Origin of the sequence: Kitasatospora sp. NPDC059327, assembly GCF_042752535.1 — a bacterium.
In the GTDB taxonomy this organism is placed as follows: Bacteria; Actinomycetota; Actinomycetes; order Streptomycetales; family Streptomycetaceae; genus Kitasatospora.
The window spans coordinates 1-101970 of the sequence record NZ_JBHYYB010000030.1; the positions used below are offsets into that span (position 1 = coordinate 1).

Below are 101970 nucleotides of genomic sequence, written 5' to 3' on the forward strand. Positions count from 1 at the left end.
TACTGCAGGGGGGACCCTGTGGGAGAGTAGGACGCCGCCGAACAATCATTCCAAAGAACCCCCCGATCCATACGGATCGGGGGGTTCTTTGCGTTCCCTTGACGTATCGTCAGGGCATGGACGATCAGGACGCTCAGCAGGGACGGGTCTACAACGGAGTTCCGGCGACCGGCGAGGGGGCCGTCGTCGCCCGGGAGGCGCTACGGGCACCGGAGCGGGGCGGGGCGCTGCGCGTGCTGACCGACGCCCAGGCGGTGGACGGCCGGGCCGCGGTGTCCGAGCAGGGGCGGTTGCGGCTTCGCTCCTCGGACGCGGCTCGTCCCGGGGTGGTCCACTTCATCCAGCGGACGGGTTCCGGAGCGGCGCCGGCGGCGGACGTCGTCGGGTACGGGCAACTGGAGCTGCCCCAGGACGCGGGTGCCGACGCCAACCCGTCGGCCGAGCTGGTGGTCGGGCCGGCCGCGCGGGGGCACGGGTTCGGCCGGCCACTGGTGGACGCGGTGCTCGCCGAGGCGCACCGGGCCGGCCGTGACCACGTGGATGTCTGGGTGCACGGTGGCCACCCGGCCGCCCGGCACCTCGCCGACAGCTACGGGGCCGAGCTGGTCCGCGAGCTGCGGCAGATGCGCCGGACCGGCTCGCAGACCGAGTCCGTGGCGCTTCCGGACGGCATCGAGCTGCGGACCTTCCGTCCCGGCGAGGACGACGCCGAGTGGCTGCGGCTGAACGCGCTGGCCTTCGCCCACCACCCGGAGCAGGGCTCCTGGACCGAGCGGGACCTCGCGGACCGGCTGGCCGAGCCGTGGTTCGACCCGGCCGGCTTCTTCCTCGCCACCCGCGGGGACAGGGTGGTCGGCTTCCACTGGACGAAGGTCCACCCGGCGACGGCCACCGAGCCGGCGCTCGGCGAGGTGTACGTGGTCGGCGTGGACCCGGCGGAGCAGGGAAGCGGCCTCGGTCGGGCGCTCACCGCGGCCGGACTGCGTCACCTGACCGGCGGCGGTCCGGGCGAGCGAGGGCTGGAGACGGTGCTGCTCTACGTGGATGCTGACAATCCCGCCGCTGTGCGGGTATATGAACGACTGGGGTTCACCATTCACGAGGTGGACCTGATGTACCGCGTTCAGTACCGCGGGCCCGGAACGGCCTAGTGGCACCCGGCGCGGCAGGGACGGTGCCCGACCGCGGCCGGGCCGGATCCGGCCGCGCCGCGGTACCGCCCGGCAGGCGCCAAGCGACGGTCCGGGTGGCGTCGGGACGGCATAGCGGAGAGCCGGGGCCGAAGCAACGGGTGTGCCCGCACACCCCGGCTCCGACCGACTCAGCTTTCCTCCTGGCCATACGGTGTTTACCGTGGATTCAATTGCTGCCGCGAAGATCACAGGATGAAGTCCGTAGTGTCTCGCTCGTGCAGCGTCGGCCGACACCCGCTGGCCGGTCCTGTGCAGACCGCGCCGGGTGGGTGGGCGTTGGCGCTGGGCGATGACGACGGCCCGCAGAGCCTTTCCCGTCCGGACGCCGTCCTGCTGGAGGAGCTGGAGCCCATGAGCATCCCCCGCCCTGTCTCTGCCCCGCTGTCCCCTCCGGCCAGGATGTCCAGTGCGCTGGGGATACCGCCGGAGCTGCCGGCCGCGGACGAGCAAGCGTTCGACGAACTGCCCCAGGGCCGGTTCCTGGACCGCGAACGCAGCTGGCTGGCGTTCAACGAGCGGGTCCTGGAGCTCGCCGAGGACCCGCAGATCCCGCTGCTGGAACGCGCCAAGTTCCTCGCGATCTTCGCGAGCAACCTGGACGAGTTCTTCATGGTCCGGGTGGCCGGCCTGAAGCGCCGGATCGCCACCGGGGTGGCCCAGCGCAGTGCCTCCGGCCTCCAGCCGCGCGAGGTGCTGGACCTGATCTGGACCCGCTCGCGCGAGCTGATGGCGCGGCACGCCGCCGCCTTCCAGCAGGAGGTCCTGCCGGACCTCGCGAGCGAGGGCATCGAGCTGGTCCGCTGGCCGGAGCTGGCGGAGAAGGAGCAGGCCCGCCTGCACACCCTCTTCCGGCAGAAGATCTTCCCGGTGCTCACCCCGCTGGCGGTGGACCCGGCACACCCCTTCCCCTACATATCGGGGCTCTCCCTCAACCTCGCCGTGGTCGTGCGCAACCCGGTCTCCGGGCACAAGCACTTCGCCCGGGTGAAGGTGCCGCAGTCCCTCGCCCGCTTCCTGGAGGCGTCCCCGCAGCGGTACGTGCCGCTGGAGGACGTCATGGGGGCCCACCTGGAGGAGCTCTTCCCCGGGATGGAGGTGCTCGCCCACCACGCCTTCCGGGTGACCAGGAACGAGGACCTGGAGGTCGAGGAGGACGACACCGAGAACATCCTCAAGGCCCTGGAGAAGGAGCTCATGCGGCGGCGCTTCGGCCCGCCGGTGCGGCTGGAGGTCGAGGAGTCGATCGACCCCTACATCCTGGACCTGTTGGTGCGGGAGCTGAACATCACCGAGGCGGAGGTCTTCCCGCTGCCCGGTCCGCTCGACCTCACCGGGCTGTTCGGCATCGCCGACCTGGACCGTCCCGAGCTGAAGTACCCGAAGTTCGTCGCGGGCACGGCGCGCGGGCTGACCGACGTGGAGTCGGCCTCGCAGCCGGACATCTTCGCCGCGATGCGCGAGCGGGACGTCCTGCTGCACCACCCGTACGACAGCTTCTCCACCTCGGTGCAGGCCTTCCTGGAGCAGGCCGCGGCCGATCCGGACGTTCTGGCGATCAAGCAGACGCTGTACCGGACCTCCGGTGACTCGCCGATCGTGGACGCGCTGATCGACGCCGCCGAGTCCGGCAAGCAGGTGCTGGTCCTGGTCGAGATCAAGGCGCGCTTCGACGAGCAGGCCAACATCAAGTGGGCCCGCAAGCTGGAGGAGTCCGGCTGCCACGTCGTCTACGGCCTGGTCGGGCTGAAGACGCACTGCAAGCTGTCGTTGGTGGTCCGCCAGGAGGGCGACACCCTGCGGCGCTACTCGCACGTCGGTACCGGCAACTACCACCCGAAGACGGCGCGGCTCTACGAGGACATCGGGCTGCTGACCTCGGACCCGCAGGTCGGCGCGGACCTCTCGGACCTCTTCAACCGGCTCTCCGGTTACTCGCGCCGCGAGTCCTACCGGCGGCTGCTGACCGCGCCGCGCGGTCTGCGGGACGGCCTGATCTCCCGGATCCACAACGAGATCGCCCACCACCGGGCGGGCCGTCCGGCCTACGTGAAGCTCAAGGTCAACTCGATCGTCGACGAGGCCGTGATCGACGCGCTCTACCGGGCCTCCCAGGCCGGGGTGCCGGTGGACGTCTGGGTGCGCGGGATCTGCGCGATCCGGCCGGGGGTGGCGGGGCTGAGCGAGAACATCCGGGTCCGCAGCATCCTCGGGCGTTTCCTGGAGCACTCGCGGATCTTCGTCTTCGGGAACAACGGGGACCCGGAGGTGTGGATCGGCAGCGCCGACATGATGCACCGCAACCTGGACCGCCGGATCGAGGCGCTGATGCGGATCACCGACCCGGCGCACCGGGCCGAGCTGTCCGGGCTGATCGACCTCGGGGTGTCGGACGAGACCGAGGCCTGGCACCTCGGGCCGGACGGCGCCTGGACGCGCCACGCCCAGGACGCCGAGGGCAAGCCGCTGCGGCACGTCCAGGACCTGCTCATCGACTCGCGCCAGCGCCGCCGGGCCGCCACCGCCCGCTGATCGCGAGTCGCCGCCACGACCCGCTGGAGCGACCCACTGAGGCGAGCCGCCCACGCGAGCCGCCGAGCGGTCGGGACCCGCTGCAGCGGTCGGCCACCAGCCCCGGGGGACGGCCCCGGGGGAACGGGGATCTACCTAGTCATGACCGATGCGCCGATGACGGCCCAGGCGGCTTCCACCGCGACCGCCGGGGACATCCTCTCCAGCCATCTCACGGCCCAGGCCGGGGCGTTCCTGCGCGCCCTGCCGACCGCGGTGGGCGAGGTCGGTGCCAGACCGGGGGCGGCCGTGGCCCCGCCCGCCGGTACCGCCGACCTGCTGCGGGCGGTGCGGCGGATCGGCGGGCTGCTGCACACCTTCGGGGCGACCTTCGAGCAGACCTGGGCCCAGGAGTCGCGCACCGAGCTGCGCTGGCTGCTCAACCTGCTGGCGCTGGAGCCGGGGTACGTCCGCCGGGCGGCCCGGTTGCTGGGCGCGTTGGACGCGCTGAGCGGCAGCGAGACGGACGGCGCCGGCATGCTGGCGGGTCACGCCGGGGCACCGAAGGCGAGGGCATTGCTGGACCGCCAGTTGACGCTGGCCCGGACCAGGGCGCATTCGACGGTGCTGCAGGAGCTACGCTCGGCGCGGCTGCACGCGCTGGCGGACCGGATGACCCTGCTGGTCGCCGACGCGCCGCTGCTGGAGGCCGCCGGCGGCCGGGCCGGTGCGGTGCTGCTGCCGCAGGCAGCGGCGGCCTTCGGCGCGCTGACCGCCAGCGCTCAGCAGCTCCCGTTGCGGCGGGCCGCCACCCCGTACGGCGGGGACGGGCTGCGGCGGCTGGGCGCGGTGCCGGCGGCCCGGGGCGAGGTGGACGCCGACGCGGCGCTGGCGGCGGACGACGCGCCGTGGCACCGGGTCCGGATCCTGGTGAAGCGGGCCCGCTACGCGCTGGAGGTGTGCGGCCGCCCGGCCGCCGAGCTTGACGAGCTGGACGAGGTGCTGGGCCGCCACCAGGAAGCGGCGGACGCGGCGGTCACCGCCTCCACGGCGGCGCGGACGCCGAGGATCACACCCGCGACCGCCTACGTGCTCGGTGTGGTGCATGCTGATCAACGACTGGAGGTGGAGGCGGCACGGTACGCCTTCGGCCGCCGGTGGCCCGAGCTCCCGCCCGGCCTGGACGGCTGGCTGGAGATCCCCCCTGCCGAGGGCTGGGGGTACACCCCCGCACCCCGGACGGCATGATTTGCGCAACCGCCTGAGCACCGAGCGGGCCCCCGGCCCGACCGTCACCGGCCCGCGGGCCGGTCGGGGACCGGTCGTGCTGGCCGCCGGCGCGGTGCTCTGGCTGCCGGGACGGCCGAAGAAGAGCGGCCGGCTCGGGCGGCCGCGGATCGCGCTGATCCACCGGCCCAAGTACGACGACTGGAGCCTGCCGAAGGGCAAGCTCGATCCCGGTGAGGGCGTGGTCGAGGCGGCGCTGCGCGAGGTGCGCGAGGAGACCGGGTTCAGCTGCGTGCTGGGGGAGGAGCTGCCCACCCAGCACTACCTGGCGCAGGGCCGGCCGAAGGAGGTCCGGTACTGGGCGGCGGTGCCGTCGGCGGGGGCGTTCCGGCCGAACCGGGAGGTGGACCGGCTGGAGTGGCTGCCGGCGGGCAAGGCCCGGGCCCGGCTGACGCACGAGCGCGACCGGGTGCTGGTGGACGCGCTACTGGCGCTGCTCGGTGCGCGGCCGGTCCGGTCCTCGTAGCCGGGGCCGGTCCCGGCGGTGCCGGTGGTGATCTTCCCGCGCCCTCGCCGTGACGCAACCGTTACTACCTGACGTAGTTTCCTGCCATCCGTTCGAGGTTCACTCTCCGTTCACTTCCGACCGGCTGACGCGTCACTTGCCCGGCCTAACTTCGGGGTTACCGGAGGGCCGAACGGGCCCCGGACCACAGCAAAACCCGCGCTCCGCCGTGTCCACGGCCCGCGCGCCGGGCAATGCCACAGAAAGGGACACCCTGTGAAGCTCCAGCGGAACGGCCGCTCCAAGGCCCTCGCCATCGGTGCCATGGCGCTCGTCAGCTCGCTGTCGCTCGCCGCCTGCGGTTCGGACGAGAACAACACCAACGCGTCCGGCGGCAGCAGCGGCTCCGCCTCCGCCGCCGCGATCAACTGTGGCACCAAGCCCGCCGCCCTGATCTCCGCGGGCTCCACCGCGCAGGGCAACGCGATCGACGTCTGGAAGAACAACTTCGGCGCCGCGTGCTCCGGCTCCAGCATCAACTACGGCGGCGGCGGCTCGGGCGCGGGTGTCCAGCAGTTCAACCAGGGCAAGATCCAGTTCGCCGGCTCCGACTCGGCGCTCAAGCCGGCCGAGGTCGAGGACAGCAAGAAGGTCTGCACCGGTGGCCAGGGCATCAACCTGCCGCTCGTCGCGGGTCTGATCTCGATCGTCTACAACGTGGACGGCGTCGACAACCTGGTCCTCGACGGCCCGACCATCGCGAAGATCTTCGACTCGCAGATCACCAAGTGGAACGACCCGGCGATCGCCGCGCTGAACCCGGGCGCCAAGCTGCCGGACGCCGACATCCAGGCCGTCCACCGCACGGACGACTCGGGCACCAACGAGAACCTGACCAAGTACTTCGCCAAGGTCTCCAACGGCGCCTGGAGCTACCCGGCCGCCAAGGCCTGGGCCGGCAAGGGCGGCCAGGGCGCGAACGGCTCCGCCGGTGTCGCGGCCCAGGTGAAGCAGGTCAAGAACTCGATCAGCTACGCCGAGCTGTCCTACGCCCAGAGCAACAACCTGAAGAGCGCCGCGATCAGCACCGGTGCCTCCAAGCCGGTCGAGGCCACCGCCGCCAACGCCGCCACCACCTTCGCCAAGGCGAAGATCGCCGGCACCGGCAGCGACCTGGCGCTGACCCTCGACTACGGCACCAAGGACGAGGGCGCCTACCCGCTCGTCCTGGTCACCTACGAGATCGTCTGCGACAAGGGCAACAAGGCCGAGACGCTCGACACCCTGAAGGCGTTCCTGACCTACGCCGCCAGCGACGCCGGCCAGAAGGCCGTCGGGGACGCGGGCTACGTCGCGCTCCCGAAGGAGCTGACCGACAAGGTCAACACCGTCATCCCGACCCTGGCCTGATCCAGGCGACCTCCGGTGGAGCGGCCCCGTGGACGAGGGGGCCGGGGCCGCTCCACCGGACAGCACGACCTTCACACGCACGTCCGGGGCACCGCCGCCAGGGTGCCGCCCCCTCGGGGCAGCACCACCAGACCGGAGTAGACCACATGACTTCATCCACCCCTGCCGCCCCGCGAGGCAGGGAACGCCGCAAGCGTGACAGCCGGCTCGGCGACAAGATCTTCATGAACGCCGCCCGCGGGTCGGGCATCCTGCTGCTGGTCATCATGGCCGCCATCGCGGGATTCCTGGCCTGGCGCTCGGGTATCGCCCTGAGCAAGAACGAGGGCAACTTCCTCACCACCTTCGAGTGGACGCCCGACGCCGCGAAGCCGGTCTTCGGCATCGCCGTCCTCGCGTTCGGCACCATCGTCAGCGCGGCGATCGCGATGGCGATCGCCGTCCCGGTGGCGATCGGGATCGCGCTGTTCATCTCGCACTACGCGCCGCGCAAGATCGCCCAGCCGTTCGCCTACCTGGTGGACCTGCTGGCCGCCGTCCCCAGCATCATCTACGGCCTCTGGGGCGCGCTCTTCCTGGTGCCGCACCTGTACGGGCTGACCAGCTGGCTGGACGAGTACCTCGGCTGGACGTACGTCTTCGACCAGTCCCGGGTCGGCTCCGCGCCGCGCACCCTGTTCACCGTCGGCATCCTGCTGGCCATCATGATCCTGCCGATCATCACCGCGGTGACCCGCGAGGTCTTCCGGCAGGTGCCGCGGATGCACGAGGAGGCGGCGCTCGCGCTCGGCGCGACCCGCTGGGAGATGATCCGCACCGCGGTGCTGCCCTTCGGCCGCCCCGGCATCATCTCGGCCTCGATGCTCGGGCTCGGCCGCGCGCTCGGCGAGACCATCGCGGTCGCGGTGGTGCTCTCCTCCAACAACGTCCTCTCGCTCCACCTGCTCGACCCGGGCGGCGGCACCTTCGCGCAGAACATCGCGCTGAAGTTCAACGAGGCCCTGCCCTACGGCCGGGACGCGCTGATGGCCTCCGGCCTCGTTCTGTTCGTGATCACCCTGGTGGTGAACGGTGCCGCGCGGCTGATCGTCGCCCGCCGCAAGGAGTACTCGGGGGCCAACGCATGAGCGCCGCGACCACGTCCGTCCCGGCGGACGCCCGCCCGGTCGGCCGTCCGCTGACCGCCAACCGGCTGCCCCGGTGGGCACCGGCCGCCGTCGCCGCCGGCTCGATCGCCCTCGGCTGCGGGATCGGCGCGGTCGGCGGTCTGGAGAGCCACCTGCAGTGGGGCCTGATCTCGGCGCTGCTGTTCCTGGCGATCAGCTACGGGATCGCGGCCCGGGTCGAGGGCCGCCGGCAGGCCAAGGACCGCTTCGCCACCTCGGTGGTCTGGGTCGCCTTCATCCTGGCCGTGGTGCCGCTGGCCGCGCTCACCATCTACACCGTCCAGCAGGGCGCCGAGGTGGTGAACGGCGACTTCCTCACGCACTCGATGAAGGGCGTCCGCTACTCGGGCCCCGGCGGCGGCATCTACCACGCGCTGATCGGCACCATCCAGCAGGTCCTGCTGGCCACCGCGATGGCCGCCCCGATCGGTCTGCTGACCGCCGTCTACCTGGTCGAGTACGGCCGGGGCCGGCTCGCCAAGGCGGTCACCTTCTTCGTCGACGTCATGACGGGTGTCCCGTCGATCGTCGCCGGTCTGTTCATCCTGTCCCTGTGGAACATCGCCCTCGGCTTCTCCTACTCGGGCTTCTCGGGCTCCCTCGCCCTGGCGATCCTGATGATGCCGGTCGTGGTGCGCTCCACCGAGGAGATGCTGAAGCTCGTACCGAACGAGCTGCGCGAGGCGTCCTACGCACTCGGTGTGCCGAAGTGGAAGACGATCCTGCGGATCGTCCTCCCCACCGCGATCGGCGGCATCACCACCGGTCTGATGCTCGCGGTCGCCCGCATCACGGGCGAGACCGCCCCGGTCATGATGCTGGTGTTCGGCGCGGACTTCATCAACAGTGACCCGTTCAACGGGCCGCAGCAGTCGCTGCCGATGTACATCTGGCAGCAGTACGCGGTGGTGAACAACGACTACGGCTACGCCCGTGCCTGGGGCGCGGCGCTGGTGCTGATCGCCTTCGTGATGGGGCTCAACCTCATCGCCCGGGGCATCGCACGCTGGCGCTCGCCCAAGGGCGGACGCTGAGACCGACTGACGTACGACCCCGAATTCATTAGCGGCCCCCGGCCGCGGGCGAGAGAAGTAACGATCATGGCCAAGCGCATCGACGTCAGCGGACTGTCCGCCTTCTACGGCACCACCAAGGCCATCGAGGACATCTCGATGAGCATCGAGCCCCGCTCGGTCACGGCCTTCATCGGCCCCTCCGGCTGCGGCAAGTCCACGTTCCTGCGGACCCTCAACCGGATGCACGAGGTGATCCCCGGCGCCCGGGTCGAGGGCAAGGTGCTCCTGGACGACGAGAACCTCTACGGCTCGCACGTCGACCCGGTGGCCGTCCGCCGCTCGGTCGGCATGGTCTTCCAGCGTCCGAACCCGTTCCCGACCATGTCGATCTACGACAACGTGATCGCCGGGCTGAAGCTCGCGGGCGTGCGCAAGAAGTCCGTCCTGGACGGCGTGGTGGAGAAGTCGCTCAAGGGCGCCAACCTCTGGAACGAGGTCAAGGACCGGCTGAACAAGCCGGGCGCGGGCCTCTCCGGCGGTCAGCAGCAGCGCCTCTGCATCGCCCGCGCCATCGCGGTCGAGCCGCAGGTCCTGCTGATGGACGAGCCCTGCTCGGCGCTCGACCCGATCTCCACCCTCGCCATCGAGGACCTGATCGGCGAGCTGAAGTCGCAGTTCACCATCGTGATCGTGACGCACAACATGCAGCAGGCGGCCCGCGTCAGCGACCGCACCGCCTTCTTCAACCTGGCCGCGGTCGGCCAGCCGGGCAAGCTGGTCGAGCTGGACGACACCCAGCGGATCTTCTCCAACCCGTCCGTGCAGGCGACCGAGGACTACATCTCCGGCCGCTTCGGCTAGACCGCCCGGAGGACGAGCTGCTTCGTGGTGCTGCATGGCGGTGCCGCCGCGAAGTATGAGGAAGGGCCCGCCCCCGAGATGTGGGGGCGGGCCCTTGCCGTGCCTGCCGTACGTCCTCTTCCCCGCGGGCCCGTCCCTCAGCCCCAGAAGAGGTGGACGAACCAGTACATCAGCGCTGCGACGAGGGCGGCCGCCGGCATCGTGATGAACCAGCCGAGCACGATGTTCTTCGCCACTCCCCAGCGGACCGCGCGGATCCGCTTGGTGGCGCCGACACCCATGATCGCGGAGGTGATCACGTGGGTGGTGGAGATCGGGGCCTTGAAGACGAACGAGGTGATGTACATGACCGTCGAGGCGGTGGCCTCGGCGGCGAAGCCCTGCGGCGGGTCCAGCTCGATGATCTTGCGGCCGAGGGTCCGCATGATCCGCCAGCCACCCGCGTAGGTGCCGAGCGAGAGCGCGGTGGCGCAGGAGATCTTGACCCAGACCGGGATGCCGTCGGTGGTGTGGTGGCCCGAGATGGTGAGCGCCATCACCACGATGCCCATGGTCTTCTGGGCGTCCTGCAGACCGTGCGCGAGCGCCATGGCGGCGGCCGACGCGGTCTGGGCGACCCGGAAGTTGCGCTTGGCGCGGTGCGGGTTGGCCCGGCGGAAGATCCACAGGATCGCCAGCATCACCAGGTAGCCGCCGACCAGGCCGACGATCGGGGAGATGACCATCGGGATGACGATCTTGTCGAGAACGCCGTTCCAGATCACCTCGGTGCCGCCGGCCAGCGCCGCTCCGACCATGCCGCCGAACAGCGCGTGCGAGGAGGAGGACGGCAGACCGAAGTACCAGGTGACCAGGTTCCAGGTGATCGCGCCGACGAGGGCGGCGAACAGGATCGCCATGCCCTGGTTGCCGGTCGGGGTCGCGATGATGCCCTGCGAGACGGTGTGCGCGACGCCACTGCCGAGGAAGGCACCGGCCAGGTTCATCACCGCGGCCATCGCGAGCGCGGCCCGCGGGGTGAGGGCCCGGGTGGAGACCGACGTGGCGATGGCGTTCGCGGAGTCGTGGAAGCCGTTGGTGTAGGTGAAGAAGAACGCAACGCCGAGGACGGCGATGAGTGCAGCCATGTCCACGAGGGTCAGGACTCCTTGACGGCGATGGTCTCCACCGTGTTGGCGACGTGCTCGAACGCGTCCGCCGCCTCCTCAAGGACGTCCACGACCTGCTTGAGCTTGAGCACCTCGATGGCGTCGTACTGGCCGGAGAACAGGTGGGCGAGCAGCTTGCGGTGGATCTGGTCGGCCTGGTTCTCCAGCCGGTTGACCTCGATCCAGTACTCGGTGAGGTTGGACATGCTCCGCAGGTTCGGCATCGCCTCGGCGGTGAGCTCCGCGGCGCGCGCCAGCACCTCGATCTGCTGCTCGACACCCTTGGGCAGGGTCTGGATGTCGTAGAGGACGACCAGGTCGACGGCCTCCTCCATGAAGTCCATGATGTCGTCCAGCGACGAGGCGAGGCTGTAGATGTCCTCGCGGTCGAAGGGCGTGATGAAGGACGAGTTCAGCTGGTGGAAGACCGCATGGGTGGTGTCGTCCCCGGCGTGCTCGGCGGCGCGCATGCGCTCGACGATCTCCGCGCGGGCCGACACGTCTGATCCCAGCAGTTCCAGCAGGAGCTTCGATCCGACGACGAGGTTCTCCGCGGCGGCGGCGAACATGTCGTAGAAACTCGTCTCCTTCGGGGTCAGGCTAAAACGCACGGAAATCTCCGATGTGCGGGGTAGGGACTGAACGATGCTAGGTGCAACCAAGCGCAATTGCGCAAACGGGGTGGTGCGAAGGGAGGCGGAACCTCCCCTTCCGTTTGGCTGCCGCAGCAGCGGACCCGGCCCGCACACCCATGTGCGGACGTGAGTCCCCAGTCTGACGGAACCTCGCCCGGATTGCCCCCGTCGTGCGCGCGGAACAGCGGGGTGTTGCCCGGACGGGGGAACTGCTCCGGGAGCCGCCCCTGAGCCCGTCCGCAGCCCGTTCCGGGGCCCGTCCGGGTGCCGGGCCGGGCCGGCGGACCTCGCCGCAGGAACACCACGACCGGCCCCGGTGTTGGACACTGGAGGCCGACGCAGCCACCCAGGCACCCAGACGAAGGCGGGCCGATGACCACGACGGAAGCGCTCACCGACCCGGACCACGTGCCCGGGAGCGGGCCGCACGGTGAATCCTCCGCACCGGCCGTGCCGGCGACGGCCGGGCACCACGGCGGGCACGGTCCGCACGGGTACAGCGCGCAGAAGGACGCCCACCTCAAGCGGCTCCGCCGGATCGAGGGCCAGATCCGCGGCCTCCAGCGGATGGTCGACGAGGACGTCTACTGCATCGACGTACTGACCCAGGTGTCGGCCGGGACCAAGGCCCTGCAGTCCTTCGCGCTCTCGCTGCTGGAGGAGCACCTGCGGCACTGCGTCGCCGCGGCCGCCGAGGAGGGCGGCACCGAGCTGGACGCCAAGGTGGCGGAGGCCACCGCCGCGATCGGCCGGCTGCTGCGCAGCTAGCGGCCCCGCTCGGGGTCGGCCCCCGGGGCGGGGGCCGACCCGGGGGAGGCCCGCGCGGGGTCGCCCAGTTACCCGTAGTTACGCTTAGTAGCCCGCCTCCGGATCCCGGTCGGCGGGCGTACCGCCGTCGGGCCGGTCCAGCAGCAGCACCTCGTCGATCCGCTCCGGCGGCAGCCGGTCGTCGTCGCTGGCCGTGGCGGCGATCATCAGCTCGCCGGCCAGGTCGATCTCGTCGAGGGCCGCGTCGTCGTGGCCGCCGCTGCGGCCGCCCGTGGACGACACCACCTGCACCACCCCTTCAGTGCCTCGCCAGCCCGGGCGGCAGCCACCCGTTGTCCAGCCTAGGCACTTCGGAGCCCGTCCACATGGCACGGACGGGCCATCTCGACGCCGCCGAAACGGGTGGGCCGTGCTGCCCGGGGTGGCCCACCCGTCCCGGCGGCGTCCCCGTGCCCGGCTACTTCGGGCTCTCCGTGGGCTTCATCGCGTAGATGTCGGCGGCGGGCGGCTCGGCCGCCTCCACCGGCTTGCCGAAGTCGGACAGCGCGGTGGTCGAGGTCACCTTCACCTGGTCCTTCGCCTCCTTGGAGCCGGCCACCCCGGCGAAGGTGAAGATCTCCACCACCTTGTGCAGCCGCCCCTGCTCGTCCAGCCAGGCGTCGTACGGGACGTCCTTGACGGTGAAGGTCTGGGCGCCCATCCGCAGGCCGTCCCCGCCCCGGCCGCCGGTGGCGTCGGCGGCCTTGGTGAGGTCCAGGGTGCCCCGGTAGTGCTTCAGCGGGACCCCGTCGAGCGTCTCGGTGCCGACCAGGTCCGCCTTCTGGGCCCCGCGCAGCGCGCCCGCGGCGGCGGCCGGATCGGTGGCGCCGCCGCTGACCAGGTTGCCGTCCGGCAGCTGGCGCACGTCGAGCTTGACCCACTTGCCCTCGGGCACCTTGGCGCCGCTGTTCTGCAGGTAGACGGTGCCCGGCAGGACCACCTCGACGATCTTCCCGGTGGTGGCCGCGCCGGGTGGTACCGCCACCTCCAGCCGGCCGATCCGCTTCACGTAGTCGTAGCCGCCGGCGCCGGTGAAGACGGCCTTCTTCTCGGCGGACTCGGTGACCAGTTCGGTGCTGGCCCGCGCGGAGCCCGTCCGGCCGGTGATGTCGGCGGCGTTGCGGACGGCCGTCACCGGGTCGGCGGAGAGCCGGTCGGCGGCGCCCGGCTTCCGGTCGCCCGAGTCACCGGATTCCGCGGCCCCGCCGGAACAGCCGGCCAGTCCGGCCAGCGCGGCGGCGAGCACGGCGGCCCCGGCGGCCGAGCGCAGGTGGGGCAGTGGGCGGCCGTGCCGCCGGCCGCTGCGCTGCTGGTCGCTCATCTTCATCCTCGCGACAACCCCCTCGGGCCCCGACTGCCCCGCCGGCCACCACCACCGGGTGGGCAGAGCTCTTTCCGGGCAAACGAGTTGGGCATCGAAGGGTTACGCGGCACCCGGCGCGCACGAAGCGTCGCGCGCCGGGTCCCGGGCGCGTTACGGTGAAGCACGTGCACAGTGAGCTGCCGGCTGCCCCCGGCACCACCAGGATGCCCGAGCACCGCGTCGCCGTCAGCGAGCGCGGTTCCTTCTGCTACGCGACCTGCAGTTGCGGCTGGTTCTCGCCGGCCCGCCGCTCCCGCGACCTGACCAGGCGCGAGGCCGCCGACCATCTGAGCGAGAACGACGCCGGCGGGACCGGCTGACGGGGCGGCCCCCGGCCCCGGCCCCGGGCGCCTATGCCGCCAGGTCGGACACCGGAGGCTGCTCGTCGGAGGTCACGCTGCCCGGCTGGCGGCCCCGTCGGCGTCCGCGCGGGCGGACGCCGGTCGGCGCCGCCCGGATCAGCGGGGCGACGGCGGTCCGGCTCAGCGCGTGGCAGAGCGGCACCAGGACGGCCATCGCGATCGGCGCCAGCAGCAGGACCACCGCGGTGGCGAGCGCGAAGCCGCCGATCACGTCGGTGGGGTAGTGGACGCCCATGTACATCCGGCAGAAGCCCTGCAGCAGGGCGAGGCCGCCGGCGATCCAGCCCAGCCGTCGGTTCACCAGGAACAGGGCGACCGCGATCCCCATCGACATCGTCGAGTGGTCGCTGACGAAGGAGTGCGTGCCCTCCTTGCCCTCCACCAGCACGTCCAGCCCGGTGTGGTCGACGAACGGGCGCGGGCGGTCGACGATGGCGGCGATCGGCAGGTTCGCCAGCTCGGCGAGGGCGACCGCGAGCGGGGCCCAGAGCAGCCCGGCGACGGCCACCGGGGCGTCCGGGCGGCGTCTGGCCTGGAGCCAGCCGATCAGGCCCAGCAGGGCCAGGCCGATCAGGATGCCGTACTCGCCGATCCAGGAGACCGCGTGGTCCAGCCACTGCGGGGAGCGCTTGGCCAGGCCGTTGACGGCGTAGAGCAGTCCGAGGTCGGGGTTGGTCGTGTCGGCAAGCGGCGTCGACACGCCGCACCTCCTTCTGGTCCGCAGCACCTGTTCGATCCGGCCGTGGCCCGCCCAGCTCCTCCCTGGTCAGGGAGGTGACGCGGAACCAACGGACACAACGTCATAACCGGGGCACAGCGTTCCACGGAAACGCGCGGTTATGGAAACTTGACTCAGCGTCCACAGTGCAATCACACCCGGCGGCCCGGCCGGGTCAGCTCTTTGCGGGGCTTTGACCTGCACCTGTCGGGACTGCGGCTGTCGGGACCGCGCCGGTCGCCGGGCCGGCCGGTGCCGGGCCGGCCGCGACGGCCCGCCGGGCGGGGGTGGGGCCGGGCGTGCCGGCGGCGGACGGCGGGGCGGGAGCGGCCTGGTTCGCGGCCGCGGCGGGCGTGGCGGGGTTCGCGGGGGCGGACGGGGTCGGGGAGGGCGTCTCCGGAGCGGTGGTGCCCGGCCGGCTGGGGGCGGCGATGCTGCCGTCCGTGTTGCGGCCCGGCAGCGCCTCGGCGCCGTCCGAGGTGACCCGGGTGGCGCCGATGTACTCCTTGGTGTCGATCTTGTCGTAGCGGATCACCGCGCCGGTGTGCGGCGCGTCGATCATGTAGCCGCCGCCGACGTAGATGCCGACGTGGTGGATGCTGCGCGGATCGTTGAGGTCGGTGGCCCAGAACACCAGGTCCCCCGGGCGCAGCTGGTCGCGCGAGGGGTGCTGGCCGGCGTACCACTGGTCGTTGGCGACCCGGGGGAGCGTGATGCCCACGCTGGCGAACGCCGCCCAGGTCAGCCCGGAGCAGTCGAACCGCCCGTTCTGCGAGGCCAGGCCCGAGCCGCCCCACAGGTACGGGGTGCCGAGCTTGGTCTGGGCGAAGTAGATCGCGCCGGCCGACTGCTGGGAGACGGCCACCGGGGCGGTCGGCGCGGTGAAGCTCCGGGCCATCGCCTGGATGTTCTTCACGTAGCCCTGGGTCTCCTTGTACGGCGGCACCCCGTTGTACTTGGTGACCGCGTACGGTCCCGCGTTGTACGCGGCCAGCAGGTTGGCCTGCCGGTCGCCCGGCACCCTGGCGACGTCGTCGGCGAGTGCGCAGTCGAACGTCGCCGCCGAGGCGATCGCGTCGAAGGGGTCCCAGACATCCTTCTTGCCGTCATTGTTGCCGTCCGTGGCGTATGTTCCCCAGGTGGCCGGCATGAACTGCGCCATTCCCTGTGCGCCGACGGGTGATCGGGCGCCCGGGTCAAAGCCGCTTTCCTGGTAGAGCTGTGCCGCGAGCATCGGCGGGGAGATCTCCGGGCAGAGCGCGCCCCACTGCTGGATCGGCCCCTGGTAGGCCGCCGGAACGGTGCCGGGGGAGAGCGCGGCGCGATTGGCCGACTGCTGTGGCACACCGCTCGCGGCATACGTCGCGACCGTGACCAGCCCGATGAAGCCGACTGCGACAACTCCCGCAGCGGCGGCGGCCGTACCGGCCTTCCGGAGTACCATCAGCACCATCCCGACGAATCGTCAGTCGAAGTGTCCCGGAAGGCGTTGCTCACCGCAATCATCAGAGATACAAAGAGTGAGCGCTATCCTTCGTACGGTGGACATCCTCGCGTACGTGTCCCGTGCCTCACGACCAATCCGCGAGAAGCAGCCAAGTCGACATCAGATCTGGCCAAGAATAGGTACCGACCCTTCGCGCGGACGGGGTCTGGGCCCTTGAATTTGCCTGATCGGGCGGTGAGATGGAAATGAACCTGAGCAGCGTGGACAGCCTCGCGATCGGCCACCTGGCCGAGGACCCTCCTAAGAAGCCGAATATCGACACCATCATCGGCGGGATCGCCCCGGACTGGGGCCCGTTCGCGAGTCTCGGGTCGGAAGCCCGGGTGATGGTCGAGGTCGTCATGGCCGTGGCGATCCTGGCCTGCCTCGGCCTGGCCGTCTGGGGTGCGGCCAAGCAGCGGATCGGTGCGACCGCCATGCGTGACAGCTTCGGCGCCGAACAGGGCAAGGGGCTGATCATCGCCGGGCTGACCGGCGTGTTCATCATTGGATCACTCGGCACTCTGTTCACCATTGTGTACGGCATGGCCATCTGACGATCGGACAGTTCGGGCGAGCGTGGGCGGCACGGTCGCCCACCCACCCGGCCGCCGGATCCGTCGGAGTCCCCGTCGGGAGTCCACCCACTCACCCCTCCCTCCGCGCCCGCCCACGGGCGGAGGGGCCCCCGGAGCCCCCCGGCTCCCCGCACCAGGAGGGCCGCCGTGCCGTTGTCCGACGACCAGCCGCACACCCGTACGCGGCTGCCGGTCGGCGAACAGCCCTTCTCCCAGCCGGCCGGCCGTCAGCCGCGGCCGATGCGGACCCTGCTGGCCGTCCTGGTGGTCGTCACGCTGCTGGTGGTGGCGATCTCCATCGCCAACCGCGGCAAGGCCGACCCGGGCACCGGGCCGGGCCGCTCGGCCGACGGCGCGGCCCCCACGGCCGCCGCCGGCGCCGGGCCGGCCCCCAGCGGCGACCAGCCCGTCGGCACCACCAACAACGGGATCGCCGGCGGCTTCCCGCACACCGACCAGGGCGCGCAGTCGGCCGCCACCAACTACGCGGTCGCCATCGGCTCGGCCGAGATGTTCCGCACCGACAGCCGCCACACCATCGTGGCCACCATCGCCGACCCGGCCGCGGTCACGGCGCTGCAGACGCGGCTGGATCAGGGGTTCGGCGGGGACACCCCCGCCCGTTACGGCCTCGACGCCCAGGGGCGCGCGCCGAAGGGGCTGACCTTCGTCAGCCGCACCGTGCCGGTGGGTGCCAAGTCGGCCGCGTACAGCGACGGCGAGGCCAAGGTCGAGGTCTGGTCCACCAACCTCACCGGGCTCGCCGGCGAGCGCTCCGTCCAGCCGGTCACCGCGAACTGGCTCACCCTCACCCTGACCCTGCGCTGGGCGGGCGGCGACTGGAAGCTCGCCGACTACGCGAGCCGACCGGGCCCGGTCCCGCTGACGGGTGACCAGCAGGCAGCCACCGCCGAGGAGATCACCGGCGCCGTCCAGCAGTTCGGGGGTTTCCGCTATGCCCGTTGAGTCCATGCCGCGGCGCCGTGCCGCGCGTCCTGTCGCCCGCGCCTCGGGGCGACCCGGCGTCCGCCGGGCCGGCACGTTCGCGGGGGCGGTGGCCGCCGTGCAGGTGGCGACGCTGCTGGCGGCGCAGCGGGCCTTCGCGGAGCCGTCACCGACGGCGACGCCGTCCCCGAGCGGAACCGCCAACTGTCCTGATCTACCGATCTCCGGCAACGGAATCCTCTGTGTGGACAAGCCGGGAGGAGGTGCCTCGCTCCCCGGCTCGGGCACGGTCGGGAGTGTCACCGATCCGCTCGGCGCGCTGGCGAAGGGCTGTGCGCAGGCGGCGGCCTGGGTGGTGCGGAAGCTGTCGGGGGCCATCGACGGGACGACCCAGGTGGACTTCACCAACGCGTCGTTCCTGCAGCAGTACGCGGTGGTGTTCGCCGCCTCGACGATCATCACGCTGGTGCTCTGGCTGCTGGCGGTGACGAAGCGCGCCGTGCGCGGCGCTCCGCTGACGACGGCGATCTCGGAGGCGATCGGGTTCCTGTGGCTGACCGTGGTGGCCTCGGCGTTCACGCCGCTGATCCTGTACACCGTGGTGAGCGCGACGGACGGGCTGACCACGGCGATCGCGGTGGGGACGAAGTCGGACACCGGGACGTACCTGGGCGGGTTCGCGGACACCCTGGAGAAGGGTGACATGGGCGGCGGGCCGCTGATCCTGATCATCGTGTCGCTGGTGGCCGTCCTGGCGGCGGCGGTGCTCTGGGTCGAGCTGCTGATCCGGGCGGCGATGCTGTACGTGGGCGCGCTGCTCGGGACGGCGGTGTACGCGGGGCTGGTGGACAAGCAGCTGTGGAAGCACGTGCGTCGCTGGGCCGGGGTGATGCTGGCGGTGGACCTGGCGAAGCCGATCATCGTGATCATCCTGGGCCTGGCCGGCGCGGTGGCCACCGGTGCGGGGGCCAACGACGACTTCGCGCGGGTGCTGTCCGGCCTGGCGATCCTCTTCCTGTCGATCTTCGCGAGCGCCTCCGTGTACCGCTTCGTGCCGGGATTCGGCGACGAGATCATGAGCATGCGCCACGCCAGGGCCAGTGCGGTGTCGGCCGGGTCGGCGATGATCAACGGCACGGCGAACCTGGTGAAGCAGGGCATCAGCACGCACGGCGACCGCGGCCCCCAGGGTGGCGGCGGCGCGGGCGGCGGCGGTGGCTCGGTGGCCCCGGGTATCGCCGCCCACGCCGCGCGGACCCCGGCGCCGCCGCCGCAGGCCTCGCCGGCCCAGGCTTCGACCCGCGACAGCAATCCAGCGAAGGGAGGGTGACGGGTAAGTGAGCAGCGAACCACTCGGCCAGTACGGCGCCCAGTACGCCCAGCCGTACGTGCACCAGCGCCGCACGTACCTGATCGGCAAGGCCCGCCCGAACGCGCCGATCGGCCGCAACCGGGAGTCCGGCGAGATCGTCCTGATCATCTTCGGGGCGTTCCTCGGCATGCTCTGGGGCCTGCTGATGCCGGTCCTGCCGTTGCGCATCGCGGGTCTGGTCGGGCTGCCCCTGCTGGCCATCGCGGCGGTCTACGTGCCGTACCGGCGCCGGACGTTCTACAAGTGGGTGGAGATCAACCGCACCTACCGCCGGACGGTCCGCAGCGGTCGGGCGGTGTGGAAGTCGGACGCGATGGACGCGGGCACCCGGATGGACGGGCGCGAGGTCGAGGTCGGCCCGCCGCCCGGGGTGGGGCGGCTGCGCTGGCTCGCGGCGCCGTTCGGGCCGGACGAGGTCGGGGTGCTGATGCACCTGGAGCGGCGGACGGTGACGGCCGCGATCGAGATCGAGGGCCCGGGTGTCGGGCTGCGCGACTCGGAGGACCAGGAGGCCCTGGTCGACCGGTTCGGCACGCTGCTGAAGCACGTCGCCAACGGGGACGGGTTCGTCACCCGGCTGCAGATCCTGGCTCGTACGCTGCCGGCCGATCCGGACGCGCACGCGAAGGACGTGGAGCGGCGCGGTGACCACGGCGCGCCGGGGTGGCTGAAGGATTCGTACGACCAGTTGCAGTCGATGGTGTCGACCTCCTCCGAGCAGCACCGGGCGTACCTGGTGGCCTGCATGCACTACACCCGAGACCTGGCGGCCGAGGCGCACGCGATGGGCCGGACGGCGACCGGGCGGCGGGCCCGGGACGACGAGGGTCTGGCCGCGGTGATGGCCCGCGAGCTGACCGACATCTGCGCGCGGTTGGCGGAGGCGGACATCCGGGTGCGCCAGCCGCTCGGGCAGGCCCGGCTCTCCTCGCTGCTGCACTCGATGTACGACCCGGACCACCCGATCGACCACATCCAGGCGATGTCCCGGCGCAATGCCTGGCCGGCCGAGCTGGACGCGACGCACCCGCAGTACCTGGAGGCGAAGACCCGCGAGTCGGCGACCCGCGAGCCGTGGTGCCACGCCACCGCCTGGATCAAGGAGTGGCCGCTGACCCCGGTGGGCGTCAACTTCCTGGCGCCGCTGCTGGTGCACACCCCGGACGTGATCCGGACGGTGGCGGTGACGATGGACCTGGAGCCCACCGACGTCGCGATCGAGCGGATGCTCACCGAGAAGACCAACGACGAGGCGGAGGCCAGCCGCGCCGCCAAGATGAACCGCACGGTCGACCCGCGCGACCTGGCCCACACCGGCCGGGTCGACCAGCGCGGTGACGACCTGGCCTCCGGCGCGGCCGGGGTGAACCTGGTCGGCTACATCACCGTCTCCTCGCGCAACCCGGAGGCGTTGGCCCGTGACAAGCGGACCATCCGTGCCTCGGCCGGCAAGAGCTACCTCAAGCTGGAGTGGTGCGACCGCGAGCACCATCGGGCGTTCGTCAACACCCTGCCGTTCGCCACCGGCATCCGCCGCTGATCCACCTGGAGGCCCCGCATGGCGATCGGCAACCTCACCGACGCGTTCACCAGCCTGATGTTCGGCAAGGTGGAGACCACCCGGCTGCCGGTGCGCACCTCCACCGGCCAGGCGCAGGCGGTCTACCTGCCCACCGCCGCACCGGGGCTGGGCGACTCCGGCGTGATCATCGGCCGTGAGGTGTACAGCGGCAAGGGCTACGTCTACGACCCCTTCCAGCTGTACGGGCAGCAGCTGCCGGCGCCGCACTGGCTGGTGCTCGGCGAGTCCGGCAACGGCAAGTCCGCGCTGGAGAAGACGTACGTGCTGCGCCAGCTGCGATTCCGTGACCGGCAGGTCGTGGTGCTGGACGCGCAGGGCGAGGACGGCGTCGGTGAGTGGAATCTGATCGCCAACGCGCTGGGCATAAAGTCGATCCGGCTCGACCCGATGGCGGCCCGGGACGGCGGGGTGAAGCTCAATCCGCTGGACCCGGCGATCACCCAGACCGGCCAGCTGTCGCTGCTGCGCACCATCGTCGAGGTGGCGATGGGGCGCGGGCTGGAGGAGCGGGCCGGGTTCGCGCTGAAGGCGGCGCACGCCCACGTGGTCGCTTCGGTGACCGACCGGCAGCCGGTGCTGGACGACATCATCGACACCCTGCGCAGCCCGGAGCTGGCCTCGGTGGAGTCGTTGGGCGTCGGGGTGGACGAGGTGCAGTCCTGGGGGCTGGACGTGGCCCTGGTGCTGGACCGGCTGGTCGACGGTGACCTGCGCGGCATGTTCGACGGGCCGACCACCGACGGGATCGACCTGGACGCGCCGCTGATCGTGTTCGACCTGTCGCACATCGACCGGAACTCGATCGCGATGCCGATCCTGATGGCGATCGTCGGTGTCTGGCTGGAGCACACCTGGATCAGGCCGGACCGGAAGAAGCGGATCTTCCTGGTCGAGGAGGCCTGGCACATCATCAACAGCCCGTTCGTCGCGCAGCTGTTCCAGCGGCTGCTGAAGTTCGGGCGCCGGCTCGGGCTCTCCTTCGTGGCGGTGGTCCACCACCTCTCGGACGTGGTGGACGGCGCGGCGGCCAAGGAGGCCTCGGCGATCCTCAAGATGGCCTCCACCCGGACGATCTACATGCAGAAGGCCGAGGAGGCGAGAGCCACCGGCCGGGTGCTGGGTCTGCCGCGCTGGGCGGTTGAGATCATCCCCACACTCTCGCCGGGCATCGCGGTCTGGGACGTCAACGGGAACGTCCAGGTGGTGAAGCACATCATCACCGAGGCCGAGCGGCCGCTGGTCTACACCGACCGCGCGATGACGGAGGAGACGGTGGCCGAGCGGACCCGGGCAGAGCGGCAGTTGGCGTCCGAACCAGGTCTCTGACCCGAGCTCCCGCGCTGGTCGGCGGCTTCTCCCGGGCCGGCCGGCGCCCCTTCCGCCGGGCCGGCGCGACCGGTCGGCGAGCCGGTTGTGCGGCGACGATTCGTCAGTAGGTAACCCTGTCGTTACGTTCAGGGTCCTGACAGCTACGCGCGTTGACTCTAGGCTGCACTGGCGCAACGACACCGTCGCCCGCCCACACATGTCGCCGGCCGGGCGCTCTCTCAAGGTGCAGGGGACCTCCATGCTCACCGTCAGATCCCGGCGTGCCGTCCTGGCCGCCGTCGCCGCGGCCGGCCTCGTCGGCACCGTGGCCGCGCCGACCGCCGCCCAGGCCGCGGACGCCAAGCGTCAGAAGACCGTCAACCTCCAGCTGCTGGCGATCAACGACTTCCACGGCAACCTGGAGCCCCCGGCCGGCTCCTCCGGCACCGTCCGGGAGATCGACCCGGCGACCGGCCAGGTGGTCAGCACCCCGGCCGGTGGCATCGAGTACCTGGCCACCGCGCTGCGCCAGGCCCGGATCCCGGCCGACGACTCGATCACCGTCGCCGCCGGTGACATCGTCGGTGCCTCGCCGCTGACCTCGGCGCTCTTCCACGACGAGCCGACCATCGAGGCGATGGACAAGCTCGGCCTGGACGTCACGGCCGTCGGCAACCACGAGTTCGACGAGGGCTCCAAGGAGCTGATCCGCCTCCAGGAGGGCGGCTGCCACCCGGTGGACGGCTGCTACGAGGAGGGGCGCAAGTTCAAGGGCGCCAACTTCAACTACCTGGCCGCCAACGTCACCAACGAGAAGACCGGCAAGCCGATCCTGGCCCCGTACTGGGTGACCAAGTCGCAGGGCGTGAAGGTCGGCTTCATCGGCGCCACGCTGGAGGGCACGCCGAACATCGTGACCGCCGAGGGCGTCAAGGGCCTGAAGTTCGGCAACGAGGTCGCCACGATCAACAAGTACGCGGCCGAGCTGAAGAAGCAGGGCGTGAACTCGATCGTCGCCCTGATCCACGAGGGCGGCCTGCCGGCCAGCAGCACCTACAACTACGACTGCGGCACCGCCGGCCAGGGCATCTCCGGCCCGATCGTCGACATCGCCAAGAACCTGGACCCGGCGATCGGCGCCATCGTCACCGGCCACACCCACAACGCCTACGCCTGCACCATCCCCGACCCGCAGGGCGTGCCGCGCTCGGTGACCAGCGCCGCCTCCTTCGGCCGGCTCTACACCGAGATCGACCTGAAGCTCGACAAGACCACGGGCAGCATCGTGCGGCCCTCGGTCAAGGCCGAGAACCACATCGTGCGCCGCACGGTCGAGAAGGCCCCGGACATGACGGCGCTGATCGACCGCTACTCCAAGCTGGCCGCGCCGATCGCCAACCGTCCGCTCGGCTTCATCGCCTCGGACATCAACGGGCGCGGGAACAGCGACCCGGAGAAGCCGCTCGGTGACGTGATCGCCGACGCCCAGCTGGCGGGCCTGGCGCCCGCCGACAAGGGCGGCGCGCAGATCGCCTTCATGAACCCCGGCGGCATCCGCTCCGACCTCGTCTACAAGGCGAGCGGCGCCGAGGGCGACGGCGTGGTGACCTACGGCGAGGCGTTCACCGTCCAGCCGTTCACCAACATGATGCAGGTCAAGACGCTGACCGGTGCCCAGCTGGTCCAGCTGCTCCAGCAGCAGGTGAGCGGGTCCAACGAGGCCGCGCCGAAGATCCTGCAGTCGTCCAAGGGCCTGACCTACACCCTGGACATGCGCAAGACCGGCGTGAACCGGGTCCTGACGGACTCGATCCGACTGAACGGCGCGCCGATCGACCCGGCCGCCAAGTACCGCGTCGCGGCCAACGAGTTCCTGGCCGGTGGCGGCGACGGCTTCCCGGCCTTCGCGGCCGGCACCGACAAGCTGGTCGGCGCCTCCGACCTGGACGTCTTCGCCGCCTACCTCGGTGCCAACAGCTCGGCCGCCGCGCCGCTGAAGGCGCCGGCGCAGGACCGCATCAAGGTCATCGGCCCGGGCAGCGACCTCGACTGACCGTAGCCGACGGGGAACGGGCGGGGCGCTGTCGGGGCGCCCCGCCCGTTTCGCTTTCCGCCCGGGGCCTGGGCCGGTCCGAGCCGGTCGTCCGGCTAGCCGGCCGTCGGGCCGCCGGGCAGCCGGACGGTGGCCAGGGCACCCGGGCCGCCGTCGCGGGCCGGGCCGAGCGACACCTCGCCGCCCGCCTCCCGGACGCTCTGCGCGACGATCGACAGTCCGAGGCCGGAGCCGGGGAGCTGGCGCGAGGACGGGGAGCGCCAGAAGCGGTCGAAGACGTACGGCAGCTCCTCCGGCGGGATGCCGGGGCCGTGGTCGCGGACGGTCAGCACGCCCTCGTGGAGCCGGACGTCGATCGTGCCGCCGGGCGGGCTGTACTTGACCGCGTTGTCCAACAGGTTGATCACGGCGCGTTCCAGCGCGGCGGCGTCGCCGTGGACGAACCAGGGCTCCGTCCCGGTCTCGTAGACCAGCCCGGGACCGCGCAGCTTGGCGCGGGCGAGCGCCCGGTCGACGAGTTCGTGCACCGCGACGACGGCCAGGATCCGGCCAGGTTTGGGGGTGTCGGGCCGGGACAGCTGCAGCAGGTCACCGATCAGGACGGTGAGCTCCTGCATCTGGGCCTTCATGTTGCCGAGCAGCTTGGTCCTGGTGGCGGCGGGGAGCGGCCGGCCGGTGTCGTCACTGCGGATCAGCAGGTCGACGTTGGTGCGCAGTGAGGTGAGCGGGGTGCGCAGCTCGTGCCCGGCGTCGGCGATCAGGCGCGTCTGGCGGTCACGGGAGTTGGCGAGGGCGGTGCTCATCGAGTTGAACGAGGCGGAGAGCCGGGCGATCTCGTCGCTGCCGTGTACGGGGATGGTGCCGCCCACCTCCTCGGTGCGGGCGATGTGCTCGACCACGTCGGTGAGTTGGTCGACGGGCTTGAGCGCGGAGCGGGCGACGAACCGGCCCGCGAGACCGGCGAGGATGATGCCGCCGAGGGCCACGCTGCCGAGGATCAGGGCGAGTTGTTGCAGGGAGTTCTCGACGTTCTCGGTCGAGGAGGCCACCATCACCATCCCGGCCGGATAGCCGGGAATCTCGGACGGGTACCACACGACCCGGACCATGGCCGGTGTGCCGTTGGTGTAGTGACCGTCCCGGATCATCGATTGGCCGGGCTTGAGCTGGAGCACCTTGGCGTCGTCGGTCTGGATCACGATCGCGTTGGTCGACCCGGGGGGCAGGCAGACCAGAGCGGCCGGACCGGTGAAGACGTACTGGGTGTCCCGGGGCGCGGGTCCGCCGGCCGGGGGGTGAGAGCCGGAGTTCTGGGCGTTCTGCGTCTTCTTGAGCGCGGCCTGCGGAGTGGTGGCGCAGTCCGAGGTGCTCGGCAGCATCAGGGGGATCCGGACGCTCTGGAGGTCGCTGCGGACCTGCCCGTACAGCTGCTTCTCCACGATGAACCAGCAGGCGAGCGCCGACAGCGCGATCGCCACCGCCACCGCCGCCGCCGTCAGGAAGGTCAGCCGGCTGCGCAGGGACTGGGCGCGGTACCAGCGGGTGAGGCGCTGCCGCCGCGGGACGCGCGGCGGTACCAGCGGCGGCGGGGGGAAGGTGTGGGTCACGCCGGGGTGCCGGGGGCCGGGCGCAGGGCGTAGCCGACGCCGCGTACGGTCTGGATGATCCGGGGCATCCCGCCCTGCTCGGTCTTGCGGCGCAGGTACATCACGTACACGTCCAGGGAGTTCGAGGAGGGCTCGAAGTCGAAGCCCCAGACCGCCTTGAGGATCTGTTCGCGGGTGAGCACCTGGCGGGGGTGGGAGAGGAACATCTCCAGCAGCATGAACTCGGTGCGGGTCAGCTCGACCGGCTTGCCGGCCCGGGTGACCTCGCGGGTGGCGGTGTTCATCCGGAGGTCGGCGAAGGCCATCACCTCGCTGTCGTCCTCGACGGCCGCGGCGCGGGCGGCGGCCTCGGTGGCGAGGGCGTTGCGGCGGAGCAGGGCGCGGACCCGGGCGAGCAGTTCGTCCAGTTCGAAGGGCTTGGCGAGGTAGTCGTCGGCGCCGACGTCCAAGCCGGTGACCCGGTCGCCGACGGCGTCGCGGGCGGTGAGCATCAGCACCGGGACGGTGTCGCCGCGCGAGCGCATCCGGCGGACGGCGGTGAGGCCGTCCATCCGGGGCATCATGATGTCCAGCAGGACGAGGTCGGGCTTCTCCCGTTCGACGGACTCCAGCGCCTCGTAGCCGTCGGTGGCGGTGGCGACCTCGTAGCCCTCGAAGGCGAGGCTGCTCTCCAGGGCGTCCCGGAGGGCGGGTTCGTCGTCGACCACGAGGAGCCGGGCGGAGGCCGGTCCGGGCTCGGCGGGGGTGCGGTCGTCGGCGGCCGGGGTCATGGGCGATTGCCCTTTCTCATCGTCGGAGAGCCTGCTGGGGGACTGCGGTGACCTGCTGGGCGGGGGAGCCGCTCGGAGTAATTGTCCGTCTAGATGTTCTGCCCGGCCTGCAGCTCGGGCAGCGCCTGCTTGATGTCGTTGATCGGGATGGCGAAGCCGAGGCCGACGCTGCCGGCGGTACCGCCACCGGCCGTGGAGCTGGAGCCGCTCGCCGAGTACATCGCCGAGTTGATGCCGATGACCTGGCCGTTCGCGTTGATCAGCGGGCCGCCGGAGTTGCCGGGGTTGAGCGCGGCGTCGGTCTGGAAGGCCTTGTAGGTGGCGGTCTCGCCGGTGTTCTGCGGGGTGCTGCCGCGCAGGCCGGGCAGGTTGGGGAAGCCGAACCCGCCGTTGCCGCTGGTGGTGCCCTCGTCGACCTGGACGGTGACCTCGCGGTTCTCGGCGCTGATGATGCCCGAGGTGACGGTGCCGGTGAGGCCCTCCGGGTTGCCGATCGCGACGACCGGGTCGCCGACGCCGACGGTGGAGGAGTCGCCGAGGGTGGCGGGGGTGAGGTTCTTGGCGCCGCTCGCGGTGATCACGGCGGCGTCCAGGGACTTGTCGGTGCCGGTGACGGTGGCCCTGGCCGTCGAGCCGTCCTTGAAGGTGACGGTGATCTGACCGCCGTCGGCGGCGCCGGAGACGACGTGGTAGTTGGTGAGGATCCGGCCGTCCTTGTCGAGCACCACGCCGGTACCGGTGGCCGTCCCGTTCGCGGTCTTCACGGTGATCTGGACGACGCTCGGGGAGACGGCCGAGGCGATGGCGGCGACGTCGGCGCTGCCGTCGGAGCGGGCGGCGACCGGGCTGGCGATGGTGCCGGTGCGGGTGGCGGAGCCGTGCTGCTCGGCGGCGACCACACCGCCGGTCACGCCGCCCAGGACGGCGGCGACCGCCGCGACGGCGGTGACCAGCGCGACCCGGCCGCGCAGGAAGCCGCGCCTGGCCCGGCCGCCGTGGCCGCCGTGGGACGCGGGCCCGCCGGCGGCGGGGGGCGCCGGCGGCAGCGGCGGCGCGGCCGGCGGGGGAGGGGGCGGGGTTCCGACCGAGGGGTGGCCGCCGGCCGGGTATCCGGTGGTCGTGCTGCCGAGGACGGTGCCCTGGACGACCGGCCCCCCGGCGGGGTGCGGGTACCCGTACGGGGTGGGGTGCGGGTCGTCGTACTGCTCGTTGCTGCCGTGCTGCTGATCGCTCATGCCGACCAACGTCCGCCCGCCGGATGAGGATCTGATGAGAACGAGGTCAGAAGCCGCCGAGAAGCCCGTTGACTTCTCATAAAGCCTGGTCAGGCCGGGACGGCGCTAGGACGGCCGGGTGTCCTGCGGTTCGCTCGGCCGGCAGCCGCAGGAACGGCGGATGACCAGGCGCGACGGGAATTTCCGGACCCGCTCGGTGTCCGAGCCGGGCACCATCAGGGAGTCGTCGAGCACCAGGTCCACGGCGGCCCTGGCCATCGCGTCGCGGTCGGAGGCGACGGTGGTCAGCGGCGGGTCGGCGAAGGCGGCCTCGGGCACGTCGTCGAAGCCGGCCACCGCGAGGTCCTCCGGTACCCGCAGGCCGAGCTCGCGGGCCGCGCGCAGCACGCCGATCGCCTGGTCGTCGGTGGAGCAGAAGACGGCGGGCGGGCGGTTCGGCGAGCTCAGCAGGCCGAGCGCGACCTCGTAGGCGCCGTAGCGGTGGAAGGGCGCGTCGATCAGGTGCGGTTCGGCGGGCAGGCCGTGGGCGTCCATGGCGCGCTGCCAGCCCTCGACGTGGTCGATGACCGGGTCGCCGGGGGCGGGGGACTCGACCGGGCCGCCGAAACAGGCCACGTACGGGTGACCGTGCTCCTCCAGCAGGTGACGGACGACGGCCTCGGCGCCGGCCACGTCGTCGGTGACCACCGCGACGTCGTCGATCGCCTCGGGCCGGCGGTGGAGCAGCACCACCTTGGCGCCCTCCATCGCGGCGAACTCCTCGGCGGCCCGTTGCGAGGGGCCCTGGCTGACCAGGATCAGGCCGGAGACCCGCATGCCGAGGAAGGCGCGGACGTAGTGCACCTCGCGGTCGTCCACGTAGTCGGAGTTGCCGATGAGGACGAGCTTGCCGCGCTCGGAGGCGGCGCGTTCCACGGCGTGCGCCATCTCGGCGAAGAACGGCTGGCGGGCGTCGGGGACGACCATGCCGATCAGGTTGGTGCGGCGGGAGGCCATCGCCTGGGCGACGCTGTTCGGCCGGTAGCCGAGCTGCTCGATCGCCGCGAGCACCTTCTCCTTGGTCGCGGGCGCGACCGGGCGCGGCCCGTTGTTGATGACGTAGCTGACGACCGCGGTCGAGGTACCAGCCAGCCGGGCTACATCGTCGCGCGTCACTTTGGCCACGGGGGGAGTCTACGCGTGTGGCGTCCGCCGGGGCAGTGGGACCTCGGCGCGATCGGGGTACTCGCAGGACAGTGCGGGGCGAATGCGGACAGGCCGGGCGGGTACTGGCCGCCCGGCCCGCGGTCAGGCCTCCAGCGGGGCCGAGGAGCGCTGGGCGAGGTCCGGCCGCTCGCCCTTGTCCGGCTTCTCCGGGACGACGAAGCGGTAGCCGACGTTGCGCACGGTGCCGATCAGCTGCTCGTTCTCGACGCCGAGCTTGGCGCGCAGCCGTCGTACGTGGACGTCGACGGTCCGGGTGCCGCCGAAGTAGTCGTAGCCCCAGACCTCCTGCAGCAGCTGCGCGCGGGTGAAGACCCGGCCGGGGTGCTGCGCGAGGTACTTGAGCAGCTCGAACTCCTTGAAGGTGAGGTCGAGCACCCGCCCCTTGAGCTTGGCGGAGTAGGTGGCCTCGTCGACCGAGAGGTCGCCGTTGCGGATCTCCATCGGGCTTTCGTCGGCGGAGACCTGGAGGCGGCCGAGGGCGAGCCGCAGCCGGGCCTCGACCTCCGCCGGGCCGGCGGTGTCCAGCAGGACGTCGTCGACGCCCCACTCGGCGGTGACGGCGGCCAGGCCGCCCTCGGTGACCACCAGGATCAGCGGCGAGCCGATGCCGGTGGAGCGCAGCAGCTGGCAGAGGCTGCGGATCTGCGGCAGGTCCCGTCGGCCGTCGACCAGGATGACGTCGGCACTGGGGGTGTCCACCAGGGCGGAGCCCTCGGCGGGCGCCACCCGGACGTTGTGGAGGAGCAGGCCGAGGGCCGGCAGTACCTCCGCGGAGGGTTGCAGGGCGTTGGTGAGGAGGAGCAGAGAACTCATACCCGGTAGTCCCCTTTCCGGGTCGTCGCGGTCGCGTTACGGCTGCCGCCACAGCCGGATGGCGCACGTGCAAGAAGGTGTCGCGCGCAGCGGGCCCCGGGCGGGGGAGCGGCGGGCGACGTGAGGGAGAGCGTGGGGGAGGAGACCAGGCGTTCGCCGGAGGACTCACCGGTGCGCACGGCGGAACGGAGCGTGCGTCGGGGGTCCCGCAACCCCTGATGCACCGTTTCTGCCCTGCTCATCCCGTGAACCTTCCGGTCTGTCCCGTACCGGGCGGCGGCCCGGAGCCGGGTTCCGACACCCCGACCCGGGTCCCGGCACGTCGTTGTGCCGTGAAGGGCGGGGCGGTTCCTGCTCCGCGCCGGGGGTGGGCCGACGATTCGCAAGAACGTCCGTACTGGCGTCCTGAAAGCACAAAAGGATCCGGGGGCGACTCTGCCCGGATCCCTCAGGGGTCGAGGATAGCCGACGCGCTCCCGTACCGGGAGGGCTCGAAAGCGGCGGTTCGGCCAAACCGGACGCTCCCGGAGTGAGCCCGGCCACAGCTTCGCGCCGGGGGTCGGGACGGGTACGGCCAGGGCGATTGCCGGTCGCGCCGGCGAACACGCCATCATGGGACGCACATCGGCGGCACCGTACGCGTACCTCTTTCGAGTGGTGTTCGGCCGCCCCGGTGGGGACCCGCCCGGGGCACCGGGCCCGGGCGAGGACGACGAGAAGGGGTTGCCATGGGCGCGACCACCGAGCCAGCGAGCGCCGCTCGGGTGAGCGGGACGATCCGCTACTGGGCGGCGGCGAAGTCGGAGGCCGGGCTGGCCGAGGAGCCGTACCGGGCGGCGACCCTGGCGGAGGCGCTGGCGGCGGCCAAGGCACGGCACGCCTCCCGGCCGAAGCTCGTCCGGTTGCTCGGCCACTGCTCCTACCTGGTCGACGGTTCTCCCGTCGGCGGCCGTGACCACGCGACGGTGGCTCTGACCGAGGGCGGTACGGTCGAGGTGCTCCCGCCGTTCGCGGGAGGGTGAGCGGCGTGACGGACCCGAACAACGTGAACGGTGGCCCGCAGGGCGTCGGCCCGGGCGGCTGGCCGCAGCCGCAGCCGCAGCCGCAGCCGCAGCCGGCGCAGCCCCCGCAGGGGTACGCCCCCCAGCACCCGCACGCCCCCCAGCAGGGGTACGCGCCGGAGCAGTATCCGCAGCAGGAGCAGCCGGCCCGGCCGTACGCCCCTGGCGCGGGCCGCGCTCCGGGGCAGCCGGACGGCCGCCCGCCGCTCGGCGCGCCCGGCGGGCAGCCGCCGTACGGGCAGCGGCCGCAGCCGTACGGGCAGTACCCGCAGCAGCCGCAGCCGTACGGACGGCAGCCCCAGCAGCCGCAGCCGTACGGACAGCCCCAGCCGTACGGGCAGCAGTCGTACGGACAGCAGCCCTACGGGCAGCCACCCGTGGACGACGCGGCGACGTCGCTGCTCCCGCCGGTCCCTCCGATGGACGACGCGGCGACCACCCTGCTCCCGCCCGTCCCCCCGATGGACGACGCGGCGACCACCCTGCTCCCGCCGGTGGTGGTGTCGGGCGCGCTGCCGACCGCGCCGCCCGCCGGAAGGCCCGCCCCGGCACCCGTGGCGAGCCCCGTCCCGGCACCGGTCCTCGACTCGCCGACCATGACACTCAAGCGTCCGGCGCCCCCCGGTCCGGCCGGCGCCCCCACCGGCCGCCGCCGTGCCGGCCGGACGGGCGGCGCCGTTCCAACGCAGCCCGTGCCCGCCACCGCACCCGGTCCTACCGCACCCGGTCCCGCCGCGCCCGGTCCCCAGGCCGGGCCCGTCCGGACCGGCTCGCCGATCATCGACCCGGGCCTGCGGCCCGCCCTGATCACCGCGGGCGCGGCCGCGCTGCTGGCCGGCGCGGCGGCGATCGGACAGCCGGCGTTGGCGCTGGTCGTCGCGCTGCTCCAGGTGCTGACGGCGGCCGGCTGGTTCCGGCTGAACGGCATGTGGCCGGCCCGCCAGGGCATCGCGCTGGCCGTCCTGGCCGGTCTCACCGCCGACGCGGCGGTGCTGCTGGCCGACTCCGACGGCGGGGCGGCGGCCGTCGTCGGCACCCTCGGCGGGTTCTTCCTGCTCGTCCTGGTGCTCCAGACGTTCCGGCCCTCCGACCCGAAGGAGCGGTTCTACGCGCTCACGGTGCTCGGCTCGGCCACCGTGGTGACGGTGCTCTGCACCGCGCTGCTGCTGGCGGACTGGGTGCCGGCGGCGGTCGGCGCGGTCGCGCTGGCCACCGTCCTGGCCGCCGCGCCGCTGCCCGGCCCGAAGCAGCTGGGCCCGGTGCTCGGCCTGCTGGCGGCCGTGGTGCTCGGCCTGGTCGTCGGTGCCCCGTTGGCTCTGGGCGCCCTGGCGGGGCTGGGCGCGCTGGTCGGCCGCCGGGTCGCGGCGTACGACTTCCCGTCCAGGTTCGTGCACATGACGGCGGGCGTGGCCCTGCCGCTGGCGGTGGCCTCGCCGCTGATCTGGATCGCCACCCGGCTGCTGGCCGGCTGAGTCCCGGCGGCACCCCCGCGACGCCCCGCCCCGGAACCATGTTCCGGGGCGGGGCGTCGTACGGTCGTGCGAGCGCGGTCGCGGCGCCGGCCGCCCGGACGGCACGCGCGGGGACCGGAACGGGCCGGACCGACGAACACCGACGAAGACCGGGCAAGAGAACGACGCGTACGACGACAGCGGCAGGCGACGACGGGGGAGAGCGATGCGCGGTTGGCTGAAGGCGACGATCGGCCTGGTGGTGCTGTCCGGCCTCCTGGTGGGCGCCGACCGGATCGCCGTGGGCCTGGCCGAGGACCAGGTCGCCGAGCAGTTGGTGAAGAGCGGCCGGATGAGCCAGCGACCGGACGTGTCGATCGGCGACGTCCCGTTCCTCACGGACCTGCTGTCGAAGGAGGTGGGCGACCTCCGGATCTCCGCCGACGGGCTGACCGTCGGTGACGGCACCCACCAGGTGGCGCTGCACTCCTTCAAGGCCCGGCTGTCGGGCGTCGCGGTGAGCAACAGCCTGACGAGCGCCAAGGTGGCCAAGGGCAGCGGCAGCGGCTTGATCTCCTACCCGGACCTCGCCCAGCTGCTGCCGCCCGCGTCCGAGATGGTGCCCAGTGCCGGCCGGCTGCCGGTGGGGGCCAACGCCCGGCTGAGCCTGTCGTACGGCGGTCCGGGGAAGATCAAGGCGGCGCTGGGCCCGCTCACGGTCGGTGAGGGTTCGGTGCACAGCCAGGGGAACACCGTCACGGCGGACGGGTTCCAGCTCAGCGGGGTGGCCGCGATGGTGGCCGGCCTGACCAGCCAGAAGGTCGATCCGGTCAGTTTCACCCTCGACCAGCTGCCGGCCGGGCTGAAGCTGTCCGGGGTGACGCCGCAGGAGGAGGGCCTCCAGCTGTCCTTCCAGGGCGACGGGGTGACCCTGATCGGCTGATCCCCGGCACCCGGGAGCAGCCGATCAGGGTCACCGGCGCGGCTGCCCCGACTGTTCCGCTCCGCGAGACGCGCTGTCCAGCGCCGGCCGCGGAGCGGTGTGCTGTCCCCCCTCCGGGCTCCCCGTGGGGAGCCCTCGACGCCCGTTGGCCGGTTCCCGCCCACCATGAGATCGTCAAATCTCGCTATATGAGCTATCAAGTCTCACCATTCGATACGCTGATGACAGCGGGCACCCCGTGTCCCTAGCATCGTTGACATGAAGCGACAGACGGACCTCACGAAGCGGCGGGCGGTAGACCTGTGCCGCGTGGCCGCCTGTCTGTGTCGAATGCGCTAACTCGGCGTCTTTGCAGGGCAGTTCCTGCCCGCAGCCGATTCTCCCGGTGACCTGGCCCGGTATCCGGTGCCGGCCGTCCCCGCTGCACACCGCAGACCTTCGCTCGGAACAGCGCGCCATCCTCGTTCGTCCCATCATTCGGACATCGATTCGGAACGGCCGTCGAAGAGCACCCGCAGCAGCACCTTCCGCAAACCGCCCTCGGATGGAGAACATCACCATGAGCCGCAGCGACGTCCTGGTCGACGCCGACTGGGTCCAGGCCCGCCTGGACGACCCGAAGGTTGTCATCGTCGAGGTCGACGAGGACACCTCCGCGTACGACAAGAACCACATCCGCAACGCCGTCCGGATCGACTGGAAGACCGACCTCCAGGACCCGGTCCGCCGCGACTTCATCGACCAGGCCGGCTTCGAGGCGCTGCTCAGCGCCAAGGGCATCGCCAACGACGACACCGTCGTCCTCTACGGCGGCAACAACAACTGGTTCGCCTCGTACGCCTACTGGTACTTCAAGCTGTACGGCCACGGCGATGTCCGCCTGCTGGACGGTGGCCGCAAGAAGTGGGAGCTGGACTCCCGCGACCTGGTCTCCGAGGTGCCGGCCCGCGCCGCGACCGAGTACCGGGCGCAGGCCGTCGACTCCTCGATCCGCGCCTTCCGCGACGACGTGCTCGCCGCCATCGGCAACCTCAACCTGGTCGACGTCCGCTCGCCCGACGAGTTCTCCGGCAAGCTGCTCGCCCCGGCCCACCTCCCGCAGGAGCAGTCGCAGCGTCCCGGCCACGTGCCGAGCGCCCGCAACATCCCGTGGGCGAAGAACGCCAACGACGACGGCACCTTCAAGAGCGACGACGAGCTCAAGGCCCTGTACGAGGCCGAGGGCATCGACCTGGCGAAGGACACCATCGCCTACTGCCGCATCGGTGAGCGCTCCGCGCTCACCTGGTTCGTGCTGCACGAGCTGCTCGGCCAGGAGAACGTCAAGAACTACGACGGTTCGTGGACCGAGTACGGCAGCCTGGTCGGCGTGCCGATCGAGCTCGGCAACTGAGCCACCGGCTCGACCCGTAAGTCAGAAGGAGACAAGACATGTGCGGTGCGAAGGCCGGCGGCCCGGACCTGGCAGGAGTTGACGTGGCGAACGAGACGATCATCCAGGGTTCCGTGACCCGAGACGGCGAGCCGGTCAACGGCTATGTCCGACTGCTCGACGAGGGCGGCGAGTTCACGGCCGAGGTGCCCACCTCGGCGACCGGCCAGTTCCGGTTCTTCGCCCGCCCGGGCAAGTGGACCCTGCGTGCGCTGGTCCCGGGCCAGACCGTGGACCGCCAGGTGGTCGCCTCCCAGGGCAACCTGACCGAGGTCGCCATCGCGGTCTGAGCGCGCTGACGCGCCGGATCCGACGCGATCGGCCGGATCCGACACCGAGGGCCCCCGCTTCCGCGGGGGCCCTCGGTCGTACCGTGGAGGCGTGCAGGGAAGCCGGCGGCATCGCTACTACTTCGCCATGATGGGCGTCTGCCTGGGGCTGTTCGTCCTGGCCTGGGGCGTCGTCCGGTTCTGGTCCGTCCCGGCCGCGATCGGCATGTGCCTGTTCGCGATGGTCATCCCCCCGGCCGCCGCGGTCTTCGCCAACAAGCGGGACCCGGAGGACGACTGGTGGAACGACCCGCGGTGGGACGACCCGCACTGGGACGACCCCGGACACGACCGGGACCGCCCCGACCGCCCCGACCGGGACGACCGTCCGAAGTAGCCCCCCCGGGGCCGGGCCGGGCTAGTAGACGAGGGCCTGCACGCCGCCCGCCATGATCTCGCTGACGAACACCTGCGCGCCCGCGATCCGGACACCCTCGACGGTGTCCTTCTGCTCGATCCCGCGCCGGGCGGCGCACTGGGTGCACAGGGTGACGGTGCCGGCCGCCAGGATCGACTCCAGCAGGTCCGGCAGCGGCGCCGCGTGCGGCAGCTCGAACTCCGCCGCCCGCCCCGGCAGGGCGAACCAGGACGACTCGCCGGTCAGCCAGAGTGAGACCTCGACCCCGCTGGCGACGGCCACCGCCGCCACCGTGAAGGCCTGCGAGCAGCGCTCCGGCGCGTCCGCCCCGGCGGTGACCTTGATGACGAGCTTCTTCGCGTTCGTCGGTACTTGCGGCGATGCGTGCGCGGACGCGTTCGACGATGCTTCCGGCGATGCGTGGGACGTTGCGTTGGACGACATGCCGCCACCCTAGATCCCGGCGAAATGCCGACGTGGTGGGGCTCACCGAGACCCGTCGTCACCCGGCGGATAGAGTGAGCGCCAGCAAAATCCACCACACTGTCGCCGCCCTGGGAGCCCCCCGTGTCCGGTCTGGAAATCTTCTTCGACGGTCTGCTGGCCCTCATGGCCGTGCTGATCACCTGGTTCGCCATCTTCTCGGTGATGAAGCTGTACCAGGGCCAGCGCTGAGCCGGCTGCCGTACGGTTGAAGCTGCCCCACATCGTCGACGACAGCGACCAGGAACATGATCGAAATCCCGTCTGACCTCCACCAGGACGTCGTCCCGCTCGCCTTCCTCCTCGGCACCTGGGAGGGCGCGGGCGTCTACGCGCCGCTGCCCGGTGAGGAGGCCGCCGGTGCGGAGAAGTGCAACTTCGGCCAGGAGATCGTCTTCCGGCACGACGGCCGGCCCTTCCTGGAGTTCCGCTCCCGCACCTGGGTGCTGGACAGCGAGGGCGAGAAGATCCGCCCGCTGGAGAACGAGCACGCGTTCTGGCGCATCACCAGCAACCAGCACGGCACCAGCGGTGCCCGCGGCATCGAGATCTCCTCCGTCCGCGACGACGGCACCGTGGAGATCTGGTACGGCGAGCTGGCCGACGGCAAGCCGCAGATCGACGTCTCCACCGACGCGGTGGCCCGCATCGAGGGGTCGCCGGAGTACTCGGGCGGCAAGCGTCTCTTCGGCTTCGTCAACGAGGAGCTGCTCTGGGTCGGCGAGAAGGCCGCCCCGAACGTGCCGCTGCGCCCGTACATGTCGGCGCAGCTGAAGAAGGTGCTCAGCCCGGCTCAGCTGATCAAGGACATCAACGACCTGCCGGACGACGGCATCGCGTTCTTCCGCTGAGCGGAGCGCTCCGCCGGGCGGAGCCTTCCCCCCGGGCGGAGCCTTCCGTCCGGCGAAGCCTTCCGTCGGGCGCGGCCGTCGTCGCGCCCGGCTCATCGCGCACGAGGTAGGGACCGGTCGGGGGCCGGTCCCTACACTTGCGGCAGGACCCCGACCTTGGCAGGGACAGCACCGTGGCGGACACCGGCACCACCGACTGGCAGCTCTCCGGCGACTGGAAGGCCGATCTGCGTGAGCGCGGCTACCGCCTCACGCCCCAGCGCCAGCTCGTCCTGGAGGCGGTCGACGCGCTGGACCACGCGACGCCCGACGACATCCTCGGCCACGTCCGCCGGACGGCCAGCGGCGTCAACATCTCCACCGTCTACCGGACCCTGGAGCTGCTGGAGGAGCTCGGCCTGGTGTCGCACGCGCACCTCGGCCACGGCGCCCCGACGTACCACCTGGCGGGCCGTCACCACCATCTGCACCTGGTCTGCCGGGACTGCGAGAAGGTCACCGAGACCGGTACCGAGATCGCCCGGCCGTTGATCGACAGCCTGCGCCAGCAGCACGGTTTCGACACCGATCTCAAGCATTTCGCCATCTTCGGCCGCTGCGCCGACTGCACCGCCAAGCTCGCCGAGCACCGGTCGTAAGCTGGCCGGTATGAAGAGCCCGCTGCTTGCGCTGCCCGGTGCCGTCCCCGCCGAGGGAACCGACGAGGGCGTGGCCGCCCACTACGGCGACATCTTCCGCGAGCAACGCGACCTCGCCCGGGGCACGGGCTTCGTGGACCTCTCGCACCGGGGCGTCGTCACCGTCACGGGCGCCGACCGGCTGGCCTGGCTGCACCTGCTGCTCACCCAGCACGTCAGCGAGCTGCCGGTCCAGCAGGCTACCGAGGCGTTGGTGCTCTCCCCGAACGGACACGTCGAGCACGCCCTCTACCTGGTCGACGACGGCACCACCACCTGGGCGCACGTCGAGCCGGGCACCCAGCAGGCGCTGGTCGGCTACCTGGAGAGCATGAAGTTCTTCTACCGGGTGGATGTCGCCGACGCGACCGCCGACTACGCGGTGGTCCACCTGCCGGGCGGCTCCACCGCCCCGGCGGACGGCGCCTCGGCGGTGCGCGAGCTGTCGTACGGGCGGGACCTCTTCCTGCCGCGGGCCGAGCTGGAGACGTTGACCGGCGGGTACGGCCCGGCGGCCGGGATCTGGGCGTACGAGGCGCTGCGGATCGAGGGCCACCGGCCCCGGCTCGGGTTCGAGACCGACCACCGGACCATCCCGCACGAGGTGGACTGGCTGAGCACCGCCGTCCATCTGCAGAAGGGCTGCTACCGGGGGCAGGAGACCGTCGCCCGGGTGCACAACCTGGGGCGCCCGCCGCGTCGGCTGGTCTTCCTGCACCTGGACGGCACCGAGGAGGTACTGCCCCCGCACGGCACGGAGGTGCGGCTCGCCGCGGACCCGGACGGCCGGGCGCTGGGCTTCGTGACCTCCTCGGCGCGCCACCACGAGCTGGGGCCGATCGCGCTGGCGATCGTCAAGCGGAACGTCCCGGTGGACGCGGTGCTGCTGGCCGGGACGGTGCCGGGGACGCAGGACGTGATCGTCCCGCAGTAGGCGGGCCGGACCGGCCGGCGGGTCAGACCTCGACCAGGACGGTGAACGGTCCGTCGTTCACCAGGGCGACCCGCATGTCCGCGCCGAACCGGCCGGTCTGGACCTTGGCGCCGAGCGCGCGCAGCTGGGCGACCACCTCGTCCACCAGCGGCTCGGCGACCGGGCCGGGGGCGGCCGCGTTCCAGGTCGGGCGGCGGCCCTTGCGGGCGTCCCCGTAGAGGGTGAACTGGCTGATCACCAGGAGCGGTGCGCCGAGGTCCGAGCAGGACAGCTCGACGGCGTTCCCGCCCTCGCCCTCGCCCGCGCCGTCGGCCGACGGCGAGGGCGCCTCCAGCAGCCGCAGCGTCCAGAGCTTGCGGGCCAGCTGGGCCGCCTTGGCGGGGGTGTCCTCGTGGGTGACGCCGACCAGCACGCAGAGCCCGGGCCCCTCGATCGCGCCGACGGTCTCGCCGGCCACCGTCACGCTGGCCTCGGTCACTCGCTGTACCACTGCTCGCATGCGGCCATTGTGCCGGAGCCCGCCGCGCGCCCTTGCGGCCCCCTGGGGGGCGTGCATGCACTTGGCGCGCGCCGGGTGGTGTGCGCCTGTGCGACCGGTGGTGCCGCTCCTGCTGCGAAAAGCCCCGGTCGTATCAGCCACTCCCGTTCGCCAGGGGGCCGTTCGGGTGCACGGGCGGTGCACCGGCGGTGGGCGGGGTGGCACGCTGGGGGACGGTACGAGGGTCCGGGGCGCCAGAGGTCCGCCGCGCCGGGCCCGTTCGGCCGGGCGGTCGAGTCGGTAGGTCAGGCGTTCTGGTGGTGTCGCCCCGTGGGGTGGTACCGGCCACGGGCGGGAACCTTCGGGGGCGGTCGCGCGTGCCATCGGACGGGTGTGCGCGGTGGGTACGCGCGACGGCCCGCCGGGGGACGGGTCGAACCGGCGGCAGGCGACGGGGTGCCGCGAGCGGGCGGGATCGGACGACGGCAGGTGGTTGGTTGATGGACGCGAGCAGCGCGGCGCGGGACCGGTCCGGGCGGATGCCCGAGGCGCCGGAGCCGGCGGGGGGCCCCTCCGGCCCGGCGGTGGGTACGGACGGTGAACCCGATCTGGAGGGGTTGGGCCTGGAACAGCTGCGGACCCTGCGCCGGGAGACCTTGCAGCAGGAGGCGGACCTCTCCTATCTGCGCCGCCTGCTGCACGGGCGGATGGACATCCTGCGGGCCGAGCTCGACCGCCGGCCGGGCGCGCTCCGGGTGGCGGCGGGGGGTGAGGGGCCGGCGGGGGGTGCCCTGCTGGACCGGCTGGCGGCCATCCTCACCGACGCGCCGTCGACGGTGCGCCGGTCCGCCCGGCACGTCACCCTGGGGCCGCCCCGGGGCCAGCAGTCCCAGCTGGAGGCCGACGCCCTGATGGGTGACGTCCAGCTGGCCGACCTGGCCGCGCATCCGCCCGAGGACCTGCTGGCGGCGCTGGAGCTGCTGCGGGAGCACGAGCGCGAGGTGTCCGGCCGACGGCAGCTACTGCTGCGGACGGCGGACGGCTGCAGCGCCGAGATCACCCGCAGGTACCGTGATGGGGAAGCGCGGGTCGACGACCTGCTCACGGGCGGCCCGCTCTGACCGGGTGAGGTGTCCGGGGCGGGCGTGCGGTCCGGCTCGCCCCCGGCCCACCCTCACCCCGGAAGGCTTCCGCCATGTCCCACTCCGTCGCCCTGCCCGTGCTCGCCGAGGTCATACGCTCCGGCTTCACCGAGGGCCGGCACCACGGATCGCTGGTACTGCTCGCCGCCGACGGTTCGGTGGAGTTCGCGCTGGGCAGCCCCGACGCGCCGGTCTTCCCGCGGTCCTGCGCCAAGCCGTTCCAGGCGGTGGCCACCCTGCGGGCCGGCCTGGCGATCGAGGGCGAGCTGCTGGCGCTGGCGGCCTCCAGCCACTCCGCCGAAACGTTTCACCGGGACGGGGTGCGGCGGATCCTGGGCGCCGCCGGGCTGGACGAGTCCGCCCTGCGGACCCCGGCGGACCTGCCCCTCGACGAGACCGAGGCGGAGCTGTACCTGAAGGCCGGCGGCGAGCGCGCGCCGATCCTGATGGACTGCTCCGGCAAGCACGCCGGCTGGCTGGCCGCCTGCGTCGCCAACGGCTGGCCCACGGAGACCTACCTGGACCCGGCGCACCCCGTCCAGCTGCTCGCCCGCGAGGCCCTGGAGGAGGCCACCGGCGAGCCGGCGGCGCACGCCGGGGTGGACGGCTGCGGCGCGCCGCTGCTGGCCGTCAGCCTGACCGGCCTGGCCCGCGGCTACCGGGCGCTGCTGCGCGCCGAGCCGGGGACGCCGCAGCGGCGGGTGGCCGACGCGATGCGGGCGCACCCCGAGTACGTGGCCGGTACCCGCCGGCCCGACACCTGGCTGATGCGGGCGGTGCCGGGCGCGCTGTCCAAGATGGGCGCCGAGGCCGTCCAGGTCGTCGCGCTGCCGGAGGGCCGGGCGCTCGCCTTCAAGATCGACGACGGTGCCGAGCGGGCCCGCGGGCCGGTCCTGGCGGCCGCGCTGCGCCGGCTCGGCGTGACGACGGCGGACGGCACGGTCGAGCGGATCGCGGCCGCGCCGCTGCTCGGCGGCGGGGTGCCGGTGGGCGAGGTCCGGGCGGCCTTCTGAGGCCCGCCCGGCGGGCGCCGGAGTGCGGACCGACCGGTGGCGGTGCACGGTGGACGGGGGCCGTCGCAGAGCTGAGGGAGTCCGTCATGAGCGAGCACGTGTACCGGGTGACCGAGATCGTCGGGTCCTCGACCGAGAGCATCGACGCCGCCATCCGCAACGGGGTGGAGCGGGCCTCCCGGACGCTGCGCAACCTCGACTGGTTCGAGGTGACGCAGGTCCGGGGCCACCTCGCGGACGGCCGGATCAAGCACTACCAGGTCGGTCTGAAGGTCGGCTTCCGGCTCGACGACGAGGCCTGACCGGCTCGCGTGCCGCCGCTGGGCTCCGGGCCCGTCCCGACTGGCCGGCGCGTTCCGACCCGCCGGCGCGCCCCGACTGGCCGGCACGTTCCGACCCGCCGGCGCGCCCCGACTGGCCGGCGCGCCCCCGCCGGCACGTCCCGACCCGCCGGCGCGCCCCCGCCAGGCCCCGGGCGTCCCGCGGGGGTTCAGCGGTCGCGCTCCGGCAGGACCAGCGGGACGCCCGTGCGCGGGTGCGCCAGCACCTCGACCGGGTGCCCGTAGACCTCGCTGAGCAGCGGCGCCCGCAGCACCTCGGCCACCGGCCCGTCCGCGACCGTCGCACCGGCGGTCAGCAGCACCACCCGGTCCGCGTAGGCCGCCGCCAGCGAGAGGTCGTGCAGCACGACCACCACGCCGTCCCCGGCGGCGGCCCGGGCCCGGGCGACCCGCAGCACCAGCTCCTGGTGGCGCAGGTCGAGGGCCGCGGTGGGTTCGTCGAGCAGCAGCAGCGCGGTCCGCTGGGCCAGGACCCGGGCCAGCGCCACCCGGGCCCGCTCGCCGCCGGAGAGCGCGGTGAACGGGCGCCCGGCGAAGGCGGCGCACTCGGTCGCGGCCATCGCCTCGGCGACCACCGCGTCGTCCTCGTCGGCGGCCGTCGTACCGGCCCAGGGGGCGCGGCCCATCCGGACCACCTCGTCGGCGGGGAACGGGAAGGAGAGGGCGGCGGACTGCGGCAGCAGCGCGCGGTGCCGGGCGAGTTCGGCGGGCCGGTAGCCGGCCAGCGGGCGGTCGAGCAGCCGGACCTCGCCGGCGGACGGCGCGAGGTCGCCGGCCAGGACGGAGAGCAGGGTGGACTTGCCGGCGCCGTTCGGCCCGAGCAGGGCGACCACCTCGCCGGCCGTCACCCGGACGTCCGCGCCGGCCAGCAGCTCGCGCCCGCCGACCGTCAGCCGGACGGCCTCGGCGGTGAGCAGTTCGGTGCCCGGGGCGGGGCGTCCGGGCACCTCGGGTCGGGTTCGCAGTCTCATGCCCAGCCTCCCTGCTTGGTCCTGGTGCGGCGCAGCAGCCAGAAGAAGAACGGGCTGCCGATCAGCGCGGTGAGGACGCCGAGCGGCAGTTCGGCGGGCGCGGCCAGGGTGCGGGCGGCGAGGTCGCCGGCGACCAGCACGAGCGCGCCGCCGAGGGCGGAGGCGGGCAGCAGGAACCGGTGGCCCGGTCCGGCCACCATCCGCAGCAGGTGCGGGACGACCAGGCCGACGAAGCCGATGATGCCGCTGACCGCGACGGCGGCGGCGGTCAGCAGGGCGACCACGGTGATCAGCACCAGGCGCATCCGCTCGACGTCCACGCCGAGGTGGCGGGCCGGCCGCTCGCCGAGCGCCAGCAGGTCCAACTGGCGTGCGTAGCGCGGGGCGAGGGCCAGGCCGACGAGCGCGAACGGCAGGACGGCCAGCACCTTGCCCCAGGTGGCCTGGGAGAGCGAGCCGAGCTGCCAGAAGGTGACCTGGCTGATCGCGGCGGAGTCGGCGGTGAACAGGAAGAGGCCGATCAGCGCTCCGCAGAAGGCGTTCACCGCGACGCCGGTGAGGATCAGCGTGACCACCTCGGTGCGGCCGCCGGAGCGGGACATCGCGTACACCGCGAAGACCGTCAGCAGACCGGTGACGAAGGCGAAGGCGGTGATCGTCCAGGTGCCGAAGGCGTCCAGGCCGAGCACGATGCAGCCGACCGCGCCGACCGCGCCGCCGGAGGAGACGCCGATCACGGCGGGTTCGGCCAGCGGGTTGCCGAACACGCCCTGCATCAGGGCGCCCGCGCAGCCGAGCGAACCGCCGACCAGCAGGGCGAGCACCACGCGGGGGAGGCGGACGTTCCAGAGCACCGACTCGGGGACCCGCTCCAGCGCGTGCCCGCCGAGGCCGAGCCGGTGGGCGAAGGAGGCGAGGATGTCGCCGAGCGGGATGCGGTAGGCGCCGATCCCGGCCGCGAGCAGGGCGCAGAGCAGCAGGGCGGCGGCCAGGCCGGCGGTGATCACGGCGGTGCGCCGCGCTCCGGGCAGCCCGAGGGTCTTCTTCCTTACGGCGGTGGTCACTTGGCGGCCGCCGGGTAGAGCTGGTCGGCGATCTCGCGGAGCACCTGCGGGGTACGCGGGCCGTAGCTGAGCAGCTGGCCGTCCTCGATCGAGACGACCCGGCGGTCCAGGCCGGCCGGGGTCTGCGCGACACCGGGCAGCTTGAGCAGACCGTCCACGCCGCCGACCGAGTCCAGGCCCTTGCTCATCACCAGGATCGCGTCGGGCGCCGCCTTGACCAGGGCCTCGCTGGTGAGCGGGGTGAAGTCGCCGGCCAGTCCGGCGGTCTTGCCGGCGTCCTCACCGCCGACGGCCTCGATCAGCGAGGTGGCGCCGGAGGCCGGGCCGCCCAGGAGGAAGACGGAGGCGCTGCCGCGCAGGTAGAGGAAGGCGACCTTGGGGTGGCGGTCGGCGGTGGGCAGCGCGGCCCGGGTCTCGGTGATCCGCCGCTCGGTGCGCTCCTTCAGCCGCTGTCCGGCGTCGGGGACGCCCAGGCCGGCGGCGAGGGTGTCGATCCGGGGGCCGATGTCGGCGAGCTGCTTGGCGTCGTCCAGGACGATCAGCGGGACGCCGGCGGCGCGGATCTGGGCGATCGCCTCGGCCGGGCCGGTGGAGCGGTCGGCGAGGACGACCGTCGGGTGCAGCGAGAGCACGCCCTCGGCGGAGACGTCGTGCGCCTGGGTGATCACCGGCAGCGCGGCGGCCTGCTGGAAGGTGGTGGAGACGTCCCGGGCGACCACCTTGGGGCCGAGGCCGAGACTGAACACGATCTCGGCGAGGCTTCCGTTGAGCGGGATGATCCGGTCGGCGCTGGTCACGGTGACCTGGCGGCCGTCGGCGGAGGCGGTGGTGGCCGGCAGTCGGGGCGCGGGCTCCCCGGGCAGCGGCTCCACGGCGTCCGGGGCACGCGAGGCGGCGGCCCTGGCGGCGGCTCCGCCGGCGCCGGTGCCCGAGCCGCAGGCGGTCAGTGCGAGCAGCAGACCGAGGGCCACCAGCAGCAGGAGAGGCCCGCGGGCCCCTCGGGTTCGGATCGTGCCGCTGCTCAACGTGTTTCCCTTCGCTGGGAGTTGGCGCCGCCGGCGGCGGTGGGCCGGGGTGGTCGGCGGGACTCTTGACTCATATATTAGGTTAGCCTTACCTGTGTTTAGCAAGGGGGTCGGTGCCACGCCGACCCCTCCCCTGTTGTGCCGAGGAGTGATCCGCCGTGCCTCTGCCCAGACGGCTCCGTCGCCTGGCCGCCATTCTGGTGGCCACCCTCGCCGCTCTCCTGACGGTGGCGCTGCTGCCGGGCCAGGCGGTGGCGGCGGAGGGCAAGGTGTCCGGCGGACGGCTGGACTGGGGCATCAAACAGTCCTTCCTGACGTACGTCACCGGCCCGATCGCCAAGGGGAACTGGGCGCTGACCGGTGGCGCCGCGACGGTCGCCGGGAACACCTTCCGGTTCCACTCGGCCACCGGCGCGTACGACCCGGCGACCGGCGCGCTGAGCGCCGCCTTCTCCGGCGGGGTCCGGTTCACCGGGCACCAGGAGAACGGTGCCAACGCCCTCGATCTGAGCATCGGCCGGCTGACCTTCCGGGCCGCCGCCGGCGGCGGTGCCGGGCTGTACGCCGACGTCAGCAGCAAGGCCAAGGACAGCGGTCAGGTCAGCAGTGTGAGCCAGGCGAAGCTGGCCGACCTCTCGCTGGCCGGGGTGGACCTGCGCGGCGCCGCCGGCACCCTGGCGCTCAGCAATGTGCCCGCGACGCTGACCGACGCCGGGGCGAAGGCCTTCGGCAACTTCTACACCGCCGGGACGGCGCTGGACCCGGTCAGCCTCTCGGTCAACCTGCCGGCGGCGCAGCCGACCTCGGCGGCCCCGTCGCCGACCGCGGCGGCGTCCACGCCGGCCGCCGTACCCACCACCCGGCCGGCCGCGACGCCGGAGCAGCCGTCGGCCGCCCCGACCTCGCCCGCCGCCGAGGCCCCGGCCCGGACCGAGTTCGCCAACGGCGCGCTCGACTGGGGCGTGCGCCGGACCTTCCGCGACTACGTCACCGGCGCGATCGCCAAGGGCCGTTGGGAGCTCGGCGGCGGCGCCGCGGACGGCGGCGCGTTCTTCCGCTGGACCCCGGCCAAGGGTGGGTACGACCCGGCGGCCGGCACCCTCACCGCCTCCTTCGGCGGCAGCGTCCGGTTCACCGGTATGTCCGGCGGCGATGGCTACGGGCTCGACCTCACCCTCGCCAACCCGGGGGTGACGGTGACCGGCGGTCAGGGCCGGCTGCTCGCGGACGTCTCCGGCCGGACGCCGGACGGCGGTTCGCAGGCACAGACCGGGGTCGAGCTGGCCGCCTTCGACGCGGCCGCGCTGAAGCCCGAGGCGGGCCTGCTGAAGGCCGTCGAACTCCCGCTCAGGCTCACCGAGGCGGGCGCCAAGGCCTTCGGCAACCTCTACCCGGCGGGCACCGAGATGGACCCGCTGAGCTTGGCCGTCGCCCTGGACCCGGCCGCCGCGCTCCCCCCGCTGCCCGACATCGGCAGCGCCCCGCCGGCCGCGCCCGCCCAGAGCCCCACCACGGCGCCCTCCGCCGCGCCCGTCGCCGCGTCGTCCTCCTCCTCGGACGGCGTCCCGGCGGTGGCGGTGGCCGGTGGCCTGCTGGTGGTCGCGCTGGCCGCCACCGCCGTCGTGCTCACCCGGCGCAAGCGTCGTGCCACCCCCACCGACGCGGCCTGACGTCGGTTCCCTTCCCCCGCTCACCGAACGGAGTCCCACCATGTCCCGCAGTTCCGCCACGCCCGCAGGCCGCCGCAACCGCACCCGGCTGGCCGCCCTCGCCGCCGCCACGGCGGGTCTCGGCCTGACCGCCCTCGGGGCCCCCGCCCTGGCCTTCGGCGCCGGTGCGCCCAGCAGCGTCACGTACGACACGGGTGCGCTGGACTGGGGGGTCAAGGCCAGCTTCCGCGGCTACGTGACCGGGCCGGTCGGCCAGGGCGCCGTGGAGCTGACCGGCGGGGCCACCACCAACGCGGACGGCAGCTTCCACTTCGGTCTGGCGAGCGCCAGCTACGACCTCACCACGCACTCGCTCACCTCGGCCTTCACCGGTGGCGTCCGGTTCACGGCCCACCACGGCGCGCTGGACGTCGGCCTGAGCGACCTGAAGATATCCACCTCCGGCACGACCGGCACGCTGACCGCCGACACCGCCTCCAAGGAGTCGATGGGCGCCACCGAGGTCACCCGCCGGGACGACGTGCCGCTGGTGACGTTCACCGTCGGCCGGGACACCACCACGGGCGTGCCGACGGCGGCCACGCTCACCGAGCAGGGGTCCAAGGCCTTCGCCGGCTTCTACCAGGGCGGGACGGCGATGGACCCGCTGGCGCTGCTGCTGAAGCAGAGCCCGGCCACGCCCTCGCCGACCGCCACGCCGTCGGCGACGCAGTCCCCGAGCGCCACCGGTTCGCCGTCCGCAACCGCGTCGCCCACGGCGACCGGCTCGCCCTCCGCCACGCAGTCGCCGAGCGCCACCGGCTCCCCGTCGGCCACGCAGTCCCCGAGTGCCACCGGTTCGCCGTCCGCGACCGCGTCGCCCTCGGCGACCGGTTCGCCCTCCGCGACCGGCTCCCCGTCGGCCACCGGCACGCCGTCCGCCACCGCCAAGCCGAGCGGCACCGGCGAACTCGCCGTCGTGAACGCCACCCTGGACTGGTCGGTCAAGGAGAGCTTCCGCAAGTACCTGACGACGATGGCCAACGGCAAGGTGGAGTTCGGCGGCGGCGCCGCGGACTACCGCTTCGGCGGCGGCACCGGCAGCTACAACACCGCGACGCACGCGGTGTCGGCCGGCTTCAACGGCTCGGTCCGCTTCCTCGGTCACCCGGAGGGCGCCGGCTACCAGCTGGACACCACCCTCGCCAAGTTCGGCCTGAAGATCGACAAGGACGGCGCCTTCCTGACCGCCGACGTCAACGCGAAGTCCCGGGACGGCAAGGGCGACACCGTGCTCTCCGGCGTCCGGATCGCCAAGCTGGACCTCTCCAAGGCGAGCTTCGCCCCGGTCAACGGTGTGGTGACGCTCTCCGGCGTCCCGGCCACCCTGACCGCGGAGGGCGTGCCCGCGTTCGGCAGCTACCCGGCGGGCGAGGCGCTCGACCCGGTCACCATCGCACTGGCCTTCGACAAGGGCGCCCAGCTGCCGACCGGCCCGGCGGCGGGCACCGGGACGGGCACCGGCACCGGCGTCAACGTCGGGACGGGCAGCGGCTCCGGCGGCGGCGCGGGCACGGCCGGCGGTGCCACGCTGACCACCGGGGGCGGCGCCTCGCTGGCCTCCACCGGCGCGGACACCCCGGTGGTGCCGCTGCTGGCCACCGCGGCCGGTCTGCTGCTGCTCGGCGGCAGCACCACGGTGCTGGTCCGCCGTCGTGGCGCCGCGCAGGCCTGATCCGACGACATGGGGCACCGGCCCCCGCGAGCAGTCGCTCGCGGGGGCCGGTGCCCCATGGTGCGCTGTCGGGCGGGAGCGTCCCGCTGAGGGAACGTTCCTGCGCCGCCGCGGTCAGGCGCTGAGCGGGTAACGCCCGTCCAGGTCACGGAAGATCGCGCCGTTGAGCACGAACGCGCGCTTGCACTCCTCGACCACCCGGCGGCGCTCGATGTCGTCCAGCGCGAGCCCGGCGGCGTCCAGCTTGGCCCGGTACTCGCGCTTGAAGGCGGCCGGGTTGTCGACCTCCTCGAACACGTAGAACCGCACGCCGTCGCCCTTGCGCTCGAAGCCCCAGGTCTTCTCGGCGATGCCGCGGATGATCTGACCGCCGGACAGGTCGCCCAGGTAGCGGGTGTAGTGGTGCGCGATGTACCCGGCCGGCCACTCGGCCGCCAGCTCCTCCACCCGGGCCACGTAGGCGGCGGTGGCGGGCAGCGGCGCCAGTCCCTCGCGCCAGCCGGGCCCGCGCAGGTGCTCCAGGTCCCGCTCGATGGCGGCGGTGCGCAGCAGGGCCCGGTCGATGAACGGTCCGGCCACCGGGTGGTCCGCCAGCTCGGCGGACCGGCCCTCCAGGGCCCGGTAGACGTACCAGAGCTGACCCGTGAGGTCGGTGTAGGCGTCTATCCCGAGCCGCCCTCCCAGGAGGTGGCTCATGAATGACGACTGCTCCGCGGCCTCGTGCTCCTCGCTGCTGGCGGTGCGGAGCACGGTGGAGAACGGAACGGGCTGCTCGGGCGTGGGCATGCGGCCTCCAGAGATCGGAATCGGCCCCGACTTTTTGGTTAGCCTAACCTAAGCGACCATCATGCCGACAGGGTGTCGGGAAAATTGGGCCCGGCACGGCAGAGGGCCCGGCACGGCAGAGGGTCCGGCAGGGCGGAGGGTCCGGCAGGGCGGAGGGCCCGGCACGGCGGGGGCGGCTCCGGGAACGGCGAAGGCCGGGGTGCGCGGACCACTCCGCGCACCCCGGCCTTCGACTGCCCCGACCTACCTCGAACTGCCCTGAGAACGAGATCGGTACGAGGGCTCAGTGACCGCCCTGCTCCGCCAGTCGCTTGATCGACGCGGTGACCTCGGCCTCGGCCTCGGCGCGGCCGACCCAGTTGGCGCCCTCGACGGACTTGCCGGGCTCCAGGTCCTTGTAGACCTCGAAGAAGTGCTGGATCTCCAGACGGTCGAACTCCGACACGTGGTGGATGTCCTGCAGGTGCTCCCAGCGGGGGTCGGTCGCCGGGACGCAGAGCAGCTTGTCGTCGCCGCCGGCCTCGTCCGTCATCTTGAACATGCCGATGACGCGGCACTTGATCAGGCAACCGGGGAAGGTCGGCTCCTCAAGGATGACCAGGGCGTCCAGCGGGTCGCCGTCGTCCGCCAGGGTGCCCTCGACATAGCCGTAGTCGGCCGGGTACCGGGTCGAGGTGAACAGCATCCGGTCAAGACGAAGACGGCCACTCTCGTGGTCGACCTCGTACTTGTTGCGCGAGCCCTTAGGGATTTCGATAAGGACGTCGAACTCCAACGGTTCCTCCAAGGTAGGGACTGACAGAATCCAAGTGTCTCCTACGGGAGCGGGTGCTCAGGAAAGGGGCCGGTCGGTGGGAGCAGGGGTCGGGACGGGAGACCGTCGCAGGGGGACGGCCGCAGGGCTGTTCGGGGCGGCCCTGCTGGTCGCCGGCACGGTCCTGACCTCGGGCGGCGGCGCCTACGCCCAACCCTCCTCCACACCGTCGCCCGGCGGGCACAGCGCGGGCCGCGGCGAGGACGGCAGGCACGGCGGCAAGGGCGACGGCCGGGACGGCGGCCGCGGCGACGACCGGGAGGACGACCGCGGCAGGGGCGCCGAGCCGGCCAGGAACCGGGCCGGCGACGCGGAGCCGACGGGCACCGGCGGGCCGGCCGGCCCGACCGCGCCCGGGGCCGGCGGCACGCCCTCCACCACGCCCCCCGCCGGGCCTTCCGGCACACCCGCCACGGCGCCCTCCGGCCCGCCCGCCACCCCGGCCGCCGGGCGCCCGGTCCCACCCGCGGGGGCCGTCCTGGCCTCGGCCGAGGCCGGACCGGCTGCCGCCCTGCCCACCTCCCAGGGACTCCAGCAGGCGCTCGCCGCCGCGCTCGGCGACCGGAACCTGGGCACCGTCAGCTTCGCCGTCGCGGACGCCGCCGGTGGCCAACCGCTCTACGGCTTGGGGGAGAACACCCCCGCCACACCGGCCTCCACCACCAAGCTGGCGACCACCGTCGCGGCGCTCTCGCTGATCCCGGCCGACACGCGGTTGACCACCCGGGTCGTCAAGGGTGCGAACCCCGGCGAGATCACCCTCGTGGGTGGTGGTGATCCGACCCTCACCGCGCTGCCCCCCGACCAGGTGCAGATCGGCGGCCTGCCCGCCGACGCCGACACCGCCCCCGCCTCGCTGGACGCGCTGGCCCGGCAGACCGCCACCGCCCTCAAGGCCGCCGGCACCACCACGGTCAAGCTGGACTACGACCTCTCGCTCTACGCGGGCAACCCCCAGCACAAGAACCACGACGCCGCCAACATCGCGCTGGTCACCCCGCTGATGATCGACGAGGGCAAGGTCGACCCGAAGAGCCGCGAGGACGCGCCGGCCCGGGTGGCCGACCCGGCCGTCCAGGCCGCCGACGCCTTCGCCGCCCTGCTGAAGGCCCAGGGCGTTACCGTCGACGGCAGGGCCAAGCCCGCCGCGGCGCCCGCGGCCGCCACCGCGCCGGTCCTCGGCCGGGTGGACTCGCCGACCGTCGCCCGGTTGGTCGAGCGGCTGCTGACCACCTCCGACAACACCCTCGCCGAGGCGATCGCCCGTCAGGCCGCGCTCGCCGCGCACCAGCCGGCCAGCTTCGAGGGCGCCGCCACCGCCGTCACCCAGGAACTCGCCCGGCTCGGCGTGCCGATGACCGGAGTGGTCCTCGGCGACGGCAGCGGGCTGTACCCGGGCAACGCGATCCCGCCGGCCGTCCTGGTCCAGTTGCTCGCGCTGGCCGCCTCGGACCACCACCCGACGCTGCGTCCGGTCCTCACCGGGCTGCCGATCGCCGGCTTCACCGGCACCCTCGGCAAGCGCTTCGGCGCCGGCTCCGGTTCCGCCGAGGCGGCCGGCCTGGTCCGGGCCAAGACCGGCAGCCTGAGCGGCGTCAACACCCTGGCCGGCACGGTGGTGGACGCCGAGGGCCGGCTGCTCACCTTCGCCCTGATGACGAAGACCACCGCGTCCGCCGACACCGCCCGCGCCGCGATGGACCGGGTGGTGGCCAAGCTGGCCGGCTGCGGCTGTCACTGAGCCGGCCGCGGCGTGGCGTCCGGGCCGATCCCCTTGCGCCGCCGGAGGGTTCGGCTCCGCACGGCCGGCTCCCCGGCGGCCCGCCGTCCGTCTGCCCGTCCGTCTGCCCCTCCGTTTGTCCGTCCTCCTGTCCGTCCGTCTGTCCGTCCGGCAGGACGTCGGCACCCGTGGCTCCCCCCGATGGGCCGGAGCACGTACGGTGAGTGCATGACGAGCGCGAGCGGCGGTGCTGACATGGTCGACTGGAATCTCGCGGTCGCAACCGCGACCAGGCTGGTACGGCCGGGGCCCGAGGTGAGCCGCGCGGAGGCGGCGTCCGTGGTCGGCGAACTGCGCCGGCACGCCCTGGAGGCGGAGGAGCACGTCAGGGCGTTCACCGGGATGCGCTCCAGCAGCCTCGGCGCGGCCACCGCGACCCCGGTGCTGATCGTGGACCGCCCCGGTTGGGTGCGGGCCAACGTCGCGGGTTTCCGCACCGTGGTGCAGCCCCTGGTGGAGAAGCTCCAGGCCCGCCGGGCCGGCGGCACCGCCGCCGGTGTCTTCGGCGCGGTGGGGGAGAAGGCCACCGGCATCGAGGTCGGCGCCCTGCTGGCCTTCCTGGCGACCAAGGTGCTGGGCCAGTACGAGACCTTCGCCCCGGCCGAGCCCTCGCTGGAGGCGCCGGACAGTCCGGCCGCGCTGTTCGACAAGCCCCGGCTGGGCCCCGAGGGCCCCGGTCCGGGCCGACTGCTGCTGGTGGCGCCGAACATCGTGCACGTCGAGCGGGAGCTGGACGTCAACCCGGCCGACTTCCGGCTCTGGGTCTGCCTGCACGAGGAGACCCACCGCACCCAGTTCACCGCGGTGCCGTGGCTGCGCGACCACATCCAGTCCGAGGTGCAGTCGTTCCTGGCCGAGACGGACGTCGACCCGGGCGCGCTGCTGGACCGGCTGCGGGACGCGGCCGGCACGCTCGGCGGCGGCCTGCCGGGCCTCGGCGGCCGGGACGGGACGTCGAGCTCGACCGGACTGCTGGAGATCGTCCAGTCGCCCTCCCAGCGGGAGATCCTCGGCCGGCTGACGGCCGTGATGTCGCTGCTGGAGGGCCACGCGGACGTGGTGATGGACGGTGTGGGCCCGGCCGTGGTGCCGAGCGTGGCCGAGATCCGGGAGAAGTTCCAGCAGCGCCGTGACCGCGGCGCCAACCGGCTCGACCTGGTGCTGCGCCGGCTGCTCGGCATGGACGCCAAGCTCCGCCAGTACCAGGACGGCGCGGTCTTCGTGCGGGGCGTGGTGGAGCAGGTCGGGATGGAGGGCTTCAACCGGGTGTGGACGTCTCCGAACACCCTCCCGACCAAGGAGGAGGTCCACGACCCGAGCGCCTGGGTGGCCCGCGTCGCGCGCTGAGGAGGGGCGCCCGGCGTGGGACCGGGCCGGGTCGCTCCGGCCCGGCGCCGGGGGCCGGCGGGGTCTCGGCCGGCAAGGCGGTCGGCAGCGGTCAAAGCCGTTCGTACGAGTGGTCCAATCGTGCAAATGGCGGGTGAAGATACGTTTTTCCATTCACCCGTACGTGGGACGGTGGTCGTACTGGTGGCGCGGGTGGCGTAGCGGGTGCCTCCTTTCTGCCACCATCTGTGAGCGCCCGGTAACACGGTGCTCACAATCGCGCGGTCCCCGCCGCGCCCACCGCCGTCCTGTCCCCTCCGTCAAGGAGTCGTCCGCCGTGGGTCCACACCCCGCTGTCGCAGCGATACGCCTGGCCGTCCGCCGCACGCTCACCGACCTCGCCGCCGAGGCCGGCAGCACCTTCACCGCCCCCGGGCGCCAGCCCCGTGAGCGCCCGAGCGGGGCGCCGCTGGTCGCCGCCGCGGCCGGGACCACCCTGATCGGGAACGCCCACCGCCACCCGTCCGGGCTGCCGCGCACCCCGGCCGCGCCCGGCTCGCCGCTGGTCCTGGTCGCCGTCAGCGGTGGCGCCGATTCGATGGCGCTGGCCATCGCGGCCGCCTTCGAGGCCCCCAAGCTGGGTCTGCGGGTCGGTGCCGTCACCGTCGACCACGGCCTGCAGAGCGGCTCCGCCGACCGCGCGGCCCAGGTCGCCGAGCGGCTCCGCTCGCTCGGCCTCGACCCGGTCGAGGCCGTGCCGGTCCGGGTCGGCCGCGCCGGTGGCCCCGAGGCCGCCGCCCGGGACGCCCGCTACGCCGCCCTGGACGCGGCCGCCGAGCGCCACGGCGCCGTGGCCGTCCTGCTCGGGCACACCCGCGACGACCAGGCGGAGACGGTGCTGCTGGGCCTGGCGCGCGGCTCCGGCGCCCGCTCGCTGGCCGGCATGCCGGCCCAGAAGGGCCGTTACCGCCGCCCGCTGCTGGAGCTCGACCGGGCCGCCACCCGGCAGGCCTGCTCCGCCCAGGCGATCCCGGTCTGGGACGACCCGCACAACTGTGACCCCGCCTACACCCGCTCCCGGGTCCGCCACGAGGTGCTGCCGGTGCTGGAGAAGCACCTCGGCGGCGGTGTGGTCGAGGCGCTGGCCCGGACCGCCCGGCTGTTCCGTGACGACGCCGACGCGCTGGACCAGTGGGCCGCGCTCGCCGAGCGCGATCTCCGTACGGGCGAGGGAGCCCTGGACATCGCGAAGCTGGCCGAACTGCCGCCCGCGGTGCGCCGCCGGGTGCTGCGCCGGGCCGCGCTGCGGGCCGGCTGCCCGGCCGGGGACCTCTTCGCGCGTCACCTCGAAACGATCGATCTGCTGGTCACCGGTTGGCGCGGCCAGGGGCCGCTGCACCTACCCGGGGGCGTCGAAGCCACCCGCAGGTGTGGCACGCTGGTCTTTCGGCGGCAGGGCGACTGACGGGCAGGCATGCTCCGGGGGCGCCGGGCCGTCGGCCATCCAGACCCCGAACGTTTGAGGACGTATCCCCGGTGGACCAGAACGACATGGGCGCTGACCTCGCGAAGGTGCTCATCAGCAAGGACGAGATCGACGCCAAGCTCCAGGAGCTGGCGGAGCGCATCGACCGGGACTACGCAGGCAAGGACCTGCTGATCGTCGGCGTCCTCAAGGGTGCCGTGATGGTCATGGCGGACCTCGCCCGCACCCTGCACTCGCAGGTGACCATGGACTGGATGGCCGTCTCCTCGTACGGGATGGGCACCAAGTCCTCCGGTGTGGTGCGGATCCTCAAGGACCTCGACACCGACATCGCCGGTCGTGACGTCCTGATCGTCGAGGACATCATCGACTCCGGGCTGACGCTCTCCTGGCTGCTGGGCAACCTGGGCTCGCGCGGCCCGGCCTCGCTGGAGGTCTGCACCCTGCTGCGCAAGCCCGACGCGGCCAAGGTCGAGATCGACGTCAAGTACGTCGGGTTCGACATCCCCAACGAGTTCGTGGTCGGCTACGGCCTCGACTACGCGGAGAAGCTGCGCAATCTCCCCTTCATCGGCACCCTCGCGCCGCACGTCTACGGCGGCTGAGAAGGCCTCCGGGCCCCCGTTCGGGCTAGGGGCGGGAACAGTGGACCGTTCTCGCCCGTTGGATCGGGGGAAATAGAAGTACGTCGTACCGCTGTGCTCCCGCCACCGGCGGGTCGGACTGCGGTACGGTCCAATAAAACCGCTCTTCACATGAGCAGAGACCGGATGCGCCGGCGGCCCAGGCCCCGCGGCGCCGTCGAGTGGCAGGAGGGACGGGGCGGCAACGCCCCGCGTGGATGGACGTCAAGCGATACTTCCGTGCGCCGATCATGTGGATCGTGCTGGCCGTCCTCGCCGTCATCGTGCTGATGCAGGTCGTTTCCGACTCGAACGGCTACAAGACGGTGGACACCGGGCAGGTCGTCGCAGCGATCGACGCGAAGCAGGTCAAGTCGGCGCAGATCACCACTGGTGACTCGAACACGATCAAGATCCAGTTGAAGGACGGCGCAACGCTGTCCAACGCCGGCACGGGCAAGACCCCGTCCGGCAGCAAGTTCCAGGCCTCGTACATCGGCGACCAGGGTGTCGGGATCGCCGACAAGCTCCAGGCGCAGATCAACGACAACGACCAGAGCACGCTGTCCGAGGGCTACACCATCAGCCCGGAGAAGCAGAGCACCTTCGTCAGCCTCCTGCTGTCGATGCTGCCCATCGTGATCATCGTGCTGGTCTTCCTGTTCCTGATGAACCAGATGCAGGGCGGCGGCTCGCGCGTCATGCAGTTCGGCAAGTCCAAGGCCAAGCTGCTCACCAAGGACACCCCGAAGACGACCTTCGCGGACGTCGCCGGTGCGGACGAGGCGGTGGAGGAGCTCCACGAGATCAAGGAGTTCCTGCAGGAGCCGGCCAAGTTCCAGGCCGTCGGCGCCAAGATCCCCAAGGGCGTGCTGCTCTACGGCCCGCCCGGGACCGGCAAGACCCTGCTGGCGCGTGCCGTCGCGGGCGAGGCCGGGGTGCCGTTCTACTCGATCTCGGGCTCGGACTTCGTCGAGATGTTCGTCGGTGTCGGCGCCAGCCGGGTCCGCGACCTCTTCGAGCAGGCCAAGGCGAACGCCCCGGCGATCGTCTTCGTCGACGAGATCGACGCCGTCGGCCGGCACCGCGGTGCGGGTCTGGGCGGCGGCCACGACGAGCGCGAGCAGACCCTCAACCAGCTGCTGGTCGAGATGGACGGCTTCGACGTCAAGGGCGGCGTGATCCTGATCGCGGCCACCAACCGCCCCGACATCCTGGACCCGGCGCTGCTGCGCCCGGGCCGCTTCGACCGCCAGATCGCGGTCGAGCGCCCCGACCTCCAGGGCCGGCTGGACATCCTCAAGGTGCACCAGAAGGGCAAGCCGGTCGCGCCGGACGTCGACCTCTCGGCCGTCGCCAAGCGCACTCCCGGCTTCACCGGCGCGGACCTGGCGAACGTCCTCAACGAGGCCGCTCTGCTGACCGCCCGCTCGGACAAGAAGCTGGTCGACAACTTCACGCTGGACGAGGCGATCGACCGCGTCGTGGCCGGACCGCAGAAGCGGACCCGGATCATGTCCGAGAAGGAGAAGAAGATCACCGCGTACCACGAGGGCGGCCACGCCCTGGTGGCGGCGGCGTGCCCCAACAGCGACCCGGTGCACAAGATCACGATCCTCTCCCGCGGCCGGGCCCTGGGGTACACCATGGTCCTGCCGGACGAGGACAAGTACTCCACCACCCGCAACGAGATGCTCGACCAACTGGCCTACATGCTGGGCGGCCGGGCGGCGGAGGAGCTGGTCTTCCACGACCCGACCACCGGCGCCTCGAACGACATCGAGAAGGCCACCGCCACCGCGCGGGCCATGGTCACCCAGTACGGCATGACCGAGCGTCTGGGTGCGATCAAGTTCGGCTCGGACAACTCGGAGCCGTTCCTGGGCCGCGAGATGGGTCACCAGCGCGACTACTCGGAAGAGGTCGCCGGGCTGGTCGACGAAGAGGTCAAGAAGCTCATCGAGAACGCGCACAACGAGGCCTGGGAGATCCTGGTCGAGAACCGCGACGTGCTCGACAACCTGGTCCTGGAGCTCCTGGAGAAGGAGACCCTCAACAAGGAGCAGATCGCCGAGATCTTCTCGACCATCGTCAAGCGCCCGGCCCGGCCGGCCTGGACGGGCTCGTCCCGCCGGACGCCGTCGACCCGGCCGCCGGTGCAGTCCCCGAAGGAGCTGGCGCTCACCAACGGCGCCGCCGCCGTCGAGGCCGCGCCGGTCGACGTGGTGAAGCTCCCGGCGGAGCCGCCCACCGAGGGCTGATCCGGCCGAGCACCGGACGGAATGGATGCCGCGCCCCCAGGGTTTGTACCCTGGAGGCGCGGCATCCGTGCTGTTCAGCCAAGTCGTCCCCCTAGTTAGCGAGGCCCGCATGATCGACCCGGTGACGCTCGACGGTCCGCCCACCGTCGGGACCTTCGACCAGAAGCGGGCCGAGAACGCCATCCGCGAGCTGCTGCTGGCCGTGGGGGAGGACCCGGACCGTGAGGGTCTGTTGGAGACCCCGGCCCGGGTCGCCAGGGCGTACAAGGAGATATTCGCCGGCCTCTGGCAGGAGCCGGAGGACGTCCTCACCACCACGTTCGACCTCGGTCACGACGAGATGGTGCTGGTCAAGGACATCGAGCTGACCTCGGTGTGCGAGCACCACCTGGTGCCGTTCCGGGGCGTCGCGCACGTCGGCTACATCCCGTCGGTCAACGGCAAGATCACCGGACTCTCCAAGCTGGCCCGGCTGGTCGACGTCTACGCCCGTCGCCCGCAGGTGCAGGAGCGGCTCACCAGCCAGGTCGCGGACGCGCTGATGCGGATCCTCGAACCGCGCGGGGCGATCGTCGTGGTCGAGTGCGAGCACATGTGCATGTCGATGCGCGGCATCCGCAAGCCCGGGGCCAAGACCATCACCTCCTGCGTGCGCGGCCAGCTGCGCGACCCGGCGACCCGGGCCGAGGCGATGAGCCTGATCATCGGTCGCTAGCGGCCCGCGGTCCCGGCGGGCTCAGAGGACCTCGTGCTCCACGTGCGGCGGTGCGGGGGTGCCCAGGGCGTCGCGACGCCGGGGCATCCGCAGCGTCACCATCCGCCGCCAGCCGAACGCGCGGTCGTACAGGTAGAGCGCGTGGACCCCGGCCGTCACCGCGGCCAGCTGCCAGCGCGACCAGCCGAGGATCCGCGCCATCCGGGTGGTGACGGCGAGACCGACGTCCCGGTGGGTGCGGATCTCGCCGCGCGCGCTGGTCTCCAGGGTGTGCCGGATGTACGGGCCGTGCCCCTCGGCGACCAGCCGGAGCAGTTCCTCGTGGCAGTACGCGAGGTGGTTGTCCTCGTCGGCGGAGATCATCCGCATCGCCCGGCCGAGGTCCGGGTTGTCGCCGTACACCTTGACCAGCTGGCGCATCTGCTCGGCCGCGCGCTGCTCGGTGACCCGGCTGTGCGCCAGGTAGGTGATGATCTCCCGCTCGGCCAGCGGCACCGTGCTGTTCAGCCGCTCGTGCGAGAGGCCGACGCCCTGGCGCTCCAGCAGCATGCAGTAGTCGGCCTCGGCGGGGACGTCCACCTTGGGCAGGCCGCGCTTGTTGAGCAGCTGGGTGAAGATCCGGCCGTGCTTGCGTTCGTCGGCGCCGTGCCGGGCGATCTTGGGGGCCAGGACCGGGTCGCGGGTGAGGGCGGTGATCCGCTCGTTCTCCCAGCCGCCCTGGTCCTCGCCGCCGGCCGCGATGCTGCAGAAGAGCTGATAGGCCTCGTCGTTCCGGTAGATCTCGGTGAACAGCGATCGGGTGCTGAGCATGGGGCCTCCTGCACGGATCCGGGGGCGGCTCCGGCCGTTCGGCCGGGCGGTCGCGATACGTTCCCCGGGGTGGCGGCGGACCCGCCCGACCGGGCGGTAATCACTCGTCCGGCGGGCCGGGGGTCGGGCCGGGGCGGCGTCAGGTCGCGGTGAGCCGGGCGCTCATCCACTCCAGCGCGGCCGGCAGCTCGCGGATCCAGCTGTCGAAGTTGTGGCCGCCGTCGTCCAGGTAGAGCGACTCGACCTTGAACTGCGGATTGGCGGCCGAGACCTGTTGGGCGAGCTCGACGAACTTCACCGTGTCCGGGTAGTCGGGCTCCTTGCGGGTGCTGATCACCAGCAGCGAGAGGTCCGGCGCGGGGAGGTTCTGCAGCCGCCAGCCGAGGTCGCTCTGGTCGGCCAGGGCCTTGTCGCCGCCGAAGAGGCTGCCGCCGGTGAACTGGTCCTCGGCGACCTTGAAGTCCCCGTGCATGCCCGCGCCGTTGCCGTAGACCTCCGGGTGGCGCATCGCGAGCCGCATCGCGCAGCTGCCGCCGGTGGAGAAGCCGAGCACGCCCCAGGAGGAGGGCGCGCGGCTGACCCGGTACGCCGAGCGCAGCGCCTCGGGCACGTCCTTGGCGAACCAGGACTCGGCACGCGGGCCACCGGGGACGTCGACGCACTCGGTGTTGCGCGGCGGGGCGACGGTCGGGCGGGTCATCACGATGATCGTGGGGGCCAGCTTGCCGGCCTTGCGCAGCTCCCAGGCGGTCTGCGGCACGGGCAGGTCCTTGAGCAGGTGCATGGTGGTGCCGGGGAAACCGGCGACGGTCACCAGGACGGGGAAGCGCACCCAGGCGAGCTTCGGGTCGAAGTACTCGGGCGGAAGGTACACGAACATCTGGTCGGAGAGGCCGGTCTCCTTGCCCGAGACCCTGACCGACTCGATCTTGCCGACCTCCTCCGGCGGTCCCTTGGGCAGGTCGGTCACGGTCTCCAGGCCGCCCTCCCCGGTCGGCTGGACCAGGGCGTCGGAGACCGGGGTGCCGCTGTGGTGCTTCTCGCTCCCGGCCAGCGCCAGCTTGGTGCCGCCGGGGCTGAGCAGGTCGTCCCAGGAGCTGTAGAACCCGAACGAGTTGTTGACCGACAGGGCCAGCACCGCGAGCACCGAGACCTGAGTGACCGTCATCAGCGCGACCCGGCCGAGCACCGGGAGGGGGCGCTGCCGGGCCAGCCGGGGCCAGAGCCAGAGGGTGGCGAGCAGGGCCGCCGCGCCGAGCGCGAGCAGCGAGTTCACCAGCGCGTCGCTGGTCAGTTCCATGCCGTCGGCCTTCCGGTGGGAAACTCTCGGGGCAGGCTTCATCGTCTGGCGGTGCGTCAGCCGGGGCCATCGCGGCTAGGCTGTCCGGACGTCGGGGCGGGCCGGAGTCCGGAGGCGATCCGACGCAACCGGCGCCCCGGAATGCGGCGTCCACCGTACGTACCGGGTATGCGGGGGTCCGGCGCGCCACGCGGCGCGGGGCTCCGGTGCCCACCCCTCGGCTCAATCGCAGCGCCCACCGGCCTCCCGGTTTACCCTCCGTTTCCGGATGTTTGGTGGGCGCATTGCCTGATGAAGGAAAAGGCATGAAGGTCCCTCACAACTCCTCCCCCGGAGTGACAGGACTGCGCTCCGCAGCCTCTACGCTGAGCTTCCATGAGCGTTCCCGTGTCCGTTGAGCCGAGCCCCGAGCAGCCGCCCCGCCGCCGCGGCCTGCAGACGCTTCGTACCCAAGCGGCCGCCGTTCCCCGGGCCTGGCTCCCGGGCGCGGTCGGCTACGCCTGTCTGCTGATCGGGCTGGTGGACATCGCCAGTGCGGTGTTCCCCAAGCTCCGGCACACCAAGGTGCACACGTTCGCCGGGCAGCTGCCCGGCGGCACCACGACCCTCGCCGCGGCGGGCACGCTGATGGTCGGCCTGCTGCTGGTGCTGCTCGCCCACGCCCTGCGCCGCCGCAAGCGGCGGGCCTGGCGGGCCGTCTGCGTGCTGCTGCCGGTCGGTGCGGCGCTGCACATCCTGCGCTGGCACCAGATCGGCCCGGCGGTCGTCTCGCTGGTCCTGTTCGCGGTGATCCTGGTGCACCGGCGCGAGTTCTACGCCAAGGCCGACCCCCGCACCCGCTGGCGAGCGCTGGTCAACCTGGCCGTGATGGGCACCATCAGCGTGGCGCTCGGCCTGCTGGTGGTCTCGACCCGGGCCGGGTACGAGGTGGGCCACCCGAGCCTGTTCCACCGCCTGGAGCACGTCGGGTACGGGCTGTTCGGCTTCGAAGGACCGCTCGACTACAGCTCGGACCGGGTCTCCGACCTGGTCGCCTACCTGCTCGGCGGGCTCGGCCTGATCACCGCCTTCACCACCGCCTACCTGGCCCTGCGCCCCGAGAAGCCCAAGCCGGAGCTGACCGCCGAGGACGAGGTCAGGGTCCGCGCGCTGCTCGACCGGCACGGCGACCGCGACTCGCTCGGCTACTTCGCGCTGCGCCGGGACAAGAGCGTGCTGTTCTCGGCCTCCGGCAAGGCGGCGATCTCCTACCGGGTGGTCTCCGGCGTGATGCTCGCCTCCGGCGACCCGGTCGGCGACGTCGAGGCCTGGCCGGGCGCGATCAAGGTCTTCATGGCCGAGGCCCGCGAGCACGCCTGGGTGCCGGCCGTGATGGGGTGCAGCGAGGTCGGCGGCGAGGTCTGGACCCGTGAGGCGGGGCTGGACGCGCTGGAGCTGGGCGACGAGGCGATCGTCGACACCGCGACGTTCTCGCTCTCCGGCCGGGCGATGCGCAACGTCCGGCAGATGGTCAAGCGGATCGAGCGCAACGGCTACTCCTGCCAGGTGCGCCGGGTCGCCGACCTGGCGGAGGAGGAGAAGCACCGGATCGCCGACGCGGCCGCCCGCTGGCGCGGCACCGACACCGAGCGCGGCTTCTCGATGGCCCTCGGCCGCTTCGGCGACCCGGGCGACGACGCCTGCGTGGTGGTCACCGCCCACAAGGCGCCCGAGGAGGGCGAGAGCGGCGACGACCTGAAGGCGGTGCTGCACTTCGTGCCCTGGGGGCCGGACGGCATCTCGCTGGAGCTGATGCGCCGCGACCGCGCCGCCGACCCCGGCCTGAACGAGCTGCTGATCGTGGCCGCGCTGCAGGCGGTGCCGGCGATGGGCGTGCGGCGGGTCTCGCTCAACTTCGCGATGTTCCGCTCGGCCCTGGCCCGCGGCGAGCGGATCGGCGCCGGCCCGGTGCTGCGGGCCTGGCGCGGGCTGCTGGTCTTCCTGTCGCGCTGGTTCCAGATCGAGTCGCTGTACAAGTTCAACGCCAAGTTCCAGCCCGAGTGGGAGCCGCGCTTCCTGGTCTTCCCGAACACCCGGGACCTGCCCCGGATCGGCTTCGCCGCGATGCAGGCCGAGGCCTTCATCACCCTCGGGATGCCGCGCTTCGGCCGCAAGCCGCAGCGCCACGGCCTGCAGCCGTCCCCGGCCCGTCCGGAGGTCACCGAGGCCGCCTGAGCCGTGCCCGTGCCCGGCACCGGACCCCCGTCGGACACCCCGACGGGGGTCCGGTCGTCACCGAGCCGGCGGGGGCTTGAACAGATAATGGGGTTATGAGCACTTCGCTGTCCTTCTCGCTGCCGGCCGGACTGCCGCGGCTCGACCGCTGCTCCGTGATGGGCGTGGTCAACGTGACCCCCGATTCCTTCTCGGACGGCGGGATGTGGCACGACCCCGCCCGGGCCATCGCCCACGGCCTGGCGCTCCGGGCCCGCGGCGCCGACCTGGTGGACGTCGGGGGCGAGTCCACCCGGCCCGGCTCCCAGCGGGTGCCCGAGGAGGAGGAGCTGGGCCGGGTGCTGCCGGTGGTGCGCGAGCTGGCCGACTCCGGGGTGGTCGTCTCGGTGGACACCATGCGCGCCTCCGTCGCCGAGCGGGCCGTCGCGGCCGGCGCCCGGATGATCAACGACGTCTCCGGCGGTCTGGCCGACCCGGCGATGGCCCGGGTGGTGGCGGAGACCGGCGTTCCCTTCGTGGTGATGCACTGGCGCGGGCAGTCCGCCGACATGGACGGCCTGGCCGTCTACGGCGACGTGGTGGCCGACGTGGTCGGCGAGCTCACCGCCCGGGTGGACGCGCTGCTGGCCGCCGGCGTCAAGGAGGAGCAACTGATCCTGGACCCGGGCCTGGGCTTCGCCAAGACCGCCGAGCACAACTGGGCCCTGCTCGGCGGGCTCCCCGCGCTCACCGCGCTCGGCCGTCCCGTCCTCGTCGCCGCATCGCGGAAGCGGTTCCTGGGTACGCTGCTCGCCGACCCGGAAACCGGGGAACCGCGCCCGGCCCGGGAGCGCGACGACGCGACCGCCGCGGTGTCGGTGCTGTCGGCCGGGGCGGGGGCCTGGGCGGTGCGGGTGCACGACGTGTCCGGTACGGCGGATGCCGTCCGGGTGGTCGCGGCCTGGCAGCGCGCGGCCCGGCAGGACTCCACCGGCCCGTCGACGGGCCGGGTGGGCTGGTGAAACGGGAGGGTCTGTGGCAGGTGACGGCAGGGTGAGCGGTGAGACCGCGGGTCAGCGGGCCCGTGAGGCGGACCGGGAGGCTGCGCTGGCGGCCAACCGGGCGCTGTACGAGGCGCTGGAGAACGGTGATCTGGAGGCCGTCGAGGAGGCCTGGCTGGGGGCCGACGAGGCCGACGACAAGGGCGGCGTGGTGTGCGTGCACCCCGGCTGGCCGGTGCTGCGCGGGCGGGCCCAGGTGACCCGCTCGTACATGTTGATCATGGCGAACACGGAGTACATCCAGTTCATCCTGACCGACGTCGAGGCCGAGGTTCGGGGCGATGTGGCCCTTGTCACGTGCACCGAGAACATCCTTTCCGGTGGCGAGGCGGAGGAGGAGGGCGAACTCGGCCCGCTGGTCGGCGGAAAGGTCGTCTCGACCAATCTCTTCCGCCGCACCCCGGCGGGTTGGAAGCTCTGGTCCCACCACGGTTCACCCGTCCTGACCAGCGGGGACGACGAGGACGAGGACTGATCCGGGGGGCGTCGGGAAAACGCCCCCCGGAGGCGGCCCGGGAATTTCCGAACGGTCACCGAACGTTCACGTCAATCGCCGTTCCGGCGCGCGTGGCGTCGGTTCGTGCCGGGTAGGACGGTCAGGCGCTGTCCGTGCTCGCGGGTAGATTCAAAACGGAGTGACGGGCGTGATGCCCGCCTTCGCCCTGCCCACCCGCCGCCTTTCCGGAGCAGGGCCCGTCCGACTGGGAGCAGTGATTCGTTTGCTGGACCGCGTCACCCTGCGGGGCCTGCGTGCCCGGGGCCACCACGGCGTCTTCGAGCGCGAGCGCGTCGAGGGCCAGACCTTCGTGGTGGACCTCGTGCTCCACCTGGACACCCGCCCCGCCGCGTCCGGCGACGACCTCACCCGCACGGCGCACTACGGCATCGTGGCCGAGGAGGTCACCGCGATCATCGCCGGTGAGCCGGTCGACCTGATCGAGACCCTGGCCCAGCGCATCGCCGACCAGTGCCTGAAGCACGACGCGGTCGAGGAGGTCGAGGTCACCGTGCACAAGCCGGACGCCCCGATCACGGTGCCGTTCGACGACGTGACCATCACCATCCACCGGGGCCGCGCATGACCCGCACCGCGCACCCCGTGCCAGCCGCAGAGCCCATTCCAGCCGTAGGGGAAGTCCGATGAGCACCAGCGACCCGACCGCCTCGCCGACCACCTTCGACCTGGAGAGCCGGGTGGACTCGGCCGACGCCACGCTGCACAGCCAGCGCTGCGCCGTGGTCGCCCTCGGCTCCAACCTGGGCAACCGCCTGGACACCCTCCAGGGCGCCGTGGACGCGCTCGCCGACACTCCCGGGCTCAAGATCAAGGCCGTCTCCGGCGTGTACGAGACGGAGGCCCTCGGCGGGCCCGAGGAACAGCCCAACTACTACAACGCCGTGGTCGTGCTGCGCACCAGCCTGCCCCCGCGCGACCTGCTGGAGCGCGGCAACGCGATCGAGGACGCCTTCGGCCGGGTCCGCGCCGTCCGCTGGGGCCCGCGGACGCTGGACGTCGACATCCTCGCCTACGAGGGCGTCACCAGTGACGACCCGCAGCTGCTGCTGCCGCACCCCCGCTCGCACGAGCGGGCCTTCGTGCTGGCGCCGTGGCTGGACGCCCAGCCGGAGGCCGAGGTGCCCGGCCACGGGCAGGTCGCCGCGCTGCTCCAGGCGCTCGGCGGCGCCGACGCGCAGGGCGTCCGGCGGCGCGAGGACATCGGGCTGACCCTGCCGGAGTAGGCCGCACCGGCGCGGCCGGGGAACTCACGAGGGGGCCCCGGCCGTACGAGTAGGTGTCCGCCGTCCGAGCGGGTGCCCGCCGGGCCGGGCCCGGTACGGTGGCCTGGCGCCGTCGTACCGTCCTTCCCGCCCGTCACCGGGCCGGGGTCGTCCCCCAGCCGTCGGGCCGGGGAGCAGGGCCGGGCCCGGGGGCGGCCGCCCGACTCCGCAACCCCGGGAAGGACCACCTCCGAGTGAAGCTGCTTCGCCTCCGTCTGCTGGTCGGCATCACCGCCGCGACCACGGCACTGTCCTGGGCCGGTGCCAAGTTGTGGGCCTCCCTGGACACCCTGCCCGCGGTGCCGGGCGCGGCTCCGGTGGTGCTGGCCGCGGTGGCGGTGATCCTGCTCGCCACGGCGATCTCGCTGCGCTCCCGGCTGAAGGCGGCGCGCGAGCGGCAGCCCGGGGCGAAGGGGGTCGACCCGCTCGGGGCGGCCCGGGCGGTGGTGCTGGCGCAGGCGAGCGCGCTGGTCTCCTCGGTGGTGACCGGGGTCTACGCGGGCGCGGGCATCTACCTGCTCGGCGAGCTGGACGTGCCGGCGCGCCAGGACCAGGCCGTCACGGCCGGCCTCGCGGTGCTGGCCGGCGCCGCGGTGATCGCGGCGGCCCTCTGGCTGCAGCACGTGTGCAAGCTGCCGGAGGACCACGACGACCCGAGCGGACCGGCGACCTCGCACCGCTGAGGGAATTCTTCGGTGATCTTGAGTGAAGGCCCGGGCACGTGCGGTAAAGCTTGCGCAGTGTCAAGGGTCAAAGCGGACCCTGGGCTGACACGGCCCCAATTCGCACGCTAGTTTCTTGGCATGTCTCGCGGACGCCACCGTCATTCCTCCGTCCTCGGCCGGGTCTTTCCCCCCACCGCCGCCGGCGTGCTCATCGTCGCCGCAGTGGCCGCGCTGGTTTTCAGTCAGGACACCGTGCTGGTCCGTTCGGTGGGTGTCGCCGCCGTGCTGGCCGCGCTCGGGATCGCCGTGCTGCTGCGCCAGCGCGACCGGGCCGCCCGGGCGGCCGCCGAGGTGTCCGTCGCGCAGCGGTTGCGGGCCGAGGAGCGCTTCGAGGAGCAGCTCGCCGAGGCCGAGTACGCGGCGGAGGTCGCCGAGGAGCGGGCCACCCGGTTCGGGCGGCGGCTGACGGCCGAGAAGTCGCGGCTGGCCAAGGCCGAGACGGAGATCGCCCGGTTGCTGCGCGAGCGTGCCGTGGCGGTCGCCGAGCAGGCGCTCAAGGAGGCCGAGGCGGCCCAGCGGGCGCTCGCGGCCGCCCGCCCGAAGTACCCGGCCAGCCCGGCGGCGTTCGTCCGGGCCGCGGCCGTGCTGCGGCAGCTGGAGCGGCAGGCGGCGGCCCGGGAGGCGCAGCGCGAGCGCGCGGCCGGTGCGGAGGTCGCGCTGCGGATCCGTACCGCGCCCGTGACGGTGTCCGCCCCCGCCCCCGCCCCCGCGGCCGCGCCCGCGCCGGCCGTGCCCGCGCCGGCCCCGGTGGCTCCCGCGGTGCCCACGCCGGCGGTGTCCAGGCCCGCGGTGGTCGCTCCGGCGGCCGCGCCGAGGCCGGCGCTGACGGCGACGGTCGGGCAGCTGGGCGGGCAGTCGGGCGGGGCGCCCGGCACGCCCGCGGTGGCGGCCGAGCGCCAGCGTCCGCGCCCTCAGCAGGGCCGGGGGCAGGGCTTCAGCTTCTTCGGCCGCTCGGGTGCCGCCGGCCGGCCGGCGGCACCGTCCCCGGCCGTGGGCAGTGTCGCGGAGCTGGGCGAGCGGGCGGATCTGGCGGACGTGGTGGGCGACGAGGCGGTGGCCGAGGCCAAGGCCGGACCGGTGGCCGTCGTCCAGGACCGGGCGCCGTCGCCGGTGGTGGCGGTCGACCTGGAGCCCGAGGTCGAGCAGGCCGGGGCCGGGCAGCCCGCGGGCGAGCTCGCGGAGGCCGGGCCGGTCGTGGTGGACCTGACCCCGGACGACGAGACCGAGCTGCTCCAGCTCCCGGAGCTGCGCGCCTCGCGCTGAACCCGTCCGGCGGCGTCCCGCGCCGCCCCCGCTGTCGCCCTCGGCGCGCGTCCCCGACCGGGGGCGCGCGCCGAGGTGTTCGCGGGCCCGGTCCGCGGGCGGGGGAGGGGCGGGAACGGCGAAGCGCCCGGCCTCCGGGTGGAGGCCGGGCGCTTCAGCGCGGCGTCAGAGCTGGACGCCGAAGTCCTGGGCGATGCCCGCGAGGCCGGAGGCGTAGCCCTGGCCGACGGCGCGGAACTTCCACTCGGCGCCGTTGCGGTAGAGCTCGCCGAAGATCATGGCGGTCTCGGTGGCGGCGTCCTCGGAGAGGTCGTAGCGGGCGATCTCGGCACCGCCGGCCGCGTTGATCACGCGGATGTAGGCGTTGCGGACCTGGCCGAAGTTCTGCGAGCGGGCGACCGCGTCGTAGATCGAGACCGGGAAGGTGATCTTGACGGCCTCGGCCGGCAGGCCGGCGAGGTTGACGTTGATCGCCTCGTCGTCGCCGGCGCCCTCGCCGGTGCGGTTGTCACCGGTGTGGACGACCGTGCTGTCCGGGGTGCTGGTGTTGTTGAAGAAGACGAAGTGGCTGTTGGACAGCACCTTGCCGTCGGCGTTCAGCACGATCGCGCTGGCGTCGAGGTCGAACTCGGCACCGGTCGTGGTCCGGACGTCCCAGCCGAGGCCGATGGTGACCGCGGACAGGCCGGGGGCCTCCTTGGTCAGCGAGACGTTGCCACCCTTGGAGAGGCTCACTGGCATGGTGTTTGCTGTCCCTTCGTTGCTTTTGCCCGGGATAACGCGGGAGGGCGCGGAGTTGGTTCCACGCTTCGCGGCAGACATTCTCCCGGGCGAATGACGGGTTGGTGAACGGCCGGGGCACGGTGCGCTCAGATGCGGCGGAACCGGCCCTGAAGTGACCAGATGTTCGGATTGTCGGCCAGGTCGGGATGCATGTCGAAGAGATCGGCCAGCGTGTCCTGGAGGAAGTCCCGGGCCTCGCGACGCAGGTCGCTGTGCCGGATCACCGCGGGCGCCTCGTCCGGCAGCCAGGTGGCGGTCACCTCGACCCAGTTGAACCGGCGGGCGAAGCGCAGCAGCTCGGTGTTCTGGGTGAAGTCGAGGTCGCGGCTCTGGACCCGGGCGGCCCGCCTGCCGTCCGGGTCGCGGTCCAGCTCCTCGACGATGTCGCACAGGGCCCAGGCGAAGTCCAGCACCGGCACCCAGCCCCAGGCGGTGGAGAGTTCCGCGCCGTCGGCGTCCAGGTAGACGTCGCCGCAGAAGAGGTCGTACCGCAGGGCGTGCACCGAGGCGCCGCGGTAGTCGGTCTGCGGGGGGTCGGGGAAGCGGTTGGAGAGGGAGTAGCCGAGCTCGATCACGTACGCCATTGTCGGGGCTGCGGGCGCCGGTGGATAACCGGGTGACCGGATAACCGCGTGACCCGCGGTCCTGGGCACGGGATGATGGGCGCATGCCCGAGCCCATTCGCGTCCGGGGATCGGTGGTCGTCCCCGACGCCGAGCTCGTCTGGCGCTTCTCCCGTTCCTCCGGCCCCGGTGGCCAGCACGTCAACACCTCCGACACCCAGGTCGAGCTGCGCTTCGACCTGGCGGCCTCCGCCGCGCTGCCCGACGTCTGGAAGCAGCGCGCCCTGGAGCGGTTGGCCGGGCGGCTGGTGGACGGACGGGTGCTGGTGGTGCGCGCCTCCGAGCACCGCTCGCAGTGGCGCAACCGCGAGGTCGCCGCGGCCCGGCTGGCGTCGTTGCTGGGCGAGGCCACCGCGCCGCCGCCGAAGGCCCGCCGGGCGACGAAGCCCAGCCGGGGCATGGTCGAGCGGCGGCTGACCAACAAGCGGCACCGGGCCGAGCTGAAGCAGGGCCGGCGCTCGCCGAAGGGCGAGTAGCCGGGCGGCCGGGCTCAGCCCAGCTGCCGGTACCCGCCGCGGAAGTAGAGCAGGGGGCGGCCGCCGGCGTTCGGTACCGCGGCCTCCAGGACGCGGCCGAGCAGCAGGGTGTGGTCGCCGGCGGCTATCCGCCGCTCGGTGCGGCACTCCACGGTGGCGAGCGCGCCGTCGATCAGCGGTGCGCCGCTGTACCGGCCTCTCCGGTGCGGGGCCTCGGCGAACAGCAGCCGGTCGCTGAGCCGGCCCTTCATGGCGAACCGCGAGCCGAGCGCCTTCTGCTCCTCGGCGAGCAGCGAGACCGCCCAGGTGTCGGCGCGGGAGAGCACCTCGTCCATCCGGGAGTCCTCGCGGACCGAGATCAGCACCAGCGGCGGTTCCAACGAGACGGAGAGGAAGGACGTGGCGGTCATGCCGACGTCCTCGCCGTCCTCCGGGTCGTGGACGGTCACCAGGCTCACGCCGGAGGCGAGCTGGGAGAGGGCCGCCCGGAACTCGTCGGGCGTCGCTTGGGAGGCAGCTTCGGGCTGCGGAGCCGAGTACACGTACCGCACGGTAGTCGGCGGCCGGGTGGAACGGCATCGGACCGTGGTCGTAGGACCAGCGACGCACAGGTCACGGTCTGCGGCCGGGCTCACCCTCAGGAGTGAAGCAGGGGGCCTGCCGGGCGGCAGACGGCTTCAGTGCGCGGCCAATGCGGCCGACCACCAGAAACGTTCCTATAAAGCCTTATGTCCCGTTATGGGGCGGATGAGCTGATTAAGGGCGCATAAGTGTCGTGTGATTTAAGTCACAAGTAGTGGCCTATTGCTGACCGAGCGTGCCGAACGCTGTGCTCCCTGTGATTCAGTTCTTCTGGCAATCGGACGATAACCATTCAAGAACTATCCGAAGCAGCCGGGGAGCCCCCGCATGGAAGCCGAGTCGGAGCCTTACGTCCGTCTCGCGACCCTCCGCACCTTGCACCGGGTCGTGGCGGACCTCAACGCTGCCCGCAGCCTGGCGGGCACGCTGCAGGCTGTCGTCGAGGGCGCGGTGCACGGGCTCGGCTTCGACGCCGCGGCGGTCAGCCTGGTGCGCCCGGACGGCGACCTCGTGGTGGCGGCCGTCTGGGAGCTGGAGGAGAGCGCCATGGGCGGCCCCTCCGTGCTGCTCGGGCAGGTCGGCTCGCGCGAGTCCTGGGACCGGCTGCTCGGCGTCAGCGACCACTGGGGCACCCTGCGCTTCCTGCCCTACGACCGAGGCTGGGCCGTGGCCGGCGACATTCCGCGCTGGATCGGCGACGGCCCGATGCCCGTCTACGCCAACGACTGGCACCCCGCCGACGGTCTGCTCGCCCCGATGTACAGCGCCGGCGGCGACCTCCTCGGCGTGCTCTCGGTGGACCGCCCGCGCAGTGGCAAGCGCCCCGGGGCCTGGACCCGGGAGGCGCTGGAGATGTTCTCGCTGCAGGCCTCCATCGCGATCGGCAATGCCCGGCTGCGGGCCGAGATGCAGCGCGCGCTGGCCCGGCTGGAGAAGGAGCAGCAGGCGCTGCGGGCCAGCGAGGAGAGCTTCCGCCAGGCCTTCGAGTACGCGCCCAGCGGGATGGCCATCACCGAGCTCCACGGCGCCGGGCGCGGCCAGCTGACCAGAGTCAACGACGCGCTCTGTCGGTTGCTCGGCCGCCCCCGCGCGGTGCTGCGCCAGCAGAGCTTCGCCGACCTCGTCCACCCCGACGACCGGGCCCTGCTGGAGCGCACCAGCGCCGAGAGCGGCCGGGCGGAACTGCGGCTGTCCCGGCGGGACGGCGGGTACCAGTGGGTCTGCCTGCGCAACTCGATCGTGGCGGACGCGGCGGAGGGGCCGAGTTTCCTGCTCACCCACGTCGAGGACATCGAGGACCGCAAGCGGCACGAGCTCCAGCTCGCGCACCGGGCCAGCCACGACGCGCTCACCGGCCTGCCGAACGGCGCCGAGCTGAAGGCCCGGCTGGGCCGGCGCCTGTGCAACGAACCGCTGACGGTCGGTGCCGTCGCCGGACACCCGGCCGGGCACGGCGAGGGCGCGTACCCGCAGCCGTACAGCGGCTACGTCGTCGACTCCTACAGCGCGCACACCGCCTACGAGGGCCTGGACGGGGCGGACCCGCGGGCCGGCGCGGCCCACGGCTACGGGGCGTCCGAGGGCTACGGGGTGTCGGAGGGCCACCCGGGGCCGGCCGGCTTCGGCGAGCACGTGCACGCGGTGGTCCCGGCCGACCACGGTCCGGGCGGTGACGTCTGGTCGGGCCCGTTCCGCTCGGGCGGCGCGGTCGCGGCGGACAAGGGGCTCGCGGTGCTCTTCTGCGACCTCGACGGCTTCAAGTCGATCAACGACCGGTTCGGCCACAACGCGGGTGACGCCGTGCTGGTCGAGGTCGCCCGCCGGCTGAGCCAGGCGGTCCGGGACGGTGACACGGTGGCCCGGCTCGGCGGCGACGAGTTCGTGGTGCTCGCGGACGGCATCGGCCGCGAGGAGGCCAAGGACCTCGCCCACCGGCTGCGCAACGCGATCATCCCGCCGATGCGGATCGACGGCCGGGGCATGCGGGTCGGGGTCAGCCTGGGAGTCGGCTGGGCGGGCTGCGGGATGAGCACCGAGGAGGTGTTGCACACCGCCGACGAGCGGATGTACGACGAGAAGCGGGCCCGGGGCGGCGCGGTGCGCGGCGCCCGGGGGGAGCGCTCGCACCGCCGGGCGGGGTAGACCCTGCCCGGCGTCCGCCGCGGGAGCCGGTCCGGCGCCGCGCCGGCGCGGGGTCGGACGGCCGCGGCCGGTGACGGCGGAGTGAAAGCTACCCGTGGGTTGTCAAGGGGTCTTTTCGGCGGGTCGGCTGCGGCAGGTAGGGTTCCCGGGTACGTGCGACCACCACTTGCGCCGACGGCACGGCAGCCCGGCGGCGCCACGCGACGGGGAGTTGACCACCGTGACGACCGCCGGCAGCAACGGAGTGCCCGAGAGCCCGGAGGGCGGTGCCCCCCAGGACGACGATCCCTTCGGCTACCTCTACCGTCCGGCCGGCGGCGGCGCCGCGCAGCCGGCCGAGCCGCAGCAGGGCGTGCCGCGTACGTCGTACAACCGCCCGATGGAGGTCGGCCGTGCGCAGTACGGGCAGCAGCGCCCCCCGCAGCAGTACCCGCCGCAGCAGGGCTATCCGCAGGGGCAGCAGTATCCGCCGCAGCAGGCCGAGTACGGTGCCGCGCCCACCCAGCAGCAGCCCGCCCAGCACCAGGAGTACGGTGCCCCGCCCGCCCAGCAGACCCGGTACGCCGAGCGCTCCCGTCCGCAGCCGGGCGAGGAGCGGTCGGGCGGCGGGAGGAGCAAGGGCGCGGTGATCGGCGCGGTGGCGGTGGTCGCGGCCATCGCGATCGGCGCGGGCATAGCGCTCTCCACCGGTGACCCGGACGGTGACAAGAAGGGCAAGGGCGGCACCCAGACCGTGGCGCCGCCGGTCCCGAGCGCCACCGGCGGGACGTCGTCGGCCTCCGGTACGGCGTCGCCCGGTGCCGCCACCGGTACCCCGGCCGGCCCCTCCACCGTCGACGCGAGCCAGCTGCAGGGCCAGAACGCCCCGTCCGGTAACACCGTCAAGGGCGCCAAGTCGGCGGACGGCAGCTACCTGACCCTCCAGCCGGGGTCGACGGTGAGCTGGACCGGCGACATCGCCACGGCCGGCACCTACAAGCTGTCCGTGCACTTCAACAACGCAGCGGGCGACGTGAAGGCCTCGGCCGCGGTCAACGGCAAGGACTGGCCGAGCGGGCTCTCGTTCAAGAACTACTCGCCCGGCAAGGACGCGACGTCCTCCTGGTACACCACGTTCATACTTCCGCAGCTCCAGGCGGGCTCGAACACCGTCGCCATCACCAACCCGACCGGTGGCGCGGTGCTGATCGACCAGGTGACCGTCGAGCCGTACGGCGGCTGACCGGTCCGGTCCGCGGACGTCGGACGGCCGCCCGTTCCCCGAGGGGAGCGGGCGGCCGTCGTCGTCGGTCGGCGGGGCCGGTCCGTCAGGCGGTCCCGACGGTCTCGTCAGGCGGTCCGGACCGTCGGGAAGGTGTCGCCGCCGGTGATCCACTCGCCGCGGCGCATGACGGCGACCAGGTCGTAGCCCTCGGAGTCGAGGACGACGAGGTCGGCGTTCTTGCCGGTCTCCAGCGAGCCGACCGAATCGGCGAGGCCGAGCAGGCGGGCCGGGACGGCGCAGAGCGACTCCACGGCCTGGACCGGGCTGAGCCCGTTGACGGTGACGGAGCGCTTGAACGCGACGTCCAGGGTGAGCGTCGAGCCCGCGATCGCCCCGCCCTCGACCAGGCGGGCGACGCCGTCCTTGACCTCGACCTGGAGGGGGCCGAGGGGGTAGAGGCCGTCGCCCATGCCGGCGGCGCCCATGGCGTCGGTGATCAGCGCGACCCGGGAGGCGCCGGCGGTGCCGTAGGCGAGGTCCAGGACGGACGGGTGCAGGTGCACGCCGTCGTTGATCAGCTCGACGGTGACCCGCTCGTCCTCCAGCAGGGCCACGATCGGGCCGGGCGCCCGGTGCGCGATGCCGGGCATCGCGTTGAACAGGTGGGTGGCGACGGTGGCGCCGGCCTCGATCGCCTCCAGCGTCCTGGCGTAGTCGGAGTCGGTGTGGCCGACGGCCGCGATCACGCCGAGGTCGGCGAGCATCCGCACCGACTCCAGGCCGCCCGGCAGCTCGGGCGCGAGGGTGACCATCCGGGCGTGGCCGCGGGCCGCGTCGACGAGCTTGCGCACCAGCGCCGGGTCCGGGTCCCGCAGCAGGTCGGGGCGGTGGGCGCCGCACCGGTTGTGGGAGATGAACGGGCCCTCGAAGTGGATCCCGGCCAGCACGCCGTCCTCGACCAGCTCGGACAGCACCGAGGCCTGCCGGGCGACCTCGTCGATCTCACCGGTGACGGTGGAGGCGACGGTGGTGGTGGTGCCGTGTTCGAGGTGGGTCCGGGCGGCCCGCAGGGCCTCCTCGGCGATCCCGGAGGCGTAGGAGGCGCCACCGCCGCCGTGGACGTGCAGGTCGACGAAGCCGGGTACGACGGTGTACCCGGTCAGGTCCAGGTCGCCGGGCACGGCCGTACCGCCGAGGCCGGCGATCCGCCCGCCCTCGACCGCGAGCCGGTCGTCCTCGACGACACCGCCCGGCAGCACCAGCCGGGCACCGGCCAGCGCGATGCCCGCGGGCCGGGCCGCCGATTCGATTCGCGCGGTGGTCACGCGGTCACCTCCATGGAGAGCAGATCCCAGGCGAGCAGGCCCGCGCCCAGGGACGCGGCGGTGTCTTTGAGCATGGCGGGTACGACCTCGGGGGGCATCTGGAAGGTCAGCCGCTCGGAGACCGCCGCGCGCAGGGGGACGAAGAGGGTGTCGCCGGCCTCGGCGAGACCGCCGCCGACGATCACCGTGGACGGGTCGAGCAGGCTCTGGGCGAGCACGATGCCGTCGGCGAGGGCGTCCACCGCGTGCTGCCAGACCGCGACCGCGCGGGGGTCCCCGGCGTCCACCGCGACGGCGCAGGATGCCGCGTCGGCGTCGGGGTCCCCGCTGGCCTCGGCCCAGGCACGGGAGACGGCGGAGGCGGAGGCGAGGGTCTCCAGGCAGCCCCGGGCGCCGCAGCCGCACTGCGGGCCGCCGGGGCGGACCACGACGTGGCCGATCTCGCCGCCGTAGCCGTGGGCGCCGGCCTCGATCCGGCCGCCGATGCCGATGGCGCCGGCGATGCCGGTGCCCAGCGCGATGAACAGGAAGCGCTCCACACCCCGCCCGGCGCCGAGCCGGCCCTCGGCGAGGCCGCCCGAGCGTACGTCGTGGCCGAGGGCGACCGGCATCGCCGTACCGCCCGCCCCGGCCAGGCGCTCGCCCAGCAGCTCGCGCAGCGGCAGATCCCGCCAGCCGAGGTTGGCGGAGAAGACCGCGATGCCGTTCTCCTCGTCGATCGTCCCCGGGACGGCGACGCCCGCCGCCAGCGGGGCGACGCCGAAGCGGCCGCGGCCCTCGTCCGCCAGATCGGCGGCGAAGTCGAGGATGGCGGCGACGACGGCATCAGTGCCGTGCTCCCGCCCGGTCGGTCGGCGTGCTTCGAACAGCACGGAGCCGTCCTGGGCGAGCAGCGCGGCCTTCATGCCGGTGCCGCCTACATCGAGTGCGATGACGTGCTTCACGGAGGACAGTTTCCCTTGGCTGGGTCGGAGAGGTCTAGTCCAGTTGTTGGATTGGTCTGGTCCAAAGTAGGTGAGCTTTGTCGCAGAACCATGTGGTGTGCGGCACTTTGCGGGGTCCGGGAGGGGGCGGTTTGGGCGTCGTTCCATTGCGCATCGTGCAATGACCTCCGCACTTCGATAACTACCCGGCGGGGACGGCCCACAGGTGTGGACCACTGTGCGGTGCGTTTGGCAGTGTGGCCGCCTCCCCCTGCCGGATTCCCCCGTCCGGCTCCCCCGCTCGCTTTTCACCCCCAGAAGGCGGTACCCGCGTTGATCAGGCGCGCCCAGGCCCCCACCCGGCTGCTCGGCACCGCGCTGGCCGGAGCGCTGCTGCTCACCGGCTGCGGCGGCCAGGACGACAAGACCGTGACCCTCAAGCTGGTGGCGGCCGACTACGGCGAGGACGCGGGCACCAGCTCCAAGCTGTACTGGGACGACGTCGCCCGGCGCTTCGAGGCCGCCAATCCGGACATCCGGATCGACGTCGAGGTGACGAGCTGGACCGACATCGGCAAGCGGGTCGACGACCTGGTCGCCGGCGGCAAGTCGCCCGACCTGCTGCAGACCGGCGGCTTCGCCGACCAGGCGGTGGCGGACCGGCTGTACCCGGCCGGGGACGTGCTCTCGCTGGAGACCCAGGCCAACATCATGGAGTCGTTCGCGCACGCCGGGCAGGTGCTCGGGACGCAGTACGGCATTCCGTTCGTCTCCTCGTCCCGGGTGCTCTTCTACAACAAGGCGGTCTTCCAGAAGGCCGGGATCACCCAGCCGCCGGCCACCTGGAACGAGCTCCGGCAGGCCGCCGAGAAGATCAAGGCCAAGGTGCCCGGGGTCACCCCGTACGGGCTGCCGCTCGGCCCGGAGGAGGCTCCGGCCGAGTCGATGCTGTGGACGCTGAGCGGAGGCGGGAGCCTCTCCGACGACGTCGGCAACTACACCATCGACAGCGCGGAGAACCAGGCCACCTTCAACTGGCTGCGGACCAACCTGGTTGACACCAAGCTGACCAACCCCGACCCGGGGAAGACCAACCGCACGCCGATGTTCACCGACTTCGCGGCCGGGAAGGTCGCGATGCTGAACGGGCACCCGACGCTGCTGCGGATGGCCGCCAAGGGGAAGATCGACTTCGGGACGGCGCCGATCCCGAAGAAGGACGGGCTGGCGAAGACGGGCAGCCTCGGGGTGGCCGACTGGATGATGGCCTTCAAGGCCAACGGGCACCGCAACGAGATCCGCAAGTTCCTGAGCTTCGTGTACGCGAAGGACAACCAGCTCAAGTTCGACGAGACCTACAACCTGCTGCCGGTCACCCAGGACGCCTTCACCGAGGTCACCAAGGGCGGCAAGCACGAGGACCTCAAGCAGTTCGCGACCGGGCTGACCAACGCGAGCTTCTACCCGTTCGGGGACCCGGCCTGGGCGGACGTCAGCAACCGGATCAAGACGGGGATCGGCGGGGCCGTGACGGGCGACGCCAAGCAGGTGCTGGAGGGGCTCCAGGAGGCCGCGGTCAAGGAGGCGGCCCGGGTCCGCAAGTGACGGATCCCGGGCCGGCGGGCGGGTGCGGCGCTCGAAGGGCGGTTCAGAGGGTGATCGCGTAGGCCTTGCGGAGGGTCTCGTGGACCGTCCAGGTGGTGCGGTCCCCGGCCCGCAGCACGGCGCAGTCGCCCGGACCGACCTCCAGCGTCGGGCCGCCGTCGATCTCGACGGTGGCCCGGCCGCTGAGCACCACGAACATCTCGTCGGCCTCGACGTCGGTGACCACCCCGGGGGTGATCTGCCAGATCCCGCGCAGCTGGCGGCCGTCGGCCGACTCGGAGAGCACCCGGCCGGAGACCTCGGGGGTGCCGGAGACGATCTGGGCCGGGTCGAGCGGATCGGGTTCGAGGTCGGCGGTCGGGATGTGCACGGCGAAGCTGGGCGTCATGGGGCGACGCTAACCCGGGCGCGGGAGCGGCGGGGGGCGCAAGGTGTGTCGGGTCCCCGGGGGAGAATGACACTCCGTAGTGGTGGACGGAGGTGGCGCGCGGATGGACGCGGGTGCGGACGGGCTCGACGAGCGGGACGTGGCGGTGCTGGAGCTGGAGGGCCGGCAGTGGCGGACGGCCGGGGCCAAGGAGCGGGCGATCCGGGAGGAGCTGGGGCTCTCCGGCACGCGGTACTACCAACTGCTGAACGCCCTGCTGGACCGGCCGGAGGCGCTGGCGCACGCGCCGGTGCTGGTGAACCGGCTGCGGCGGGTCCGCGAGGCGCGGCGGGCGGCCCGGTAGTCCACGGGGCGGGCGCCCCGCGCGGGCCCGTTCGGCGCGGGCGCTCGGTCGGGTCCGGGCGGTCGTTCGGGCGTGGGCAGTCGGTCGGGTGCCGGCGCTCGGTCAGGTCCGGGCGGTCGTTCGGGCGCGCGTGGGAGGGTCGGGCCCGGGAGGCTGGGTAGGGTCCGGACATGGCTCTTGAGGAGATGGCGAAGCCGGGGACCGAGGCCGGGCGGACGGGGCTGGAGGCGATCCTCCGGGCGCCCCGGGAGGCGGTGGTGGCGCTCGACTTCGACGGCACGCTGGCACCGATCGTGGCGGATCCGAGCGAGGCGCGGGCGCATCCGGGGGTGGCCGCCGCGCTGGCCGGACTGGCCCCCGGGGTCGGGGCGATCGTGGTGGTGACCGGTCGGCCGGCGGCCCTGGCGGTGGAGTACGGGGGTCTCGGCGCCGTCGCGGGCCTGGTGGTGCTCGGGCACTACGGGGCCGAGCGCTGGGAGAACTGCGAGCTGACGGCCCCGTCGGCGCACCCCGGAGTGGCGGCGGCGCGGGCCGCGCTGGACGGCGCGCTGGCGCGGGCGGGGGCGCCGGCGGGCACGTGGGTGGAGGACAAGGGTCGCTCGCTGGCCGTCCACACCCGGCGGACGGCGGCACCGGAGGAGGCGTTCGAACTGTTGCGCGCGCCGGTGGCGGCGCTCGCCGCCGAGCACGGCCTGGTGGTGGAGCCGGGACGGCTGGTGCTGGAGCTGCGCCCCCCCGGGGTGGACAAGGGGGCCGCGCTGACCGGCTTCCTGCGCGAGCGGGCCGCCCGCGCGGTGCTGTACGCGGGGGACGATCTCGGCGACGTGGCGGCCTTCGCGGCGGTGGAGAAGCTGCGGGGGGAGGGCCTGGCCGGGCTGCTGGTGTGCAGCGGGACGGTGGACGGCGACGCGCCGGTGCGCGAACTGGCCGACCGGGCCGACCTGGTGGTCGCCGGTCCGGCCGGGGTGGTAGAGCTGCTGGAGGCGCTCGGAGCGGCGCTCGGCGACCGGTGACCGGTGACGCCCACCGGCCGGCGCGGCGGCGTCAGCCCAGGGCCGCCAGCTGATCGAGGAACCACTGCTGCGGCGGCAGCGCCGTCGCGGCGGCGGCGAGGCGCTTGGTGCGGTCGGCGCGCTCGTCGGCGGGCATGGTGAGCGCGGTGTGCAGGGCCTCGGCGGTGGCGATGACGTCGTAGGGGTTCACCGTCAGGGCGTCCTCGGCCAGCTCGGCGTGGGCGCCGGCCTCGCGGGAGAGCACCAGGGCGCAGCCCTGGTCGGAGACCACCGGGACCTCCTTGGCGACCAGGTTCATGCCGTCCCGGATCGGGTTGACCAGGGCGACGTCGGCCAGCCGGTAGGCCGCGAGCGAGCGCGGGAAGTCGTCGTCGACGTGCAGGATCAGCGGCTGCCAGTCGGCGGTGGCGAACTCCGCGTTGATCTCGGCGGCGAGGCGCTCGACCTCGGCGGTGTAGGCGCGGTACTCGGCGAGGTCGGTGCGGGAGGGGTAGGCGAAGGCGATGTGGACGACGCGGTCCCGCCAATCGGGGCGGGTGCGGAGCAGGTGCCGGTAGGCCTGGAAGCCGCGGACGATGTTCTTGCTCAGCTCGGTGCGGTCGACCCGCACGACGGTGCGGCGACCGCCGACGGCCTCGCGCAGGGTGGCCAGGCGCTCGCCGACGTCCGGCCGGTGGGACCGCTCGCGCAGGAAGTCGGCGTCGGCCCCCAGGGCGTGGACGCCGAGCCGGGTGGTGCGGCCCGCGACGGTGACGGTGAGGGCCTCGCGGTCGACGGTGGCACCGAGGACCGCCGCGCAGCAGTCGGCGAAGGCGAGGGCCCAGCGGCGGGTGAGGAAGCCGGCCCGGTCGGCGCCCAGGATGCCGGTGAGCACGCTCGCGGCCACGTCGTCCGGCAGCAGCCGGAAGTACTCGGGCGGGGCCCACGGGGTGTGCGAGAAGTGGCCGATGCGCAGGTCGGGGCGGGCGGTCCGGAGCAGGGCCGGGGCCAGCGAGAGGTGGTAGTCCTGGATCAGTACCGCGGCCCCGGGCGCGGCCTCGGCGGCGAGGGCCTCGGCGAAGGCGGTGTTGTAGGCGGTGTAGGCCTGCCACTCGGTGCGGAACTCCGCGCCGAAGGAGGGTGCCGTCGGGGTGGCGTAGAGCAGGTGGTGGACGAACCAGAGGGTCGAGTTGGCGACGCCGTTGTAGGCGCGGGCGAAGGTGTCCGGGTCGATGTCGAGCATCCGGACGGCCTGTCCGCCGACCTCGTGGCCGGCGCGGTCGAGGCGGCCGTCCGGAGCCTCCCGGGCGGCGCGGCGGTCGGCCTCGCCCAGGGCCGCGCAGACCCAGACGGCGTGCGGGTCGTCGATCGCGGAGAGCCCCGAGACCAGCCCGCCGCCGCCCCGGCGCAGGGTCAGGGTGCCGTCGTCCCCGGTGCTGAACGACACCGGTCCCCGGTTGGAGGCCACCAGTACGGCGGCGGAACCGGTCGCACTCGAACGTTCGGTCGTGAGATCGCCCATGGTTGGTACGTTGCCGTGGGTCCGGCTCGGCAAACCCCCGCCGGTGGTTTCCGGCCGTGTCCTGCGGCCTAGCCGAGGTGCCGGTTCGCGTACTCGGGGACGGTGTGCATCGGGGGCCGTTCCACCGCGGTGACCGGGTGGGTGTGCGCGGTGAAGGCGCGGGTCCGCGGGTCGCGGGTGAACTGGGTCAGCAGCGGGTGGACCAGGTCGGCGGAGGCCTTCAGCCGGTGGGTGCGGTCGAGGCGTTCCAGGGCGGTGCGGTAGATGGTGGCGGCCATCCGGCCGAGTGCCTGGCCGTCCTGGTGGCGGTGGTGGCGTACGCCCACGTCCACCTGGGCGAGGGCGTCCAGGCCGGCGAACTCCAGGGCGTCCACCAGGAGGCCGAGTTCGACGCCGTAGCCGGTGGGGAACGGCAGCCGTTCGAGCAGCGAGCGGCGGGCCGCGTACTCGCCGCCGAGCGGCTGCACGAAACCGGCGAGTTCCGGCCAGTGCAGATTGAGCAGGGGGCGGGCGACCAGCTCGGTGACCCGCCCGCCGCCGGACGGGACGACGGCGGCGTCCGGGCCGTTCGACGCCACTTCGAGCGGACGGTCGTACATGGCCTTGACCAGCTGGATGTCCGGCTCGGTGAGCAGCGGGCCGATGATGCCGGAGACGAACGCGGGGTCGAAGGACCGGAGGTCGGCGTCGACGAAGCAGACGATCTCGCCGCTGGTGACCAGCAGCGAGCGCCAGAGCACCTCGCCCTTGCCGGGGGCGGCGGGCAGCCGGGGCAGGATGTCGTCGCGGTGGACCACCCGGGCGCCCGCCTCGGCGGCCGCGGCGGCCGTGCCGTCGACGGATCCGGAGTCGACGACGACGAGCTCGTCGACCAGCGGCAGGCGTTCCATCAGTTCCCGGCGCACGGTGCGGACGATGTCGCCGACGGTGGCCTCCTCGTCCAGGGCGGGCAGCACCACGCTGACGGTGCCGGCCGGGCCCGCCGCCTGCTTGGCCTCCAGCAGGGCGCGCACCGGGCGGTCGGCCGCGCTCCACGAGCGGCGACGCAGCCAGGACGCCGCCTTCGGGAGGAGTGCGGGAGTCGGTTCGGCGGGCACGGAGCTCTCCTCGGCGGATCGGGGCGGATCGGGGTGGGACGGGGCATCTCGCGTGGCGGACGGTCCCGTTCAGGGTTGACGCCTTCGGATACAGTCTTCGTACAGCGATCGGACCTTCGCACGCCGGGGTCACCGCTGAGCAGGACCACAACTTCACAGAGCTCATCCAGAGGGACTGAGGGAACGGCCCGTTGACGTCCCGGCAACCTTCTCGCACGGCAGGCTTCGGCCCCGGCGGGACAGGTGCCAATTCCGTCCTGTGGCGCGCCCGCGTCACGGGGAAGATGAGGAGAGAGGCCTCCGCCATCATGGCTACCACTGCGACATCCCCGTCCGGCTCCGCGACCGCGACCGTCGACCTCGGCCCCGCCGTCGCGCTGTCCTGTCGGGAGTGCGGCACCCGGTTCCCGCTCGGTCCCAGCTTCGCCTGTGTGGAGTGCTTCGGGCCGCTGGAGATCGCCTACGACTTCGGCAGCGAGGGCGCGGAGGAGCTCCGCAAGCGGATCGAGGCCGGTCCGGCGTCGATCTGGCGCTACGCGCCGCTGCTGCCCGTCCCGGCCGATGTCGCCGGCAAGCCGAACCTCAACCCGGGGTGGACCCCGCTGGTGAAGGCGGACAACCTGGGCCGCGAGCTCGGTTTCACCGCCCAGCTGCACATCAAGGACGACTCGGGCAACCCGACGCACTCGTTCAAGGACCGCGTGGTCGCCTGCGCGATCGAGGCGGCACGGGCGTTCCACTTCACCACCCTCTCCTGCTCCTCGACCGGCAACCTGGCCGGTGCGGTGGGCGCGGCGGCGGCCCGGGCCGGCTTCAAGTCCTGCGTGTTCATCCCGCACGACCTGGAGCAGGGCAAGGTCGTCATGGCCGGTGTCTACGGCGGCGAGCTGGTCGGCATCGAGGGCAACTACGACGACGTGAACCGCTTCTGCTCGGAGCTGATCGGGGACCCGGCCGGTGAGGGCTGGGGCTTCGTCAACGTCAACCTGCGCCCGTACTACGGCGAGGGCTCCAAGACGCTGGCGTACGAGATCTGTGAGCAGCTCGGCTGGCGGCTGCCGGAGCAGATCGTCATCCCGATCGCCTCGGGCTCGCAGCTGACGAAGATCGACAAGGGTCTGCAGGAGCTGATCAAGCTGGGCCTGGTCGAGGACCGCCCGTACCGGATCTTCGGCGCCCAGGCGGCGGGCTGCTCGCCGGTCTCGGCGGCCTTCAAGGCCGGCCAGGACGTGATCCGCCCGGTCAAGCCGGACACCATCGCCAAGTCGCTGGCGATCGGCAACCCGGCCGACGGCCCGTACGTGCTGGACATCGCCCGCCGCACCGGTGGGGCCGTCGAGGACGTCACCGACGTCGAGGTGGTGGCCGCGATCAAGCTGCTGGCCCGGACCGAGGGCATCTTCGCCGAGACCGCGGGCGGGGTGACCGTCGGCGTGCTGAAGAAGCTGGTCGAGACCGGGCAGCTGGATCCGGCCAAGGAGACCGTCGCGATCAACACCGGGGACGGCCTGAAGACGCTGGACGCCGTCTCCGACTCCGGGATGACCGCCGTCATCCGCCCGACGCTGGCCTCGTTCCGCGACGCCGGCCTCGCCTCCGCCTGACCCGCCCGCAGCCCCGTCGTACCGCCCGAGGAGACCCCCATGAGCGCCACCGTCCGCATCCCGACCATCCTGCGCACCTACACCGGCGGCGCCGCCGAGGTGGCCGCCGAGGGCGCCACCCTGGGCGACGTCATCGCCGACCTGGAGAAGAACCACGCCGGGATCGCCGCCCGGATCCTGGACGACGCTGGCAAGCTGCGCCGCTTCGTGAACGTCTACGTCAATGACGACGACGTCCGGTTCGCGGAGGGTCTGGCGACCGAGATCAAGGACGGCGCGAGCGTCTCGATCATTCCCGCGGTGGCCGGCGGCTGCTGATCCGTCCCTTTCCGGCCGGGTCGTTCACCGGCCGGGCCGTTTCGACCAGGCCGTTCGCGCGTACGGAATTCCGTTCTTCGTACGCGCGGGCGGCCTGTCGTCGCATTCCGGCGGGAATATTTCGGGGTCCGGGGGAGTAGAGTGTCGCTTGTCCGGGAAGAGGGCCGCCCCTCCCCCCTCGCTCCGGTACTCGAATCGTCCGCGCCCGTACCGCCGGTGTCTGTCCGGCCGCTGAGACCGGCGCCGGGGCCGTGACCGTGAAACATGTCAGGCCGATGTCAGAATTCTCGAAGGCATTTGAGTAATTCGTCCGCTATGTCCGGCGTGAAATGCCGATTTCCTCCCGCTTTGGCCCGCCCTGTCCCTCGGGAGGCCGCCTGAATTCCCGGTGGTTGGCCCTGTTGCAGAGGGCGTCGATCCGGATACATTCAGCCGCGGTCGACGCAATCACCCGCTCACCGGATGCCTTCCGGTGGTCTCCGCGGAGGATTGCGGCGGGCACGGCTGCGCCCAGGGGGGGTTCCCCGGGCCGGCCTCCACCAGACCCGGGTCCGCGACCTGCGGGCGCGTGAAGGGCCAGCACAGCACTAGGGGAGTTCGGAATGGCTCAGGGCACCGTCAAGTGGTTCAACGCGGAGAAGGGCTACGGCTTCATCGCGGTCGACGGTGGTGCGGACGTCTTCGTCCACTACAGCGCGATCCAGATGGACGGCTACCGCACCCTTGAGGAGGGCCAGCGGGTCGAGTTCGAGATCTCTCAGGGGCAGAAGGGCCCGCAGGCGGACATGGTCCGCGCGGCGGTCTGACCTTTCCGACCCCAGGAGTTCGGCTCGGCCCTATCGGCTGGTGCGCCTCTTGCTTCACGACGGGCCCGTACGACACATGTCGTCGGGCCCGTCGGCATGTCCGGCGCGGGGTCCGGGGGCGGGCCCCGTCGCGGACCCGTCGGCAGGTCCGGCGCGGGGTCCCGGGCGGCCCCCGGGGCGGCTCCGTCGACATGGCCGGCACGGGGTCGCCGAGGGGGCTCCGGGAGGTCGGAGACGGCCGCGCGGGGGCGGCCGGCGGGGGTGGGCGCGGCTCGCGGTTTGGGCGATTGGGCTTGCACTCGCCTACCCGGAGTGCTAATCATTGGCGTTAGCACTCACAGTGTGAGAGTGACAGCGGACCGGGTCGGTGAGGCCCCCGGGAGCGGTAGGGGAAAGGACCCCCGCACACCAGGGCCGTCCGTCGCGGGCACCCCTTGGTCCGAGCAGTCGACCGTGTCCCGGAGGACCACTTCTGATGGCCAAGATCATCGCCTTTGATGAGGAAGCTCGCCGCGGCCTTGAGCGTGGCATGAACCAGCTCGCCGACGCGGTGAAGGTCACGCTCGGCCCCAAGGGCCGCAACGTCGTGCTGGAGAAGAAGTGGGGCGCCCCCACGATCACCAACGACGGTGTCTCCATCGCCAAGGAGATCGAGCTCGAGGACCCCTACGAGAAGATCGGCGCGGAGCTCGTCAAGGAGGTCGCCAAGAAGACCGACGACGTCGCGGGTGACGGCACCACCACCGCCACCGTGCTGGCCCAGGCGCTCGTTCGCGAGGGTCTGCGCAACGTCGCCGCCGGCGCCAACCCGATGGCCCTGAAGCGCGGTATCGAGAAGGCCGTCAAGGCCGTCTCCGACCAGCTGCTGGCCCAGGCCAAGGACGTGGAGACCAAGGAGCAGATCGCCTCCACCGCCTCCATCTCGGCCGCCGACACCCAGATCGGCGAGCTCATCGCCGAGGCCATGGACAAGGTCGGCAAGGAAGGCGTCATCACCGTCGAGGAGAGCAACACCTTCGGTCTGGAGCTTGAGCTCACCGAGGGCATGCGCTTCGACAAGGGCTACATCTCCGCCTACTTCGCCACCGACCTGGAGCGGATGGAGGCGACGTTCGAGGACCCGTACATCCTCATCGCCAACTCCAAGATCGGCTCGGTCAAGGACCTGCTCCCGCTGCTGGAGAAGGTCATGCAGAGCGGCAAGCCGCTCGTCATCATCGCCGAGGACGTCGAGGGCGAGGCCCTGTCGACCCTGGTCGTGAACAAGATCCGCGGCACCTTCAAGTCCGTCGCCGTCAAGGCCCCGGGTTTCGGCGACCGCCGCAAGGCCATGCTCGGCGACATCGCCATCCTCACCGGTGGCACCGTGATCTCCGAGGAGGTCGGCCTCAAGCTGGAGAACGCCGGCATCGACCTGCTGGGCACCGCCCGCAAGGTGGTCATCACCAAGGACGAGACCACCATCGTCGACGGTGGCGGCGACAGCGACCAGGTCGCCGGCCGCGTGAACCAGATCCGTGCCGAGATCGAGAACAGCGACTCGGACTACGACCGCGAGAAGCTCCAGGAGCGCCTCGCCAAGCTGGCCGGCGGCGTGGCCGTCATCAAGGCCGGCGCGGCCACCGAGGTGGAGCTCAAGGAGCGCAAGCACCGCATCGAGGACGCCGTTCGCAACGCGAAGGCCGCCGTCGAGGAGGGCATCGTCGCCGGTGGTGGCGTCGCGCTGCTGCAGGCCGGTGTCGCGTTCGACAAGCTGGAGCTGGAGGGCGACGAGGCCACCGGTGCCAACATCGTCCGCGTGGCGCTGGAGGCCCCGATCAAGCAGATCGCGACCAACGCCGGCCTTGAGGGCGGTGTCGTGGTGGAGAAGGTGCGCAACCTGCCCGCCGGTCACGGCCTGAACGCCGCCACCAACACCTACGTCGACCTCATCGCCGAGGGCATCATCGACCCGGCGAAGGTCACCCGTTCCGCGCTGCAGAACGCCGCCTCCATCGCGGCGCTGTTCCTGACCACCGAGGCCGTCATCGCCGACAAGCCGGAGAAGGCCGCCGCGGCCGCCGGCGGCGGCATGCCGGGCGGTGACATGGACTTCTGATCCTCCGGGGTCGGTCGTTTCCCGATCGCACGGGCGGTTCCCCTCGGGGAGCCGCCCGTGCGGCGTTGTGTCCGGCCCCGTTTTGGGACAATGGGCGGATGGCTGCCACCGCTGACGACATCGAGACCGCCCTGCACAACGCGCGGGCGCTGATCCTGGCCGACCTGACCGCCCGCGACGTGGCCGACGCCGCCGTGGTGTCGCTGCTGGAGAAGGCGGTGACGCACCGCCGGTGGTGGCTCGAACAGTGGCCGGACGGCGCCGACTACGTCCTCGGGCTGGTCGCCCAGGACGTCCAGGACGCGCTGCTGGAGGCCTACGGCCGCTGGCCGCTCTGCACCTCCTGCGCGGCCGACGGGGACCCGCACGCGCTCGGGGTCGAGCCAGAGCTCGGGCCGGAGCCGCACTGGGTCTGCGGCAAGGAGGCCGTGGTCGTCGCACCGGTCGGCCGGCTCGCGTGATCCTGGTCGACCCACCGAACTGGCCCGGCCACGGCCGCTTCTGGTCGCACCTGGTCAGCGACGTCTCCTACGCGGAGCTGCACGCGTTCGCGGAGCGGCTGGGCGTGCCCGCCCGGGCCTTCGAACGTGACCACTACGACCTGCCCGCCCACCGGTACGCCGACGCCGTGGCGCTGGGTGCGCTGCCGGTGACCAGCCGGGACGTGGTGGCCCGGCTGACCGCGGCCGGGCTCCGTCGGCGGAAGGTCAGCCTCCGAGCGCCGTGAGCTCGGCCGCCAGGTTGGCGCGGGCGGCGGCGTCGAAGCGCTCGTGGGCGGTCGGGGTGCGGTAGAGCGCGGGCAGCTCCAGCAGCCGGCGCAGGACGTCGGCGCGCCCGGCGCGGAAGGCAGGCTCCGGGACGAATCCGTACTCCGCGCGGACCGCGGCCGCGTAGGCGGTGTACGCCCGCGGCTCGCCGCCGAGGACGGCGAGGTCCGCGTCGCAGAGCACCTCGCCGTCACGGTCCCCGGGCTCGGGGCGGTGGGTGACGGTGAGCCGGACCAGGCGGGCGACCTCGGCGGTCCGCCGTTCGGACAGGCCCGCCTCGGTGAGCGCCCGGACGGCGAGGGCGGCGCTGCGCTCCTCGTTCTCGGAGCGGTCCGGGCGGTAGACCGCGTCGTGGAACCAGGCGGCCAGCCGGACGGTGTCCGGGTCCTCGGCGTGCCCGGCGAGCGTGTCCACGTGGCCCAGCACCGCCCGCAGGTGGTCGACGGTGTGGTAGCGGCGCTGCGGTTCGGCCCAGCGGCCCAGCAGGTCGTGGCCGTACGGCAGCGGATCGGCGTCGGCGCCGCAGCGGCGGAGCAGGGCGGTCCAGTCGGCGAGCAGGTCGGCCGGGACGGGTGCGGCGGGCTGGTTCGGCATGGGCCCATTGTGGTGGGTCCCGGCCGTGCGGTGGCCTTCGATCGGCGGGCCCACTGGACCGGATAGGTAGTTTGACGATATATGTAGTCCTATGACAGAACGAGCCATGCAGGAGCCGACGCTGCTTCTGCTCACCGCGCTGGCCGACGCGCCCAGACACGGCTACGCGCTCATCCAGGAGGTTTCCGCGATCTCCGAGGGCCGGGTGAAGATGCGCACCGGCACGCTCTACGGCGCGCTCGACCGGCTGCTCCAGCAGGGCCTGATCGAGGTCGCCGCCGAGGAGGTCGTCGACGGCCGGGCCCGGCGCAGCTACGCGCTGACCAAGGACGGCCGCGCCGCGCTGGCGGCCGAGGCGGGGCGGCTGCGGGCCGTCGCCTCCGAGGCCGAGCGCCGGCTGTCCGTCATCCTGCCGAGGATCATGGGGGCCTTCGGATGAGCATGCAGACCATCGACCGGCCGGTCGCGCTGCGGGCGGCGCTCCAGTTCTATCCGGCCCGCTACCGCCGTGAGCGCGGTGACGAGCTGGCCGCCGTCTTCGCCGACAGCACGGCGGAGGCGGACCGGCCCACCCTGATCCGGGAGGCGCTGGACCTCGCCGCGTACGGACTGCGGTTGCGGGCCCGGCTGACCTCGGCCTCGACGGCCGGCCGGCTGCTGGCGCTGGCCGTTCCGCTGGTGGCCGGTACCGCGGCGGGGGCCGGCCTGTTCCCGTGGATCAGCAACCCGGACCTGATCGCCTGGCAGCTCGACGGCCCGCGGGCCTCCTCCTTCATGGTGCTGACCGTGTTCGCGCAGCCGGTGGCCACCCTGCTGCTGGCGGTGGCCGCGATGCTGGGGCAGTGGAAGGCGGCGCGGCTCCTCTCGCTGGCGGTGATCGGCGCGGGCCTGCTGAACCTGGCGGACTCGCTCTCGATCCCGGCGCCGGTCTCGTCGGCGCTCGACTGGTGGTGGTTCTTCTACAGCTGCACCTCGGCGATGCCGTTCGTGCTGGCCGGGCTGCTGGTGCTCGCCGCGCCGGCGGACCTGCTGGAGCGGCCGACCTGGCAGACCAGGGCACTGGTGCCGCTGGGGGTGGCCGGCGGTCTGCTGGTGGTCGCGGCCCAGGGCAACTACGACACCCGCTACCTGATGGACGACCCGTGGGCCGCCCTGCTGCTGGTGGCTCCGCTGCTGCTGGTGGCCGCCGCCGCGCGCGGCTGGCTGGTGCCGGCGGCGATCGGCCTGGCCCTGCTGCCGCTGACCGTTTCGTTCAGTCTCTTCAGTCTCTGGGAGTCGGCCGGTGGGATCTGGAACCTGCTTGCGGTCGGCGGGGCCGGCGCCGCGTTCGTGGCGGTGGGCGGGCTCGGCTGGCGTGGTCTGGAGAGCATGCGCCGGTCGGGGGCGTGACCGATCGGCCGCACGGGTCTCGCCCGGGGCTTCGGGATGTGGCAGGCTGTCTGATATGTCTAGACCAATTTTCGAAGTCATCGCGCTGACGCCCCAGGACGCCCAGGCCGCCGAGTCGGGCGGCGCCGACCGGCTCGAACTGGTCACGGACATGGCCGCCGACGGGCTCACCCCGTCGGTCGAGGACTTCGCCAAGATCCGGGCCGCCGTGGAGCTGCCGCTGCGCGTCATGCTGCGCGTCCGGGACGGCTTCGCGCCGGGCGACCTGGACGAGCTGCGGGCCCGCGCCGCCGCGCTGCGGGCCGAGGGCGCCGACGAGTTCGTCTTCGGCTTCCTGACGCCCGACGGTGCCGTCGACCTCGCGGCCACCCGGGCCGTCGCCGACGCGGTGGCGGGCTGCCGCTGGACGTTCCACCGGGCGATCGACCACAGCGCCGACCGGGCCGCCGTGCGCGCGGCCGTCGGCGCGCTGCCCGGGCTGGACACCTTCCTCACCTCCGGCGCGGCCGGCGGGGTGGACGCGGGCCGGGAGGTGCTCTCGGCCGAGCTGGCCAAGGCCGGTGAGCCCGGGTACGGGCAGCGGATCCTGATCGGTGGCGGCCTGCGGGCCGAGCACCTCCCGGGCCTGCGGGCGGCGGGCTTCGACGCCTTCCACGTCGGCGGCGCGGTCCGGGTCGACGGATGGCGGTCCCCGGTGGACGCCTCCAAGGTCGCCGAATGGCGGTCGCTGATCGATGGCTGAGCGTGAGAGCGCCGACGGCTGAGTGATCGGTGGCCGGCAGCTCGGAGCGGAGGGGACCGGCGGATCGTCCGCCGGTCCCCTCCGCAGGTGTCAGCCCAGCTGCTCGGGCAGCGGTTCGGCGTGCAGCACCGCCAGCCCCGAGACGGCACGGGTGAGCGACACGTACAGGCGGCGCAGGCCGGTCCGCTCGTCCGGCTCGCCGGCGACCACCGCGGCCGGCTCGTCCAGCACCACGTAGTCGTACTCCAGACCCTTGGCCAGCGAGGCCGGCACGAGGGTCAGCCGGGCCTCGGCACTGGTCTCGGCGCCGGGGGAGAGGTACGGCAGACCGGCCGCCGTCAGGGCCTCGGCGAGCAGCGGGACGCGCGCGTCGGCGGCGATCAGACCGGTCGATCCCTCGTGCTCCAGCGCCCGGTGACAGGCCTCGACCACCGCGTGCTCCAGCTCCCCGGCCGCGACCCGGCGGATCGTCAGCGAGCCGGGCGCCGCACGGACCGAGCTCGCCGGGGCGAGGCCCGGGGCGATCGCGGGCAGCAGCCGGGAGGCGTAGGCGATGACCTCCTCGGGCACCCGGAAGCCCTTGGTCAGCTCCTCGACGTGGGCGGCCGGCTTGCCCAGGTGGTGCAGCGCGTCCGGCCAGCTCGCCGTCGCCCAGGGCGTGGTGCCCTGGGCGAGGTCGCCGAGGACGGTCGCCGAGCCGGTGCTGCAGCGGCGGCCGACCGCGCGGTACTGCATCGGGGAGAGGTCCTGCGCCTCGTCCAGCACCACGTGGCCGAGCGAGGCGGTGCGCTGCACCAGATCGGTCGTCTCGTCCACCAGGACGGCGTCGGCCGGCGTCCAGCGGGCGGTCCGCACCGAGCGGCCGGGCTTGGCCCAGAGCACCGCCCGCTGCTCCTCGGGGGTGAGCACGCCCTCCGCGCAGCGCGCCAGGAACTCCGGGTCGGAGAGCAGCCGGTGCACCAGCTTGGCCGGTTCGACCGGCGGCCAGCACTCCTTGACCGTCGCCTTGACCGCCGCGTTGCGGGCCACCGCGTCCTGCACCCGGTCGTCCGGGGCCTCGCCGCCCTGCTCCATCTTCAGCAGGACCGCGTGCGCGATCCGCTGCGGCAGGGCGTCCCGCGCCGCGCCGTAGCGGATGTCGCGGCCCCGCAGCTCCTCGACGATCCCGGTGAGCTCGTGCACCGGGACCCGCCAGCGGCGGGAGCCCCGCACCACCACGCAGGGCTCGGTGGGCGCGGTGATGCCCGAGCGCACGGCGCGGCGCAGCACCTCGGCCATCCGGGCGTCGCCCTTCAGCCGGGCCGCCTCGGCGGTGTCCTCGCCGCGCACCTCGACGTGCGCCACCAGCTGCTGCACGGTGGCCTGGGCCACCTCCAGCTCGCCGAGGGCGGGCAGCACCTGCTCGATGTAGGAGAGGAAGGCGTTGTTCGGGCCGATCACCAGGGTGCCCGTGCGGGCGAGCCGCTCGCGGTGCGCGTACAGCAGGTACGCCACGCGGTGCAGGCCGACGGCGGTCTTCCCGGTGCCGGGGGCGCCCTGGACGCAGACCGTACCGGTGATGTCGGCGCGGACGATCTCGTCCTGCTCGGGCTGGATGGTGGCGACGATGTCGCGCATCGGGCCGACGCGGGGCTTCTCGATCTCGGCGGCGAGCAGCGCGGAGGAGGTGTCCGTCTCGGCCGGGTCGGTGAGGTGCTCGTCCTCGTAGGCGGTCAGCTCGCCGCCGGTGTAGCCGAAGCGGCGGCGGCGCTCGACGTCCATCGGCACGGTGCGGCTGGCCCGGTAGAACGGCTGGGAGACCGGTGCGCGCCAGTCGATCACCATCGGGTCGCCGGCGGCGTCGTGGACGTGCCGGCGGCCGATGTAGAAGTTCTCCCCGCCGGACCCTTCGGACAGCTCCTCGCTGATCGCGTGCAGGTAGTCGAGGCGGCCGAAGAAGAGCGGGGTGTGCGAGAGGTCGGCCAGGGCGGCGATCCGGGCCTCGATCTGGCGGTGGAGGACGACGGCGGTCACCCAGGTGCCGGTGACGTCGCTGATGTCCAGGGACTCGACGTCCTCGCGCATCGTGCGCAGCGCGGCCCGGGAGGCGGCCAGGTGGTCGCGTTCGCGCTGGAGGGGGTCGGTGGTGGGGGTGGCGGGCACAGCGAACCTTCCCGGCTGCCCCGGATGCGGGCGCAGCGGATCGTTGGAGCTCACGGTGGGTACAGCCGACCGGTTGCCGAACGGACGGCGCCTCCCCCGGCTGCCTGCGCGACTCAGCAGGTACCACGGTTCGGGAGGGGGCAGACGAATGATCCTAGACCCGACGGCCTCGGGGTTCCACCCCGAGGGACCGGCTCCGGGCCTCGGGGCCCCCGTACACCTGGAGGACGACCTACGTCCTGCCCGGTACGGCCTTTGGGGTGATGTGTCCGGGGCGTCCGGAAACTACCGTGGAGACATGAGCACCGTACACATCACGGCGCCGCGAGTGCCGTCCCAGAAGTCCGCCCCCGCCCGCCCGGCCGGGGCCACCGCCGCGGCCGGCCCCGGCCGCCGCCGCAGCCCGCTGACCACCGCCGTCCGCAACGTCGGCATCGCCCTCGACACCGCCGCGCGCGTGGTCTTCCTCGGGCGCGACGGCGTCGAGTACTGAGCGTTCCCGGCCGTTCCCGGCTGTTTCCGGCCGGGTCAGGGCCCGGATCGGCCCGGTCGGGCACCGGTCAGAGCACGTCGTCCGCGTCGATGATGCGGTAGGCGTAGCCCTGCTCCGCCAGGAAGCGCTGGCGGTGCGCGGCGAAGTCCTGGTCGACGGTGTCGCGGGCCACCACCGAGTAGAAGTGCGCCGAGTGGCCGTCCGCCTTGGGGCGCAGCACGCGCCCGAGCCGCTGGGCCTCCTCCTGGCGGGAGCCGAAGGTGCCGGAGACCTGGATGGCGACGGTCGCCTCGGGCAGGTCGATGGAGAAGTTGGCGACCTTGGAGACGACCAGGACGCTGATCTCCTTGTTCCGGAAGGCCTCGAACAGCTTCTCGCGCTGGGCGTTGCTGGTCTCGCCCTTGATCACCGGCGCGTCCAGCACCTCGCCGAGCTCGTCGAGCTGGTCGATGTACTGACCGATGATCAGTGTCTGGTCCTTCTCGTGCTTCTTGACCAGTGCCTCCACCACGCGCCGCTTGGTCGCCGTGGTGGCGCAGAACCGGTAGCGCTCCTCGGGCTCGGCGGTCGCGTAGGCGAGCCGCTCGGAGTCGGTGAGGGTGACCCGGACCTCGCAGCAGTCGGCGGGCGCGATGTAGCCCTGCGCCTCGATCTCCTTCCAGGGGGCGTCGAAGCGCTTGGGGCCGATGAGCGAGAAGACGTCGCCCTCGCGGCCGTCCTCGCGGACCAGGGTGGCGGTCAGGCCGAGCCGGCGGCGCGCCTGGAGGTCGGCGGTGAACTTGAAGACCGGCGCGGGCAGCAGGTGGACCTCGTCGTAGACGACCAGGCCCCAGTTGCGGGCGTCGAAGAGCTCCAGGTGGGCGTAGACGCCCTTCCGCTTGGTGGTCATCACCTGGTAGGTGGCGATGGTGACCGGGCGGATCTCCTTGCGCGTCCCGCTGTACTCGCCGATCTCGTCCTCGGTGAGCGAGGTGCGCTTGACCAGTTCGTGCTTCCACTGGCGCGCCGAGACGGTGTTGGTGACCAGGATCAGCGTGGTCGACTTGGCCTCGGCCATCGCCGCGGCGCCGACCAGCGTCTTGCCGGCGCCGCAGGGCAGCACGACCACGCCCGAGCCGCCGTGCCAGAACCCCTCGACGGCCTGGGCCTGGTAGGGGCGCAGCTGCCACCCGTTCTGGTCCAGCTCGATCGGGTGCGCCTCGCCGTCCACGTACCCGGCGAAGTCCTCGGCCGGCCAGCCGAGCTTGAGCAGCACCTGCTTGATCTGGCCGCGCTCGGAGGGGTGCACGACCACGGTGTCCGGATCGACCCGGGCGCCGACCAGCGGGGCGACCTTCTTGGAACGCAGCACCTCCTCCAGCACGGGCCGGTCGGTGGTGGAGAGCACCAGACCGTGGACCGGGTGCTTGGTGAGCTTGAGCCGGCCGTAGCGGGCCATGGTGTCCGCCACGTCCACCAGCAGCGCGTGCGGCACCGGGTAGCGCGAGTAGGTGACCAGGGCGTCGACCACCTGCTCGGCGTCGTGTCCGGCGGCGCGGGCGTTCCACAGCCCGAGCGGGGTGATCCGGTAGGTGTGCACGTGCTCGGGCGCGCGCTCCAGCTCGGCGAACGGCGCGATGGCGCGACGGCAGTCGGAGGCCTTGGGGTGGTCGATCTCCAGAAGAAGAGTTTTGTCGCTCTGGACGATGAGCGGTCCGTCGTTCACGCGGGGAAGCCCTCCACTGGCTGACAGGTCTGTCGGGACGCAGACCCTCCAGTGTCGCGCATTCCGCGGTGAACCCGGGAGGCTACTTCCACTCGTGCACGGTGACCTTGCCGGTGCCGCCGCCGTCGGTGTCGTACTCGAAGAGCCCGACGGTGTCGTTGAGCTGGGCGAAGGACTCGGACTGGCTCTCGAAGAAGACCGCCCCGCGCCAGGCCATGGCGCCGCCGGGGCCGGTGAAGCGGCCGAGGCCGCTGCCGTGCCAGCTGTAGGTCTCGCCGCGCTCGCTCATGCCCACGCCCTGGCCCTCACCGAACAGCGTGCCGTCCGAGCGCACCTGCGACTCGTAGGTGGCGAACTCCTTGACCCCGACGCCGAGTACCTCGCCGGTCGCCTCGAACGAGACCTCGACCACGGGGGGCACGCCGTCCGTGGTGGCCAGCACCCGCCGGCCGGTGTCCTCGGTGGTCTGGGTGACTATCTGGTTGCCGAGCACGATGACTCCCTTCGCGATCCCCCTTCTTCCGGAGTACGCCGGGTACGACCGGATCGTCAACCGGTGGCAGTGACCGGGGGACCGGTCGGTCGTTGTGCCGGGCATGAACAAGTCGAAGCGCGCCCTCACCGCTCTCGCCCTCCTCGGTTCGGCCTTCGCCGCGACCGCCTCCTCCGCCGGCTCCGCCCACGCCCTCGCGGGCATCGGCGAGGGCCCGGGCGGGCTGATGGCCGCCCCCGCCTTCCTGCTCGCCGACACGGTGGGCGGCGGCAGCATGCCGATCGGCCAGGGGGACCTCGCGAAGCTGGCGGACAAGGCGATGCAGGAGAAGGCGAAGGAGCAGGCCGCCAAGCAGGGCTGAGCGCGGGGAGCACCCGCGGTCGGGCCGGCCGCTACTCCTCCAGCTCCGCCACGCCGGTGATCCGGTGCAGGGCGAACGTCCGGAGCTCGTCGGCATGGTGGTCGAAGGCGGTGACGAAGCCGCCTTCGACCTTGACCGGGTCGATGATCCGCTGGCTGGCGATGCCCTCGGCGTTCAGATAGCCGATCCACATCCGCTCACCGAGCAGGACGGCGGTCTGGAGCGAGGCGAGCGTCTCGGCCGCCGCGGTGCGGGGGAGCCGGCCCGGATCGGGCGCGGGCTCGCGGCGCACGGCGGTGGCGGCGCGGTCGCCGGCCCGGACGGCCTTGACGGCGGCGGCGAGCAGGACGTCGTCGGGTGTGGGCGGTCCGTCCGGGACCGGTGTGGGGGCCGCGCGCGGCGGGGTGCGGTGGCTGTCCGGGCGGGTGATCAGGACGTCGCCCTCGGCGGATTCGGCCGCCGGCGCGTAGCCCATGGTGCGCAGGGTGGCGAGCAGGATGTCGGGCGGGGCCTGGGCGGCCAGCACCGTCGGGGCGAGCAGGCGCAGCCGCAGGTCGGCGGAGCGCCGGTCGGCCAGTACCTCGTTCAGCAGCGCCGGGTCGTCGCAGCGCAGGTACGAGGAGGCGGCGCCGACCCGCAGGATGCCGTGCCGGCGGGCCACGTCGTCGATCAGGTAGCTGAGCGGCTGCGGTACGGGTGTGCGCGAGTGCTGCTCCAGGAAGGCCTGGAGGTCGGCGGCGCCGCGGCCGGCGTCGAGGGCGCGGCGGACCGACTCGGGGGTGAACCGGTAGACGGTGGCGCCGCCCTTGGACTCGATGTCGGCGCAGAGCGCGAGCGCCTGGGCGAGCGGGGTGAGCAGCGGGCCGGGGGCGATCGCGGTGAGGTCCGGCTGGAGGATGACGTGGTCCAGCGGCCGCGGCAGCAGCGGGGCGAGCACCTCGGCCGGATCGGCCTCGGCGGTGAGCAGCGCGCGGGCCGGGGCGGCGAGTGCGCCGCGGCCGGTGATGCCGAGCAGTTCGGCCTCGGCGAGGGTCCAGGTCGTGAGGTCGTCCCGGAGGTCGCGCCCCTGGCCGGGGGGCGCGTGCTGCGCTGCGGCGGTGGGGTGCGCGGCGGCGGTGGGGTGTCCGACGGCGGTGGGCGGCGCGGTGATCGGCCCGCCGCGCAGCGGGCGCTGCCACCGCAGGGTGGGCAGCAGCTCCTCGGCGGTGGCGGGGGTGCCGGGCGGCAGCTCGGCGAGCAGGGCGAGGGCGGCCCGGCGCACGGACGGGGCCAGCGTGCGGTCGAGTTCGGGGCCCAGTGCGGCGCGCGGCTTGCCCTTGCCGTCCGGGCCGCCGGCCAGGGCGGGGACGCGGGTCGCGGCCAGCCAGCTCGCCGCCAGCAGGGCCCAGCGGTCGGCGGTGTCCTGCTGGAGCCAGGTGTCGTACGCCGGGGTGGGGCACCAGCGTTCGTCGGCCTCGCCGTCGGGGGCCAGCAGTCCTGCGGTGTACGCGAGTTCGAGCCAGAACGCGGCCTGCTGCTCGGTGCCCTCCAGCGCCTGGGCGGTGCGCTTGAGATCGCGGACGCCGAGGCCGCCGGCGCGCAGGGTCGGCGGGGGGTTGAGGCCCCAGAGGCCGAGCAGCTCCTCGACGGTCCGGACGGCGGTGTACGCCTGCCCGGCGGCGGCGTTGTCCACAGCCTGGGGATCGCGCCGGGCGCCGGCCGGGGCCGGTTCGGGCTGGACGGGTTCGACCAGGCGGTGGGTACGGCCGCCGCGCAGGTGTAGCGCGAGCTCCCGGGGCAGCACCACGCTGCCGGGACTGCTCGGCAGCAGCAGACCGCGGGCCAGCAGCCACTCCACCGGGCTCTGCGCGTCCTCGGCGGTGACCGGGCGGGTGGCGTCCGGGACGGTGCCGGTGGGCGGGCCCCAGACCAGGCGGTCCAGCAGGCGCAGGGCCGGTTCGGGGGCGGTGGCGAGCAGGGCGTCGCACCGGGCCCGGTCGGTGAGCAGGGCGGCGAGCGCGGCGACGGCGGTGACCGGGTCGGGGGTGGCGGGCTGCCCGGCGGAGACCAGCAGCTGCTGGATCCGGGCCGGGGACATGCCGGCGGTCGCGTCGGCGAGCGTCGGGCCGAGGCCGGTGCGGCCCGGGTTGGCGGCGGTCGGCGCCAGCGCCTCGCGGGCCGCGATGACCAGCCGCAGCCCGTTGTCGGGGCCCCAGAGCAGGGCGCGGTCGCGCAGCGTGGTGAGGGCGCGGGGCAGGGCGGCGGTGACGGCGGCCCGGTCGGCGGTGCTCAGCGGGGTGGCGCCCGGGTGCGGTTTGACCTTGGCGGGACCGGTCAGCAGCGTGCGCACGGTGGCGGGGGAGGCTCCGTCGGGGGCGGCGGCCAGGGCCTCGGCGACCTGGAGGGTGAAGCGGTCCAGCCGCTCCAGGGCACGCAGCGCGGAGGCGCGGGAGGAGAGCCGGGCGGCGAGCTGGGTGAGGTCGCCGGGGACGGGGTTGAGCAGGTCGGGGCGGGACCGGAGCAGGGCGGCGAGGTCGTCGTCCGCGCGGCTGCGGAGCTCCTCGGCGAGGGTGCGGGGGCCGGTGGGCGCTTTGGCGGTGCGTTGGGGGCCCTGCTGTGTGGTCATTCGACCTAGGTTAGTCGCGTCGGGTGTCGGTGGGGATCCGTCGTCGGAGGGTGGTTGTGCCGCCGGCGGGGCGGTCGGCCGACGTGGCCGGAGGGCGGGACGGGCTCGCGTGGGCGGGGGCCGGGTGGGTAGCGTCTCGACCGGCGGGGATCCGCGCGGACCGGCGGCGACCCGCGAGGTTCCGCGAGGTCTTCGGGGACGGCTCGGGCGAGGCGGGGTGCTGGGTGATGGCGGACGGCGAGTGGTGGCGTAAACGCGGGCCGTGGAGCGAGCCGTCGGGCGGCGGTGCGGGCGGCGACGCGCCGGGCGGTGCGCGGGAGGCCGGTGCGGGCGGGGCCGGTGCCGGTGGTCCGGCGGACGAGGACAGCGTGTACGCGGCCGGCGCGCCGGTGGTGCCTTCGCGCCCGTCCTCCCCGCCGTCCGCGCCGCCGCGGCCGAGGGCGCCGGCCGGGCCGGGTGAACCGGGCTCGCCGTGGGTGACGGAGTCGGTCCGGGACGCGCCGGCGGACCCGGACGCCGTGCCGCCGCCGCAGCTGTACGCGTCCGCCGACGCGGGCGGTTGGGATCTGGTGATGCTCAACTTCTCCGACGGCCCGGGGGCGGCGATCAAGTCGATCCCGGAGCAACGGACGGACGACGGGGAGGCGGCGGCGGACGCCGGGACCGAGGCGCCCGCCGAGCCGGCCGACGAGCCAGCCCCGGTCAAGGGCCGCAAGGCCGGCGGCAAGGCGAAGACCGGCGGCCGCGGCCGGGGGAAGGCGCGGCCCGAGCCCGCCGGCAAGCCCCCGAAGCCCTCCGCCGCGGCCGGCCGCCGTCCGTCCCCACTGCTGCTGCTCGCCTCGGTGACGTTGGTCGGTGGCGCCGTCAGCGGCCAGATCCTGGTGATGCTGGTGGGGTGGGCCCTCGGCTACATGTCACGGCAACTGAGCGACCTGACGAGGAAGTTCGCCGTCTTCGGGATCCCGCTGGCGACGATCAGCGGTACCAGCCTCTGGTACTGGGGCCGCGCGCAGGGGCGCTGGGGCGGGGGGCTCCAGCCCGGACAGCCGGCCGGCGAGATCGCCTGGTCGGCCGCCCCCGGCGTGATCCGGCTCGCGGCCGTCCTGTCGGCGCTGTTCCTGCTGGGCATGGCGATGAAGCGGCGTGCGCAGCCGCAGGGTTGAGCCGTTCGGCGTCACGCGGGGGAGCGTCGGCCGGCACTGACGGCGGCGGTGGTGGCGGCGGTGGTGCTCACGGCGGCCGTGGTCCGACCGGGGCGTCAGCCGTCGGCGATGCTGATCCGCCGGCGGAACGTCGCCGTGGCGCCCAGGTGCTGGACGATCCAGGTGGCGACCGTGGCGCGGGTGGCGGTGCCGGCGCCGGGCAGCGGGAGGCCGAAGGAGACGCGCGGGGCGGCCGATGCCGGGCCGTCCTTGAGCATCGGCGCCCGGACCAGCGTCCAGGCGGTGTCGGAGCTGCTCAGGACCGCCTCCATCCGGGCCAGGTCCTGGTGGATCCCCCGGTAGAGCCGGTCGACCACCAGACGTGTCACGACCCTTTGGGCGAAGGGGAGATGGTCGGTCTCCAGCCCGGCCGAGGACATCGCCACGAGGTGCCCGACCCCGCCGGCCCGGGCCGCGGTCACCAACTCCCGCGCGCCGTCCGAGAAGACGGTGGTGGCCGTCCGGCCGGTGGTGCCGAGGGTCGATACCACGGCGTCCTGCCCGGCCAGCGGTTCGAGCAGGGAGCCCGGTCGGCCGACGTCCGCCCGGGCGACGCGCGGGGTGCCGTGCGCGAAGGGCGGTAACCGTTCCGGCGTGCGGGCCACCGCCGTGACGGTGTGTCCGGCGGCCAGGGCGAGGTCGACGACCAGGCGTCCGGTGCGTCCGGTGGCGCCCACCACGGCGAGCTTCATGGAGTCCTCCTCGGAGTCGGGGGTTTCGGGCGGCGGGGTGCGGTGGCCGGCGTGGGTCCGCGGTGCGGGCCGGCCTTGTCATTCAGTCAGACAGACTGTATGACTGAAATCAGTGAACCACAACCTGACCAAAGGAGCGATGGCATATGGGAGTTCGCTACCCCGACCTGGCCGGCAAGGTCGTCGTGATCACCGGCGGGAGTCGCGGCATCGGCGCCGAGACCGCCCGTGCGTTCGCCCGGCAGGGGGCGGCGGTCGCCGTGCTCGGGCGGGACGAGGCCGCCCTGGCCGCCGTCTCCGGGGAGCTGCGCGCGACCGGCGCCGACGCGCTCGGCCTGGCCGCCGACTGCACCGACGCCGCCGCGCTCGCCCGGGCGGCGGCCCGGATCGAGGACGGGCTCGGCCCGGTCGACGTCCTGGCCGCGTTCGCCGGGGGGAACGGCTACCCCGTGCCGACCGTCCGGGAGACCGAGGAGCACTGGCGGGCCGTGCTGGACACCGATCTCACGGCCACCTTCCTCACCGTGCGGGCCTTCCTGCCGGGCCTGGTGGAGCGCGGCGGCGGTTCGGTGGTCACCATGGCGTCCACCGCCGGCCGACTGCCCAGCGGCTCCTCGGCCGCCTACGCCGCCGCCAAGGCGGGGGTGCTGATGTTCACCCGCCACCTCGCCCTGGAGGTGGCGGGTTCGGGGGTGCGGGTCAACGCCCTCGCGCCGGGCGCCGTCCGGACGGAGCGGACGGCCGCGGCCATGCCGCCCGAGGTGCGGGCGGCGGTCGCCGCCGCCCACCCGCTGGGCCGGCTCGGCGAACCGGCGGACATCGCGGCGGCCACGCTCTTCCTGGCCTCCGCCGCGTCCTCGTGGATCACCGGGCAGACGCTGGACGTCAGCGGCGGGCGGGTCATCGTCTGACGGCCCCCGTCGTCCGGCCGCGCCCGTCGTCCGCCGGCTGCCGGCGCCCGGCGGCCCGGCGGCCCGGCCCGTCGGGGATACTGCCTGTTCACGAGGAGCCCGACGGCGGCGTCACCGGCGGCGGGGTGAGCGAGTGGAGGCGAGCGCGATGAGTCCCCGGCCCTACCGGATGGGACAGCGGCAGGCGGACGTGGACGGGACGCGCGCGCGGATCGTCGAGGCCGCGCGGGCCCAGCTGATCGAGAAGGGCACCCTGTCGCCGGACGCGGTGGCCCGGCGGGCCGATGTCGCGCGGGCCACCGTCTACTACCAGTTCGGCTCGAAGACGGGTCTGCTGGAGGCGATCTGCGACGCGCTCGCCGAGCAGGGCGGGATGGCCCGGATCGTCGAGGCCTTCACGCTGCCCGACCCCTGGCCGGCGGTGGACCGCTTCGTCGAGGTCATGGGCGGCTTCTGGGCGGTGGACCGGGTCTGCACCCGCAGGCTGCGCGCGCTGGGCGCCCTGGACGACGAGGTGGGCAGGGTCGTCCGCGAGCGCGACGCCCGGCGCCGGGAGGGCGCCGAGGTGCTCACCGGCCGGATCGACGGTGTGCCCGAGGGCGCGGCGGCGGTGCTGTTCGTGCTCACCGGCTTCGAGACCTACGACGCGCTGGCGGGCGAGACGGTCGGCCCCGACGGTGATCTGCGGGCGGCCGTCCCGGCCGTGACCCGCCTGGTGCGCGCCGCCCTGGGCGGCCCGGCGGCCTGACGGGCCGACCGGTCGGCCCGGCGGGTCAGTCCTGCCCGCGCTCGATCCGCAGGGCGCCGAGCAGCCCGGGGAAGGCCTGCTCGAACTCCTCGCGGCGCAGTGCGTTCATCCGCGAAGTACCCACGTAGTACTGCCGGATGAGCCCGGCCTCGCGCAGGACGTGGAAGTGGTGGGTGGCGGTGGACTTGCTGACCGGCAGGTCGATCGTCCCGCAGGCGAGGTCCTCGGCGGCGGCGTCCAGCTCGGCGACGATCCGGCGGCGGACCGGGTCGACCACGGCCTCCAGGACCTGTTGAAGGCTGATCTCCCGGAGGTCCGGGTGCGGCGGGGTGCGGTCCCGCTGTCCGTTGCGCTGCGTCGTCACCATCGTTGTCCCTGCCTCTCGCTGTCATGGTACGGCAGCCATCAAAGTACGACAGTCGTCGAAGTTTGACAGCTGACGTACTTTCCTATTCAGTGGGTGCGGCGGCGCGCACCCCGCGCCGCCGTCACCGATCGGAAGGGGGCGATGCGCGATGGCCAGGACGGTGCGGTTCCACGAGCACGGCGGTCCGGAGGTGCTGCGGCTGGAGGACGTGGCGGTCGCCGCCCCCGGTCCCGGCGAACTGCTGGTCCGGGTGGACGCGATCGGGATCAACCGGGCCGAGGTGCTGTTCCGCGCCGGCACCTACATCGAAGCCCCCCGGCGGTTCCCCGCAGGGCTCGGCGCCGAGGCGGCGGGCGTGGTCGAGTCCGTCGGGGCCGGGGTGACCGGGTTCGCGCCGGGGCAGCCGGTCAGCGTGGTGCCCGCGTTCTCGATGAACGACTACCCCGTCTACGCCGAACGCGCGATCGTCCCCGCCGCGGCGGTGCTGCACCGGCCCGCCGGGCTCGGCGCCGTCGAGGGCGCGGCGGCCTGGATGCCGTACGTGACGGCCTACGGCGCGCTGGTGGAGGTCGGCGGCCTGCGGGCGGGGGACACCGTCGTGCTGACCGCCGCCTCCAGCAGCGTGGGCCTGGCCGCGATCCAGATCGCCCACCGGGTGGGGGCGGTGCCGATCGCCACCACCCGGACCGCGGCCAAGCGGGAGGCGCTGCTCAAGGCCGGGGCGGCCGAGGTGATCGTCACCGAGGAGGAGGGCGTCTCCGAGCGGGTCCTGGCCCTGACCGGCGGCCGGGGAGCCGAGTTCGTCTTCGACGCCGTCGCCGGCCCCGGTGTGGTCGACCTCGCCCGGGCGGTCGCCCCCGGCGGCACGCTGCTGCTCTACGGCGGGCTGAGCGGCGGGCCGACCCCGTACCCGGGGTTCGAACTCGGCATGCCCGCACTGAACATGCGCACCTACACGATCCACGAGATCACGCGTGACGCGGAGCGGCTGCGCCGGGCGGAGGCCTTCGTCACCTCCGGCCTGCGCGGCGGCTCCTTCACCCCGGTGGTGGACCGCGTCTTCGGCCTCGACGAGATCGCCGAGGCGCACCGCCACATGGAGTCCGGCACCCAGCTCGGCAAGATCGTGGTCACCGTCGACCACTGAGCGGCCACGGCGCCCGACGGCCCCCCCGCGCGAAGGAGCGCGGGGGCC

At 73.1% G+C, this 101970-nt stretch carries 99 protein-coding genes, 1 pseudogene and 1 riboswitch; of the genes and pseudogenes, 65 read left to right on the forward strand and 35 right to left on the reverse strand.

Translation table 11 applies throughout. From position 1 onward, the window contains the following. Nucleotides 1–116 precede the first annotated feature (116 nt). From mshD to pstB, 8 genes are all read left to right on the forward strand, one after another. Nucleotides 117–1151: a mycothiol synthase gene (gene mshD, locus ACFXHB_RS19730; protein WP_380575778.1), complete on the forward strand. Its 1035-nt coding sequence runs from the start codon at nucleotides 117–119 to the stop codon at nucleotides 1149–1151. Between the two features lie 393 nt (nucleotides 1152–1544). Then, nucleotides 1545–3722, forward strand: a complete 2178-nt coding sequence (locus ACFXHB_RS19735) for an RNA degradosome polyphosphate kinase (protein WP_380575949.1) — start codon at nucleotides 1545–1547, stop codon at nucleotides 3720–3722. 141 nt (nucleotides 3723–3863) lie between these two features. Next, nucleotides 3864–4949: a CHAD domain-containing protein gene (locus ACFXHB_RS19740; protein WP_380575780.1), complete on the forward strand. Its 1086-nt coding sequence runs from the start codon at nucleotides 3864–3866 to the stop codon at nucleotides 4947–4949. 76 nt (nucleotides 4950–5025) lie between these two features. Continuing rightward, nucleotides 5026–5454 carry an NUDIX hydrolase gene (locus ACFXHB_RS19745; protein ID WP_380575950.1) on the forward strand — a complete coding sequence of 143 codons (429 nt, stop codon included), beginning with the start codon at nucleotides 5026–5028 and terminating at the stop codon, nucleotides 5452–5454. A gap of 255 nt (nucleotides 5455–5709) precedes the next feature. Then, on the forward strand, nucleotides 5710–6843 hold the full coding sequence (gene pstS / locus ACFXHB_RS19750) for a phosphate ABC transporter substrate-binding protein PstS (RefSeq protein ID WP_380575782.1): 1134 nt from the start codon (nucleotides 5710–5712) through the stop codon (nucleotides 6841–6843). Between the two features lie 146 nt (nucleotides 6844–6989). Beyond that, nucleotides 6990–7970, forward strand: a complete 981-nt coding sequence (pstC, locus tag ACFXHB_RS19755; protein WP_380575784.1) for a phosphate ABC transporter permease subunit PstC — start codon at nucleotides 6990–6992, stop codon at nucleotides 7968–7970. After that, nucleotides 7967–9043, forward strand: coding sequence for a phosphate ABC transporter permease PstA (gene pstA / locus ACFXHB_RS19760; RefSeq protein ID WP_380575785.1), 1077 nt, complete (start codon nucleotides 7967–7969; stop codon nucleotides 9041–9043). Before pstC ends, pstA begins: the two co-directional genes overlap by 4 nt. A gap of 66 nt (nucleotides 9044–9109) precedes the next feature. Continuing rightward, a complete protein-coding gene (gene pstB / locus ACFXHB_RS19765) occupies nucleotides 9110–9886 on the forward strand; it encodes a phosphate ABC transporter ATP-binding protein PstB (protein ID WP_380575787.1) in 777 nt (258 codons plus the stop codon). A gap of 137 nt (nucleotides 9887–10023) precedes the next feature. Here the strand turns inward: pstB and ACFXHB_RS19770 are convergent, their stop codons facing one another. Further along, a complete protein-coding gene (locus tag ACFXHB_RS19770) occupies nucleotides 10024–11019 on the reverse strand; it encodes an anion permease (RefSeq protein ID WP_380575789.1) in 996 nt (331 codons plus the stop codon). 5 nt (nucleotides 11020–11024) lie between these two features. Continuing rightward, a complete protein-coding gene (locus tag ACFXHB_RS19775) occupies nucleotides 11025–11645 on the reverse strand; it encodes a DUF47 family protein (RefSeq protein WP_359914173.1) in 621 nt (206 codons plus the stop codon). A gap of 396 nt (nucleotides 11646–12041) precedes the next feature. Between ACFXHB_RS19775 and ACFXHB_RS19780 the strand changes: the two genes are divergently transcribed. After that, nucleotides 12042–12437, forward strand: a complete 396-nt coding sequence (locus ACFXHB_RS19780; protein ID WP_380575791.1) for a metal-sensitive transcriptional regulator — start codon at nucleotides 12042–12044, stop codon at nucleotides 12435–12437. 84 nt (nucleotides 12438–12521) lie between these two features. On the opposite strand, the gene ACFXHB_RS19785 is transcribed toward ACFXHB_RS19780, so the two are convergent. Together ACFXHB_RS19785 and ACFXHB_RS19790 are read right to left on the reverse strand one after the other, a co-directional pair. After that, the gene (locus tag ACFXHB_RS19785; RefSeq protein ID WP_380575794.1) at nucleotides 12522–12722 is read right to left on the reverse strand and encodes a hypothetical protein; all 201 of its coding nucleotides are present in this window, start codon (nucleotides 12720–12722) and stop codon (nucleotides 12522–12524) included. A 172-nt stretch (nucleotides 12723–12894) separates the two neighbouring features. Continuing rightward, nucleotides 12895–13797, reverse strand: coding sequence for a hypothetical protein (locus tag ACFXHB_RS19790; protein WP_380575796.1), 903 nt, complete (start codon nucleotides 13795–13797; stop codon nucleotides 12895–12897). Nucleotides 13798–13964: 167 nt separating this feature from the next. Between ACFXHB_RS19790 and ACFXHB_RS19795 the strand changes: the two genes are divergently transcribed. Beyond that, entirely contained in the window at nucleotides 13965–14159 is a 195-nt protein-coding gene (locus tag ACFXHB_RS19795; RefSeq protein WP_380575798.1) for a hypothetical protein, read from the forward strand. A 31-nt stretch (nucleotides 14160–14190) separates the two neighbouring features. On the opposite strand, the gene ACFXHB_RS19800 is transcribed toward ACFXHB_RS19795, so the two are convergent. Together ACFXHB_RS19800 and ACFXHB_RS19805 are read right to left on the reverse strand one after the other, a co-directional pair. Then, nucleotides 14191–14901, reverse strand: coding sequence for a phosphatase PAP2 family protein (locus tag ACFXHB_RS19800; protein ID WP_380575800.1), 711 nt, complete (start codon nucleotides 14899–14901; stop codon nucleotides 14191–14193). Nucleotides 14902–15367: 466 nt separating this feature from the next. After that, nucleotides 15368–16363 (reverse strand): annotated as a pseudogene (locus ACFXHB_RS19805) (NlpC/P60 family protein); the annotation flags it as partial. A 248-nt stretch (nucleotides 16364–16611) separates the two neighbouring features. Here ACFXHB_RS19805 and ACFXHB_RS19810 point away from each other — a divergent pair. The 6 genes from ACFXHB_RS19810 (at nucleotide 16612) to ACFXHB_RS19835 (ending at nucleotide 24243) form a co-directional block, all read left to right on the forward strand. After that, on the forward strand, nucleotides 16612–16962 hold the full coding sequence (locus tag ACFXHB_RS19810) for a hypothetical protein (RefSeq protein WP_360625092.1): 351 nt from the start codon (nucleotides 16612–16614) through the stop codon (nucleotides 16960–16962). A 168-nt stretch (nucleotides 16963–17130) separates the two neighbouring features. Continuing rightward, complete coding sequence (locus tag ACFXHB_RS19815; RefSeq protein ID WP_380575803.1) at nucleotides 17131–17949, forward strand: hypothetical protein; 819 nt, start codon at nucleotides 17131–17133, stop codon at nucleotides 17947–17949. An 88-nt stretch (nucleotides 17950–18037) separates the two neighbouring features. Continuing rightward, nucleotides 18038–19258: a hypothetical protein gene (locus tag ACFXHB_RS19820; RefSeq protein ID WP_380575805.1), complete on the forward strand. Its 1221-nt coding sequence runs from the start codon at nucleotides 18038–18040 to the stop codon at nucleotides 19256–19258. Between the two features lie 7 nt (nucleotides 19259–19265). Continuing rightward, nucleotides 19266–20840, forward strand: a complete 1575-nt coding sequence (locus ACFXHB_RS19825; RefSeq protein ID WP_380575806.1) for an SCO6880 family protein — start codon at nucleotides 19266–19268, stop codon at nucleotides 20838–20840. 18 nt (nucleotides 20841–20858) lie between these two features. Further along, the gene (locus ACFXHB_RS19830; RefSeq protein WP_380575808.1) at nucleotides 20859–22208 is read left to right on the forward strand and encodes an ATP-binding protein; all 1350 of its coding nucleotides are present in this window, start codon (nucleotides 20859–20861) and stop codon (nucleotides 22206–22208) included. A gap of 241 nt (nucleotides 22209–22449) precedes the next feature. Then, nucleotides 22450–24243 (forward strand): bifunctional metallophosphatase/5'-nucleotidase, encoded by a 1794-nt coding sequence (locus tag ACFXHB_RS19835; RefSeq protein WP_380575810.1) that lies wholly within the window; start codon nucleotides 22450–22452, stop codon nucleotides 24241–24243. A 95-nt stretch (nucleotides 24244–24338) separates the two neighbouring features. Here the strand turns inward: ACFXHB_RS19835 and ACFXHB_RS19840 are convergent, their stop codons facing one another. From ACFXHB_RS19840 to ACFXHB_RS19860, 5 genes are all read right to left on the reverse strand, one after another. Next, nucleotides 24339–25850: a sensor histidine kinase gene (locus ACFXHB_RS19840; protein ID WP_380575812.1), complete on the reverse strand. Its 1512-nt coding sequence runs from the start codon at nucleotides 25848–25850 to the stop codon at nucleotides 24339–24341. After that, complete coding sequence (locus ACFXHB_RS19845; protein WP_380575814.1) at nucleotides 25847–26620, reverse strand: response regulator transcription factor; 774 nt, start codon at nucleotides 26618–26620, stop codon at nucleotides 25847–25849. The genes ACFXHB_RS19840 and ACFXHB_RS19845 overlap by 4 nt, the downstream gene beginning before the upstream one ends. Before the next feature lie 89 nt (nucleotides 26621–26709). Continuing rightward, nucleotides 26710–27855, reverse strand: a complete 1146-nt coding sequence (locus ACFXHB_RS19850) for a S1C family serine protease (protein ID WP_380575816.1) — start codon at nucleotides 27853–27855, stop codon at nucleotides 26710–26712. A 105-nt stretch (nucleotides 27856–27960) separates the two neighbouring features. Further along, nucleotides 27961–29019 carry a LacI family DNA-binding transcriptional regulator gene (locus ACFXHB_RS19855; protein WP_380575818.1) on the reverse strand — a complete coding sequence of 353 codons (1059 nt, stop codon included), beginning with the start codon at nucleotides 29017–29019 and terminating at the stop codon, nucleotides 27961–27963. 123 nt (nucleotides 29020–29142) lie between these two features. Next, nucleotides 29143–29874: a response regulator transcription factor gene (locus ACFXHB_RS19860; RefSeq protein ID WP_380575820.1), complete on the reverse strand. Its 732-nt coding sequence runs from the start codon at nucleotides 29872–29874 to the stop codon at nucleotides 29143–29145. 728 nt (nucleotides 29875–30602) lie between these two features. On the opposite strand from ACFXHB_RS19860, the gene ACFXHB_RS19865 reads away from it, so the two are divergent. The 7 genes from ACFXHB_RS19865 (at nucleotide 30603) to ACFXHB_RS19895 (ending at nucleotide 35427) form a co-directional block, all read left to right on the forward strand. Further along, the gene (locus ACFXHB_RS19865) at nucleotides 30603–30896 is read left to right on the forward strand and encodes a MoaD/ThiS family protein (RefSeq protein ID WP_380575822.1); all 294 of its coding nucleotides are present in this window, start codon (nucleotides 30603–30605) and stop codon (nucleotides 30894–30896) included. A 5-nt stretch (nucleotides 30897–30901) separates the two neighbouring features. After that, nucleotides 30902–32407, forward strand: coding sequence for a hypothetical protein (locus ACFXHB_RS19870; protein WP_380575824.1), 1506 nt, complete (start codon nucleotides 30902–30904; stop codon nucleotides 32405–32407). Between the two features lie 205 nt (nucleotides 32408–32612). Continuing rightward, nucleotides 32613–33329, forward strand: a complete 717-nt coding sequence (locus tag ACFXHB_RS19875) for a DUF2993 domain-containing protein (protein ID WP_380575826.1) — start codon at nucleotides 32613–32615, stop codon at nucleotides 33327–33329. A 258-nt stretch (nucleotides 33330–33587) separates the two neighbouring features. Beyond that, entirely contained in the window at nucleotides 33588–33668 is an 81-nt protein-coding gene (locus ACFXHB_RS19880; protein WP_350517234.1) for an Ms5788A family Cys-rich leader peptide, read from the forward strand. 220 nt (nucleotides 33669–33888) lie between these two features. Then, complete coding sequence (locus tag ACFXHB_RS19885) at nucleotides 33889–34722, forward strand: sulfurtransferase (RefSeq protein WP_380575828.1); 834 nt, start codon at nucleotides 33889–33891, stop codon at nucleotides 34720–34722. Nucleotides 34723–34760: 38 nt separating this feature from the next. Next, nucleotides 34761–35051, forward strand: a complete 291-nt coding sequence (locus ACFXHB_RS19890) for a DUF1416 domain-containing protein (protein WP_093861460.1) — start codon at nucleotides 34761–34763, stop codon at nucleotides 35049–35051. Nucleotides 35052–35142: 91 nt separating this feature from the next. Beyond that, entirely contained in the window at nucleotides 35143–35427 is a 285-nt protein-coding gene (locus tag ACFXHB_RS19895) for a DUF3099 domain-containing protein (protein ID WP_380575830.1), read from the forward strand. A gap of 21 nt (nucleotides 35428–35448) precedes the next feature. Here the strand turns inward: ACFXHB_RS19895 and ACFXHB_RS19900 are convergent, their stop codons facing one another. After that, nucleotides 35449–35892, reverse strand: coding sequence for a DsrE family protein (locus tag ACFXHB_RS19900; RefSeq protein WP_380575832.1), 444 nt, complete (start codon nucleotides 35890–35892; stop codon nucleotides 35449–35451). A gap of 287 nt (nucleotides 35893–36179) precedes the next feature. Between ACFXHB_RS19900 and ACFXHB_RS19905 the strand changes: the two genes are divergently transcribed. The 3 genes from ACFXHB_RS19905 to ACFXHB_RS19915 all read left to right on the forward strand — a co-directional run bounded on the left by ACFXHB_RS19905 (nucleotide 36180) and on the right by ACFXHB_RS19915 (nucleotide 38393). Beyond that, nucleotides 36180–36782: an FABP family protein gene (locus ACFXHB_RS19905; RefSeq protein ID WP_380575834.1), complete on the forward strand. Its 603-nt coding sequence runs from the start codon at nucleotides 36180–36182 to the stop codon at nucleotides 36780–36782. Nucleotides 36783–36955: 173 nt separating this feature from the next. Then, a complete protein-coding gene (locus ACFXHB_RS19910; RefSeq protein WP_380575836.1) occupies nucleotides 36956–37420 on the forward strand; it encodes a Fur family transcriptional regulator in 465 nt (154 codons plus the stop codon). 10 nt (nucleotides 37421–37430) lie between these two features. After that, nucleotides 37431–38393 (forward strand): YgfZ/GcvT domain-containing protein, encoded by a 963-nt coding sequence (locus ACFXHB_RS19915; RefSeq protein ID WP_380575838.1) that lies wholly within the window; start codon nucleotides 37431–37433, stop codon nucleotides 38391–38393. Between the two features lie 22 nt (nucleotides 38394–38415). Here the strand turns inward: ACFXHB_RS19915 and dtd are convergent, their stop codons facing one another. Beyond that, on the reverse strand, nucleotides 38416–38892 hold the full coding sequence (dtd, locus tag ACFXHB_RS19920; protein ID WP_380575840.1) for a D-aminoacyl-tRNA deacylase: 477 nt from the start codon (nucleotides 38890–38892) through the stop codon (nucleotides 38416–38418). A gap of 479 nt (nucleotides 38893–39371) precedes the next feature. On the opposite strand from dtd, the gene ACFXHB_RS19925 reads away from it, so the two are divergent. The 3 genes from ACFXHB_RS19925 to ACFXHB_RS19935 all read left to right on the forward strand — a co-directional run bounded on the left by ACFXHB_RS19925 (nucleotide 39372) and on the right by ACFXHB_RS19935 (nucleotide 41328). After that, entirely contained in the window at nucleotides 39372–39992 is a 621-nt protein-coding gene (locus tag ACFXHB_RS19925) for an ABC transporter substrate-binding protein (protein ID WP_380575842.1), read from the forward strand. A gap of 74 nt (nucleotides 39993–40066) precedes the next feature. Further along, on the forward strand, nucleotides 40067–41026 hold the full coding sequence (locus tag ACFXHB_RS19930) for an asparaginase (protein ID WP_380575844.1): 960 nt from the start codon (nucleotides 40067–40069) through the stop codon (nucleotides 41024–41026). 86 nt (nucleotides 41027–41112) lie between these two features. After that, a complete protein-coding gene (locus tag ACFXHB_RS19935) occupies nucleotides 41113–41328 on the forward strand; it encodes a dodecin (protein WP_380575846.1) in 216 nt (71 codons plus the stop codon). 188 nt (nucleotides 41329–41516) lie between these two features. Here the strand turns inward: ACFXHB_RS19935 and ACFXHB_RS19940 are convergent, their stop codons facing one another. The 3 genes from ACFXHB_RS19940 to ACFXHB_RS19950 are packed head-to-tail and all read right to left on the reverse strand — an operon-like array spanning nucleotide 41517 to nucleotide 44427. Continuing rightward, nucleotides 41517–42338 carry a heme ABC transporter ATP-binding protein gene (locus ACFXHB_RS19940; protein WP_380575848.1) on the reverse strand — a complete coding sequence of 274 codons (822 nt, stop codon included), beginning with the start codon at nucleotides 42336–42338 and terminating at the stop codon, nucleotides 41517–41519. Next, a complete protein-coding gene (locus tag ACFXHB_RS19945; protein WP_380575850.1) occupies nucleotides 42335–43402 on the reverse strand; it encodes a FecCD family ABC transporter permease in 1068 nt (355 codons plus the stop codon). The genes ACFXHB_RS19940 and ACFXHB_RS19945 overlap by 4 nt, the downstream gene beginning before the upstream one ends. Continuing rightward, complete coding sequence (locus tag ACFXHB_RS19950; protein WP_380575852.1) at nucleotides 43399–44427, reverse strand: hemin ABC transporter substrate-binding protein; 1029 nt, start codon at nucleotides 44425–44427, stop codon at nucleotides 43399–43401. The genes ACFXHB_RS19945 and ACFXHB_RS19950 overlap by 4 nt, the downstream gene beginning before the upstream one ends. 164 nt (nucleotides 44428–44591) lie before the next feature. On the opposite strand from ACFXHB_RS19950, the gene ACFXHB_RS19955 reads away from it, so the two are divergent. Beyond that, entirely contained in the window at nucleotides 44592–46097 is a 1506-nt protein-coding gene (locus ACFXHB_RS19955) for an HtaA domain-containing protein (RefSeq protein WP_380575951.1), read from the forward strand. 40 nt (nucleotides 46098–46137) lie between these two features. Then, the gene (locus tag ACFXHB_RS19960; RefSeq protein WP_380575854.1) at nucleotides 46138–47811 is read left to right on the forward strand and encodes an HtaA domain-containing protein; all 1674 of its coding nucleotides are present in this window, start codon (nucleotides 46138–46140) and stop codon (nucleotides 47809–47811) included. Nucleotides 47812–47925: 114 nt separating this feature from the next. On the opposite strand, the gene ACFXHB_RS19965 is transcribed toward ACFXHB_RS19960, so the two are convergent. Both ACFXHB_RS19965 and ACFXHB_RS19970 read right to left on the reverse strand, forming a co-directional pair. Next, a complete protein-coding gene (locus ACFXHB_RS19965; protein ID WP_380575856.1) occupies nucleotides 47926–48597 on the reverse strand; it encodes a heme oxygenase (biliverdin-producing) in 672 nt (223 codons plus the stop codon). Between the two features lie 283 nt (nucleotides 48598–48880). After that, nucleotides 48881–49372 (reverse strand): inorganic diphosphatase, encoded by a 492-nt coding sequence (locus ACFXHB_RS19970; protein WP_329492202.1) that lies wholly within the window; start codon nucleotides 49370–49372, stop codon nucleotides 48881–48883. 76 nt (nucleotides 49373–49448) lie between these two features. Here ACFXHB_RS19970 and dacB point away from each other — a divergent pair, with 76 nt between their 5' ends. The 6 genes from dacB to folE all read left to right on the forward strand — a co-directional run bounded on the left by dacB (nucleotide 49449) and on the right by folE (nucleotide 57602). Beyond that, nucleotides 49449–51152 carry a D-alanyl-D-alanine carboxypeptidase/D-alanyl-D-alanine-endopeptidase gene (gene dacB / locus ACFXHB_RS19975; protein ID WP_380575858.1) on the forward strand — a complete coding sequence of 568 codons (1704 nt, stop codon included), beginning with the start codon at nucleotides 49449–49451 and terminating at the stop codon, nucleotides 51150–51152. 207 nt (nucleotides 51153–51359) lie between these two features. Continuing rightward, a complete protein-coding gene (locus tag ACFXHB_RS19980) occupies nucleotides 51360–52538 on the forward strand; it encodes a zinc-dependent metalloprotease (RefSeq protein WP_380575860.1) in 1179 nt (392 codons plus the stop codon). Nucleotides 52539–52854: 316 nt separating this feature from the next. After that, nucleotides 52855–53982, forward strand: coding sequence for a tRNA lysidine(34) synthetase TilS (gene tilS, locus ACFXHB_RS19985; protein WP_380575862.1), 1128 nt, complete (start codon nucleotides 52855–52857; stop codon nucleotides 53980–53982). Nucleotides 53983–54053: 71 nt separating this feature from the next. Next, nucleotides 54054–54608, forward strand: a complete 555-nt coding sequence (gene hpt, locus ACFXHB_RS19990) for a hypoxanthine phosphoribosyltransferase (RefSeq protein WP_363441651.1) — start codon at nucleotides 54054–54056, stop codon at nucleotides 54606–54608. Nucleotides 54609–54844: 236 nt separating this feature from the next. After that, a complete protein-coding gene (ftsH, locus tag ACFXHB_RS19995; protein ID WP_380575864.1) occupies nucleotides 54845–56887 on the forward strand; it encodes an ATP-dependent zinc metalloprotease FtsH in 2043 nt (680 codons plus the stop codon). Nucleotides 56888–56996: 109 nt separating this feature from the next. Further along, nucleotides 56997–57602 carry a GTP cyclohydrolase I FolE gene (folE, locus tag ACFXHB_RS20000; protein WP_380575952.1) on the forward strand — a complete coding sequence of 202 codons (606 nt, stop codon included), beginning with the start codon at nucleotides 56997–56999 and terminating at the stop codon, nucleotides 57600–57602. A gap of 21 nt (nucleotides 57603–57623) precedes the next feature. Here the strand turns inward: folE and ACFXHB_RS20005 are convergent, their stop codons facing one another. Together ACFXHB_RS20005 and ACFXHB_RS20010 are read right to left on the reverse strand one after the other, a co-directional pair. Further along, a complete protein-coding gene (locus ACFXHB_RS20005; RefSeq protein ID WP_380575866.1) occupies nucleotides 57624–58412 on the reverse strand; it encodes a ferritin-like domain-containing protein in 789 nt (262 codons plus the stop codon). A gap of 139 nt (nucleotides 58413–58551) precedes the next feature. Then, nucleotides 58552–59712, reverse strand: a complete 1161-nt coding sequence (locus ACFXHB_RS20010) for an alpha/beta hydrolase (RefSeq protein WP_380575868.1) — start codon at nucleotides 59710–59712, stop codon at nucleotides 58552–58554. Between the two features lie 375 nt (nucleotides 59713–60087). Between ACFXHB_RS20010 and ACFXHB_RS20015 the strand changes: the two genes are divergently transcribed. From ACFXHB_RS20015 to ACFXHB_RS20045, 7 genes are all read left to right on the forward strand, one after another. Continuing rightward, a complete protein-coding gene (locus ACFXHB_RS20015; protein WP_380575870.1) occupies nucleotides 60088–61926 on the forward strand; it encodes a phosphatidylglycerol lysyltransferase domain-containing protein in 1839 nt (612 codons plus the stop codon). 95 nt (nucleotides 61927–62021) lie between these two features. Next, a complete protein-coding gene (folP, locus tag ACFXHB_RS20020) occupies nucleotides 62022–62927 on the forward strand; it encodes a dihydropteroate synthase (protein WP_380575872.1) in 906 nt (301 codons plus the stop codon). 31 nt (nucleotides 62928–62958) lie between these two features. After that, nucleotides 62959–63441, forward strand: a complete 483-nt coding sequence (locus ACFXHB_RS20025; protein ID WP_380575874.1) for a nuclear transport factor 2 family protein — start codon at nucleotides 62959–62961, stop codon at nucleotides 63439–63441. Between the two features lie 247 nt (nucleotides 63442–63688). Next, a complete protein-coding gene (folB, locus tag ACFXHB_RS20030; RefSeq protein WP_380575953.1) occupies nucleotides 63689–64048 on the forward strand; it encodes a dihydroneopterin aldolase in 360 nt (119 codons plus the stop codon). 58 nt (nucleotides 64049–64106) lie between these two features. Further along, on the forward strand, nucleotides 64107–64706 hold the full coding sequence (gene folK, locus ACFXHB_RS20035; protein ID WP_380575876.1) for a 2-amino-4-hydroxy-6-hydroxymethyldihydropteridine diphosphokinase: 600 nt from the start codon (nucleotides 64107–64109) through the stop codon (nucleotides 64704–64706). A 233-nt stretch (nucleotides 64707–64939) separates the two neighbouring features. Beyond that, complete coding sequence (locus ACFXHB_RS20040) at nucleotides 64940–65428, forward strand: DUF3180 domain-containing protein (RefSeq protein ID WP_380575878.1); 489 nt, start codon at nucleotides 64940–64942, stop codon at nucleotides 65426–65428. 120 nt (nucleotides 65429–65548) lie between these two features. After that, a complete protein-coding gene (locus ACFXHB_RS20045) occupies nucleotides 65549–66733 on the forward strand; it encodes a hypothetical protein (protein WP_380575880.1) in 1185 nt (394 codons plus the stop codon). Between the two features lie 165 nt (nucleotides 66734–66898). Here the strand turns inward: ACFXHB_RS20045 and ACFXHB_RS20050 are convergent, their stop codons facing one another. Together ACFXHB_RS20050 and ACFXHB_RS20055 are read right to left on the reverse strand one after the other, a co-directional pair. Beyond that, the gene (locus tag ACFXHB_RS20050; RefSeq protein ID WP_380575883.1) at nucleotides 66899–67474 is read right to left on the reverse strand and encodes a TerD family protein; all 576 of its coding nucleotides are present in this window, start codon (nucleotides 67472–67474) and stop codon (nucleotides 66899–66901) included. 128 nt (nucleotides 67475–67602) lie between these two features. Continuing rightward, nucleotides 67603–68100, reverse strand: coding sequence for a hypothetical protein (locus ACFXHB_RS20055; protein ID WP_380575885.1), 498 nt, complete (start codon nucleotides 68098–68100; stop codon nucleotides 67603–67605). An 83-nt stretch (nucleotides 68101–68183) separates the two neighbouring features. On the opposite strand from ACFXHB_RS20055, the gene arfB reads away from it, so the two are divergent. After that, on the forward strand, nucleotides 68184–68615 hold the full coding sequence (gene arfB / locus ACFXHB_RS20060; RefSeq protein WP_380575888.1) for an alternative ribosome rescue aminoacyl-tRNA hydrolase ArfB: 432 nt from the start codon (nucleotides 68184–68186) through the stop codon (nucleotides 68613–68615). Between the two features lie 14 nt (nucleotides 68616–68629). Here the strand turns inward: arfB and ACFXHB_RS20065 are convergent, their stop codons facing one another. Continuing rightward, entirely contained in the window at nucleotides 68630–69157 is a 528-nt protein-coding gene (locus ACFXHB_RS20065; protein WP_380575891.1) for a flavin reductase family protein, read from the reverse strand. A gap of 367 nt (nucleotides 69158–69524) precedes the next feature. Here ACFXHB_RS20065 and ACFXHB_RS20070 point away from each other — a divergent pair, with 367 nt between their 5' ends. Both ACFXHB_RS20070 and ACFXHB_RS20075 read left to right on the forward strand, forming a co-directional pair. Next, the gene (locus ACFXHB_RS20070; RefSeq protein WP_380575893.1) at nucleotides 69525–71339 is read left to right on the forward strand and encodes a diguanylate cyclase domain-containing protein; all 1815 of its coding nucleotides are present in this window, start codon (nucleotides 69525–69527) and stop codon (nucleotides 71337–71339) included. Between the two features lie 220 nt (nucleotides 71340–71559). Further along, a complete protein-coding gene (locus ACFXHB_RS20075) occupies nucleotides 71560–72561 on the forward strand; it encodes a hypothetical protein (protein ID WP_380575895.1) in 1002 nt (333 codons plus the stop codon). A gap of 107 nt (nucleotides 72562–72668) precedes the next feature. Here ACFXHB_RS20075 and nagA read toward each other — a convergent pair whose 3' ends face one another. Together nagA and ACFXHB_RS20085 are read right to left on the reverse strand one after the other, a co-directional pair. Continuing rightward, nucleotides 72669–73868: an N-acetylglucosamine-6-phosphate deacetylase gene (gene nagA / locus ACFXHB_RS20080; protein WP_380575898.1), complete on the reverse strand. Its 1200-nt coding sequence runs from the start codon at nucleotides 73866–73868 to the stop codon at nucleotides 72669–72671. Beyond that, on the reverse strand, nucleotides 73865–74812 hold the full coding sequence (locus ACFXHB_RS20085; RefSeq protein ID WP_380575900.1) for an ROK family protein: 948 nt from the start codon (nucleotides 74810–74812) through the stop codon (nucleotides 73865–73867). Before ACFXHB_RS20085 ends, nagA begins: the two co-directional genes overlap by 4 nt. Nucleotides 74813–75124: 312 nt before the next feature. On the opposite strand from ACFXHB_RS20085, the gene ACFXHB_RS20090 reads away from it, so the two are divergent. Next, complete coding sequence (locus ACFXHB_RS20090) at nucleotides 75125–76396, forward strand: extracellular solute-binding protein (protein ID WP_380575903.1); 1272 nt, start codon at nucleotides 75125–75127, stop codon at nucleotides 76394–76396. 43 nt (nucleotides 76397–76439) lie between these two features. On the opposite strand, the gene ACFXHB_RS20095 is transcribed toward ACFXHB_RS20090, so the two are convergent. Then, entirely contained in the window at nucleotides 76440–76784 is a 345-nt protein-coding gene (locus ACFXHB_RS20095; protein WP_380575906.1) for a cupin domain-containing protein, read from the reverse strand. A gap of 103 nt (nucleotides 76785–76887) precedes the next feature. On the opposite strand from ACFXHB_RS20095, the gene ACFXHB_RS20100 reads away from it, so the two are divergent. Next, nucleotides 76888–77127 (forward strand): DUF3263 domain-containing protein, encoded by a 240-nt coding sequence (locus ACFXHB_RS20100; protein WP_380575909.1) that lies wholly within the window; start codon nucleotides 76888–76890, stop codon nucleotides 77125–77127. A 170-nt stretch (nucleotides 77128–77297) separates the two neighbouring features. Further along, complete coding sequence (otsB, locus tag ACFXHB_RS20105) at nucleotides 77298–78140, forward strand: trehalose-phosphatase (RefSeq protein WP_380575912.1); 843 nt, start codon at nucleotides 77298–77300, stop codon at nucleotides 78138–78140. Between the two features lie 31 nt (nucleotides 78141–78171). Here otsB and ACFXHB_RS20110 read toward each other — a convergent pair whose 3' ends face one another. Together ACFXHB_RS20110 and ACFXHB_RS20115 are read right to left on the reverse strand one after the other, a co-directional pair. Further along, nucleotides 78172–79641, reverse strand: a complete 1470-nt coding sequence (locus tag ACFXHB_RS20110) for a trehalose-6-phosphate synthase (protein WP_380575914.1) — start codon at nucleotides 79639–79641, stop codon at nucleotides 78172–78174. 68 nt (nucleotides 79642–79709) lie between these two features. Continuing rightward, complete coding sequence (locus ACFXHB_RS20115) at nucleotides 79710–80738, reverse strand: glucosyl-3-phosphoglycerate synthase (protein WP_380575916.1); 1029 nt, start codon at nucleotides 80736–80738, stop codon at nucleotides 79710–79712. A gap of 159 nt (nucleotides 80739–80897) precedes the next feature. Then, nucleotides 80898–81029: riboswitch (SAM riboswitch) on the forward strand. A gap of 17 nt (nucleotides 81030–81046) precedes the next feature. Between ACFXHB_RS20115 and thrC the strand changes: the two genes are divergently transcribed. The 6 genes from thrC to ACFXHB_RS20145 all read left to right on the forward strand — a co-directional run bounded on the left by thrC (nucleotide 81047) and on the right by ACFXHB_RS20145 (nucleotide 86291). Next, a complete protein-coding gene (gene thrC, locus ACFXHB_RS20120; RefSeq protein ID WP_380575918.1) occupies nucleotides 81047–82342 on the forward strand; it encodes a threonine synthase in 1296 nt (431 codons plus the stop codon). A 39-nt stretch (nucleotides 82343–82381) separates the two neighbouring features. Continuing rightward, nucleotides 82382–82660, forward strand: coding sequence for a ubiquitin-like small modifier protein 1 (locus ACFXHB_RS20125; RefSeq protein WP_380575920.1), 279 nt, complete (start codon nucleotides 82382–82384; stop codon nucleotides 82658–82660). Between the two features lie 602 nt (nucleotides 82661–83262). Next, the gene (locus ACFXHB_RS20130) at nucleotides 83263–83466 is read left to right on the forward strand and encodes a cold-shock protein (RefSeq protein ID WP_030289665.1); all 204 of its coding nucleotides are present in this window, start codon (nucleotides 83263–83265) and stop codon (nucleotides 83464–83466) included. 475 nt (nucleotides 83467–83941) lie between these two features. Then, nucleotides 83942–85564, forward strand: a complete 1623-nt coding sequence (gene groL / locus ACFXHB_RS20135; protein ID WP_380575922.1) for a chaperonin GroEL — start codon at nucleotides 83942–83944, stop codon at nucleotides 85562–85564. Between the two features lie 98 nt (nucleotides 85565–85662). Beyond that, nucleotides 85663–86025: a hypothetical protein gene (locus ACFXHB_RS20140; protein WP_380575924.1), complete on the forward strand. Its 363-nt coding sequence runs from the start codon at nucleotides 85663–85665 to the stop codon at nucleotides 86023–86025. Further along, on the forward strand, nucleotides 86022–86291 hold the full coding sequence (locus ACFXHB_RS20145; RefSeq protein ID WP_380575926.1) for a DUF4031 domain-containing protein: 270 nt from the start codon (nucleotides 86022–86024) through the stop codon (nucleotides 86289–86291). The genes ACFXHB_RS20140 and ACFXHB_RS20145 overlap by 4 nt, the downstream gene beginning before the upstream one ends. On the opposite strand, the gene ACFXHB_RS20150 is transcribed toward ACFXHB_RS20145, so the two are convergent. Continuing rightward, complete coding sequence (locus ACFXHB_RS20150; protein WP_380575928.1) at nucleotides 86272–86925, reverse strand: hypothetical protein; 654 nt, start codon at nucleotides 86923–86925, stop codon at nucleotides 86272–86274. The two genes, ACFXHB_RS20145 and ACFXHB_RS20150, sit on opposite strands and share 20 nt — an antisense overlap. A 91-nt stretch (nucleotides 86926–87016) precedes the next feature. Here ACFXHB_RS20150 and ACFXHB_RS20155 point away from each other — a divergent pair, with 91 nt between their 5' ends. The 3 genes from ACFXHB_RS20155 to ACFXHB_RS20165 are packed head-to-tail and all read left to right on the forward strand — an operon-like array spanning nucleotide 87017 to nucleotide 89056. After that, nucleotides 87017–87364 (forward strand): PadR family transcriptional regulator, encoded by a 348-nt coding sequence (locus tag ACFXHB_RS20155; protein ID WP_380575930.1) that lies wholly within the window; start codon nucleotides 87017–87019, stop codon nucleotides 87362–87364. After that, complete coding sequence (locus ACFXHB_RS20160; protein WP_380575932.1) at nucleotides 87361–88314, forward strand: hypothetical protein; 954 nt, start codon at nucleotides 87361–87363, stop codon at nucleotides 88312–88314. The genes ACFXHB_RS20155 and ACFXHB_RS20160 overlap by 4 nt, the downstream gene beginning before the upstream one ends. 55 nt (nucleotides 88315–88369) lie before the next feature. Then, complete coding sequence (locus ACFXHB_RS20165; protein ID WP_380575934.1) at nucleotides 88370–89056, forward strand: copper homeostasis protein CutC; 687 nt, start codon at nucleotides 88370–88372, stop codon at nucleotides 89054–89056. A 90-nt stretch (nucleotides 89057–89146) separates the two neighbouring features. Here ACFXHB_RS20165 and ACFXHB_RS20170 read toward each other — a convergent pair whose 3' ends face one another. Continuing rightward, nucleotides 89147–91198 carry a HelD family protein gene (locus ACFXHB_RS20170; protein ID WP_380575936.1) on the reverse strand — a complete coding sequence of 684 codons (2052 nt, stop codon included), beginning with the start codon at nucleotides 91196–91198 and terminating at the stop codon, nucleotides 89147–89149. A gap of 298 nt (nucleotides 91199–91496) precedes the next feature. Here ACFXHB_RS20170 and ACFXHB_RS20175 point away from each other — a divergent pair, with 298 nt between their 5' ends. Then, nucleotides 91497–91691 (forward strand): hypothetical protein, encoded by a 195-nt coding sequence (locus tag ACFXHB_RS20175; protein ID WP_380575938.1) that lies wholly within the window; start codon nucleotides 91497–91499, stop codon nucleotides 91689–91691. 67 nt (nucleotides 91692–91758) lie between these two features. On the opposite strand, the gene ACFXHB_RS20180 is transcribed toward ACFXHB_RS20175, so the two are convergent. Together ACFXHB_RS20180 and ACFXHB_RS20185 are read right to left on the reverse strand one after the other, a co-directional pair. Continuing rightward, nucleotides 91759–93396 (reverse strand): DNA repair helicase XPB, encoded by a 1638-nt coding sequence (locus ACFXHB_RS20180; protein ID WP_380575939.1) that lies wholly within the window; start codon nucleotides 93394–93396, stop codon nucleotides 91759–91761. 82 nt (nucleotides 93397–93478) lie between these two features. Further along, the gene (locus ACFXHB_RS20185) at nucleotides 93479–93889 is read right to left on the reverse strand and encodes a hypothetical protein (RefSeq protein ID WP_380575940.1); all 411 of its coding nucleotides are present in this window, start codon (nucleotides 93887–93889) and stop codon (nucleotides 93479–93481) included. Between the two features lie 103 nt (nucleotides 93890–93992). Here ACFXHB_RS20185 and ACFXHB_RS20190 point away from each other — a divergent pair, with 103 nt between their 5' ends. Further along, a complete protein-coding gene (locus tag ACFXHB_RS20190; protein WP_380575941.1) occupies nucleotides 93993–94250 on the forward strand; it encodes a hypothetical protein in 258 nt (85 codons plus the stop codon). Nucleotides 94251–94281: 31 nt separating this feature from the next. On the opposite strand, the gene ACFXHB_RS20195 is transcribed toward ACFXHB_RS20190, so the two are convergent. Then, entirely contained in the window at nucleotides 94282–96855 is a 2574-nt protein-coding gene (locus tag ACFXHB_RS20195) for a helicase-associated domain-containing protein (protein ID WP_380575942.1), read from the reverse strand. A 227-nt stretch (nucleotides 96856–97082) separates the two neighbouring features. Here ACFXHB_RS20195 and ACFXHB_RS20200 point away from each other — a divergent pair, with 227 nt between their 5' ends. Beyond that, a complete protein-coding gene (locus ACFXHB_RS20200; RefSeq protein ID WP_380575943.1) occupies nucleotides 97083–98018 on the forward strand; it encodes a hypothetical protein in 936 nt (311 codons plus the stop codon). 95 nt (nucleotides 98019–98113) lie between these two features. Here the strand turns inward: ACFXHB_RS20200 and ACFXHB_RS20205 are convergent, their stop codons facing one another. Then, a complete protein-coding gene (locus tag ACFXHB_RS20205) occupies nucleotides 98114–98749 on the reverse strand; it encodes an NAD(P)-dependent oxidoreductase (RefSeq protein ID WP_380575944.1) in 636 nt (211 codons plus the stop codon). A gap of 146 nt (nucleotides 98750–98895) precedes the next feature. On the opposite strand from ACFXHB_RS20205, the gene ACFXHB_RS20210 reads away from it, so the two are divergent. Together ACFXHB_RS20210 and ACFXHB_RS20215 are read left to right on the forward strand one after the other, a co-directional pair. After that, nucleotides 98896–99660 (forward strand): SDR family NAD(P)-dependent oxidoreductase, encoded by a 765-nt coding sequence (locus tag ACFXHB_RS20210; RefSeq protein ID WP_380575945.1) that lies wholly within the window; start codon nucleotides 98896–98898, stop codon nucleotides 99658–99660. A gap of 148 nt (nucleotides 99661–99808) precedes the next feature. Continuing rightward, nucleotides 99809–100408 carry a TetR/AcrR family transcriptional regulator gene (locus ACFXHB_RS20215; protein ID WP_380575946.1) on the forward strand — a complete coding sequence of 200 codons (600 nt, stop codon included), beginning with the start codon at nucleotides 99809–99811 and terminating at the stop codon, nucleotides 100406–100408. A 25-nt stretch (nucleotides 100409–100433) separates the two neighbouring features. Here ACFXHB_RS20215 and ACFXHB_RS20220 read toward each other — a convergent pair whose 3' ends face one another. Next, on the reverse strand, nucleotides 100434–100775 hold the full coding sequence (locus tag ACFXHB_RS20220; RefSeq protein ID WP_380575947.1) for an ArsR/SmtB family transcription factor: 342 nt from the start codon (nucleotides 100773–100775) through the stop codon (nucleotides 100434–100436). A 148-nt stretch (nucleotides 100776–100923) separates the two neighbouring features. Here ACFXHB_RS20220 and ACFXHB_RS20225 point away from each other — a divergent pair, with 148 nt between their 5' ends. Further along, complete coding sequence (locus tag ACFXHB_RS20225) at nucleotides 100924–101922, forward strand: zinc-dependent alcohol dehydrogenase family protein (protein WP_380575948.1); 999 nt, start codon at nucleotides 100924–100926, stop codon at nucleotides 101920–101922. The last annotated feature ends 48 nt before the right edge of the window (nucleotides 101923–101970 follow it).

Coding starts and splice junctions, on each gene's coding strand:
- ACFXHB_RS19890 (WP_093861460.1), top strand. CDS start 34,761: ATGTGCGGTGCGAAGGCCGGCGGCCCGGACCTGGCAGGAGTTGACGTG.
- ACFXHB_RS19830 (WP_380575808.1), top strand. CDS start 20,859: ATGGCGATCGGCAACCTCACCGACGCGTTCACCAGCCTGATGTTCGGC.
- ACFXHB_RS19845 (WP_380575814.1), bottom strand. CDS start 26,620: ATGACCCCGGCCGCCGACGACCGCACCCCCGCCGAGCCCGGACCGGCC.
- ACFXHB_RS20140 (WP_380575924.1), top strand. CDS start 85,663: ATGGCTGCCACCGCTGACGACATCGAGACCGCCCTGCACAACGCGCGG.
- ACFXHB_RS19930 (WP_380575844.1), top strand. CDS start 40,067: ATGTCCCACTCCGTCGCCCTGCCCGTGCTCGCCGAGGTCATACGCTCC.
- ACFXHB_RS20110 (WP_380575914.1), bottom strand. CDS start 79,641: ATGGGCGATCTCACGACCGAACGTTCGAGTGCGACCGGTTCCGCCGCC.
- ACFXHB_RS19960 (WP_380575854.1), top strand. CDS start 46,138: ATGTCCCGCAGTTCCGCCACGCCCGCAGGCCGCCGCAACCGCACCCGG.
- ACFXHB_RS20005 (WP_380575866.1), bottom strand. CDS start 58,412: ATGCTCAGCACCCGATCGCTGTTCACCGAGATCTACCGGAACGACGAG.
- ACFXHB_RS19915 (WP_380575838.1), top strand. CDS start 37,431: ATGAAGAGCCCGCTGCTTGCGCTGCCCGGTGCCGTCCCCGCCGAGGGA.
- ACFXHB_RS19780 (WP_380575791.1), top strand. CDS start 12,042: ATGACCACGACGGAAGCGCTCACCGACCCGGACCACGTGCCCGGGAGC.
- ACFXHB_RS20215 (WP_380575946.1), top strand. CDS start 99,809: ATGAGTCCCCGGCCCTACCGGATGGGACAGCGGCAGGCGGACGTGGAC.
- ACFXHB_RS20210 (WP_380575945.1), top strand. CDS start 98,896: ATGGGAGTTCGCTACCCCGACCTGGCCGGCAAGGTCGTCGTGATCACC.
- ACFXHB_RS19835 (WP_380575810.1), top strand. CDS start 22,450: ATGCTCACCGTCAGATCCCGGCGTGCCGTCCTGGCCGCCGTCGCCGCG.
- dtd (WP_380575840.1), bottom strand. CDS start 38,892: ATGCGAGCAGTGGTACAGCGAGTGACCGAGGCCAGCGTGACGGTGGCC.
- arfB (WP_380575888.1), top strand. CDS start 68,184: ATGCCCGAGCCCATTCGCGTCCGGGGATCGGTGGTCGTCCCCGACGCC.
- ACFXHB_RS20165 (WP_380575934.1), top strand. CDS start 88,370: ATGTCTAGACCAATTTTCGAAGTCATCGCGCTGACGCCCCAGGACGCC.
- ACFXHB_RS20095 (WP_380575906.1), bottom strand. CDS start 76,784: ATGACGCCCAGCTTCGCCGTGCACATCCCGACCGCCGACCTCGAACCC.
- ACFXHB_RS20045 (WP_380575880.1), top strand. CDS start 65,549: ATGTCTCGCGGACGCCACCGTCATTCCTCCGTCCTCGGCCGGGTCTTT.
- ACFXHB_RS19935 (WP_380575846.1), top strand. CDS start 41,113: ATGAGCGAGCACGTGTACCGGGTGACCGAGATCGTCGGGTCCTCGACC.
- ACFXHB_RS19790 (WP_380575796.1), bottom strand. CDS start 13,797: ATGAGCGACCAGCAGCGCAGCGGCCGGCGGCACGGCCGCCCACTGCCC.
- ACFXHB_RS19865 (WP_380575822.1), top strand. CDS start 30,603: ATGGGCGCGACCACCGAGCCAGCGAGCGCCGCTCGGGTGAGCGGGACG.
- folP (WP_380575872.1), top strand. CDS start 62,022: ATGAGCACTTCGCTGTCCTTCTCGCTGCCGGCCGGACTGCCGCGGCTC.
- groL (WP_380575922.1), top strand. CDS start 83,942: ATGGCCAAGATCATCGCCTTTGATGAGGAAGCTCGCCGCGGCCTTGAG.
- ACFXHB_RS19940 (WP_380575848.1), bottom strand. CDS start 42,338: ATGAGACTGCGAACCCGACCCGAGGTGCCCGGACGCCCCGCCCCGGGC.
- ACFXHB_RS19880 (WP_350517234.1), top strand. CDS start 33,588: ATGAAGCGACAGACGGACCTCACGAAGCGGCGGGCGGTAGACCTGTGC.
- ACFXHB_RS20190 (WP_380575941.1), top strand. CDS start 93,993: ATGAACAAGTCGAAGCGCGCCCTCACCGCTCTCGCCCTCCTCGGTTCG.
- ACFXHB_RS19810 (WP_360625092.1), top strand. CDS start 16,612: ATGAACCTGAGCAGCGTGGACAGCCTCGCGATCGGCCACCTGGCCGAG.
- ACFXHB_RS19735 (WP_380575949.1), top strand. CDS start 1,545: ATGAGCATCCCCCGCCCTGTCTCTGCCCCGCTGTCCCCTCCGGCCAGG.
- ACFXHB_RS19925 (WP_380575842.1), top strand. CDS start 39,372: ATGGACGCGAGCAGCGCGGCGCGGGACCGGTCCGGGCGGATGCCCGAG.
- mshD (WP_380575778.1), top strand. CDS start 117: ATGGACGATCAGGACGCTCAGCAGGGACGGGTCTACAACGGAGTTCCG.
- ftsH (WP_380575864.1), top strand. CDS start 54,845: ATGGACGTCAAGCGATACTTCCGTGCGCCGATCATGTGGATCGTGCTG.
- thrC (WP_380575918.1), top strand. CDS start 81,047: ATGGCTACCACTGCGACATCCCCGTCCGGCTCCGCGACCGCGACCGTC.
- ACFXHB_RS20225 (WP_380575948.1), top strand. CDS start 100,924: ATGGCCAGGACGGTGCGGTTCCACGAGCACGGCGGTCCGGAGGTGCTG.
- ACFXHB_RS20010 (WP_380575868.1), bottom strand. CDS start 59,712: ATGGAACTGACCAGCGACGCGCTGGTGAACTCGCTGCTCGCGCTCGGC.
- ACFXHB_RS19965 (WP_380575856.1), bottom strand. CDS start 48,597: ATGCCCACGCCCGAGCAGCCCGTTCCGTTCTCCACCGTGCTCCGCACC.
- ACFXHB_RS19900 (WP_380575832.1), bottom strand. CDS start 35,892: ATGTCGTCCAACGCAACGTCCCACGCATCGCCGGAAGCATCGTCGAAC.
- folE (WP_380575952.1), top strand. CDS start 56,997: ATGATCGACCCGGTGACGCTCGACGGTCCGCCCACCGTCGGGACCTTC.
- ACFXHB_RS20070 (WP_380575893.1), top strand. CDS start 69,525: ATGGAAGCCGAGTCGGAGCCTTACGTCCGTCTCGCGACCCTCCGCACC.
- ACFXHB_RS20130 (WP_030289665.1), top strand. CDS start 83,263: ATGGCTCAGGGCACCGTCAAGTGGTTCAACGCGGAGAAGGGCTACGGC.
- ACFXHB_RS19860 (WP_380575820.1), bottom strand. CDS start 29,874: ATGAGTTCTCTGCTCCTCCTCACCAACGCCCTGCAACCCTCCGCGGAG.
- ACFXHB_RS20125 (WP_380575920.1), top strand. CDS start 82,382: ATGAGCGCCACCGTCCGCATCCCGACCATCCTGCGCACCTACACCGGC.
- ACFXHB_RS20100 (WP_380575909.1), top strand. CDS start 76,888: ATGGACGCGGGTGCGGACGGGCTCGACGAGCGGGACGTGGCGGTGCTG.
- ACFXHB_RS19905 (WP_380575834.1), top strand. CDS start 36,180: ATGATCGAAATCCCGTCTGACCTCCACCAGGACGTCGTCCCGCTCGCC.
- ACFXHB_RS19980 (WP_380575860.1), top strand. CDS start 51,360: ATGACGAGCGCGAGCGGCGGTGCTGACATGGTCGACTGGAATCTCGCG.
- ACFXHB_RS20205 (WP_380575944.1), bottom strand. CDS start 98,749: ATGAAGCTCGCCGTGGTGGGCGCCACCGGACGCACCGGACGCCTGGTC.
- ACFXHB_RS20200 (WP_380575943.1), top strand. CDS start 97,083: ATGGCGGACGGCGAGTGGTGGCGTAAACGCGGGCCGTGGAGCGAGCCG.
- ACFXHB_RS19875 (WP_380575826.1), top strand. CDS start 32,613: ATGCGCGGTTGGCTGAAGGCGACGATCGGCCTGGTGGTGCTGTCCGGC.
- ACFXHB_RS19885 (WP_380575828.1), top strand. CDS start 33,889: ATGAGCCGCAGCGACGTCCTGGTCGACGCCGACTGGGTCCAGGCCCGC.
- otsB (WP_380575912.1), top strand. CDS start 77,298: ATGGCTCTTGAGGAGATGGCGAAGCCGGGGACCGAGGCCGGGCGGACG.
- ACFXHB_RS20055 (WP_380575885.1), bottom strand. CDS start 68,100: ATGGCGTACGTGATCGAGCTCGGCTACTCCCTCTCCAACCGCTTCCCC.
- ACFXHB_RS20015 (WP_380575870.1), top strand. CDS start 60,088: ATGAGCGTTCCCGTGTCCGTTGAGCCGAGCCCCGAGCAGCCGCCCCGC.
- ACFXHB_RS20150 (WP_380575928.1), bottom strand. CDS start 86,925: ATGCCGAACCAGCCCGCCGCACCCGTCCCGGCCGACCTGCTCGCCGAC.
- pstB (WP_380575787.1), top strand. CDS start 9,110: ATGGCCAAGCGCATCGACGTCAGCGGACTGTCCGCCTTCTACGGCACC.
- folK (WP_380575876.1), top strand. CDS start 64,107: ATGAGCACCAGCGACCCGACCGCCTCGCCGACCACCTTCGACCTGGAG.
- ACFXHB_RS20155 (WP_380575930.1), top strand. CDS start 87,017: ATGACAGAACGAGCCATGCAGGAGCCGACGCTGCTTCTGCTCACCGCG.
- ACFXHB_RS19740 (WP_380575780.1), top strand. CDS start 3,864: ATGACCGATGCGCCGATGACGGCCCAGGCGGCTTCCACCGCGACCGCC.
- ACFXHB_RS20195 (WP_380575942.1), bottom strand. CDS start 96,855: ATGACCACACAGCAGGGCCCCCAACGCACCGCCAAAGCGCCCACCGGC.
- ACFXHB_RS19850 (WP_380575816.1), bottom strand. CDS start 27,855: ATGAGCGATCAGCAGCACGGCAGCAACGAGCAGTACGACGACCCGCAC.
- ACFXHB_RS20160 (WP_380575932.1), top strand. CDS start 87,361: ATGAGCATGCAGACCATCGACCGGCCGGTCGCGCTGCGGGCGGCGCTC.
- pstC (WP_380575784.1), top strand. CDS start 6,990: ATGACTTCATCCACCCCTGCCGCCCCGCGAGGCAGGGAACGCCGCAAG.
- ACFXHB_RS20050 (WP_380575883.1), bottom strand. CDS start 67,474: ATGCCAGTGAGCCTCTCCAAGGGTGGCAACGTCTCGCTGACCAAGGAG.
- ACFXHB_RS20220 (WP_380575947.1), bottom strand. CDS start 100,775: ATGGTGACGACGCAGCGCAACGGACAGCGGGACCGCACCCCGCCGCAC.
- ACFXHB_RS20175 (WP_380575938.1), top strand. CDS start 91,497: ATGAGCACCGTACACATCACGGCGCCGCGAGTGCCGTCCCAGAAGTCC.
- pstA (WP_380575785.1), top strand. CDS start 7,967: ATGAGCGCCGCGACCACGTCCGTCCCGGCGGACGCCCGCCCGGTCGGC.